This is a genomic window from Streptomyces sp. NPDC058284 (assembly GCF_042881135.1).
Lineage (GTDB): Bacteria > Actinomycetota > Actinomycetes > Streptomycetales > Streptomycetaceae > Streptomyces.
The window spans coordinates 1-112085 of record NZ_JBHVYE010000022.1 but is presented as its reverse complement, the minus strand read 5'-3'; the positions used below and the strand labels follow the sequence as shown (position 1 = coordinate 112085).

Sequence of the window (112085 nt, the reverse complement as noted above, 5' to 3'; positions counted from 1 at the left end):
GGAGACCGTCATGGGCGCCGCGGTCGAACGGCTCGGCGACGCCGCGTCCATCGAGCGCTACGGCACCGAGCGGCTCGCGCTCGGCAGGCGCGTCAGCTACGACGTGCGCGCCAACTGGAAGCTGATCGTCGAGAACTTCATGGAGTGCTACCACTGCGCGACCATCCACCCCGAACTGACCGACGTGGTGCCGGAGTTCGCCGACGGCTTCGCCGCGCAGTACTACGTGGGGCACGGCGCCGCGTTCGGCGAGGAGGTCGGCGGCTTCACGGTCGACGGCAGCGCGGGCTTCGGGCGGCTTCCCGAGGTCGCCGAGGACCAGGACCGGCGCTACTACGCGATCACCGTGAAGCCGACGGTGTTCGTCAACCTCGTCCCCGACCACGTGATCCTGCACCGGATGTTCCCACTGGCCAAGGACCGCACGGTCGTCGAGTGCGACTGGCTGTACGCGCCCGACGTCGTCGCGTCCGGCGCCGACCTGACGCGTTCCGTGGAACTCTTCCACCGGGTCAACACGCAGGACTTCGCGGCCTGCGAGCGCACCCAGCCCGCGATGGCGTCACGCGCCTACCGCGCGGGCGGGGTGCTCGTGCCGACAGAGCACCACATCGGACTCTTCCACGACTGGCTGACCAAACGGCTCGCTACGCAGTGACCGGGTCTCCTTGGGGTGCGGGCCGCTTGTACATCCGGGTCGCGGTGATCTCCCCGTGCACCGTCTCGCCGTCGGGGTCCTCGGGGGCCCGCTGCGGCAGGCCCGGACGCAGGTGCTCCTCGACGCTGATGTACTTCAGGCCCGCCCGCAGGTCCGCGTCGTTCCGCAACCGGATGACCAGCGGGAACTCGGCGAGCGCCGTCGTGTCGAACAGCCCGGTCGTGTAGAGCAGCTGCACACCGAGCGCGTCCGAGACGGCCCGCTGGAGCTCCAGGAGGTACGTCGCGTTGGCGCGGCCGATGGGGTTGTCCAGGAAGAGCGTGCCGGCGTGCCGGTGCTTGTCGCGGCCCCGGTCGTTGCTGCGCAGCGCGGCCATCGTGCAGTACAGGGCGATCGCGGCGGTCAGGAGCTGGCCGCCGGAGAACACGTCACCCATCTGTCCGACCGGGACGCGCTCGGCGCGCAGCACGGCGTCGGGCTTGAGGATCTCGACGGCGACGCCGCGCGGCTCCAGGGCGGCCTGCACCCCGCGCAGCAGCAGGGACATGCCGTCGCGCCGCAGGTCGGAGTTCTTCTTCACGGCGGCGCGGGTGGCGTCGTCGATGACGTCGCCGAGCCGCTCGACGAGCGTGGCCTGGTCGGGCTCCTCGAAGCGGACGCGCAGGAACTCCTGGCCCGACCACTCGCCGAGGCCCTCGGGCAGACGGGAGAGGCGCTGGGCGGACCGCAGCGTCGCGAGCGCGGACTCGACGAGGCCGCGCAGGCGGTCCACGATGCTGTCGCGGTTGCGCTCAAGCTGCTCCAGCTCGTCGGTGAGCACGCGGAGCCGGGGGGCGAAGGCGTCGGCCCACTTCTTGGCGTGGTCGGGCAGCGCGGACGCGGGGAGCTCGCGGATCTGCTGGCGGGCGGGGGTGCGCACCTGCTCGTACCGGGTCGAGTTCGCGTGGCGTACGAGGATGTCGCTCGCCTCACGCACCGCGGACTCGGCGGTCGAGAGGTCGGCGGCGCAGCCGCGCAGGGAGCGGCGGGCCTCGGCGGCGGAGTGGCGGGCCTCTTCGAGGGAGCCGGGGTAGGCCTCGGGGCTCTCCTCGGACTCGTCCTCCTGGTGCTCGCGCAGGAGGTCCCGCAGCAGGGCCGCGGTCTCGTCGAAGCCGCCTGCCGCGTCCTCGGTCACCCGGTGGGTGTGCAGCAGGGCGGCGTGGGCCTCCTTGGCGCGGCTGAGCGCCTCGGTGCGCGCGGCCAGTTCGCCGGTGGCGGTGCGCAGGAGCGTCTGGGCCTGCTCGACGTCGGCGGGGACGAGCTCCTCGGGGAGCTCGGTGTGGGCCTCGCCGTCCTCGGGGGCGTGCCGCTCGGCCTCGCCGCGCAGCCGGCCGAGCTGCTCGCTCGCGGTGGCGGCGCGCGCCTCGATGAGCTGGACCTGGGCCTCCGCGCGCGCGGCGGCGGCCTGCCGGGACGGGCCGTCGGAGCCTTCGGTGCCTTCGAGGAGCAGGGCCGCGCGGGTGCGGACCTTGTTGCTGAGCCGGTCCAGCTCGGCGAGGGCGGCGCTCTCGTCGCTCTCGGCGCGGGCCTGCTCGGCACGGAGGTCGGCGCCGACGCCCACCTTCTCGTAGAGCTGGGAGGCGGCGCGGTAGGCCTCGCGCAGGGCGGGCAGCGACGCCTTGGGGGTGTCGCTCTCCTCCGGTACGTCCTCGGGGGCGCCGGCGATCTCGGCGCGCTCGGCGCGCAGCGCGCGGGCGGTGCGGCGGGCGTCGTCGGCGGCGCGCTGGGCGGCGCGGCGGTCCTCGTCGGCGGCGCGGGCGCGGTCGAGGCAGGTCTGGGCGCGGGCCTCTGACTCGGCGGCCTCGTCGGCGAGTTCGCGCAGTTTGGCCTGCCAGCCGGCCCGCTCCCGCAGCCGGAAGGCGAGGCCCGCGAGGGCGTCGGCGGCACGGCGGGCGCGCTGGGCGGCCTCCTGGCGCTCGTCCCGCACGCGTGCGGCCTCGCTCGCCGCCTCGTCGGCCTCGGCGCGAGCGGTACGGGCCTCGGCGAGCTCGGCCTCGGCCTCCTCGGCGAAGGCGCGCGCCTCGTCGGCCGCGGCGGCGAGCTCGGCGAGGCGGCCGCTCGGGCAGCCGGTGCGCCAGGAGGCGAGGCGGGCGGCGAGCTCGCGGTCCTTGCCGAGCCGGGCGGCGAGCGCCCTGATCTCGTCGTCGCGCTGCGCGGCCCGCGCGCGCAGCGCCTGCCGCTCCTCGTCGGCGGCGTGCTCGTCGTGCATGGCCGGGTTCGGCGGTACGAGGAAGACGCCGCTGTCGGCGGCCTGCTCGCCCGGTGTGGGGGCGAGGAGGGCGGCGGCGGTGCCGACGGCCACGGCGGAGCGGGGCAGCAGGGCGGCGTCGGCGAGGGCTTCGCGGGCGCGTGCGTGCGTGGCCGGGTCGGTGATGACCACGCCGTCGACAAGCTCGGGGCGGGCGGCGAGCACGCGCGCGTGGTCGGCGGGGTCGACGGCCTGCGCGAGGTAGCGCCAGCCGGGCAGTGCGGGGATGCCGTGCTCGCCGAGGAACTCGACGGTGGCGAGGACGTCGGGGCCCGGCGGCAGGAGCCCGCCGTCGCCGAGGGCGCCGAGGATGCGGGAGTCGTCGGCGGCGGCGGTGCGCAGGTCGAACAGCTGTCGCTCGGCGGAGGCGACGCCCTCTTCGAGGAGGGCACGCAGGTCGTCCGCCGAGCGGTCGAGCTCGGCCACGGAGAGCGCGCCGTCCGCGCCGGCGGCCCCGGTGTCGCCGCGGGGCTTCGGCACTCCGCCGCTCGCGGTCGGCAGGCTGAGGAGCTCGGCGAGCCGCTCGTCCCCGGCGATGGATTCGGCGGCGCGGCGCTCCGCGTCGTGGGCGGCCTCGGCCGCGGTCGCCGCGTCCGCGGCGCGGGCCGCGGTCAGCTCCGCGCGGGCCTCGGCGGCGGCCGTCTCCTTGGCGTGGTCGGCGGCCCGTCGCGCGGCCTCGCGGGCGGTGTCCCAGGCGGCGACGGTGGTCTTCTCGGCGTCGCTCGCGGCGAGGGCGGCGCGGGCCGGGTCGGCGTCGGGGGCGGTGTCGTCGAGCCAGCCCGCGCGGACCGCTTCCGCGGTCTCCTGCTCAACCTCGGCGAGGCGCTGCTTCAGGTGGCCGAGTTCGCTGCGGGCGCGCTGGGCCTCGGTGGCGGCGGCGGTGGCGTCGCGGTGTGCGGTCTCGCCGGTCTCCTGGAGGGCCGCGGAGCGCTCCTCCTCCTCGTTCGCGAGGTTCTCCGCGCCTTCGGCGGCGGTGTGCAGGGCGCGGACGAGATCGGCGGCGGCCTTGGCGCGGGCGGCGAGCGCGGGCGCCGCGTCGCGTTCGGCCTCGCGGATCGCGACGGCCACGCGCGCGGAGCGGTCGGCGGCGGCACGGTGCCGCAGGACGGCTTCGGCGGCCTGCCAGGCGGCGTGCAGGGTGCGCGCGTCGGCGAGCTCGCGGCGCTGTGCGGCGGCGGCCTTCTCGGCGACGGTGAGCGCCAGGGAGGCGTGCCGGTAGGCCAGTTCGGCGGAGATCAGGGCGCTTGTGCCGCGCGCCCGCTCGGCCTCGGTGACGGTGTGGGCCGCGGCGGTGACCTGCTCGGCCAGTTCGGCGGCGCGACCGCGCTCCTCGACGGCGCGCGCGGAGAGCCTGCGCGCCAGGGTCCGCGTGCGGCGCTCGGCTCCCGCGTGCACGTCACGCGCGCGTGCCCGGGTCCCGGCGGCCTCGACGATGCGTCCGAGGAGGTCGACGGAGCCCGCGGTGAAGTCGCGTTCGGCCATCAGCTCGGCGCGCCGGCCCAGCTTGTTGCCGAAGCCGTGGACGAGGTCGGCGAGGCCGTCCGTGTCGCGTGTGTCGGTGACGGCGCGCAGCAGCAGGTCGGTGAAGTCGGAGTCCTTCTTGACCGCGAAGAGGCCCGCGGCCTCGCCTTCGTCGGCGTTCATCTCCCGCTGGTAGCGGAAGAGTTCGGGGTCGAGGCCGAGGTCGGTGAGGTGTTCGTTCCAGCGGTCGTGGATCTCTTCCCAGTGCACTTCGAGGTGGGGGTACGCCTTGACCGCTTCGGTCATGGCGTCGCGGAAGCCCTTCATGGTGCGCCGGCGCCCCTGCGCGCCCGACGCGCCCTCCGCCGAGGGCCGCACGGCGGTGGACTCGGCGACGGGCAGCGAGTCCAGGCTGAGGCCGGGTCCCGGCCGGAAGGAGTACCAGGCCTCGGCGAACTTCCGCGGGTCGTTGGAGACCTGCCTGCCCCGCCATTCGCTGACCTTGCCGACCACGACGCACTCGCCGGTCAGGGTGTGCTGCCACTCCAGGGCCACGTGGCCGCAGTCGTCGGCGAGCAGGAACTTGCGCAGCACGCCGGAGCTGGCGCCGCCGAGCGTGTTCCGGTGGCCGGGCAGCATCACCGAGAAGATCAGCTTGAGCAGGACGGACTTGCCGCCGCCGTTCTCCAGGAAGAGGACGCCCGCGGGCGCGGGGCGGCGCGGCGGGCCGACCGGCTCGTCCTCGAAGAACTCCGCCTGGGTGGGCGCGGGGTTGGGCACCTCCGCGCCGACGCCGCGCAGGTCGAGCACCGTGTCGGCGTAGCGCGCACCGGCCGGACCGATGGAGTAGAGGCGGACCCGGGACAGCTCGTACATGGCGGCGGACTCTCGTCGTAAGTCGTGCGGGACGGCGGGAAGGTGGCAGGGGTGGGACGGGGCGGGGTCAGGAGTGGAACGGCAGCCCCGCGTCGGCGGCCAGCTCCAGGTCGTCGGTGTCTTCGGGCGGCAGCAGTGTCGCCGAACCGTCCGTGACCGGTACGACGCCGAGCTCCAGGAGTTCCGCCATGGCCGCGCTGCCCGCCATGTCGCGGACCTGGAGCTGGTAGCGGGCCGTGGTGCGGTAGGTGCCTCCGGAGTCGTCGCCCGTCCGCTGCAGGAAGCCGGATTCGGTGAGGAAGGCGACGGCCTTGGCGACGATGCCGGTGGTGGAACCGGCGAGGCGGCGGGCGTCCTTGGTGGCGCCGGTCGAACTGCGGCGCGCCCAGATCCGCCAGGCGGCTTCGAGACCGGGAGCGTCGGTGGCCGGGTCGGTGTTCTCGCCCTGCTCCTCGGCGCGCTCCTCCAGGCGGTGGCAGGCCTGGCGCACGAACGCGTCGACGCCGTTGACCGTGACCCGGCCGATGTAGCCGTCGTCGGCGAGGTCCTCGGGGCGCGGGAAGGCCATGGCGGCGACGGCGAGGTGGGCGAGGCCGTGCAGGAAGCGGTCGGTGGAGTCGGTCGCCGCGCGGCGGGCGTAGTCGCCCATGCGGACGGCGAAGACGGAGTCCTCCTCGGCGGTCACGGCCATCCCCGCGCGCGGGGACACCTCCAGGACGACGAGGCCGAGCCCGGTGGCGACGGCGTCGGCGAGCCGCGCGAAGGGCGGGTCCTCGCGGTAGCGGCGGAGCAGGTCGCCGTACTCCTGGTCGCGGGCGGGCTGGAGCTTGGGCTGCAGGCCGAAGGAGACGAGCCGGGCGGCGTCGGCGGCGTCGGCCGGGGTGACGGGCGCGGGGGCGGAGGGCGCCGCCGCGGAGTCCGGCTCGCCCCACGCGGCGTGCTCTGCGGGGTGGTCGGTCACGGCGTGTGCTCCTTGCGGCGGTGAACGGGTCGTACGTCGTGGTGAGCGGGTCGTACGTCGTGGTGAGCGGGTCGTACGTCGTGGTGGACGGGGCGTACGCGCTCGGGGGTGCCCGGCGGCGTGGCGTGCTCTGTCGTGGGCATCAGGCCGCCTCCGTCCGTCCTGCCGCCATGCCGGCGGCGTCCAGGAGGGCCGTGCCGACGACGAGGTCGGCGCCGCCGAACTCCTCGTCGTCGAGCTCGGTGCCGTCGTCCACGGCGAAGAGCAGCTTCTCCTCGCCCTGGCGGTAGGCGGTGCCGACCGGCGGGCTTGCCGCGTGGACGGCCAGCAGGGCGACCAGGTAGGGCAGTTCGGGGTCGCGGCGGCGGGCGTCGGCAAGGAGGCCGGAGAGCCTGCGGGGCGCGTCGGCGGGCAGGTCGAGCAGGTCCATGGCGCTCGCGAGCTGCTCCTCGCTGAAGCGGCTGTCGTCCGGGGTGGCGATGAGGTCGGGCTCGGGCATCTCGGCGCCGAGGTGCTCGCGCTCCACGGGCGGCGTGAGCAGTATGTCGACGAGGTCGCCCACGCGGACGGAGACCGGTGTGCGCAGCCCGGTCCCGCGCGCGAAGAAGGCGTCCGTCACGCGGGTCGCCTGCTCGGCGGGGAGCGGCAGGAGGGGCGCGAGCAGCTGGCCGTACAGATCGAGGCCCGCGCGCGCGGTGGGGGCGGCGAAGGCCTGCCGGTCCTGCTCGGCGCGGAACAGCGGGCCCGCTTCGAGGAGTCGGGACTGCAGCTGCGTATGGCGGCGGATGCAGTCCTTGACGATGTCGACCAGCTCGGCGGCGCGGCGCTTGTGCTCGCCCGCCTTGGAGTCGGAGGCGGCCTCGGACTCGTCGCGCACCTTGCGGATGTTGGTCAGGATGGCATTCTCGTGGCGGTAGCGGTCGGCGACGTGGTCGAGGGCTTCCGCGATCATGTCGGGGACGGCCTGGAGCCAGTCCACCGCGCGGACGTTGCGCCGGGTGGCGTCGAGGGCCTTGCGCAGGGATTCCGAGTACTGCACGGTCCGGTAGCGGGCCTGCTCGGCGGCGAGCTGGGCGTCGGCGAGCCGGCCGCGCCTGATCAGGACCTCCAGCTTCACCTCGGCGGCGATCTGGGCGCTGGTGACGTCGGTGTCCAGGGCTCCGACCAGGACGTTGACCGCTTCGTCGGTCGTGCGCAGGAAGACACCGCCGCCGTAGCCGGGGACCTCTTCGAGGAGCTTGAAGTCGTAGTCCCTGCGGACATAGGTGCCGTCGGGGGTGAACGTGCCGTACACGGCGCGGAAGCCGCGGTCGACGCTGCCGACGTTGATCAGGTTCTCCAGGACCCAGCGGGCCACCCGCTCGTGCTCGGCGGCCGGGCGGCGCGGGGCCTGGGCTGCGACGCGCGGCAGCAGCCTGGCGACGATCTGCTCGTGGTCGGCGCCGGTGTCGAAGTCCATGTTCAGCGTGACGAGGTCGATGGCGGCGAGGGCCACCTCCGCCATCGCGTACACCGAGTACTCGCCCGCGAGATTGGCCTTGCGCACGTCGAGGTCGTGCAGCGGAGCGGTGCAGGCGAGCGCGCGCAGGCGGCGCGCCAGGCCCTCGTCGGCGGCCGGGCCCTGAGCGGGCCGCGGCCCCGCGCTGAGCTGGGGCGGAGCAGTGTCCGTAACGGCAGGCGAAGTCACGGTGCACAGACTAGGTCCTCGGTCTGACAACGGTCGAAACGGCGCAGAAGCGACCGGCTCAGCCGCCCGCGCCGACCCGGCGCCCGTACACCTCGACGAGGCCTTCGAGGGAATCCTCCAGGTAGTCGGCGAGCAGTCGTTCGGCCCGTCCGGCGTCTCCCGTCAGCAGGGCGGCGAGGATCTGCTTGTTGCGTTCGAGGTAGGGCTCGTGGAGGCGGCGCGGGTCGTCCACGACGTGGAAGGCCAGGCGGAGTTCGGCCAGGACGCTGCGCATGAGCTCGTCGGTGCGGGCGCTGCCCGCGAGGGCGACGAGCTCCCGGTGGAAGTGGATGTTGGCGGTGGAGACGCTCCGCCACTCCTGTTCCGCCGCCGCGCGTACGCCGTCCGCGACGGCATCCGCCACCGCGTCGAGGGCGTACGGGGGCTCGCCGAGGCCGCGGACGACCGCGCACTCGACGAGCCGGCGCATGCGGTAGATGTCTTTTACGTCCTCGATCGTGAGGACTCGCACGAAAACGCCCCGGTTGAGCTGGTGCTCAAGGAGCCGTTCGTGCGTGAGCAGCCGGAAGGCCTCCCGCAGGGTGTTGCGGGAGACGCCGAGCGCGCCGCCGATGCTGTCTTCGGAGAGGCGGGTCCCGGGCGGGAAGTAGCCCTCGGCGATGCGGGCCCTGAGGATGTCCGAGACCCGCTCCGCGGTGCTCGTGCGCCCCAGGAGCACACGGTCGTCGGCCAGTCCGCTCACGTCAGCCATCGCCTCAGCCATGCCCGGATTCAATCGCAGAGCGGAGAACGAAACAACACGGGTATTGAGGGATCGTTCAACGATCCTCTACGTTGTCGGGCACGGCTCGTTCCGACGGGCCGCGACCGCAGGCTCCAGCACCCTCCGTCCCCCTCTCCCGCGAGGTGCCCATGAGCACGACCCCACCGCCCCCACCCGCCCGCACCGCTCCGCCCGGACTCCGCCCCGAACAGGGCGAACTCCCCGACGACAGCGGCGCCTTCGGCTGGCTGCGCGCCCTCGGGCCGCGCGGTCGGCGCGCCTTCGCCGGCGCCTTCGGGGGCTACGCGCTCGACTCGTACGACTACTTCACGCTGCCGCTGAGCATGGTGGCGCTCTCCGCCTACTTCGGCCTCGACAGCGGTCAGACGGGCCTGTTCACCACCGTCACGCTCGTCGTCTCCGCCGTGGGCGGCGCCATCGCGGGTGTGGTCGCCGACCGGATCGGCCGCGTCAAGGCGCTGATGATCACGGTCGTCACGTACGCAGTCTTCACCGTCGCCTGCGGTTTCGCGCCCAACTACGAGACGCTGCTGGTCTTCCGCGCCCTCCAGGGGCTCGGTTTCGGCGGCGAGTGGGCGGTCGGCGCGATCCTCGTCGCCGAGTACGCGACCGCCAGGAACCGCGGACGCACGCTGGGGGCGATCCAGAGCTCCTGGGCCGTGGGCTGGGGGCTCGCGGTGATCGTTTACACCCTGGTGTTCCAGTTCCTGGACGACGACGTCGCCTGGCGCGTGATGTTCTGGACCGGCGCGCTGCCCGCACTGCTCGTGATCTACGTGCGCCGCAACGTGCACGACGCCCCCGAGGCTGCCGAGGAGCGCCGCAAGAGTTCCCACAAGGGGTCGTTCACGGCCATCTTCAAGCCGGGACTGCTGCGCGTCACGTGCTTCGCGGTGCTGCTGTCCACGGGTGTGCAGGGCGGCTACTACACGCTGGCCACCTGGGTGCCCACGTATCTGAAGGAGGACCGGGGCCTGACCGTCGTCGGCACCGGCGGCTATCTGGCCTTCCTGATCTCGGGCGCCTTCATCGGCTATCTGACCGGCGGCTACCTCACCGACAGGCTCGGCCGCAAACGGAACATCACGCTCTTCGCGTTCCTCTCCGCGGCCAGCGTCCTCGCGTACACACACATCCCGGACGGGGCCAACGGCCTGCTCCTCGTGCTCGGTTTCCCGCTGGGCTTCTGCATGTCGGCGATCTTCAGCGGCTTCGGTTCGTTCCTCAGCGAGCTGTACCCGGCCGCCGTGCGCGGTACGGGACAGGGCTTCACGTACAACACGGGCCGCGCGGTCGGCGCCGTCTTCCCGACCATGGTCGGCTTCCTGGCCGACAGCTGGGGCGTCGGCGGGGCGCTGGTCTTCGGAGCGATCGGTTACGGCCTCGCCGTCGTCGCGCTGCTCGGCCTGCCCGAGACCCGGGGGAGGGAGCTCCTGTGACCACCGGGGCGGTCCACAGCGCCAAGGAGGCCCGCGCGGCGTTCCGCTCGGGCGAGACGGGCCCCACCGCGGGCTGGGCGGCGGGCTTCACCCAGGCCAACCTCATCTCCGTCCCCGCCGACTGGGCGTACGAGATGCTGCTCTTCTGCCAGCGCAACCCGAAGCCCTGCCCGGTCCTCGACGTCACGGACGCGGGCTCCTGGTCGACCCCGCTCGCCCCGGGCGCCGACCTCCGCACCGATCTGCCGCTCTACCGCGTCTGGGAGGACGGTGAACTTCTCGACGAGCCCACGGACGTCGTCGGCCGCTGGCGCGAGGACCTGGTGACCTTCCTCATCGGCTGCAGCTTCACCTTCGAGTGGGCGCTCGCCGAGGCCGGCGTCCCGCTGCGCCACATCGAACAGGGCCGCAACGTCCCGATGTACGTGACCGCGCGCCCGTGCCGCCCCGCGGGCCGCCTGCACGGCCCCCTGGTGGTGTCGATGCGTCCCGTGCCGCCCCGGTGTCTCTCCGACGCCATCATGGAGAGCGCCCTGATGCCCGCGGTGCACGGCAGTCCGGTGCACTGCGGCGACCCCGCCGGGCTCGGCATCGACCATCTGGACCGCCCCGACTTCGGCGACGCGGTGGCCGTCGGCCCCGACGACATCCCGGTGTTCTGGGCGTGCGGCGTGACGCCGCAGGCCGCGGTGATGGCGTCGCGGCCACCGTTCGCGATCACGCACGCGCCGGGCAGGATGTTCCTCACCGACGCCCGCGACGAGCAGTACCGCGTGGTCTGACCACCGGGTCCGACCGTCGAGAACCCCCTGGAGACCTCCGCAGATGAGCACCACATCGATCGACCTCAACGCCGACCTCGGCGAGGGCTTCGGCCGCTGGCACCTGACCGACGACGAGGCGCTCCTGTCCGTCGTCACCAGCGCCAACGTGGCGTGCGGGTTCCACGCCGGGGACCCGGTGACCATGCGCAGGGTCTGCGACCGCGCCGCCGAACGCGGGGTGCGGATCGGCGCGCAGGTCTCCTACCGCGACCTGGCGGGCTTCGGGCGGCGCGCCATGGAGGTGCCGGCCGCGGAGCTGGCCGCCGAAGTGGCGTACCAGATCGGCGCCCTGGCGGTGTTCGCCCGCGCGGCGGGCACGCGCGTGTCGTACGTGAAGCCGCACGGCGCGCTCTACAACCGCGTCGTCCACGACGAGGAGCAGGCCCACGCGGTCGTCGAAGGGGTGCTCCTCGCCGACGCGTCCCTGCCTCTCCTGGGGCTGCCCGGATCGCGCCTCCTGGCGACCGCGGGGAAGGCCGGGCTCCCGGTCGTCACCGAGGCGTTCGCGGACCGCGCCTACACCGACGAGGGCACTCTGGTGCCACGGTCCAGCGCGGGTGCGGTCGTCATGGACGCGGACGCCGTCGTCGCGCGGTCCGTCGGCATCGCCGGGGCCGGGGTCGTCACCTCCCACGGAGGCCGCGAGATCGCGGTCCGCGCACGCTCGCTCTGCCTGCACGGCGACACCCCGGGCGCGGTGGATCTGGCCCGTCGGGTGCGGGCGGCGCTGGAGGGCGCGGGCGTGCGGGTGGAGGCCTTCGCATGAGGGTGCTGCCCGTCGGGGACCGGGCGCTCCTGGTCGAACTCGCCGACGGCACCGAGGCCCAGGCGCTCCACGCCGAGCTGCTGCGCCGCCGCGCGGCGGGCTCCCTGCGGGTAGGGGAGATCGTCCCTGCGGCCCGCACGGTGCTCCTCGACGGCCTCGACGAGCCCGGCCGCGTCGGGGCGGAGCTGCCCGGCTGGGAGATCCCGCCGCTGCCCGCGCGCGCGGGGGACGTCCTGGAACTCCCGGTGCGGTACGACGGGCCGGATCTCGCGGACGTGGCGGCGCACTGGGGCGTGCCCGCGGCCGAGGTGGCGCGGATCCACTCGGCGACCGCGTTCCGCGTGGCCTTCTGCGGGTTCGCGCCCGGCTTCGGCTACCTGACCGGACTGCCGGAGCGCTACGCGGTGCCGCGCCGGGCCACGCCCCGCACCTCCGTCCCCGCGGGCAGCGTCGCCCTGGCCGGTCCGTACACGGGCGTCTACCCCCGCGCCTCGCCCGGCGGCTGGCAGCTGATCGGCTCGACGGACGCCGTGCTGTGGGACCACGCGCGCGTGCCCGCCGCGCTCCTCTCCCCCGGCGTCCGCGTCCGCTTCGTACCGAAAGCCCCCTCGGACACACCCAGTACCGCACCGGAGGCTCGATGACCGGCCGTGCCTTCGCCGTCGTGCGGGCCGGGGCGCTGACCACCGTGCAGGACCTCGGGCGCCCCGGCCACGCCCATCTCGGGGTGCCGCGCTCGGGGGCTCTCGACCCGCCCACGGCCCGCCTGGTCAACCGCCTGGTCGGCAATCCGCCCGACGCCGCCGTCCTGGAGACCACTCTCGACGGCTGCGCCGTGCGCCCGCGCCGCCCCGTGACGGTCGCGGTCGGCGGCGCGCCCTGCCCGGTGAGCGTGAACGGCCGTCCCGCGCCCTGGGGGGCGCCGGTACGGGTACCCGCCGGAGCGCTCCTGGAGATCGGACCCGCCCTCTTCGGAGTGCGGTGCTACGTGGCCTTCGACGGCGGCGTGGCCGTGCGCCCTGTGCTCGGCAGCCGCTCCACGGACCTGCTGTCCGGGCTCGGCCCTCCGCCTCTCGCGGCCGGCGCGGTGCTGCCGCTGGGGGACCCGAGCGGCACGCACGCACGCGTGGACACCGTTCCGCAGCCCGCGCCGCCCCAGGAGCTGGTGCTGCGGGTGACGCTCGGGCCGCGGTCCGACTGGTTCACGCCGGCGGCTCTGCGGACGCTCACCACGCGCACGTACCGGGTGTCCGCGGCGAGCAACCGCATCGGCCTGCGTACCGAGGGCCCCGCCCTGGAGCGGGCGTTCCAGGGCGAACTGCCGAGCGAGGGGATGGTTCTCGGCGCGGTCCAGGTGCCGCCGGACGGCAGGCCCGTCGTCTTCCTGGCCGATCACCCGACCACCGGGGGCTATCCGGTGGTGGCGGTGGTCCGGGAGGCCGATCTGGCCGCGGCGGCCCAGGCACGCCCGGGCACGCCGCTGCGTTTCGTCGGCACCGGGCGGCGCTGAGCGCCTGTGGCTGACCCCTCGCGCGCCCGACCGCGTCTACACGGCGGGCGCGTCCGGCCCGATCCTGCTGCGTACCGCCGTCTGTACGTCGTCCTCCTCGGCTGGGTCGGAGGCGAGCCTGCGGAGCCGGTTGACCACCCGGGCGTCACCGGTCTCGGCGTGCCGTGCGGCGACCTCGCGGGTGGACTCCTCGCAGTCCCACAGGCACTCGACGGCGAATCCGGCGGCGAAGGAGGGGTCGGTGGCGGCCAGCGCGCGGGCGGCGCGACCGCGGAGGTGGGAGGAGGCGGTCTCTCTGTAGACGTGCCGCAGCACGGGTGCGGCGCAGGCGATGCCGAGGCGTCCCGCGCCGTCGACGAGGGTCCACAGCGTCGGCGCGTCGGGGCCTTCGCCGCGGACGGCCTCACGGAGCGCGGCGAGCACGAGCTTGCTGTCCTGCGCGCCGCCCCGGCAGGCGAGCATCCGCCCGGCGGCGGCGCCCAGGGCGTCGGGGCGGTAGGCCCAGCGCCGGGCGCGCTCCACGGCGGCGACGCTCCGCATCCGCTCGAAGGCGTCGGTCGCGGCGTCGGTCACCGCTTGGGACGGGCCCTGTGCGGCGTACTCGATGAGGTCGAGAACGGCGGGGTCGTGGATGTCGGCGAGGTAGCGCAGGGCGGTGCCGCGCGCCCCGTCCGAGCCCGACCGCGCGGCCTCGAGGATCTCGGGCCGGTCGTCGGGGCCCGCGACGGCGGACAGGCAGCGGGCCGCGGGCACGTACAGCACGGCGCCCCGTTCGAGGCCCTCCTGCGCCCAGTCGAAGACGGCCTGGACGCTCCATCCGGGGCGCGGTCCCGCGGGCCACATCTGGCGCTGCCAGCGGTCGAAGGAGCCCTGTTCCCGCGCGGCGCGCACGCGGGCGCCGATATCGGCGCGGGGGTCCTCTTCCCAGAGGCGCCAGGGCCTCGGTTCGTAGGCGTCGCGGACGGCGGCGGCCAGTTCGGCCTCACCCTCGGCGTCGGGGGCGAACCTGGCGAGCACGGGGGCGGCGAGGGCGCGCAGGCCCCCGTCGTCGTCGCGCAGCGCCAGCTCGTCGAGGGCCCACGCCCAGTTGGAGCCGAACGCCGCGTACCTCCGCAGCAGTTCGAGGGCGTCCTGCCTGCCGTACGAGGCGAGGTGCCCGAGGACGGCCAGGGCGAGGCCGGTGCGCGAGTCGTCCGTGTTCAGGACGTCCTCGGCGGCGAAGAGGTGCCGCTCGATCTCACCGAGCCCGCCGTGCAGGTCGAGGTAGAGCCGGGCGTAGTACAGCGAGCGGTTCTCCACCTGCCAGTCGTGGCGGGGGTCGCTGAGCACGCACTGGTCGAGGGCGGCGAGCGCCTCGGAGCGTGGGGCGGTGAGCGCGTGCAGCGTGCCGTCGCCGCGGCCCCTCTGCAGCAGGCCGAGCAGCGTACCGCTGGGCGCTATGACCGGATCGAACATGGGAAACAGCCTCACATCAAGCGTCGACGCAACCGGGAATCACGCATTACCTGGCCGTGCGCCAACACGTCGGGCCGCCCGCCGTCTCTTGCTTGTCGAAGACCATCTTCCTCTGCCTCTCGTCCATGGCCCAGGGGTCCCGGACGGGAGGTCCGGGGGCGGGCCGCTCACGGTCCACGCGGCGCGGCACCAACCGCCCCGCCGTCGCGTCCGTGAATCACGTCGTCATGATGACCCGGCGGTCAGGTCCGCCGCGACCACATTTCCAGCGCCCCCGTTATTGCTGGTCAGCTACCCCGTTCAGGCAGCCCCGAACAGCTTGAGCAGCTCCGCCTTTTCGAACATGCGGGCGGTGTCGATCGCCGAGGGCGTCCCCGCGGCCGGATCCGCGCCGCCCTCCAGGAGGGCTCGGATCACCGCGTCCGCGCCCTTGAAGACCGCGCCGGCGAGCGGCGTCTGGCCCCGGTCGTTGGCGCGGTTGGTGTCCGCGCCGCGCTCCACCAGGGAGCGGACCGCGTCGGCGTGCCCGTGGTAGGCCGCAAGCATCACCAGCGAGTCCCCGCTGTCGTTGGTGAGGTTCGCGGGGACGCCCGCGTCGACGTAGGCGGCGAGCGCGGCGGCATCGCCCTGACGTGCCAGATCGAAGATCTTGGTCGCCAGCTCCACGACCTCGGGGTCGGGGGCTTCGCTCATGGGGGCGTCCGCCTTTCTGGGTGTGCCGCCGGTGCAGCCGTACGAGTGAATCGACAGGGTACTGCCCTCGCGGGCACATGACGCGGCCCGCCCGCGGCAAAGATCACGCCTGGGGCGCGACCGGAGCGGCAGGCCGGCCGGGCCCGCTCCCGCACAGCCGCCCGGACTCCGCCATTCAGGTGAAATGGCTGCTAATTAACCCTTTTGCACCTTTTGTCGTATGGATACATGCTGTGAACCTGGAAGAACTCATGGTGACTGTCCCCACCAACCAGGAGAACCGTCATGATTCTTTCCATTTCGGGTGTCGTGCTGCTCGGCATCATCGTCTTCCTCTTCTTCCGCAAGGACGGGCTCAAGGGGTCCCACGCGATGGTCTGCGCGCTCTTCGGCTTCTTCCTCGCGGGCACCGCCATCGCCCCGAGCATCAAGGCCGGCAGCGCGAGCCTGGCGAGCCTCCTCGGCGGGATCAAGTTCTGACGCTTTCGCCTCTCGTACGCACCTCCAGGAGACAGACGTGGCCAGGCGCCCCCTCCCCCGCATTCTGAGCAACGGCACCGCATCCATCGCAAGGAGCCGGGAGCTCGCCCGGTCCGCGGCCGACAGCGCCACCGACGTCCTCCACCCGCTGATCACGATCACGCGCGGGCTGCGCCGGCTGGCGGCCGCCGGCCGGCGCAGATGGACCGAGACCCCCAAGGACAAGCGCAGTCCCCTGCTGTTCCTGGTGGCCTCCGTGGTCCTGGTCGTGGCGCTCGTCCCCTTCGGACCGCTGCTCGCCGCCATCTGCCTGATGGCGGCCGCCGCGTGGACGGGCCGCGAGCGCACCGCTCCGGAGCCGGAGGGCCCGGACGACGCGCAGACACAGCGGCTGCAGTCCCTCTACGAAGCGCTCGTCCCGTACTTCTCGGTCCCCGAGGACCCCGCCCCGCTCTTCGCGCACGGCGGCGAATGGGACAAGGCCTTCACCGAGTACGACTTCGACGACACCGGGCGGATCTCCCGGCTCGTGGTGCGCTACCCCGCATACTTCACGGACGGCGAGGCCGAGTCCCGCGCGCGGATCGAGCAGTTGCTGCACGCCAAGTCGGGGCGCGGCCGCGAGTACCACTTCGCATGGGACGAGGAGGGCAACCAGCTGACCGTCTCGGTGCTCTCCCCGCTGCCCACCGACATCGCCGCCCAGCGCTTCGTCACCGCCCCCGGAGAGGCCGTGCTCGGCTTCACCGACGAGACCGGCGTCCAGCGCACCCTGCCGGTGACCGACGGCGAGGAGCACCGCGACGTGCCCCCCGTCGTGTGGCGCACCGGTTTCCGCTCCACCGAGCCGCACCTGCTCATCGCCGGGCAGCCGGGCAGCGGCACGACGACGCTGCTGCGCTCCATCGCCCTGCAGGCCCTGCAGTACGGCGACGTCCTCATCGTCGAGGGCAGCGGCACCGGCGACTACGCCTGCCTGACAGGGCGCGGCGGCGTCCTCGCCGTCGAGTGCGGGCTCACCGGCGCCCTCGCCAGCCTCGAATGGGCCGCCCATGAGACCGAGCGCCGCCTCATCTCGGCGAACCGCGCACGCCAGGCGGGCCACCCGCCGCCCGAGGACACCAAGCGCCCCCTGTGGATCCTCCTCGACCGCCCGAGCATCCTCGGCCACCTCGCCGCGGCCGACGGGCGCAGGGACCCCCAGTCGCTCCTTCAGGTGCCGTTGCGGCACGGCAGGGCGGCCAACGTGACGGTCGTGGTGGCCGATCAGCTGGACACCCTGGACGCGCTCAGCGAAGCCGTGCACCAGCACACACGCGCGCGCGTGCTGCTCGGGCCCGCCACCGTCGACCAGCTGGAGGAGGTTCTCGGGGCGCCGCCCCACACGACGCCCACGTCGGACGTGCCGCCCGGCCGTGGCTACGCCCGGCTCGGCAGGGGGCCCGTGCACCGCCTCCAGGTGCCCGCGACGCCCGACCCCTACGACGACGCGACCAGCGAGGCACACCGCCGTGCGGTCATGGAGCTGCTCCCTGAGCCGATCGCCGAGCCGGACCCGGCGGACACCACCGCGACGGAGCCGCTCCCCGAGGCGGCGGAAGCGACGGAGACGGCCCCACAGACGCCGGAGACGGTCCCGGTCCCCGCACCCGTGGAAGCCGCTCCGGAGGCCGCGGGGGCGCGCCCGGTACCCGCGGAGAGCTGACCCGCCCGGCGGGCGTCAGGCGACGAAGGGGTGGGCGGCCTGCGCACCCGCGCCGGCGCCCGTCTCCACGAGCCGGGCCGCCGCGGCCAGCCGCACCGCCGCCTCCTCGGCCACCGCTCCCCCGACGGTGAAGGGCAGCCGCACATACCCCTCGAAGGCTCCGTCCACTCCGAAGCGCGGCCCCGACGGGACCCGTACGCCCACCCGCTCACCCACTTCGGCGAGCCGGGACCCCGAAAGGCCTCCGGTGCGCACCCACAGCGTCAGACCGCCCCGCGGCACGTCGAACTCCCAGTCGGGCAACTCGCGGCGGACGGCGGCGACCAGCGCGTCGCGGTTCTCCCTGGCCTGCTCCCTGCGCACGTCCACGGCGGCCTGCCAGCCCCCGGTGTTGAGGAGCCAGTTCACGGCGAGCTGCTCGAGGACGGGGGTGCCGAGGTCGGCGTAGGCGCGCGCCGCCACGAGGCTGCGGATCACGTCGGGGGCGGCCCGCACCCAGCCGATCCGCATGCCCGCCCAGAAGGCCTTGCTCGCCGAGCCGACGGTGACGACGGTCGAGCCCGCGGGGTCGAACCCGCAGACGGGCCGCGGCATGGCGAGGTCGGCGTCGAGTCCGAGTTCGCTCATCGTCTCGTCGACGACGAGGACCGTGCCCGCGGACCGGGCCGCCTCGACGAGCTGCCTGCGCTGGTCCTCGTCGGCGAGCGCGCCCGTCGGGTTGTGGAAGTCCGCGACGACGTACGCGAGCCGGGGCGCCGCGTCGCGCAGCACCTGGCGCCAGCGGTCCATGTCCCAGCCCCGCAGCCCCTCCGCCATGGCGACGGGGACGAGACGGGCGCCCGCCTCGCGCATCAGCTGCAGGATGTTGGCGTACGAGGGGGACTCCACGGCGATGCGTTCGCCGCGGCCCGCGAAGAGGTGACAGATGGCGTCGATGGCACCCATCGCGCCGGTGGTCACCATGATCTGTTCGGGCATGGTGGGGATCCCGCGCGCGGTGTAGCGCTCGGCGAGCATCTCGCGCAGCGCGGGCAGCCCCGCCGGGTAGTCGCCGTGCGTGTGGGCGTACGGCGGCAGCGCTTCGAGGGCGCCCTGGACGGAGCGGGTGAGCCAGGGCTCGGGCGCGGGCAGCGCGGCGCAGCCCAGGTCGATCATGGAGCCGAGCGCCTCGGGCGGCAGCGGTTCGAGCCCGCGCGCGGGGAGGGGGTTTCCGGCCGGGACGGCCGTCCAGCTGCCCGCACCCCTGCGGGACTCCAGGAAGCCCTCGGTGCGCAGCGCCTCGTAGGCGGCGGCCACGGTGGTACGGCTGACGGCGAGCGCGAGGGCGAGTTCGCGCTCGGCGGGCAGGCGCGCGGCGACCGGTACGCGGCCTTCGAGCACGAGGAGCCGGATGCCGTCGGCCAGGGCGCGGTAGGCGGGCGGGCGGCGGGTGCCGGTGCCCGCCGGGCGGTCCTGCTGGGAGGCCAGGAGACGGGCGAGCTGCGTCGAACCCATCGCTGAAGTCCACTGAGCCATGATTTCCAGTCCACCTTCCTCGAATTGGCCATGGTTGGCCGCACCGTACAAGCCACAGAGTGACACGCACCAGGCCACTATCACTACAGCGGGGGGCATCACATGTCCGGGACGACACCGACGGCGGCACGGCGGCACCTGCCGCGAAGGCTGCTCCAGCTGTACGCGGGCCTCACCCTGTACGGCGTGAGCTCCGCGCTCCTCGTGGTGTCGGGTCTCGGCCTGGAGCCGTGGAACGTGCTGCACCAAGGGCTCGCGGAGCTCAGCGGCCTCTCGATCGGCGTCGTCTCCATCATCGTGGGCGCCGCCGTGCTGCTGCTGTGGATCCCGCTCAGGCAGCGTCCTGGACTCGGCACGGTCTCGAACGTCTTCGTCGTCGGTCTGGCGATGGACGCCGCGCTCTCGCTGCTCCCCGACGCGCACGGCCCGCTCACGCGTGGCCTCCTCATGGTGTCCGGGATCCTCCTGAACGGCGCGGCTACAGGCCTCTACATCGCGGCCGCGTTCGGCCCCGGCCCCCGCGACGGCCTGATGACGGGCCTGCACGGGCGCACCGGACGCTCCATCCGGCTGATGCGGACGCTCGTCGAGGTGGCGGTCGTCGCCACCGGTTTCGCGCTGGGCGGCACCGTGGGCGTCGGCACGGTCGTCTACGCCCTCGCCATCGGTCCGCTGGCCCAGTTCTTCCTGCGGCTCTTCGCCGTCCCCGCGCCCGCCACCGTGCAGACCGTGACCAGCGACGGCCCCTCGGAGCAGGCGATACTGCGGCGGTGACCACGCACGTACGCCACCCCTACCTCGATCATCCGGGGCCGCTCGCGCTCGCCCACCGCGGTGGCGCGGCGGACGGTCTGGAGAACACCGCGGCGGCCTTCCGACGCGCCGTCGACCTCGGCTACCGCTACATCGAGACCGATGTGCACGCCACGGCCGACGGCCGGCTCGTCGCCTTCCACGACACGACGCTGGACCGGGTGACGGACGCGGCGGGGCGCATCATCGACCTCCCCTGGCGGGAGGTGCGCCGGGCGCGCGTGGCGGGCAGCGAGCCGGTGCCCCTCTTCGAAGAGCTTCTGGAGGCGTTCCCCGAGGTGCGCTGGAACGTGGACGTCAAGGCGGAGTCCGCGCTCCTGCCGCTGCTCGAGCTGATGCGCCGCACCTCCTGCTGGGACCGCGTCTGCGTCGGGTCGTTCTCGGAGGCACGCGTGGCCAGGGCCCAGCGCCTGGCGGGCCCGCGCCTGGCCACCTCGCTCGGCACCCGGGGCGTGGCGGCGCTGCGCCTGCAGTCCTACGGCGTGCCCGCCGCCCTGCGCCGCTCCGCGGTCTGCGCCCAGGTGCCCGAGACGCACGGCGGGATCCGGGTGGTCGACCACCGCTTCGTAAAGGCAGCCCACGCGCGCGGGCTGCAGGTCCACGTGTGGACCGTCAACGACGCCGAGCGGATGACCGCCCTGCTCGACCTGGGCGTGGATGGCATAGTTTCCGATCACATCGAGACGCTGCGCGGGGTGCTCAAGGACCGGGGGACCTGGGTCTGACCGCCCGACGGCAGCGTCGCACCACGGGGAACAGCGAGGTCACGGGTGGGCACCGACACCGTGAAGGCACCGGCGCGCGACGCCGGAGCCGCAGCCGCGGCACGACGGCACGAACAGCGGGGCTGGTACTTCTACGACTGGGCATGCTCGGTCTATTCGACGAGCGTCCTGACTGTGTTCCTCGGGCCCTATCTGACGGAGATCGCCAAGGCCGCCGCGGATCCGGCGGGTTACGTCCATCCGCTGGGCATCCCGGTGCGGGCAGGCTCCTTCTTCGCGTACACGGTGTCCGCGTCCGTGCTCGTGTCGGTGTTCGTGATGCCGCCGGCGGCCGCGGCCGCCGACCGCACCGGGCGCAAGAAGCCGCTCCTCGCCGTGGCCGCGTACCTGGGGGCGGCCGCCACTGCGGGCATGTTCTTCCTGGACGGCGACCGCTACCTGCTCGGCGGCTTCCTGCTGATCGTCGCCAATGCCTCGCTCGCCGTCTCGATGGTGCTCTACAACGCCTATCTGCCGCAGATCGCCCCTCCCGAGGAGCGCGACGCGGTCTCCTCGCGCGGCTGGGCCTTCGGCTACGCGTCGGGGGCGCTCGTCCTGGTGGCGAACCTCGTGCTGTTCCTGGGCCATGAGAGCTTCGGCGTCTCGGAGTCGGCCGCGGTGCGGATCTGCCTGGCGTCGGCGGGCGTGTGGTGGGGCGCCTTCACCCTCGTACCCCTGAAGCGGCTGCGGGACCGCGAGAGTCCGGCGGGCGCGGGCGGTACGGCTGCGCGCGGGGGCCTCGACCAGCTGCGGGAGACGGTGCGGGACATGCGCCGCCACCCCCACACCCTGGCGTTCCTGCTGGCGTACCTCGTCTACAACGACGGCGTGCAGACGGTGATCTCGCAGGCTTCCGTCTACGGGTCGCAGGAGCTCGGCCTCGACCAGTCCACGCTGATCGTCGCGGTGCTGCTCGTCCAGCTGCTCGCGGTCGCCGGTGCGCTCGGCATGGGACGGCTCGCCCGTACGTACGGCGCGAAGCGCACCATTCTCGGCTCGCTCGCCGCCTGGACGGCCACGATCGGCGCCGGCTACTTCCTGCCCGCCGGCGCGCCCGGGTGGTTCTTCGTCCTGGCCGCGGGGATCGGCCTGGTCCTCGGCGGCACGCAGGCGCTGTCCCGCTCGCTCTTCTCGCACCTGGTGCCGCGCGGGAAGGAGGCCGAGTACTTCTCCGCGTACGAGATCAGCGACCGGGGGATGGCCTGGCTCGGACCGTTGATCTTCGGCCTCACCTATCAGCTCACGGGGAGCTACCGGGACGCGATCGTCTCACTCGTGGCGTTCTTTTTGCTCGGTTTCGTCCTGCTCTCACGGGTACCCGTGCGGCGTGCGGTACGCGACGCGGGCAATCCCGTGCCGCCCCGGATTTAGCAACTGGAGCCAAAGGCCGGTAGTGTACGCGTTTGGCCTGCCAGGCGGACCGTTACTGCGAGCTGACAATTCAGAAACGCTGGGTGACATCTGCTGCCAGATGTGACAAACCGGGCACTGGTGGGTACAACAAGGGGCGGCATACGACGGCGACGCATGACCCTGAACGGGAATCTTTACCGCCGACCGGACGTTGACCGGATGACGACGACAGCGACACCTGTCCTGTGGGCGACAAGCCCGGGAGGCACGATTCATGAGTGAGCGAGCTCTTCGCGGCACGCGTCTCGTGGTGACAAGCTACGAGACCGACCGCGGCATCGACCTGGCTCCGCGCCAGGCCGTGGAGTACGCATGCCAGAACGGACATCGTTTCGAGATGCCGTTCTCGGTTGAGGCGGAGATCCCGCCGGAGTGGGAGTGCAAGGTCTGCGGGGCCCAGGCACTCCTCGTAGACGGCGACGGACCTGAGGAGAAGAAGGGCAAGCCGGCGCGTACGCACTGGGACATGCTCATGGAGCGCCGTACCCGAGAGGAACTCGAAGAGGTCCTGGAGGAGCGCCTCGCGGTCCTCCGGTCGGGCGCCATGAACATCGCGGTGCACCCGCGGGACAGCCGGAAGTCCGCCTGACGGCGGCCTTCCGCGCCTACCGCGCGCCGTAGTACAGCACAGAGGGACGGGGCCACTGCTCAGCAGTGGCCCCGTCCCTTTGCTGTCCGCTCCCGGTTCTCTCCGCCCCCCGAAGTCAGCGCGGCAGCTGCGGATCGTCCGGGTGCGCGCCCCGTGTCCGCGGCTCGTCGTCCCTGATGACCTCACCCTGGACGATGTTGCCGTCGGGGCGGTGCATGCGCGCCTGCTGGAAGGCGTCCCCGAGGCCGCCTGGCGTCGCCTCGCGCACCTTGCGCTCGAAGGTCCGCTCCGCATACCGCCCCAGCGCCTTCTGGACCGGCGGGATCAGCAGGACGAGCCCCAGGGCGTCCGAGATGAGCCCCGGCAGGATGATCAACAGGCCGCCCAGCATCGTCAGGGCGCCGCCGCCCCCGCTCTCCGCGGCGGGCGTCTCACCCCTCTGCTGCCGTTGCACCGCCTCGCTGAGCTTGCGGAACGCCCGGCGCCCCGCACGCTTGATCACCGCGGAGCCGAGCACGAGGCCGCCCACCAGGAGCAGGAAGACCACGAGCCCGTTCGTGGCGCCCGCCACGACGGTGAGCAGCCAAATCTCCAGGACCAGCCACGCAGCGATACCGAGCGGCAGGAACCTGAGGGGCCCGGAGCGCCGGGGCCGGGCGGGTCGGATGGGAGGCGGTGCGCCAGTCGTCATGCTCCCAGTGTGCCTGGCGGCGCCTCAGGCCGGGAAAAGGGGATGATCAAGAAGACCGGTCCCCGCCGGTACCGGCCGCCCGGCCGGGGCAGGACACCGGCTTCAGGGCTGCTTGCGGCCCATGACCTTGCCGACGCGCTCCCCCACGCCCCAGGCGGTGACCCGCCACAGCGCCTCGACCACGATGTTCTGGCTCATCTTGCTGTCCCCGAGCTCACGCTCGACGAAAGTGATGGGCACCTCGACGACGTGGTAGCCCGCCTTGACGGCGCGGCGCGCGAGATCGACCTGGAAGCAGTAGCCCTGCGACTCGACCTCGCCGAGGCCGAGCCCTTCGAGGGTCTCGCGGCGGAAGGCGCGGTAGCCGCCCGTCACGTCGCGGATGGGCACGTCGAGCAGCAGACGCGAGTACGTGCTGCCGCCGCGCGAGATGAACTCGCGGTGCTTGGGCCAGTTGACGACCCGGCCGCCCGGCACCCAGCGCGAGCCGAGCACGAGGTCGGCGCCCTTCAGCGCGGTGAGCAGGCGGGGCAGCTCCTCCGGCTGGTGGGAGCCGTCGGCGTCCATCTCGACGAGCACGCCGTAGTCGTTGTCCAGGCCCCAGCGGAAGCCCGCGAGGTAGGCGGCGCCGAGCCCTTCCTTGCCCTTGCGGTGCAGCACGTGGATCCGGTCGTCGTCGGCCGCGAGCTCATCGGCGATCTTGCCGGTGCCGTCGGGGCTGTTGTCGTCGGCGACCAGGATGTGCGCGTCCGGTACGGCGGCGCGCACCCGGCCGACGATGGACTGGATGTTCTCCGCCTCGTTGTAGGTCGGAATGATCACCAAGGCCGTGCCGAGCGAGCCGAACTGCCTCCCCTGGTCCCCTGCTTCGGAGACCCGACCGCCGTCGTTCACTACTGCCCCTTCGTTCGTACGCAGAGGACCACCATAGTGGCCCCGGCCAGGGGCGCAGCGACGGCACGGAGGTCGGGGGCGCGTGCGCCCGCCGGGCGCACGGGACAAGAGCCGCCGAGAGAGGCGGGAAGTACTGCGGATCGGGGCCCGGCGCCCTTCGGGCCGGCCTGGGACCCGCTGGCTGCGGATCGACCGAAAGCCGTTGTCTACTGAGCGTCCGGGCCCCACCCGGGTCACACCTGCCGACCGGCTGATACGTTCCCTCGCCTCCGCGTCGCGGGCGCTGGACCTGGCTCCCAGTGGTGGTGCGCCGGTGCGGCACACCACCCGTGACCCAGCGGCGTTCGACACTTGCGTGAAGGTTCGCCGGTCGGACGTCCTGTGGTGGACCCGGCCGAACCTACCGGCCCACGGCTGCTCTCTGTCAATACCCCGCTGATCTGCGGCGACTTCGAAGACCGCCAGGTCAGCGCCGAGGATTCCCAGGTCGTGCGACGGCGTGGCGGGGCGCGATCGGCGGCGCGCACCGCCGGTACATCACTCGTCCGGCCGCACGAACACCGGCTGACCGCCCACCACCGTGCGCAGGCAGACGGGGAGTTCGGCCCCCGGCGACAGGTCGGGCAGGCCGGGCGTGCCGGAGCGGGGGTCGGTCGACCAGCGGGCCACGCGGTCGTCGGGGGCCTGCACCACGAGGTCGTCGGCGCGCCACACGGCGTAGTCCGCGGGCGCGCCCGGCACCAGGACGCCCGCGTCGTCGCGGCCGGCGGCCCGCCAGCCGCCCCGGGTGTGGGCGGTGAACGCGGCGCGCACCGAGACGCGGTGCTCGGGCGTCCGGTGGAAGGCGGCGGCGCGGACGGTGCCCCACGGGTCCAGTGGGGTGACGGGGCTGTCGGAGCCGAAGGCGAGGGGCACGCCGACGCGCAGGAGGGCCGCGAACGGGTTGAGGGTGCGGGCCCGCTCCGCGCCCAGGCGCTGGACATACATGCCGTCCTCGCCGCCCCAGAGCGCGTCGAAGGCGGGCTGCACGGACGCGGTGAGGCCGAACTCGGCGAAGGCGGCGATCGTCTCGGGCGTGAGCATCTCGGCGTGCTCGACACGGTGGCGGGCGGCGCGGACACGGGCCGGGCCGACCTTCTCCGCGGCTGCGCGGATGCCGTCGACCACCGAGGCCACGGCGGCGTCCCCGATGGCGTGGAAGCCCGCCTGGAGGCCCATCTCGGTGCACGCCACGACGTGGGCGGCGACGGCCGCGGCGTCCAGGTAGGCGGTGCCCGTGCCGGCGCCGTGTGCGTCCGCGTACGGCTCGTGCAGGCAGGCGGTGTGCGAGCCGAGGGCGCCGTCGACGAAGAGGTCGCCCGCCGCGCCCGCCGCGCCCAGTTCGCGGGCCCGCCGGACGTCCTGGTCGGCCCAGTAGCCGACGACGCGCGGGCCCGGTTCCTCGGCGGCGAGCCGCAGCAGCCCGGTGAAGTCGTCCTCGTCGGAGATCTCGGGGCCCGCGCACTCGTGCACGGAGCCGATGCCGAGCGAGGCGGCGTGCGCGAGCGCGGCGCGCTGGGCCTGTGTGCGCTGCCGCGGGGTGACGGCGGCGAGGGCCGCGGCGCGCACCCCGTGGTGGGCGTCGCCGGTCAGCGGGGCGTCCGGGCGGTAGCCGGTCCGGTCGGTGACGCCGGGCACGAGGTCGAGCAGTGCGGTGGTGACCACCGCGGAGTGGACGTCGATGCGCGAGAGGTACAGGGGACGGCCGCCGGTCGCCTCGTCGAGTTCCGCGCGCGTGGGCGGCCGTCCGCCGGGCCAGCGCGCGGCGTCCCAGCCGTGGCCCAGGAGGACGGTGTCCTGCGGGTGTGCGGCGGCGTGTTCGCGCACGAGAACGAGTGCGTCGGCCAGCGAGCGGGCGCCCGTCAGGTCGAGGCCCGTCAGCGCGAGTCCGGTGGCGGTGGTGTGCACGTGGGCGTCCGTGAACGCCGGGGTGACCAGGGCCCCCGCCAGATCGACCACCTCGTCGACCCCGTCGGCGAAGGCGTCCGCCGCGCCCTCGGAGCCGACCCAGGCGACATGGCCGCGCTCGACGACCATCGCGGTCGCGAACGGGTCGGCGGGGCTGTGGACGTCGCCGCCGCGCAGCAGCACGGTGCGGTGGTGGGAGGGATGCTGGGGATCCGGGAGGTCGTTCCCGGGGGCGGTGCTCTGGCTCATGGGGACCAGTCTCGCCCCTGCGGGCGGGCGGCCGGCGCGCGGGTCACACCTGGGGCGGGCGCGCCTCGTACGGGGTGGAGAGGACGACCGTCGTGCGGGTGGAGACACCGGCGAGCGCCCGCAGGCGGCTGAGCAGGTGCTCCAGCTCCAGCGGGGTGGCGACGCGGACCTTGAGGATGTAGTTCTCGTCGCCGGCGACGCTGTGGCACGCCTCGATCTCCGGGACGCCCGCGAGCCGTTCGGCGATGTCGTCGGGGGCGCTCGGGTCGAACGGCTTCACCGAGATGAACGCGGTGAGCGGCAGCCCGACCGCCTCGGGGTCGACGACCGCGGCGTAACCGCGGATGACGCCCCGCTGCTCCAGGCGGCGCACGCGCTGGTGCACGGCCGACGTGGACAGGCCCGTGGCCTTGCCCAGGTCGGTGTAGCTCATCCGCCCGTCCTTGACGAGCAGCTGCACGATCTGTCGGTCCAGCTCCTCCATGCGCCGAACCTACAGGGCTCTTGATCCCCTCGGATACCTGAGCGGCTGAACGCGGCGCACATCGGTGAAGTCCGCGCCAGCGCGGGCCTCGGTGCGAGCGGCCCACTCGCCTCCCCGCGACCTGGCAACTCCACGCGGCATGTGACGAATGCCACAGCCCTGTGACCGTGTCCGCGAAGATGCAACGATTACCTCTACGACGGGACGGGAAGTGCTTGCTGTGGTCGAGGCCGCAGCGCCTTGTCGGCCCACCCGAGGGGGAGATTTCCATGCAGAATTTGAAGCGCCCCGGCCGGTCTGCCCGCGCCAAGCAGCAGCCGGCCGTCGAGCCCGAGCCGGAGGGCGTCGAACCGGCCGACGACTTCCTCGACTCCTACGACACCTTTGAGATGTACCGGGTGCACTGCCCCGACTGCGGGCAGCCCATCGCGCTCCTCGCGGACGAGGACGTGCTGCCCGAGCACGCGCTGTGCCCCACTCCGTGGAACCCGTTCGGCCTGACGGTCTGCGCCGGCACCGGCCGCGCGGCCACCGACGCGGCGCCGGCGGACGAGTCGATGGAGGTTCAGGAGCAGGACACCGCCCTGCTGTTGACGCTCCCTCAGGGGCTCGACTGGCGGACCCAGCCCTTCTCGCACGTGGACGGGCCGGGCTCGCGCCCGATCCGGGTGCCGCGACAGGACCGGCCCGCCGCCTGATTCACCAGTAGCTGCCCTGCACCATGGCGGCGAGGCTGCCGTGGTGCAGGATCAGCCTGTCCGCGACTTCCGCGCTCCCGGGCACCGCGGCCTCGCCGAAGTGCACTTGGCGGTAGGCGATGCGCAGCATGACGATCGCGTGCCGCAGCGCCGCGTACAGCGTGTAGAAGTCCATGTCGCGCGGCGTGTGCCCGGTGAAGCGGGCGTACGCCTCCTCGACGCGGTCCCTGCACAGGAACTCGGGCAGCCCCGGCTGGCCGAAACTCACCGTCAAGTCCTGGAAGAAGCGGTGCAGGTAGACGAGCCAGCCGAGGTCGACCTCCCGCGGCGCGAGTGCGGCCATCTCCCAGTCGAGGACGGCGACGGGCTCGAAGCCGTCGTAGATGATGTTCCCGATGCGCGCGTCACCCCAGTTGAGGACGGTCTCGCCGACGGTCCGCGGCCATATGTCCGCCAGCCGGTCGAAGGCACTCTCGATCACGGGTGAGCGCGGCAGACCTGCCACCACCCATTCGTAGTACGCGCGTTGGGCCGCGACATGCCGTCGCAGGCCGTCGCCCTCGCCCGGCAGCGCGAGGAAATGCGCGGCACTGGGCGGCACTTGGTCGTGCAGGCGGGCGACGACGCGGACCGATTCCTCTTCGAGGCGGGCGCGTTCGGCGTCGGTCGCCTCGTACAGCCAGTTGCCCTCGTACGTGTAGGGCATGACGTCCGGCGGGACGCGGCCGTCGACCCGCTCCATGACGAAGAAGGGGGCACCGAGCGGGCCGGGGTCCTCTTCCAGCCACATCACGCGCGGCACCGGCACGTCGGTATGCTCGGCGACGAGCCGCATCGTGCGGTACTGGCGCGGCATGTCGTAGACGGGGAAGACCGTGTACGCCGCCGGGTCGGCCGCCACCCGCAACGCACAGTGCCTGAACGGCGGTTCGGGGTGCTCGACGGTGAAGAGCAGTGTCTCGCTGGACATGCCGTTGGACTCGGGCACGCTGACGTCGACGGCCTCGGCGCCGGGCAGCCGGGCGCCGAGCCAGGCGGTGAGGCGGCGGGCGAGGTCTGCCGGTTCTCGGGTGGTGGTGCGGGGGCGGGGTGCCGTTGCCACGTGCGTCCTCCTTCCTGCAGGACGTGCCTCAGGGCGCCACGGAGTCGAAGCCCGTGAAGCCGCTCGGGTCGTGGCGGCCGAAGCTGCCGTGCTCGAAGATGCCGTATCCGGTACGCCCGTTGAGGGTGAAGCGCGCGGCGTGGTCGATGACTCCGTACGCGGCGAGCGGGTGGGCCGCGGGGTCCGACAGGTCGTAGGCGCGGCGGTCGGTCCAGTCGCGGCCGCGCCAGGTGCCGTGCTGCCAGTCGTCGGCGGGCGGATAGCCTGCGCCGACGGCCAGGGGCAGCGAGCCCAGGACCGTCACGCCGAGTTCCAGGGGCTTGCGGCCCTCGGGATCGGTGAGGTGGATGACGGCGCTCTCGGGGTGGCGGGTGCCGGAACGGTAGGCGATGTCGGCCTGGGGCCAGCCGAGTTGGCGGTCGCGCAGGCCGGGGCGGACGAGGGTGGCGTCGTTGAGGGTGCGGTAGCCGTCCGCGTCCTCCTGCGCGATGACCATGAGGAAGCGGTCGTCGAAGCGCACCGGGCACCAGATCCAGTGGAAGCCCTCGGTGGCGAACTCCTCCTCCAGGAGGCCGCGTTCCTCGCCGGGAATGGGCCGCACGCCCCAGCTGCGGTCACGGGTCGCGGTCCACTCCCCCGCCGTCACGGCCGTCTCTTCGCCCCCCGCCCGGATCACCCCCGAGGGCCGCCCCGCCTGCACGAAGCGGCGCCCTTCGAGGGTGAGCCGGTCGCCGCGGCGCTGGATGTGGTGCGGCTCCCACAGGGCGGGGAAGTCGGCGGTCCAGGTGAGGTCGCAGGAGAGGGACGCGGGGTCCTCGGGGTCGGCGGCGCACTCCAGGCGGATGCGGCGCAGCGGCTCCTCGACGGTGATGCGCAGCGGGCCGACACGGAGGTTCATCCGGTCCTCGCCGAGCGCGTCGCTCGCGCGTACGGCGTGGAGGGTGTTCCCGGTACGCAGCGTGGCGTACGCGTCGATGACACCGGTGTTCGGATAGACGCCGAGGCCGAGGATGAGCAGGGCGCGGCCCTGATGGTCGAAGAGGTGGAAGATGCATCGGTCGTAGGCGTTGCGGTCGCCTGTCGCGACGTGCTTCATCGACAGGGGAACCTGGTGCACGGGGTATTCGTCGAGCGGGACCGGACGGTCGTCTGCCACGTCAGACCTCCCTGGTAGCACGGCAGTTCAGGGCGGCGGGAGCGGTGCGGACCGCCGACGCGGAGTTGACGGTACGTCAGTTCGCGGAACGGAGCCAGAGAGGCGGCAGGCCGTTCGCGGATCGCGCGGCGCGTCCCGCGCCGGGCGCGCGGCATGCCGTACGTGCGCCTCCCGCACCGCCACCGCGCCGCCCGGGCAGCCCATGCACAGACGCTCGATTCCCCGGGGCGGTGACTTCCGCCCGGCACCGGGCGTTGGCCGTGTATGACCCCCACGGACATGGGCACGGACACGGGCATCGACACGGGCCCGGCGCACCTCCCCAACGGCCGCCGGCGGCGCACTCTGGTGGCGTTGCCCGCCTCCGCAGAATCGGTTCCCCGGCGGTCGCAGGACCCGTCGGCGCACCAGGCGCAGTACCCGCCGCAGCACCAGGCACCACAGCAGTCGGCGCACCAGTCGGCGCGTCCGCCCCAGCCGCACCAGCACGTGTACCAGCAGCCGAACCCGAACCCGTACATGTACCAGCACCCGAGCCGGCCCCACCAGCAGGCATATCAGCAGCCGTACCAGCAGATGCAGCCGCAGCCACAGGCTCAGCAGGCTCAGGCTCAGGATCCGCCGATCTACGGCGCGCTGATCCGCCACTGGGCCGACCGCGGCCGGACGCTGCCGGGGCGCCACGACCCCGAGTGGGCGCGGCTCGTGGCTTCGCCGGTGCGCCTCGGCCAGTTCAGCGCCGCGAGTCGGGACCCGCGAGGTGACGCGCGATGACCATGCGCTGGATCTGATTGGTGCCCTCGACGATCTGCAGCACCTTGGCCTCGCGCATGAGGCGCTCCACGGGGAAGTCCGCGGTGTAGCCGTACCCCCCGAGGACCTGCACGGCGTCCGTGGTCACCTTCATCGCGGCGTCCGTGCACAGCAGCTTGGCCATGGCCGCCTGCTTGGCGAACGGCCGTCCCGCGTCGCGGAGCCTCGCCGCGGCCAGATAGAGCGCCCGGCCCGCCTCGATCTGGGTCGCCATGTCCGCGAGCATGAAGCGCAGGCCCTGGAAGTCGGCGATGGGCCGGCCGAACTGCTTGCGCTCGGTGGCGTACGCGACGGCCTCGTCGAGCGCCGCCTGGGCCACGCCGATCGCGCAGGCCGCGATGCCGAGCCGCCCCGAGTCCAGCGCGGAGAGCGCGATGGCGAAGCCCTGCCCCTCGTCGCCGATGCGGCGTGAGTCGGGAACGCGGACGCCGTCGAAGTGGATCTGGGCGGTGGGCGAGCCCTTCATGCCCATCTTCTTCTCGGGCACCGCGGCGCTCAGGCCCTCGGCGTCGCCAGGGACCAGGAAGGCCGTGACGCCGCGCGGGCCGTCGACGCCGGTCCTGGCCATGACGGTGTAGAAGTCGGCGATGCCGCCGTGGGTGATCCACGCCTTGGTGCCGGTGACGCCCCAGTCGCCGTCGTCCGCGACGGCCTTCGTGCGCAGCGACGCGGCGTCGGATCCCGCCGCGGGCTCGGACAGGCAGTACGCCCCGAGGAGGCCGCCGCCGAGCATGTCCGGCAGGTGCTCGGCCTGCTGCTCCTTGGTGCCGTAACCGGCGAGCGCGTGGCAGGAGAGGGTGTGGACGCTGACGCCGAGACCGACGGTCAGGCGCGCGGCGGCGAGCTCCTCCAGAACCTGCAGATAGACCTCGTACGGCTGGTCGCCGCCGCCGAACTCCTCCGCGTACGGCAGTCCGAGGAGGCCGGATTCGGAGAGCAGCGTGAAGATCTCGCGGGGGAAGCGCCCGGCGTCCTCTTCCTCGGCCGCCTTCGGGGCGATCTCGCGCTGGGCGATGTCCCGGACCAGCGAGAGCAGATCCCTGGCCTCGTCCGTGGGCAGTTGACGCTCCACCGACGGCGCGATGTGGTCGGGCATGACGCTCTCCTCCCTGTGGGGCTGCGGCGGACGCCCGCGCTGGGTGGGGCGGCGCCGCCGGGAAACGTTGCCCAGCCAGGGTCTCCCTCCGGGTCACGGAAGCAGCTGACCAGCGGCTGTGGCGCGTTGAGTATGCCCGATCGATGGCGGCCAGTCACTAGTTAACGACCGCTTACTCGAAAGACAGCCGAAGATCGCCGTCGGCGGTCCGATTGGTACGAACCATTGACGCACTGGTCTAGTCCTCCTACTGTTCCCCCGAACGACTTAACGCGTTCATGCCAAGCCTTACCAGCAGGTCCACAGCACCACTTCCCCCTCCCTGGTTCCCCCCACAAGGAGACAAGATGCTCAGACCGCACACCCCCCGCGCCTCCCTGCGGGCGCTCCTCGCCACCACCTGTTGCGCCGTTCTCGGCGCCGGTCTGCTGGCCGGCGCGGGCAGCGCCGCCGCCGAGCAGGACAAGGGCGCCCCGGCGAAGGCGACGGCCGATTCGAAGGTCTCCGCCGGCTCCAAGGTCGTCGGCTACTTCACCGAATGGGGCGTCTACGACCGGAATTACCACGTCAAGAACATCGAGACGTCCGGTTCGGCCAACAAGCTCACGCACATCAACTACTCCTTCGGCAACGTCCAGGGCGGCAAGTGCGCGATGGGCGACGCCTACGCGGCGACCGACAAGGCGTACACCGCCGACCAGTCCGTGGACGGCGTCGCCGACACCTGGGACCAGCCCCTGCGCGGCAACTTCAACCAGCTGCGCAAGCTGAAGAAGAAGCACCCCGACCTCAAGGTCCTCTGGTCCTTCGGGGGCTGGACCTGGTCGGGCGGCTTCACCGAGGCGGCGAAGAACCCCGCCGCCTTCGCCCAGTCCTGCTACGACCTGGTCGAGAACTCCAAGTGGGCCGATGTCTTCGACGGCATCGACATCGACTGGGAGTACCCCAACGCCTGCGGCCTGACGTGCGACACGAGCGGGCGCGCGGCGTACAAGAACCTGATGTCCGCGGTCCGTTCGAAATTCGGGAGCAAGAACCTGGTGACCGCGGCGATCCCCGCGGACGCCTCGGACGGCGGCAAGATCGACGCCGCCGACTACGCGGGCGCGGCCCAGTACGTCGACTGGTACAACCCGATGACGTACGACTTCTTCGGCGCCTGGGACGCGAAGGGCCCGACGGCCCCGCACTCGCCGCTCACCTCGTACAGCGGCATCCCCAAGGCGTCCTGGAACTCCGACGCGACGATCAAGAAGCTGAAGGCGCTCGGCATTCCGTCCCAGAAGCTGCTGCTCGGCATCGGCTTCTACGGCCGCGGCTGGACCGGCGTCACGCAGAAGGAGCCGGGCGGCACCGCGACGGGCCCGGCGGCGGGCAAGTACGAGCAGGGCATCGAGGACTACAAGATCCTCAAGACCAAGTGCCCGGCCAACGGCACGGTCGGCGGAACGGCGTACGCGTACTGCGGCAACAACTGGTGGAGCTACGACACCCCGGCGACCATCGCGGGAAAGATGGGCTACAAGAACCAGCAGGGCCTCGGCGGCACCTTCTTCTGGGAGCTGAGCGGGGACACGTCCAACGGTGAGCTGATCAAGGCGATCAACTGACGTCGCGTACACGGTGAACGGGGGGGGCGGGAGCCGGCGGGCTCCCGCCCTTCCGCTTGCGGTCGGGGCGTACTGCCGCTCGGATACGCCCCCTCAGGGGCGCGCCGGCGCCGGATACGAGGGCTCGAAGTCCTCGATGACCCGCATCGTGTCGCCGAGCGTGCGCACCAGGAGTGCGCCGACGCTCTCTCGGGTGAGCCCCCTGCGGCCGATCCAGTCGAGCGTGATGCCCTCCACGCTGCACAGCCAGCCGAGCAGCGCGGTGCGGGCCAGCTGCGGTATGTCCGTGCGGCCGTACGCGCCCTCGGCGATCGCCGCGATCAGCGCCTCGCGCACGCCGTCGCGTATGGCGTGCACCTCGGCGTCGAAGCCGACGCCGCCGCTGATGATCGTGCGGTACGCGGCCTGGTGGTGCTCGGCGTAGCGCAGGTAGCCGTCGATGGTGCGCTGCACCCGCTCCACGGGCGGCAGGTTGTCGTGCCGCCCCGCACGCGCCACCAGTTCGGTCACGGACTCCTCGATGATCGCGAGGTAGTAGCCGCGCTTGGACTTGAAGTAGTAGTAGATCAGCCCTTTGGCGACGCCCGCCTGCTTCGCGATGTCGTCCATCGAGAGGGCGTCGTAGGACGTGTCGGCGAACAGCTTGCGGCCGATGGCGATGAGTTCGGCGCGGCGCGCCACGGAGCGGCCGGTACCGCGCTGTTGACTATTATTCAATTTCGGCCCTAGTCTCCAACTGCCTCGGGAAGTCCGCAGTATGGCAGACCGGCACCACCCGTCGGCCGCCTCCCGAAGGCGCTTCACGCACTCCCCTTACGCACGCTCGACGACGCGAAACGACGTACGGGAGGAAGAACAGTGGGCGCAGCACGCAGCGCGTTACGCGAGGGCAGGACTTCCTGGAAGAAGACGGCCGTGGTGGCCCTGCCCGCGGTCCTGGCCGTCGGCGTGATGGCCTCCGTGATGGCCGAGGGCGCACTCGCCGCGTCCTTCGCGGTCTCGGGCACCAGCTTCCAGGTGTCGTCCGGCAAACTGACCAGTGAAGGGCTGTCCTCCTACGTCCAGACGGACCGGGACGCCGACGGCAAGGGGCACCCCGTGGCACTCCTCGGGATCGGCGACGCGACCCTCACCGACATCTGCCAGGCCGCCGCGGTGAAGACACCGGTCGGGACCGTCGTGTTCAAGCTGACCGCGGGCGGCGACGCCGGCAACGTCACAGCCAGCAACCTCGTCATCGACGGCGAGGACCTGGTCGGCGACGCCCGCTTCGGCACCGCGGAGATCGGCCGGGACGCCTCCACGCTCGACGAGGTGCCCGGGGTCAAGGGTCCGAAGGGCAAGTTCGGGCTGCAGGCCGGGGACATCGAGGTCGCCGGGGTGAAGTCGCACGCCTGGTCGGCGACCGGCGGCAACTTCCGGCTCAAGGGCATGCGGGTGGACGTCAGCCTCGGCGGCAAGAAGTGCTTCTGACCGGCGGCGGCAGGGGCGGGGTCAGACCCTTCCGCGCGGACGGCGGCGGCTGGCTCGACCGCCGCCTCCCGTGGCCCGGCCCGCGCCGGATCATGCGCAGGTGGCGGCGGACCCGGCCGTTCTGGGGCGGCCTGCTGCTGATCCTCGGCGGCGCCGAGCTGATCCTGACCCCGCTCTCGCCGCTGAGCGTGCTCGTCAGCCTGGGGCTCGGCGGGATCGCGGCGCTCGGCATCGGGATCGCGCTGATCGTGGCGGGGCTCTTCCTCTGGCTGCTGCCGCACACCCACCACTACGTGAGCGTCAACGCCCTGATCCTTTCGGTGCTGTCGTTCGCGGCCACCAACCTCGGCGGGTTCCTGGTCGGCATGCTGCTCGGGATCGCGGGAAGCGCCATGGGGTTCGGCTGGACGCCGGTGCCCCAGGACGCCGAGGAGGATCCGGCGCGCCCCAGGGTGCGCGACGGACAGGGCACCCGGACGCTCGGCGTGCTGCTTCCGGTGGCGATCGTCGCCGGGCTCGTGGTGCACGGGAGTCCGGCGCGGGCGGCCCCGGGCGAGCCGGCCGCGGCCGAGGCGGTCGTGGCGACGCGCGTGCCGCCGACCATCACCACGACGCTCTTCGCCCCGCAGGGCTTCATCGTGGCGGGCGTCCGCGAGATCCCCACCGCGGACGGTCCTTTGAAGGTCATGGTGCTGCGGATGAAGGCGGCCTCGCTCACGGACTACGCGCTCACGACGCGCGACGGCGCCGGCGGTGAACTCGCCCTGGGCGCCGACACGTTGGACCTGAGCGGTTCGGTCACGCTCTATCTGACCAAGTTCAAGGGGTGCCTGGAGGGCATCCTCTGCCTCACCTTCACGCCCGACAGGCTGCCGGTGCCGCCCCTGGTGCCGCCGTTCGTCTTCATGACGGACGTGAGCGCCGAGCAGGCCCTGGTCACCTCGGACTCGATCGTGGCGGGCGGGCTCAGTCTCAAGGCCTCGGCGTGAGGGGCTCGGCATGAAGGGCTCGGCATGATCCAGATTCAGGCAGCGCTCTTCTGGGCGTACGCGATCGGCGCGACCTTCGCCCTCTCGGCCGGGCGGCAGCTCCAGGTGTGGGAGCGGATCAACGCGGGCGAGGGGCCGCGCACCCGCAGCCGGGCCGCCAACCCCTACCTGTCGCTCACCGCGCTCTTCGCCGCCGTCCTGCTGGTGCCCACCGGACTCTTCCTGCTCTGGCAGAACCCGTCCTGGGCGACCATGCACGTGGCCGGCGGCCACGAAGACGTGTGGGCGGGGTTCGTGCTGTTCTACGCGGGCGGGATCCCGGTGGCCGCGATCATCGGCTTCCTGATGGCGCAGGCCCTGGTGCTCGTGGGCGCGGGCTACTGGGCGTACCTGAGTTGCGTCGGCGGGTACTTCCTGCTGTTCGGGACGTTGATCCACGGCTGGGACGGCAGCGGGTACGAGCGCTTCCTCTCCCCGGGCGCGCAGGATTTCGCCGACTGGCCGCGGGACAGCGTCGTCAATCACGTACTGGACTTCCTGACGTCCGGGACGTTCCTCGCGCTGCTGCTCTTCGGGGCCGCGGTGATCGGCACCATGCTGGTGACCGAGATCGGCTGGCTCATGGAGGGCTGGGCGCTGCCGGGCGCCGACGAGGAGCGCAAGGTGCCGAGGCTGCTCGGCATCGCCATCGCGGGGGCCGGGATCTACGGGCTGCCGTTCGTGGGCGCGCTCGTCGCGAGCGTCCTCGTGCGGCTCGTCGGCGGCCCGCTCGGCCTGCCGCTGTTCGCCGTGGTGGCGGGCGTGACGCTGCTGCACGGACGCTCACCGGTGCGGTGGCTGTACGGCCTCGTGGGCGTGCCGGGGCGGCACTGGCGGGCGGGCCTCGACGAGCCCGCGCCACCCACGGGCCACGGCGTCGGCGCCGACGGTCAGGAGAGCGACGTCACAGCAGACCGGCCTGGGTGACGAGCATCGCGAGGACCACGACGAGGGTCCAGCCCGCGAGGTGCTCAAGGATCCTCGAGCCGTCCTCCTCGGGGCCGCCGGTGCGGGCCTTCGCGGGGAGGACGGTGGCAGAGGTGGCAGTCATGGTGTTCTCGCTGACTTCGTGCGGCAGGTGACTTCCCCCAGGGCGGTCCCCTCGCGTCCGGGACGCGGGGCGGGACCGCTCTCCACCATGCCAGCCGATCGCGCTTTCGCGGGAGAGACCTTCATCACGCCACAACTACGACGCGGTGGCGCGCGTCTAACCACTCACGACGGGGCGACCTCCCCGCCCGTTCGCCCGCGCACCGCACGACCGAGAGGTTCCCGATGAGCACGAAACGGACGACGCCCCGCCCACGCCGCAGAGGGCGGCTCGTCCTCGCCGCCGCGGTCACCGCGGCGGCCGCCCTCACCGCACCGGTCTCGCAGGCCGCACCGGCCACCACCGAGAAGCCGTCGCCGGGCGCGCCCGGCCTCGGCGACCCGATGTTCCCGCTGGACGGGAACGGCGGGTACCGGGTGGACCACTACTACCTGGACTTCGACTGGCAGGCGCCGAAGACCCCGTTCGAGGCGACGACGACGATCAGGGCACACTCGACGCAGGCGCTCTCCCGCTTCAATCTCGATTTCGGCGGCAACACCCTGCACGCCGTCACCGTGAACGGCTCGGCGGCGGGCGCCGCACGCGAGGGCGACGAGCTGACGGTCACACCCAAGTCCCCCATAGCCAGGGGGAGTTCGTTCACGGTCAAGGTCACCTACACCGCCGACCCGACACAGACACGCCACCGCGACGACGCGATCGAGGACTACGGCTGGATCCCCACGCCCGACGGCACGGTGGTCTACCCGCAGCCGAACGGCGCCCGGCTGATCTTCCCGGCCGACGACCACCCGAGCCGGCGCGCGCCGATCACCTTCCGCATCACGACGCCCGCCGACCGCACGGCCGTCGCCAACGGCAGGCTGGTCTCGCGCGCCGAGCGCCCCGACGGCCGGGTCCGCTGGACGTACGACTCCGAACAGCCGCTCTCCACGCAGCTCGTGCAGCTGGCCGTCGGCAAGTTCCGGCTGATCGACGGCGAGGGCCCCGGCGGCCTCCCGCTGCGCGACGTCGTCCCGGACGCGCTGGTCGAACCGACGGCCGCGTACCGGGGACTCACCCCGGACCATCTGACGTGGCTGGAGAAGAAGCTCGGCCCCTACCCCTTCGACCGCTACGGCCTCCTGGTCGGCGACACGGACCTCGGCGTGGCCCTGGAGACGCAGACGCTGTCACTCGTCCCGAAGGCGGATCTGCTCGGCACGCGGGTCGACGCCGAGCGGAACATGGTGCACGAGCTGACCCACCAGTGGTTCGGCGACAGCGTGGCCCTCAAGAGCTGGTCCGACCTGTGGCTGAGCGAGGGGCACGCCCGCTTCTACGAGCGCGAGTACTCCGAGCAGCACGGCGGGGACAGCTTCGAGGCCGCCATGAAGACGGCCTATCAGGCCCACGACCAGTGGCGCAGGGACTACGGCGCCCCCGCCGAGCCGACCGAGCCGAACCTCTTCAAGCGCATGCGGTACGACGGCTCGGCCCTGGTCCTTTACGCGCTGCGCGAGCGGGTCGGCGACGCGGCGTTCCAGCGGATCGAGCGGGCCTGGCTGACCGGCTTCAAGGGCCGCGCGGCGGGCACGGAGGACTTCGTCGGTCTGGCGTCGAAGGTCGCGGGCGAGGACCTGGAGGGCTTCCTGCACCCCTGGCTGTACGGTTCCACGACCCCGCCGATGCCGGGGCACCCGGACTGGGTGGTGACCCCGCCCGTGTGATCCGCGGCGCCGCCGCGCCCGACATGCGCTCTTCGTGCACACCTCATAGCGTGGTGGCATCCCCGACCAGAGGAGCCGTCATGGGCGACAGCGCCATGGACAAGGCAAAAGAGATGATGGGCAAGGCCTCGGGCAACGACCGCATGGCCGCCGAGGGCAAGACCGACAAGACCAAGGGCAAGGCCAAGGGCGCCGCGGACGACATGCGCGACAAGGCCGAGGGCGTCCGCGACTCGCTCCGCGAGAACCGCGACGACCGCTGACCCGACGCGGGTGCCCGCTCTTCCGCAGGGAAGGGCGGGCACCCGTGTGCCCTCAGCGCCTGTCTTCGAATCCCTCACCGGCCGCCCGCGTCATCCCCGTGTCCCGGCGCGCGGGCAGACGACGTGGAGACGGACCGTGGCGCCGCCCGCCGACGCGCCGTGGATGTCATGGGTGGTGTACGGCTGGCCCGGCAGGATGGCGCGGTCACAGCGGGCGCAGATCATCACGGGCCTCCCGCACCTGCTGCCGCAGCCGTCTGCCCTTGGGGCAGTACTTGAGACGCCGGCAGGGATCGCACCGGTCGAGATGGTCGAGAAGCTTTCCCTGCCTCTCGGCGACTGTCGCGAGCGTCATGCCCCGCCCCCCGCGGCACAGGACGGGCAGGCGCGGGGAAACACGTCGGCGCGGTGGTCGACGCCCGCGTCCGGGCGGCTGCCCAGGTCGACGGCGGTGGCATTGTCGAGCGTGACGCCGCACGAGACGCACGCGCGGCCTCGGCGCTGCAGTTCGCTCAGTGCCGACAGGGCAGGGGGGTGCTGCACATCCATAAGGTTCCCGCATTCCTCGATCAGGTATGACGTGACCGTAGAACGCGGCGCCGCCGGGTTGGGTGCGCGAAATGCGTGTGTTGCTCCCGGAAGGCGTACGAGTCGGAGCGCGGGCCGGGGCAGCCGTGCGCCCCGGCCCTCCCCTCCCCTCTCAGCGCACCCCGACCGCGGCCAGCGCGGACCGTTGCCGCGCGGACAGCCTGGTGGGGAAGTACAGGTAGCAGACGCCGCCGGTACCCGAGACGACCTTGCCCGCGGCGTTGTAGCGCTTCGTACGCAGCCACACGTTCTCGAACTCACGCCGCTTGTAGACGCGGCGCACCGCCGCATCGCTCGGCGACGCCGGATCGTTGGCGATCACATCGCCGTCCGCCGTGAAGCCGATGACGGTCATCAGGTGGCCCGCCGTGCCGTACCCCGCGCCCGTCAGCTCCCCCTTGAGGAAGGACTGGGACGTTATGGCCGGGATGCCCGCGGCGATCAGCGACTCCAGCTCCGTGAGCGAGGCGAGCCGGGTGACGACTCCCTGGAGGCCCTTGTACGTCGAGGCGTACGCGGCGTTGAAGGGCCAGTTGCCGCAGCCGTCGTACTGGTAGTCGAAGGTGAAGCGGGCCGCGTGGCACACCTGGGGGTCGGCGTACGAGGGATCGACCCAGGCCAGCTGCTCGGGCGTCGGCCTGCGTCCCCAGTACTCGATGATCATCTGCGAGGAGGTCGGGCTGCACCAGGCCTCGCCTCCGTTGTCGTACTCCGGGTACTGGCCCGCGTGGATCTCCTGCGAGTAGCGCGGGACCCTCAGCTCCTTGGCGAGGCCCGGCTTCGATGCGGGCACCGTGAAGCGGTCGGGAACCGCCGAGGCCATCGCGCCGAGCCGCCACACCGTGGGGGTCACGAAGGCACCGGGCCTGCGGTACAGCGTCAGGCGCAGCCGGTACGCGACGATCCGCGGGCCCGCGGCGGCGTCGTCCACGGAGAGCGTGTCGGTCCAGACCGTGGACCTGCCGTCGGTCTGGTCGTCGACGGAGGTCCGCCGGATGTCGGCCTCCTTGTCGTCGCCCGAGGTCCAGCGGCCCATCACGTACCAGGGCGTGTCCGTACCGTCGGCGTACGTGCCGAGCAGCTCGACCTGGAGCCAGGTGCCGGCCGGGGTGTCGGCGTTCCAGGACGCGATGAGCTCCGTCGCCGGGACGGTGGAGCGGTGCGTGGGCGAGGTCCAGCGGGCGTACTCCCAGGTGGCCTTCTTGCCGGTGTGCGGGTCGGTGTAGTCGGTGCTGCCCGCGGGCCGCTCGATCCGCAGGCCGGCGCGGGCTCCGGGGACAGGCACGGCGCCCTCGGCGGTGCCGGTGTGCCAGTCCTTGAGCGAGACCCAGAAGCGGTTGTCCACCGGGCGCTCCGCGCGCGGGGCCCGGCCCCGGTCAGCGGCGGTCCCGAGGGCCAGGGCGGGAGCGGCGGTCGCCGCGAGAGCGGTCACGGCGGCGGCCGTGGCGAGGACGGATCTGCGGGACATGCCGTCGGCGCGGTCGGTGCGGTGGCCGCCGCCGGTGCTACAGGTGCTGTCTGCGCTGTCTGTGCTGTCTGTGCTCTCTGTGCTGTCGGTTCTGCCAGCTCGGTCCATGAGGGACCCCCAGTCGACGTGGTTCCCGGCAAGAGCCGGAAGGTCGGGTCAGGTGCACGGAAGTGGGCCAACTATGGCGGTTCCCGGCCGACTTCTGCCAGCAGTCCGGCCACTGTCGCGCACACCAATATTGGCCTCAACCAATGGCATGACCTGCGACGGCGCGCGGAACACATCCTTCCGCGGTCGTACCCTTACCGATGATGACCGGACAGCGCCCGCCCACCCCGCTCCCCCGCCTCGCCGACACCCTGCGCCGACTGCCGCCCTCCTGCGGGCCCGTGCGGCTGCTCGCCGTGGACGGCCACGCGGGTTCGGGCAAGTCGACGTTCGCCCGGCGGCTGGCCGAGGCGTTCGGCGACGCGCCCGTCCTGCGGCTGGACGACATCGCGAGCCACGAGGAACTGTTCGACTGGACGGAGCGGCTGCGGCGGCAGGTCGTGGTGCCGCTCTCCCACGGCGAGAGCGCGCACTACGCGACGTACGACTGGACCGAGCGCCGCTTCGGCCCCGCCCGCACCCCGCTGCCGCCCGCGCCCGTGGTGATCGTCGAGGGGGTCGGCGCGGGCCGCCGGGCGCTGCGCCCGCACATCGCCGCGGTGCTGTGGATGGACGTGCCGCGGGAGGAGGCGTGGCAGCGGGGACGCCGACGGGACGGGGCGGTCCAGAGTGACTTCTGGGACGGCTGGGAGCCGGCGGAGCTCCGGCATTTCACCCGCGACCCCTCCCGCCCCTTCGCCCACCTTCTGGTGCGTCAGTGTCCAGAGGGATATGAGGTGTTTCCCGGGCCGGGTGGGGCACTCACGGGCGGCCCGGATGTCACACAGAGTGAAGGACCGTTGGCGGTCCGCTGAACCTGCGGGAAACCGCTTCCGCGCGGCCCCACAAGTTTGCGCGAGTGCCCCAACTCCGCTTGACCCAGGGCCCTTACAGGACTTACGTTCTGATTGTGCGGTCGTTCGAGACCGCCCGCAGACGCGAAGCCCCCGGTTGTTCCCCCGTGATCGGGGGCTTCGTTCTGCCCTGCGCGTCCGATTTCCGACCGCTGCGAGCCGCCATTCGCTCACAGTCGGTCACCACCGGGCCGGCCCCCTGCCGGTGCTTTCCGGCCGATCTCCCGGTGCGGCACCCTACGGCCGACCGCTCCTTCGCAGGTACGATGCGTATCGGTGCGCCTTTTCGGACGGCTGCTCTGCGCATCGAGGCAACTCCCGTCCGCAGCACAGTGGTTCAGCGCAGTGGTTCAGCGCAGTCGCCGGCGGGCACCGGTCCGGCGGTACGCAAACGGGGGCACGGTTTGTGGGGGACCTGATGGACTTCGACGCGGTGGGTTCACCCGCCCCGGCCGACCTCGCCTGGCTGCGGGGCGTCGACGCCTACACGATGGGCGCCTATCCGCAGGCGGAGGACGAGTTCCGGACGGCGGTGCGGATGGATCCCGGGATGGCCGACGGCTGGCTTGGGCTGCACGCGCTGCGCATCGACACGACGACGGCGCTGCTGCGGATGTTCCAGCACCGGGACCGCTTCGGCGAGCAGCGCACCCGGCACGCGCGCGCCCTCAACTCCTGGTACTGGCTGGGCTGGTGGGTACAGCCCGTCCTGGAGAGCACCCGCGACCTGCTGCTCGCGCACGCCTCGCACTGGCTGGACGGCCGTCATGTCCCCGAGCTGGACCGGGCGTTGGCGGGCCTGCCGCCGGTCGACGCCGATCCGCAGGTGCGCTTCCTGCACGCCTGCCGCTCCTACCTGGTCAAGGACTGGGAGCAGTTGGTGCGGCACACGGACCCGCTGATCGACGATCCGATGCTGGGCATCGAGGCCGGGCTCTTCGGCGGCATGGCACGGGTGCGCCTGGAGACGTACGGCCAGGCCGAGCCGCTTCTGTCCGCCGCCCTGATGCGCTGCCGCAGCGAGCAGCCGCAGCGCAAGGAGCTGCGCTACTGGCTGGCCCGCGCGCACGAGGGCACAGGACGCTCGGCGGCGGCCCTGCCGCTGTACCGCGCGGTGCACCGGGTCGACGCCTCCTTCATGGACACCTCGGCGCGGCTCGCGGCCATCGCCGAGGGCGACGGGTACGACGAGGCGGCCGATCTCGCCGCCGCGATCAGTCTGACCGGGGCGGGCCAGGACATGCTGGAGGGGCCCGACGGCATCGACACGCTGTTCGGCACGGAGGGGCGCGACGTACGGGTCACCGGACCCGAAACGCCCTCCGCCGGCGGCCCTTCGGCGCCCGGCGGCCCCGGCGCTCCAGGTACCCCGGGGGCTCCCGGCGCCTCCGGCCCCTCCGAGACCGACGCCGTGCGCGAGAAGGCGATCATCCCGGTCAAGCCGGGCCCCGCGCAGTTGCCGCCGGGCCCCACCGATCCCGCGCTCCTTGAGGCCGCGCTCTCCGAGCTGGAGGGCATGGTGGGCATGGAGCCGGTGAAGCGCCAGGTCAAGGCGCTCTCCGCGCAGCTGAACATGGCGCGCCTGCGCGCCGCCCGGGGCCTTCCCGTGCAGCCGCCGAAACGACACTTCGTCTTCTCGGGCCCCTCGGGCACCGGCAAGACGACCGTGGCCCGCATCCTCGGCCGCGTCTTCTACGCGCTCGGCCTGCTCGGCGGCGACCACCTGGTCGAGGCGCAACGCGCCGATCTGGTCGGTGAGTACCTGGGCCAGACCGCCGTGAAGGCCAACGAGCTGATCGACTCGGCGATCGGCGGCGTCCTCTTCGTCGACGAGGCGTACTCGCTCTCCAACTCCGGCTACGGCAAGGGCGACGCGTACGGCGACGAGGCCCTGCAGGTCCTCCTCAAGCGCGCCGAGGACAACCGCGACCACCTCGTCGTGATCCTCGCGGGCTACCCCGAGGGCATGGACCGGCTGCTCGCCGCCAACCCCGGACTCTCCTCGCGCTTCACGACCCGCGTCGACTTCCCCTCGTACCGCCCGCTCGAACTGACCGCCATCGGCGAGGTCCTGGCGGCCGACAACGGCGACGTGTGGGACGAGGAGGCCCTTGAGGAGCTGCGCTCCATCAGCGGGCACGTCGTCGACCAGGCCTGGATCGACGAGCTCGGCAACGGCCGCTTCCTGCGCACGCTGTACGAGAAGAGCTGCGCCTACCGCGACCTGCGGCTCTCCGGCTACCCCGGCGAGCCGAGCCGCACCGATCTGTCGACGCTGCGGCTGCCCGACCTGATGCAGGCGTACGGGGAGGTGCTGTCGGGGCGGGGGCCGGACACCCCGGGCCTCTGACCCGCGCGGCCCGGCCTGCGACCCGCGCGGCGCCGCCCCGCACCGACACACGTACCGCTCCCCGCTCAGGCTCTCAGCCCACCGGGCTGGCCGCCAGCGAGGCGCCCCGGCTCTCCTCCGGTGGTGTCCGCTGCACCGTGATCCGGTGCGCCGGGTCGCGGACCTCGCCGACCAGGAGCTCCAGGACGTCCTCCAGGGCGACCAGGCCGAGCACCCTGCCGGACGCGTCGGCGACCTGCGCCAGATGCGTCGCGGCGTGCCGCATCACGGTCAGGGCGTCGTCCAGCGGGAGCTCCGACCGCAGCGTGGTCATCGGCCGCCACACCTGCTGCGGCACGGCGCGGTCGGTGTCCTCCAGGTCCAGTACGTCCTTGACGTGGAGGTAGCCCATGAAGGCGCCGTTCTCCGCGCGGACCGGGAAGCGGGAGTAGCCGGTGCGGCCGGTGAGCTCGATGACGCGGGCCGGGGTCACCGAGGGGCCCACGGTCACCAGGGACGCCCGGTCGAGCAGGACGTCGGTGACCGGGCGCGAGCCGAGCTCCAGGGCGTCCTCCAGGCGCTCCTGCTCGACGGGGTCGAGCAGTCCCGCCTGGCCGGAGTCCTCGACGAGGCGGCCCAGCTGCACGCTGGTGAACACCGCCTCGACCTCGTCCTTGGGCTCCACCTTGAAGAGCCGCAGGACGACCCGGGCGCACGCCCCGAGCGCCACGGTCACCGGACGGCACAACCGCGCGAAGGCGACCAGGCCGGGGCTGAACCAGAGAGCGGTCTTCTCGGGGGCCGCCATCGCGAGGTTCTTCGGGACCATCTCGCCGATCACGAGGTGGAGGGAGACGACGACAGCGAGCGCGATCACGTAGCCGAGCGGGTGGATCATGCCCTCGGGCAGGCGGGCCGCCTCGAAGACCGGCTCCAGGAGATGGGCGACGGTCGGTTCGGCGACGGCGCCGAGCGTCAGCGAGCAGACGGTGATGCCGAACTGGGCCGCCGCCATCATCTGCGGCAGGTGCTCAAGACCGTAGAGGACCTGGCGGGCCCGCTTGGTCTCCAGGGGCTCGATCTGGCTGCGGCGCACGGAGACGAGCGCGAACTCCGCGCCCACGAAGAAGCCGTTGGCGAGCACCAGCAGGAGGGCGAAGAGGAGTTGCAGCAGGCTCATCGCACGGCCTCCGCGGCCGTCGCGCCCGCGGCCCGGACGGCACCGGCCTCCTGGACGCGTACGAGACGCACCCGCTCCGCGCGGTAGTGCCCGACCTGGCGCACCGAGAGCCGCCAGCCCGGGAGTTCGGCCCGGTCGCCGGGGGCCGGGATGCGGCCGAGCAGATCGGCGACGAGTCCCGCCACGGTCTCGTACGGGCCCTCGGGCACGTCGAGGCCGATGCGCTGGAGCGTGTCGACCCGGCAGCTGCCGTCGGCGTCCCACGCGGGCCCGCCGTCCTCGGCCGGCGCCGCGCAGAGCTCGGGCAGGTCGAAGCGGTCGTGCTCGTCGCGGACCTCGCCGACGAGTTCCTCGACGATGTCCTCCAGGGTGACGACGCCCGCCGTGCCGCCGTACTCGTCGACGACCACGGCTATCGGCTGCTCGCTGCGCAGCCGCTCCAGGAGGGGCTGCACGGGCAGCGTCTCGGGGACGAGCAGGGGGGAGCGCGCGATGCGGCGCACGGGCGTCCTGAGCCGCTCGTGGGCGGCCACCGCGAGGGCGTCCTTGAGGTGCACCATGCCGACGATTTCGTCGATCCGCTCGTTGTAGACCGGGAAGCGGGACAGGCCGGTGGCGCGGGTCAGGTTCACCACGTCCTCGGCGGTCGCCGAGGACTGCAGCGCGCTGACCTTCACGCGCGGCGTCATGACGTGCTGCGCGGTCAGCTCGCCCAGCGAGAGGGTGCGCACGAACAGGTCGGCGGTGTCCTGCTCCAGGGCGCCGGCCTGGGCCGAGTGCCGGGCAAGGGAGACCAGTTCGCCGGGGGTGCGGGCCGAGGCGAGCTCCTCCGCGGGTTCGACGCCGAGGGTGCGCACCAGCCGGTTGGCCACGGCGTTCAGGAGGGCGATCACGGGCCGGAAGAGCCGCGCGAAGGCGTGCTGCGGGCCCGCGACGAACCGCGCGACCTGCAGCGGCCTCGACACCGCCCAGTTCTTGGGCACGAGCTCGCCGATCACCATCTGCACGGCGGACGCGAGCAGCATGCCGACCACCACGGAGACACCGCCGACGCCGCCCTCGGGGACGCCGGCCGCCTCGAAGGGGCCCGCGAGCAGGCGCGCGAGGGCCGGTTCGGCGAGCATGCCGACGACGAGCGAGGTGATGGTGATGCCGAGCTGGGTGCCGGAGAGCTGGAAGGACAGCTCCTTGAGGGCGCTGACGACCGTACGGGCCCGTCGGTCGCCGTCGGCCGCGGCCTTCTCCGCCTCCGGCCGCTCGACGGTGACGAGACCGAACTCGGCCGCCACGAAGAAGCCGTTGGCGAGAATCAGCAGGAATGCCGCCCCGAGAAGCAGCAGGGGCACTGTCATGCCGCCGCCTCTCCGGTCGTGCCGGTCCCGGTGTGCCGGGAGGGGGCGGCGCAGGTACTACAGGACGATCCGTCCATCGCCGGAGGGAGTCACTCCTCGGGTAGCAGGAGCCCCGGGCCGGGCGGGCCCGTAGGGGGCGGGGCGGCGCACCGTGCGCGTCCCGCAACCAGATTAATCAAGACCGGCGGCGGAACGTCCAGGGCCTACTTGTCCTGGGCCGTACGGGCGTCGGCGAGCGCGCTCAGGGCGCGGGCGTCGGCGACGGCCTGCCGCTTGGCGATGCCGGGCTGGATGCCCATGGCGGGCAGGCTGGTGCCGTCGCTGAGGTTCAGGAACACCCAGGGGTCGCCGGGGCGGAGGTTGACCTGCACGATCTCGGCCCAGGCGAGGCGGCGGCTGGTCGCGATGTTGACGACGGTGACGCCGGACTCGTCGGCGACGACCTTGGGCCTGCTGAGCAGCACGAGGACGCCGAGGAGCAGCGCGCCGGTGAAGACGAAGCTGGACCGCTCCCCCGGGCTGAGCGCGGGCAGCAGGAACGCGATCGCCGTGATCACCACGAAGATCGCGACGCCCGCGGTGAGCAGGACGGCCCGGGTCCGCGTCGGCCGGAAGGTGACGGGCAGGGCGGGGAGAGCGGGAACGTCAGACATGAGGCGGGGGCTCCGGCCGGGTCAGAGGCGGCAGGCGTGGATGGCCGTGGTCAGGATGGCCCGCGCGCCGATGGCGTACAGGTCGTCCATGATCCGCTGGGCCTCCTTGGCGGGGACCATGGAGCGGACGGCGACCCAGCCCTCGTTGTGCAGCGGGGAGATCGTCGGCGACTCGAGGCCGGGGGTGAGGGCGACGGCCTGCTCCAGGTGCTCGGCGCGGCAGTCGTAGTCCATCATCACGTACGCCCTGGCGACCAGGACGCCCTGGAGGCGGCGCAGGAACTGCTGGACCTTCGGGTCGTCGCCGTCCGCGCCGGTGCGCCGGATGACGACCGCCTCGGAGCGCATGATCGGCTCGCCGAAGACTTCGAGACCGGCGTTGCGCAGGGAGGTGCCGGTCTCCACGACGTCCGCGATGACCTGGGCGACGCCCAGCTCGATGGCGGTCTCGACGGCGCCGTCCAGGTGCACGACGGCGGCGTCGACGCCCTTCTCGGCGAGGTGCTTGGCGACGATGCCCTCGTAGGAGGTGGCGACGGTCTTGCCCGACAGGTCCTCGATGCCGCTCGCCGTGCCCGGCTTCGCGGCGAAGCGGAAGGTGGAGCGGGCGAAGCCGAGCGGCAGGATCGTCTCGGCGTCGGCGCCGGAGTCGATCAGCAGGTCCTGGCCGGTGATGCCGATGTCGAGGCGGCCGGTCGCGACGTAGATCGCGATGTCCTTGGGCCGCAGGTAGAAGAACTCGACCTCGTTCACGGGGTCGACGAGGACGAGCTCCTTGGACTCCTTGCGCTGCTGGTATCCGGCCTCATGGAGCATCGCCGACGCAGGTCCGGACAGTGAACCCTTGTTGGGGACGGCGATGCGCAGCATGAGGTCAGCTTCCTTAACTGGTGGGTTACGGGGACGAGTCGAGCGTACGGCTCAGAGGTGGGCGTAGACGTCGTCGAGGGAGATGCCGCGGGCGACCATCATCACCTGCACGTGGTAGAGCAGCTGCGAGATCTCCTCGGCGGCGGCTTCCTTGCCCTCGTACTCGGCGGCCATCCAGACCTCGGCGGCCTCCTCGACGACCTTCTTGCCGATGGCATGGACGCCCTTGCCGACCAGCTCGGCGGTGCGGGAGGACGCGGGGTCGCCGTTGGCGGCCTTGTGCTGGAGCTCGGTGAAGAGCTCCTCGAAAGTCTTCTTGGACATGATGGTCGCCACTCTACGCGGCAGGACGGTCCCCCTCAGCGCCAGGGTTCGGAGACGGACCGCAGCGTGGTGGCGGTGGCCACGGCCGCGGTGACCGCCTCGTGGCCCTTGTCCTCGCGGGAGCCCTCGATGCCCGCGCGGTCCAGTGCCTGGTCCTCGGTGTCGCAGGTCAGCACGCCGAAGCCGATCGGGACCCCGGTGTCGACGGAGACCTGGGTGAGGCCCTGCGTGACGCCCTGGCACACGTACTCGAAGTGCGGGGTGCCGCCGCGGATGACGACGCCGAGCGCGACGATCGCGTCGTAGCCGCGGCCCGCGAGGACCTTGGCGACTACGGGCAGCTCGAAGCTGCCGGGCACGCGGAGCACGGTGGGCTCGCTGATGCCGAGTTCGGTCAGGGCGCGCAGGGCGCCGTCGACCAGGCCGTCCATGACCTTCTCGTGCCACTGTGCGGCGATCACCGCGACCCGCAGGTCGCCGCAGTTCTTCACGCTCAGTTCGGGTGCACCCTTGCCGCTCACGCGCTTCTCCTTCAGATCCTCTGGCCGTGTCGGTGTTACTGGTTGCCGCAGGCGGACACTTCGGTGGCGTCCAGCCAGGGCAGGTCGTGCCCCATCCGGTCCCGCTTGGTGCGCAGGTACCGGAGATTGTGTTCGCCGGCCTCGACGGGCATGGGCTCGCGCCCGGTGACCTTCAGGCCGTGCCGCAGGACCGCGTCGGTCTTGTCGGGGTTGTTGGTCATCAGCCGTACGCCGCGTACGCCGAGGTCGCGCAGGATCTGCGCGCCCGCGCCGTAGTCCCGGGAGTCGGCGGGCAGGCCGAGCTCCAGGTTGGCGTCGAGGGTGTCGCTGCCGCGCTCCTGGAGTTCGTACGCGCGCAGCTTGGAGAGCAGGCCGATGCCGCGTCCCTCGTGGCCGCGCAGGTAGACCACGACGCCGCGCCCCTCGTCGGTGATGCGCCGCATGGACGCCTCCAGCTGCGGGCCGCAGTCGCAGCGCAGGGAGTGGAAGACGTCGCCGGTCAGGCATTCGGAGTGGAGGCGGGCGAGGACGTCCTCGCCGTCGCCGAGGTCGCCGTGGACGAGCGCGACGTGCTCGACGCCGTCGACGGTGGAGCGGTAGCCGTAGGCGGTGAAGTCGCCGAAGGCGGTCGGAAGGCGGACCTCCGCCTCGCGGCGGACGGTGGGCTCCGAGGAGCGGCGGTAGGCGATCAGGTCCTCGATGGAGATGATCGTCAGGCCGTGCTTGCGGGCGAAGGGGACCAGCTCGGGCAGGCGGAGCATCTTCCCGTCCTCGCCGGCGATCTCCACGATGGCACCGGCGGGGCGCAGGCCCGCGAGGCGGGCGAGGTCGACGGCGGCCTCGGTGTGGCCGTTGCGCGCAAGGACGCCGCCGGGCTTGGCGCGCAGCGGGAAGATGTGGCCGGGGCGCACGAAGTCGTCGGCTTCGGCGCCGCCCGAGGCGAGTAGCTGGAGGGTGGTGGCGCGGTCGGCGGCGGAGATGCCGGTGCTGACGCCATGCGCGGCGGTCGCGTCGACGGAGACGGTGAAGGCGGTGCTCATCGACTCGGTGTTGTGCTCGACCATCTGCGGGAGGCGGAGCCGGTCGAGTTCGAGGGGCTCCATCGGCGCGCAGATCAGGCCGCGGCACTCGCTCATCATGAACGCGACGATCTCGGGGGTCGCCTTCTCGGCGGCGATGACGAGGTCGCCCTCGTTCTCGCGGTCCTCGTCGTCGACGACCACGACGGGGCGGCCTGCCGCGATGTCGCGGATGGCCAGCTCCACCGGGTCGAGGGAGAGGTCTTCGGTCGGGTCGGTGGTGTACCAGATCGGTGCCGCGCTCATGCCGGGGCTCCTTCCATGACGGGCCGCGAGGCCGCCGCGCGGGAGCGCAGCCACCAGTCGCGCATGCCCCAGAGGACGAGGGCGAGGTAGACGACGTACACGAGGCCGGAGAAGGCCAGGCCGCTGCTGAAGGCGAGCGGTACGCCCACCACGTCGACGAGCAGCCAGGCGAACCAGAACTCGACGAGCCCGCGGGCCTGGGCGACCATCGCGGCGAGCGTGCCGACGAAGATGTAGGCGTCCGGCCAGGGGTTCCAGGACAGGTCGGGGACGGCGCTGAACAGCGCGCCGACCGCGAGCGTGCCGACGGCGGTGCCCGCGAGCAGGACGCCCCGCTCCTTCCAGGTGGCGAAGCGGATGGCGATGGAGCCGTCCTGCGCCTGCTGCCTGCCGCGCGTCCACTGCCGCCAGCCCCACACCGCGACGCCGATGACGAGGAGCTGCTTGCCGACACCGCCGGACAGCTGGGCGGACGCGTACGCGGCGACGAGGATGACGCCGGAGAGGAACTGGGCGGGCCAGGTCCATATCGAGCGCCGCCAGCCGAGCGCGAGGGCGATCAGGCCGACGGTGTTGCCGATCATGTCGGACCACAGGATGTGCTGGTCGAAGGCCGTGAAGGCTTCGGCGTTGAGCCAGTTCACTTGGCGGCCTCCTGAGCCGGGACCCGGTCGCCGAGCAGGCGCTCGACGTACTTGGCAATGATGTCGACCTCGAGGTTGACCGGGTCGCCGGGCTGCTTGATGCCGAGCGTGGTCAGCGCGAGGGTGGTGGGGATGAGGCTGATGGTGAAGTAGTCGGGGCCCGCGTCGACGACGGTGAGGCTGACGCCGTCGACGGTGATGGAACCCTTCTCGACGACGTAGCGGGACAGGTCGGCGGGGAGCGAGATCTTGACGATCTCCCAGTTCTCGGAGGGCTTGCGCTCGACGATCTCGCCCGTTCCGTCGACGTGGCCCTGCACGATGTGGCCGCCGAGGCGCGCGCCGACCGAGGTGGGTCGCTCCAGGTTGACGCGGGAGCCGACGGTGAGCGCGCCGAGGCTGGAGCGGTTCAGGGTCTCGGCCATCACGTCGGCGGTGAACTCCTCGCCCTCGTGCTCCACGACGGTCAGGCAGACGCCGTTGACGGCGATGGAGTCGCCGTGCCGCGCGCCCTCGGTGACGACGGGGCCGCGCAGCCGGAAGCGGGAGGCGTCGGGGAGGTTCTCGACGGCGGTGATCTCGCCCAGCTCTTCGACGATTCCGGTGAACACTTCAGTGCTCCTTCGTTGCGGGGGTCGCGGTGATGCGCAGGTCGGGGCCGAGGCGGACGGTGTCGCGCACGTCGAGCCGCAACGCTTCGGTGATGGTGGTGATTCCGCCGCCGGTCAGGGCGGCGGGGCCCGCGCCGAGCAGGACGGGGGCGAGGTAGCCGACGACGCGGTCGACGGCGCCCGCGGCGACGAAGGCCCCGGCGAGCGTCGGGCCGCCTTCGAGGAGGACGGAGCGCACGCCGCGCGCGTGGAGCGCGTCGAGGAGGGCCGGGATCGCCAACCCTCCCTCGGCGCGGGGCAGCCGGACGGTCTGCGCCTCTTGGTGCACGGGAGTGACGTCCTCGGCGACGGCGATCAGCGTGGGCGCCGCGTCGTCCAGGACGCGGGCGCCGGGCGCGACGGCCGTGCCGTTGGTGTCGACGACGACCCGCAGCGGCTGTACGGCGCCGTCGACGCCCCGCGCGGCGAGGTGCGGGTCGTCGGCGTGCTGGGTGCCGGAGCCGACGACGACGGCGTCGCACTCGGCGCGCAGCCGGTGCACGTCGGCGCGGGCCTCTGCGGAGGTGATCCAGCGGCTCGTGCCGTCGACGGCGGCGGTGCGGCCGTCGAGCGTGGCGGCGTACTTCCAGGTGACGTGGGGACGGCCGAGCCGTACGGAGGTCAGCCAGGCGGCGTTCCCCTCGGCGGCCTCGGCCTCCAGGAGGCCCTGCTCCACGGAGATCCCGGCCGCCCGCAGGGTCTGCGCGCCGCCGGTCGCGGCGGGGTTCGGATCGGCGACGGCGTAGCGGACGCGGGCGATTCCGGCGTCGATGAGGGCCTGCGCGCAGGGACCGGTGCGGCCGGTGTGGTTGCAGGGTTCGAGGGTGACGAGTGCGGTGCCGCCGCGGGCCCGTTCGCCGGCCGCGCGCAGCGCGTTCACCTCGGCGTGCGGGCCGCCCGCGCGCTGGTGCCAGCCCTCGCCGACGGGTTCGCCCGCGGCGTCGAGGACGACACAGCCGACGACGGGGTTGGGGCTGGTGGAGCCGAGTCCGTGCGCGGCCAGCGTGATGGCACGCTGCATCGCGGCTGTTTCGGCTGCGGCGGTCGCCACCGGGTCCTCCTGCCTCTTCGGGCACGGACTCCGGGGCCTGTCGATGACGACAGAACGTACGGGCGACGACACCTGTGGCAACGCCGACGCCGAATGGACACGTGTCCCGGGAAAATCCGGGAACCGTTCCTGGGAACGCCAGGAACGAGCCAACTACGACGGCGTGCAGAGATGCCCGCCCGCCGCGCACTGCCTCCCATCCGGACTTTCACCGTCGGTCCAGGAATTTCACCTGGTCAACCGGCCGCTGGAGGCGGCCGGGTCGCGGACTGTAACCGCCGGTTCGGAATTACACCGACCCCGGAGTGCGCTGCTTCTGGTACGAGGCCAGTGTGCCATGGCCGGTAGCGGGCCATACGGGCGACCGCCTGTGGCCTGGATCACAGAATCATCATTCAACCAACTTGGTCCAGACCTATTGACGCACTGGTCTAGTCCTCTTAATCTCTGCGTCACCTCAGAGGGAGCCGGAGCCAACGGTGTGCGCACACCGGGCCCCGGAACGATTCACATCTTTGCCAGTTGTGTTGTTCCGCCCCGTTCGCACTCCGCACCATCTCAGGAGGCCCCCTTGCCGTCCCCCAACCGCGCGAGACCCACGTTGCTCGCGTCCGGCGCCGCCGTCGCCGGGATGCTGCTCGGGCTGGTCTCCGGCGGCGCCTCGCCCGCCTCCGCCGCCGACGACGCGTCCTGCCGCCCCGACGGCCTCTACCGGACGCCCGGCGTGAACGTCCCCTACTGCTCCGTCTACGACGGCGAAGGACGCGAGAAGATGGGCGCCGACCACCAGCGGCGCGTCATCGGCTACTTCACCGGCTGGCGCACCGGCAAGAACGGCGAGCCCGCCTACCTCGCCTCCGACATCCCGTGGGACAAGGTCACCCACGTCAACTACGCCTTCGGCCACGTCGACAAGGACAACAAGCTCTCCGTCGGCTCCGACAGCGCCACGAACGCCGCCACCGGCATGACCTGGCCCGGCGTCGCGGGCGCCGAGATGGACCCGGCGCTGCCCTACAAGGGCCACTTCAACCTGCTCAACAAGTTCAAGAAGCAGCACCCGAACGTCAAGACGCTGATATCCGTGGGCGGCTGGGCCGAGACCGGCGGGTACTTCGGCGACGACGGCAAGCGGGTGAACTCCGGCGGCTTCTACTCGATGGCCACCAACGCCGACGGCTCGGTGAACCAGGCGGGCATCGACACCTTCGCCGACTCGGCGGTCTCCTTCATCAAGAAGTACGGCTTCAACGGCGTCGACATCGACTACGAGTACCCCACCTCGATGAAGGACGCGGGCAACCCGCTCGACTACTCCCTCTCCAACGCCCGCCGCGGTGGGCTCGTCAAGGGCTACGCGGCGCTCATGAAGTCCCTGCGCCAGAAGCTCGACAGGGCGGGCGCGGCCGACGGCAAGCACTACATGCTGACCGTCGCGGCCCCCTCGTCCGGCTATCTGCTGCGCGGCATGGAGACCTTCCAGGTCCAGAAGTATCTGGACTACGTCAACATCATGTCCTACGACCTGCACGGCGCCTGGAACGAGTACGTCGGCCCCAACGCCTCGCTCTTCGACGACGGCAAGGACGCCGAGCTCGCGGCCGCGAACGTGTACGGCTCCCAGCAGTACGGCGGCATCGGGTACCTCAACACCGACTGGGCGTACCACTACTTCCGCGGCTCGATGCCCGCGGGACGCATCAACATCGGCCTGCCGTACTACACCCGCGGCTTCAAGAACGTGCAGGGCGGTACCGACGGGCTGTGGGGCAAGGCCGCCGCGACGAGCTGTCCCGCGGGATCGGGCCTGACCAAGTGCGGTGACGGCGCGGTCGGCATCGACAACCTCTGGCACGACAAGGACGACAACGGCAAGGAGTCCCCGGCGGGCTCCAACCCGATGTGGCACGCCAAGAACCTGGAGAAGGGGATCGTCGGCGACTACGTCACCAAGTACGGCTTTCCCGCCGACACCAGGCTGACCGGCACCTACGCCCGCAAGTACAGCTCCTCGCTCGTCGCGCCCTGGCTGTGGAACGCCGACAAGAAGGTCTTCCTCTCCACGGAGGACGAGGAGTCGGTGGCGAAGAAGGCCGACTACGTCGTCGACCGGGGCATCGGCGGCACGATGGTCTGGGAGATGGCGGGCGACTACCGGTGGAACGCCGCCAAGGGCCAGTACGAGATGGGTGACACGCTCACCTCGCTGATGCACGACAAGTTCAAGGCCGCGAAGCCGTACGGCGCCAAGGTCTCGAACAAGGAACTGCCCACCAAGGCCGTCGACATCGGGGTGGAGTTCGGGGACTTCAAGCTGGGCGACTCCAACTACCCGATCACGCCCAAGGTGAAGATCACCAACAACACGAAGACCGCGCTGCCCGGCGGCACGGAGTTCCAGTTCGACTACTCCACCTCGGCCCCCGGCAACGCCTCCGACCAGTCGGGCTTCGGCACCAAGGTGATCAGCAGCGACCACACCGGCAGCAACGCGGGCGGGCTGAAGGGCGACTTCCACCGCGTCTCGCTGAAGCTGCCCGCCTGGCAGTCGCTGGCACCCGGCGCCTCCGTGGACCTCTCCTTCAACTACTACCTGCCGACGTCCACGCCGTGGAACTGGACGGTGAACATCAGCGGCACGACGTACGCGCTCGCCGGTGACCTGGCGCGCGGCACCACCACCGTCGAGCCGGGCGGCACCGGTCCGACCGACCCGCCAGGGCCGACCGACCCGCCGGGTCCCGGCACGTGCACGGCCCCCGCGTGGAGTGCATCGGCCGAGTACGGCAGCGGGACCTCCGTCTCCCACAAGTCGCACACCTGGAAGGCGAAGTGGTGGACGAAGGGCGAGGAGCCCGGGGCCGGCGGCGCCTGGGGCGTCTGGCAGGATCTCGGCGCCTGCTGAGCCTCCTTGGGCCTTGTCGAGTGCTCACGCCGCGGGGATTTGGCACCCTGTGGGCGTGAGCACCGCAACGGCACTGGCCGAGGAGTTTGAATCCCACCGCCCCCGGATGTTCGGCCTCGCCTACCGGATACTCGGCTCCGCGCAGGAGGCGGAGGACGCCGTGCAGGACGCGTACCTGCGCTGGAACGGCGCGCGGCGCGCCGACATCGCGCAGCCGGCCGCCTGGCTCGCCAAGACCGTCACCAACCTCTGCCTGACCAGGCTCACCTCGGCCCGCGCCCGCCGCGAGCAGTACGTGGGGACGTGGCTGCCCGAGCCGGTCGTCACCTCCGGCGGCACGCTCGGGCCGCTGGAGTCGGCGGAGCAGCGGGAGGCGGTGTCGATGGCGCTGCTCGTCCTCCTTGAGCGGCTCACGCCCAAGGAGCGCGCCGTGTACGTGCTGCGGGAGGCGTTCGGGTACAGCCACCGGGAGATCGCGGACGTCCTGGCGACGAGCGAGAGCAACTGCCGTCAGCTGTACCGCAGGGCGGCCCGTGCGGTCGCCGACGCGCGGCCCCGCTTCGAGCCGGGGCACGAGCTGCGGCAGAGATTCGTCGAGTCGTTCATCGCGGCGGCCCGCGAGGGGGATGTCGCGGGCCTGGAGCGGATACTGGCCCGCGACGTGACGTGGTGGGGCGACGGCGGCGGCAAGGCGGCCGCGGCCCGCACACCGATCCTCGGGCGCGAGAACGTCCTGCGCTTCCTGGTCGGCGTGGTCGGGCGGATCGGCGCCGCCTCGGACATCTCGTACGCGGAGGTCAACGGCGCGCCCGCGCTGGTCATGCGTACGGCGGGGCGGATTACGGCCATCGCCGCGTTCGAAGGCGGCGACGGGGTGGTGACCGGAGTACGTTCGGTGGTCAATCCGGACAAGCTGGTGTTCGTGGAGCGCCAACTGGCCGCCGCGTAGCGCCCGCGGCGCCCGTACTGCGAAGGAGCTGTGAGATGACCACGATCCTGGTGACCGGCGGCACCGGCACCCTCGGCCGCCTCGTGACCGAGCGGTTGCGGACGGACGGCCACGAGGTGCGGGTGCTCAGCAGGAACACCCGGCCGTACGCCGTCGACCTGCGCGACGGCGCGGGTCTCGACGCGGCGGTGGCGGGCGTCGACGTGATCGTGCACTGCGCGACCACTCCGCGCGGCGGCGACGAGCAGGCCGCCCGGAACCTGCTCGCGGCGGCACGGAAGGCCGGTGTCGCGCATCTGGTCTACATCTCGATCGTCGGCATCGACCGGGTACCGCTCGGCTACTACAAGTCGAAGCTCGCGGTGGAGCGGCTGATCGAGGACTCCGGGCTCGGCTGGACGGTGCTGCGGACCACGCAGTTCCACGATCTGGTGCTGAGGATCATGGAGGTCTCGGCGAAGCTCCCCGTCATGCTGCTGCCCGCGGGGGTCAGCGACCAGCCGATCGAGGTCGCCGAAGTGGCGGCCCGCCTCGCGGAGCTGGCCGCGGCGCCGCCGGCCGGGCGGGTCGATGACATGGGAGGCCCCGAGGTCCGCACCTTCCCCGAGCTGGCCCGCGCCTATCTGCGGGCGAGCGGCAAGCGGCGCAGGCTGCTTCCGGTGCGGCTCGCGGGCGCGACGTACCGGGCGGCGCGGGCGGGCGGCCATCTGGCCCCGGACCGGGCCGTGGGCAAGGGCACGTTCGAGGAGTACCTGGCGGTGCGGTCGGGCGGGCGGCGGTAGTCCCGCCAGGAACTCCGCGTCCTCGGAGCGCTCGGCGCGCCCCTGGTCTCACCGCCCCGGGCGTGGTCCGAACAGGTCGTCCTGCGCCGCGTCCCGCGCGGCGAGCAGCGCGCCCCGCAGTACCGCGGCGCCGCCGAGCGTGCTCGCGCGCACCTCGGTGCGCAGGGGCGACATGGCGGTGACCCGGGCGCCCACGCGGGTGGCGAGCGCGGTGCCGCCCGCGCGGCCCAGCTCGCCGCCGAGGACGACGCAGCCGGGGTCCAGGATCGCGGCCACCGCGGCGGCGCCGACGGCGATGCGGTCGGCGACGGCGTCGAGGAAGCCGCCCTCATCGGTCTCCACCGCGTGCCGCAGCAGGTCGGCGGCGGACCTGCCGGGCGGGCACAGGCCGTGCTCCTCGCCGAGTTCGCGGAGCGCGGCGGCGCAGGCCAGCGAGTGGAAGCCGCCCTCGCAGCCGGTGGCGGAGGGCAGCGAGCCGGTGCCGGGGACCGGCAGGAAGCCGATCTCGCCCGCGCCTCCGGAGGAGCCCCGGCGCAGCACGCCGTCGAGGACGACGGCCGCGCCGACGCCGTCGCCGAGCCAGAGCAGGACGAAGGTGTCCCGGTCGTGCGCGGCGCCGTCGCGCCGTTCGGCGCGGGCCGCGAGGTTGGTCTCGTTCTCCACGAGGACGCGGGCGCCGAGCCGTTCCGTGAGGGTTCCGGCGAGGCGGCGGTGCCAGGCCGGCAGGGCGGTGGTGTCGTGCAGGTCGCCGGTGGCGGGGTCGATGAGGCCCGGGGCGCCGATGCCGACGGTGTGCAGCCGCTGGACGCCGCCCTCGCGGGCCGTCCGCTCGACGAGGGTGACGGCGCGCTCGACGGCGGGGTCCGTGCCGGTGTCGTCACCGATGGGCGCGGAGGCCTCGGCCAGCACCGCGCCGAGCAGATCGGTCACGACGACGGCGACGCCGTCGGTGCGCACGTCGAGCGCGGCGAGGTGGGCGCGGTCGGCGACTATCCCGTACAGCCGGGCGTTCGGGCCGCGCCGCTGGGCACCCGCCTCCCCGACGACGGTGATGAGTCCGGAGCCCTGGAGGCGCTCGACGAGGTCGGCCACCGAGGGCCGCGACAGGCCGGTGAGCTGCTTCAACTGGTTGGCCGTGAGGGGCCCTTCGCTCTGCAGGAGACCCAGCGCCAGCCGGTCGTTGATGGCCCGGGCGGTACTCGGTGAGGCAGGCGAGACAGACATGGCCGGATCCTCCCACAGAAACGTTCTATTTATCAGGCAGGGTTCCTGATAGTTTACGTCGCCGTATCGGGGCAGCACTCGCGAGGGGCGGAGCAGGATGAGTGAAGTGGTGTACGACAAGCACCGGTTGAGGCAGGCCAGGATCGCCGTGGCGGCCGTCTTCTGCGTGCACGGAGCGGTGACGGGCTCCTTCGCGACCCGGGTGCCCTGGATCCAGGAGCACGCCTCGGTCAGCGCGGGCATGCTCGGTCTCGCCCTCGCCTTCCCGGCGATCGGCGCCTCCCTCGCGATGCCGCTCGCGAGCCGGATCAGCCACCGCTTCGGCGCTCGCAACGCGCTGCGCGCTCTGCTCGCGATGTGGACGACGGCCCTGATCCTGCCCTCGCTCGCGCCGAACCTGCTCACGCTCTGCCTGGCACTGTTCGTGTACGGCGCGACCTCGGGCATGTCGGACGTGACGATGAACGCGATCGGCGTCGAGACCGAGACACTGATGCGGAAGTCGATCATGTCGGGGCTGCACGGCATGTGGAGCGTCGGCGCCCTGATCGGCTCCGCGGCAGGCACCGTCGCCGCGCACCTGGGCTCCGACGCCCGCCTGCACCACGCGCTCGCCGCCCTGGCGCTCACCACGATCGGCTTCGTCGCCTGCCGGCGCGTCCTCGACCTCCAGGCGGAACCGGAGGCGGAGACGCCGCCGCGGTTCTCGCTCCCGCCGAAGTCGGCGCTGCTGATCGGCGCCGTCGGCTTCTGCGCGGTCTTCGCGGAGGGCGCGAGCCTGGACTGGTCGGCGGTCTACCTGCGGGACGTCCTGGACACGTCCGCCGGTGCCGCCGCCGCGTGCACCACCGGCTTCACGCTCACCATGGCCGTCGCGCGGCTCGCGGGCGACGCGGTCGTGAACCGGTTCGGCGCGGTGCGCACGGTGCGGGCGGGCGGGGTGCTCGCGGTACTCGGCGGCCTCCTCGTGGTCGTCGCGTCCCACCCGGCCATGGCGATGGGCGGCTTCGCGCTCCTCGGCCTCGGCATCGCGGTGGTGGTGCCGCTGGCCTTCGCCGCGGCCGGGCGCAGCGGTCCCAACCCGAGCCAGGCCATCGCGGGCGTGGCCACCATCACGTACACCTCCGGCCTGATCGCGCCGTCGGCGATCGGCACGCTCGCGGACGCGACGAGCCTGGTGGCCTCCTTCGGCCTGGTGACGCTGCTCGCCTGCGGCCTCACGGTCTTCGCGGGCGTCCTGCGCACGGACGGCCGCAAGGCGGCGCAGGCCGCCCCCGCGGACGCGGCGGCGCCCGGCCCGCGGACCTGACGCCGCGGGTGCGGGGGCGGCCGTCTCCGCGCCGGAACGAAGCAGCACTGATGTCGCACTAACATGGCGTCGATCATTTCGGGCCACATCACGGCCCTGCTCGGCCCGGCTCGGCGCACAGAAAGCGACACTCACCATGGATCTCGGCGTGCGCTGGAAACTTCACGGGGACGGCCGTACGCCCGCCCCCGGCGCGGTCGTCCGGCCCGACGAGCGGCTCTCGTGGCCGCGGACGTTCGGGCTCGGCGCCCAGCACGTGGTGGCGATGTTCGGGGCGTCCTTCGTCGCGCCCGTCCTCATGGGTCTCGACCCGAATCTGGCCATCATGATGTCGGGCGTCGCGACCGTCATCTTCCTGCTCGCCACGCGCGGCCGGGTGCCCAGCTACCTGGGCTGCTCGCTCTCCTTCGTGGGCGTCGCCGCCGTCATCAGGGCGCAGGGCGGCTCCAGCGCGACGGTGACCGGCGCGGTCCTCGTCGTCGGCGCCGCGCTGTTCGTGGTGGGGCTCGCGGTGCAGAGGTTCGGGGCGCAGATCATCCACGCCGCGATGCCGCCGATCGTGACCGGCGCGGTCGTCATGCTGATCGGGTTCAACCTGGCGCCGGTCACCGCCTCCACGTACTGGCCGCAGGACCAGTGGACCGCGCTGCTGGTCATGCTCTTCACCGGGCTGGCCGTGGTGTGCCTGCGCGGCTTCTTCTCGCGCATCGCGATCTTCCTCGGGCTGATCTTCGGCTACGGCATCTCCTGGGTCTTCGACCAGGTCTTCGGCAAAATCCACTCGGCGGACGGTTCCGGCAAGGTCGTCGACCACCTGCGCCTCGACCTGTCGGCCGTCGGCAAGGCCGACTGGGTCGGCCTGCCCTCATTCCACGGGCCGAGCTTCGAGTGGTCGGCGATCCTCGTGGCGCTGCCCGTCGTCATCGCGCTGATCGCGGAGAACGCGGGGCACGTGAAGGCCGTGGGCGAGATGACCGGCGACAACCTCGACGACAAGCTCGGCACGGCGATCTCCGCCGACGGCGCGGCCTCCGTGCTGTCCACCGCGGTCGGCGGCCCGCCCAACACGACGTACTCCGAGAACATCGGCGTGATGGCGGCGACCCGCGTCTACTCCACGGCCGCCTACTGGGCGGCGGCGTGCTTCGCCCTGCTCTTCGGGCTCTGCCCCAAGTTCGGCGCGATCGTCGCGGCGATCCCGGGCGGCGTGCTCGGCGGCATCACCGTCATCCTGTACGGCATGATCGGCCTGCTCGGCGCGCAGATCTGGATCAACGCCAAGGTCGACCTGCGCAACCCGCTGAACCTCGTGCCGGCCGCCGCGGGCATCATCATCGGCGTCGGCGGCGTCTCGCTGAAGTTCACCGACACCTTCCAGCTGAGCGGCATCGCGCTCGGCACCATCGTCGTCATCACCGGCTACCACGTGCTGCGCGCCTTCGCCCCCGCGCACCTCAAGTCCCAGGAACCGCTGCTGGACTCGGGCACCTCCACGTACGACGAGGAGAGCGGTCCCGGCGCCAAGGTGTGAGGGCGTACGGGCACACGGGCGCAACGGGCACACGGCCGGGTCGGGTCAGGACTGCGACCGCCGGGGCTCGCACCGCTGGGCCGGCAGCCGCACGGACAGCGTCACCCTGGTGCCGCCGGGCCCCGCACAGACGGTGAGCTCGTCGGTGAGCAGTCCTGCGAGCCGCAGTCCGCGCCCGCCCGGCCTGCCGTCGAGTCCGGGAGCGGTCCCGGTGGCGGCGGGGGCGCTGAACCCGGGGCCCCGGTCGTGGATGTGGCAGGCCAGGTGCCCGGTGCCGCGCTCAAGGACCAGCGTGCCGCCGCCGCCCGCGTGCTCGACGGCGTTCACCGCCACGGCGTCCAGGGCGACGATGAAATCGCCTCGGCGCGGCTCGGGCAGCCCGTGGTGGTCGGCGTACTGCTCGACGAGCATCCGCAGGCGTGGCAGGTCGTCCCGGGTGAAAGGGGTTTCGAGCAGCGTGACGGGCGGGGCCTCGTGGGGCTCTGGTGCCGTCGTCATCGGTGGCCCACCTCACTGATCACCAGGTGCGGTACCTGATCGGCGCCTGCCCGGCGCAGTACGCGGGCCGCGGCCGGTGGACAGTGGACATGGACCGGGCCGCGGTCGTGCGCCAGGACCAGCTGCAACAGGTCCACCGCGCAGGACAGGCCGAGGAAGACGAGCCGGGACAGGTCCACGGTCGGGCGCGGGGCGGCCGCACCGCGTCTGAGTCCCTCGCGCACGGCGCCGATGAACTGCTCCCTGGTGGCCAGGTCCGCCTCGCCGACGAGCCGCACCGTCCCCGCGGCGTGTTCGACGTGCAGCACTCCGAGACCCGAGAGCAGTCGGCAGGGGTGGGCCCGGTGCATGGCGTCCAGCACGCCGGGGTCGAACCAGCGGCTGTCGTAGGCGCAGATCTCGGTGTACGGGCGGCCGGTGAACAGATGCTCTGCGTGGGACTCCCGGTGCATCATCACCTCGACATCGGCGTCCAGGTCGCCCACCCAGTGCATGTCGATGTAGGTGCGCAGTCCGCTGTACCCCTCGGCCAGGGCGCGGTCGGTCTCCTCCGTGATGCGCTGCCACTGCCGGTCGGGGGTGAATCCGGCCTGGGGGTGGATGAGGGCGCGCATGCTGCTGAGCACCAACTGGCCCTGTTCGCGGGCGGACCGCAGCAGCGCTCCCGGTCCCTCAAGCCGGTTCCAGACCTCGTCCTCGGCGAGCTGCGGAGCGGCGAAGACCATCACCTTCTCTTCTCGCACCAGCCCCGCCCACGCGAAGGCGGACACCACGTCACGGCCCGCGTCGTCGTCGGCGTAGCTGACGAAAGCGTGGTCGCCCGTCCGGAGGTGCTGAACCGGAATCGTGCCGACCGACGCCGGTTCGGCAGCCGCCATCTCTCACCTCCAGGGTCGTGGGCCCGACGGTAACGGGTCGACGTCACGTGCGGGCCATACGCTAGCCGCCGATACCGCACGGTGCGGCGGCCCCGCGGAATGTGGCGGCGGATGGACACACCGACGCCTGATCACGACCGATCCTGCCGGAAGATGCCCGGTTCATAGCGGATCTCCTCCGCTCAAAGCGTTGGACGTGGTGCGTGTCCGCTGATTAGGGTGCGCACCATGTCGAGTCCCGAGTCCGACAGACTCCGGCCACCGGTGCTCCGGTGGCTTCCCGTGCTGTCGCCCTGACGTTCTCCGCCGCCTTCCGCGGCCGTGCGCGAGCGTCGCACCGCCCCGGATCACCGCACCCGTGTCCTGATCATCCTTGATCCACACTGTGGTTGCGGAGTTTTCGCTGTGCCCTTCTCCCTCTACCTGCTCGGGCTCGCCGTGTTCGCCCAAGGCACCTCCGAGTTCATGCTGTCCGGCCTGGTCCCCGACATCGCGCGCGACCTGGCCGTACCGATTCCCGCCGCGGGCCATCTGACCTCGGCGTTCGCTCTCGGCATGGTCGTCGGCGCGCCGCTGATGGCCGCCGTGAGCCGTCGCTTCGACCGCCGGAGCGCGCTGCTCGTCCTGCTGACCGTCTTCCTGCTCGTCCATGTCGTCGGCGCGCTGACCACGAGCTTCGCGGTGCTGCTCGCGAGCCGGGTCGTCGGCGCCCTGGCCAACGCCGGGTTCCTCGCCGTCGCCCTGGTCACCGCCACGGGCATGGTCGGGCCCGACGCCAAGGGGCGTGCCACGTCGACGCTGCTCGGCGGCGTGACCGTCGCCTGTGTCGCGGGCGTGCCCGCGGGGGCGCTGCTCGGCGAGGTGTGGGGCTGGCGCTCGGCGTTCTGGGCCGTGGCCCTGGTCTCGCTGCCCGCCGTGTTCGCCATCGCGCGTGCGGTGCCCGCCGGTGGGCCGGACCCCGCAGGACCCGGTGTGCTCGGCGAGCTGCGGGCCCTGCGCGCTCCGCGGCTCCAGGTGACACTGCTGCTCGGCGCGCTGGTGAACGGCGCGACGTTCTGCACGTTCACCTACCTCGCGCCACTGGTCACCAACGTCACGGGCCTCGGCCCCGGTTGGGTTCCGGTGGTGCTCGCCCTGTTCGGCATCGGCTCCTTCGCCGGCGTCACCGCGGGTGGCCGTATCGCCGACGTACGGCCCGTGCCGCTCCTGGTGTACGGGTCGCTCGCGCTGCTCACGGGCTGGCTCCTGCTCGCGGCGACCGCGGCGCGGCCGGTGGCGGTGATCGCGCTGGTCCTGGTCCAGGGCGCGCTGTCGTTCGGCGTCGGGTCCACGCTCATCTCGCAGGCGCTGTACGCGGCGGCCGACGCGCCCCACCTGGCGGGCGGCCTCGCTACGGCCGCCTTCAACGTGGGCGGCGCGGCCGGGCCCTACCTCGGCGGCCTGGCGATCTCCGCGGGGCTCGGCTACCGCTCGCCGCTCTGGCTCAGCGCGCTTCTGGTGGCGGCGGCCCTGGTCACCGGGGCGGTCGCGGCCGGCCTGCGCCGCGGGGCTGCCGCCGCCGGGCGTTCCCTCGTTTCGGGGAAGCGTCCGGTGCGCTGACGTCCGGGCCCGCCCGGGGCTGGCACCCTGCCCCCATGGCGCAGTTGGAACGGTTCGCGGAGTTCGGGGCCCCGTCGTACGGGGTCGAGGGCGTGGTGGCACGGATGCGTGCGCTCGGCGACGACTGGCCGCCGCGTGACGGCGTCGCCGTCTTCAACCGCGTCTACCTGTCGGTGACCGAGGAGGTGGCCCGGCACCTGGGCCGCGGAGTCTTCTCCGACACCCGCTCCGCGGCCACGCTGGACGTCTGTTTCGCCGAGCGCTATCTCGCGGCCGTCGACGCGGCGGCGGACGGGCGGCAGACGCCCGCCTGCTGGCGTCCGCTGTTCCAGTACCGCCGCCATCCGGGCGTACGGCCCCTGCAGTTCGCGCTCGCGGGCATCAACGCGCACATCGGGCACGATCTGGCGCGGGCCCTGGTGGACGCCTGCCGTCTGCTCGGCTGCGAACCGACCGATCTTGAGGACGAGTTCGAGCGGGTGGGCGATGTCCTCGTGGCGCTGGAGGAGCACATCCGCGAGGAGCTGATGCCCGGCCCCGACCTCCTCCAGGTCGGCGACCCGCTGACGCACCTGGCCGGTTCGTGGAGTCTGGAGCGAGCCAGGGAGGGCGCGTGGGCGGCGGCGCGGGCGCTGTGGGCGCTGCGCGGTCTGCCGGGGCTCGCCGAGGAGTTCGGGGAGCGGCTCGACGGGGCGGTGGGCCTGGTGGGGCGGATCCTGCTGACGCCGCTGCCGGACTGAGTGGCCGGGTCCGGCCCCGGCCACTGGGCCCACCGGCCCCTTCCAGCCACGCCCCACCCCTCTCCCCCACAACTCCCGCACGATCGCTGTACGTTGAAATGACCGTCCGCCTCCGACGCGAAGGAGCAGCACAATGGCCATCCGACTGGGACTGAGCCTGCCGCAGGGCGGGCAGTACGCCATCGGACGCGACGTCCCCGCGGTGGCCCGGGCCGCCGAGGACATCGGTTACGAGAGCCTGTGGGTCTTCGAGCGCGTCCTGTACCCCGAGCCCGCCACCCAGGGGCTCTACGGAATCCCGGGCCTGCCCTGGCCCGACTCGTACCGCTCGGTCGCCGATCCCCTCGTCACCCTGACACTCGCCGCCGCGGCCACCGACCGCGCCCGCCTCGGCACCAGCGTGCTGGTCGCCCCGCTGCACGTGCCGTTCCAACTCGCGCGCTCACTGGCCTCGTTGGACGCGGCGAGCGGCGGCCGCGTCGTCGCGGGCCTCGGCACGGGCTGGTCCCACGACGAGTACGCCGCCGCGTCGGTCGCCCCCTTCGACAGGCGCGGCAAGGTCCTGGACGAGGTGATCGACGTCTGCCACGCGGTGTGGGGCCCGGACCCGGTGGCGTACGAAGGGGAACTGACGACGATCGCCCCCTCGGTCGTCGGCCCCAAGCCCGCGCGCCCCATCCCGATCCTGCTGCCCGCCAACAGTCCGCGGGCCCTGCGCAGGCTGGTGGACCGCGCGGACGGCTGGATGCCGGTGGGCCTGGGCGCCCGGAAGCTGACCGAGCAGGCCCAGGCCCTGAAGGAACTGGCCGCCGGGCGGGGCCGCACCGAGCCGGTCCAGAGCGTCATGCGGGCCAACGCGAGCTACACGGCGAAGCCGTACGAGGGCGAGCGCCGCGCCCCCTTCCAGGGCAACGTCGCCCAGATCACCGAGGACCTCGCGGCGCACGCCGCGACGGGCGCGGTGCAGGAGATCCTCATCGAACTGGCAGGCAGCACGAGGGACGCGGAGGAACTGAAGGACGTGGCGGCAGAGGTGTACGAGGCGGCACGGGCGGCCGGGGTATAGGACGGGCGCCCCGAAGGGGCGCAGTCCCAGGGGCGCGGGGAACTGCGCGACCAGCCACGGCCGACCGGCAGATCCCTGCGCACCCCGCCCGAATCGCGCTCAGTCCTCAGGCAGCTCGACGGGAGCAATCTCGTCGAACACATCCCCAGGCCCAGGATTGCTCGCATCGGTCGCCCCACCAAAGTGCCGCATCACGCCCCACACCGCGTTCAGAGCGGTCTGCACGGCACCCTCGGCCCACCCCGCCGTCCACGAGATGTCATCCCCCGCGAGGAAGATCCCCCGCTTGTCCGCCGGAAGGCGATCCTGCATGAAGTGGGTGAAGAGCCGCCGCTGATACCGGTAGTGCCCCGGCAGGTTCGCCTTGAAGGCGCCCATGAAGTAGGGCTCGTTCTCCCAGGACACGGTCACCGGGTTACCGATGATGTGCTTCCTGATGTCGACCTTCGGGTAGATCTCGCCGAGCGACTTGAGCATGACCTCCATCCGCTCGTTCGCCGACAGCGGCAGCCACTTCAGGCTGTCGTCGCACCAGGTGTAGGAGAGGCAGATGACGGCGGGCTTGTCCGGCCCGTCGTCGAGCAGGTAGGTGCCGCGCGTCATGCGGTCGGTGAGCGTCATCGACATGACGTCACGCCCGGTCGGGTTCCCCCTGTCGTCGACGGCCTTGTCGAGCCAGAACGGCCGGTCGACCGGCACGAAGAGCTTGGAGGACTCCATGTAGTGGGTCCGCTCCATCGCCGTCCAGTGGTCGATGGGGAAGAGCGAGTCGTCGCACTCGATCTTCGAGAGCAGCATCCACGACTGGGCGGTGAATATCGCGGCCTGGTACGTACGGATGTCACCGGAGGCGTCGGTGACCGTGACACGGTTCCCTGCGGTCCGGTTGAGGCGCGTCACGGCGGGCTTCGGCACACCGCCCTCGTGCAGCGAGGACAGGGAAGTCCCGGCCTCCCAGTGCACGATCTTCTGCGGCTCGCGGTCCCACAGGCGCAGCGGCAGCTGCTGGCTGCCGCCGACGATGCCGCGGTGGTGGTCGTCGGCCTCGGTGTAGACGACGCGCAGGATCTCCAGGATGGAGTTGGGGAAGTCGGTGTCCCAGCCGCCCGTGCCGAAGCCGACCTGGCCGAAGATCTCGCGGTGCCGGAAGGACTTGAACGCCTCGGACTCGCAGAGGAAGCCGTAGAAGGTCTGGTTGTCGAGCTTCTCGACGAGCCTGGACCAGATCTCGCGGATCTTCGGCACGTCGCGCTCGCGCAGGGCGCGGTTCATGTCGGAGAAGTCCGCGCCCTCGTCGAGGCAGTCGGCCCACGCCTTCGCGACGTCGCGGTAGACCTGCGGCAGGTCCTCCACCGTCTCGGCGTAGTGCGACTCGCCCTTGAGGTCCACGACCGTCGAGGGGGTCGCCTCGGCGAGCGGGTTGGGGAACGCGCGGGTCTTCAGGCCCACCAGGTCGATGTAGTGCTGCAGCGCCGTGGAGGACGGCGGGAAGCGCATCGCGCCCATCTCGGCGGTCAGGTCGGCGTCGCAGCCCTCGAAGCCGACGGTACGCAGCCGGCCGCCGATCTGGTCGGCCTCGTAGACGACGGGCTTGAGGCCCATCTTCATCAGTTCGTACGCGGCGATGATGCCGGAGAGGCCGCCGCCGATGACGGCGACCTCGGTGCCGTGCTCGGTCGCGGGTATCTGGCCGAGGCCCGCGGGGTGCGCGAGGAAATCGTCGTACGCGTAGGGGAAGTCCGGGCCGAACATGGTGATCGGGGGCTGCGCGTCGGTGTGCTGGACGGCGGTGGGCACCGTGGACGTCATGGGGTACGGACTCCTTGCACGGAACTGAAAGACAGGTGAGGGGGGCTTGGCGGGGTCAGCCGAGGGACGCGTACAGGCCGGGGCGGCGGTCGCGCAGGTACGGGTTGTGCTCGCGGGACGCGGCGAGGAACTCCGGGTCGACGTCGCCGATGACCAGTTCCTCGCCGCGGCCCGCGCGGGCGCGCGCCACGCCGTCGGGGCCGGCCAGGGTGGAGAGCCCGACGAACTCGAACTCGCCCTCGGGGCCGACCCGGTTGACGTACGCGACGTACATCTGGTTCTCGAAGGCGCGCACCGGCACGACGGACTCGGCGACGAACTGGAAGGGGTGCATCTGCGCGGTGGGGACCACGAGCAGGTCGGTGCCAGCGAGGGCGTGGGCCCGGACGTTCTCCGGGAACTCCACGTCGTAGCAGATCATGAGGCCGACCCGGACGCCGCCCAGCTCGGCCTGGACGACGGTCTGTTCACCGGAGGTGAAGGAGTCGCGCTCGAAGTCGCCGAAGAGGTGGGTCTTGCGGTAGTTCGCGAGGCGGGCGCCGTCGGGTCCGATCAGCTGGACGGAGTTGTGGACGACGTCTCCCTCGCGCTCCGGATAGCCGTACGCCACGCCGACCCCGTGCCGCGAGGCGATCCCGGCGACGGCCTTCGCGGAGTCACCGTCGACGGTCTCGGCGAGCCGGGCGATGTCGTCGCCGATCGCGTACCCGGTGAGGTAGAGCTCGGGTGCGACGAGCAGCCCCGCGCCCGCGGCGGCGGCACGCTCGGCGGCATTGTCGAGCGCCGAGAGGTTCTCGGCGACGGATCCGAGCTGCCCGGAACTCTGGAGCAGGGCGGTGCGCAGCGCAGGCATGGCGGAACCTCGGGGCGTACGGAGGGGCAGGTGGGGTCCGTTAGACCGTACGGTCGGCTGCCCTGCGCGGACAAGGCACGAGCGTTGCGGGCAGCCGCTTGATCCGTTGCGCACTGAGGGGCCGGGGCGGCGATTCGTTGCGTGGTGGCGGTGGGACCGGGGTCGTAGTGGTGTCCACCGGTGGGCGCAGGGGGCGCGGGGGCGTTCTCCGCCGCGCGGCGGAGGCCGATTGCCGCCCGTGGCCGGACGTGCCGGCACCCCCTGCCGCGAGACGGTGATCTCGCCCGGAAGGACCGGGTGAACGGCACTTCGGACGGAGGCTCCCCGTGAGCCGCGACACAGACACCCGGATCGCTGACAGCCACTCGGCCGCCACGGGCAGCCGCCCGACCGGCACCCCCGACCGCCCGACCCGCACCCATCGGCGCGTGATCGCCGTCGGCGCCGCCCTGCTGCTCTCCGCCGGGGCGGTGGGAGCGGCCGTGGCGGCGGACGGCGGCGGGCCCCGCGAGGCCGCGCCGAAGGCCGCCCACGCCCGGGAAGCCGCAGCCCTCACCGGCACCGCGAAGCTCTACCGCAAGACCACGGAAGACGTGACGTTCACCTTCGACGCCCATCTGGCCGAGCGCGACACCAGGCGCCCGGACAGGGCGACCGGCACCTTCCGCTTCGTCCACCTCGACAAGCCGGGCGGCAGGGGCGGCTGGGCGAAGGGCCGTATCGACTGCCTGATGACGGGCGGCAAGGTCGCCACGGCCACCGGCATCATCACGGACTCGAACCTCAAGGGCATCAAGGGCGGCCGCGTCGGCTTCAGCGTCCACGACCGCAGCGGGCAGGACCGGGTGGGGTACAGCTGGGCGGCGGTGGGCCGCCCCGACGGGACGAAGAAGTTGACCAAGTGCACCAGCTCGGCCCCCTTCGAGAAGGTCAGGAAGGGCACCGGCGACTTCCGCGTCAAGCCCTGGCACGTCACGTACCCGACCGGGTGACGGCGGCGGGGCCCGCCCGTACGGGGGTCGGGCGGGCCCCGCGTCTCCGCCTCACGAACCACCCGTACCCCGCCGCACGGCGGAGCCGGTCACCCCCTGGAGCACGATGCGCCGCGCACCGGCCCGCGGAATCGTGGATCACGCCCGGGGAGAACCGGGCGTACCGCAGACCGCAGACCGCAGATCCGCAGCCAGCCGGGGGGCTCCCCATGAACATGAACCGCCGCTCCACCCTCGTCCGCGTCGTCGCCGTGGGCGCCGTGCTCCTCGCGCTCGCCGGGGCCTCGGGGCCCGCGACCGCGTGGGACGGCCCACGACCCGGGCGCGAGGCCGCCGCCCTGACCGGAACCGCCCAACTGGACCGCGGCCCCGGAGACGAAGGAACCGTCACCTTCGACGCCCATCTGGACGCCCGGGACCGGAACGACCCCGGGGCCGCGCACGGCACCATCAGGTTCAGCCACTACATCGAGCACCCCAAGTTCGGCGGCTCCGCCGAGGCCCGGGTGGACTGCCTGCTGACCGGCGGGAAGGTCGCGACCGTGTCGGCGGTCGTCACGAAGGCGGACGGCGGCCTCAAGGGGGCGGTCGGCAAGCGCATCGGGATGACCGTCCACGATCAGGGCAAGCAGGACCGCTTCGGCTACAGCTGGGCCATGGCCGGGATTCCGAACGACCTGCCGGACGACATGCCCAAGTGCGTGAGCGCGGCCCCGTTCGACAGGACCAGGCCCGGCAGCGGCGATCTCCGCGTACTGCCGATGACATAGCGCCCCGGCGGCCGGGACGCTACGCGGGCGAGCCCGACGAATAGCGCCGCATCAGGGGCGAGAGCACGAGCACGGACTTCGTCCGCTCGACGAACGGCTCCCCCGCGATCCGTTCGAGCACCCGCTCGAAGTGCCGCATATCGGCGGCGAAGACCTGCACGATCGCGTCCGCGTCCCCCGTCACGGTGGACGCGGACGAGATCTCCGGATACCGCTCCAGCCCCCGCTGGATCGCCTCGGGCGAGGTGTTCCTGCGACAGTAGATCTCGATGAACCCCTCGGTCTCCCAGCCGAGCGCCGCCGGATCCACCCGCACGGTGAACCCGGTGATCGCTCCGGTGGCCCGCAGCCGGTCCACGCGCCGCTTCACGGCGGGCGCGGAGAGTCCGACCAGCTGGCCGATGTCGGCGTAGGAACGGCGGGCGTCCTCGGCGAGGGCGTGCACGATGCGTTCGTCGAGATCGTTCAGTCGCACGGGGGGTGGATCACTTCTCTGCTGTGGCCAATCGGGAGCGGCTCACGCCGTACAGGAAGTAGAACACGAGGCCGACGGCCATCCAGACACCGAACACGACCCAGGTGATGGAGTCGAGGCTGAACATGTTGTACGCGCAGAACCCGAAGCCGAGCACCGGGAAGAGCCAGCCGAGCGGCACCCGGAAGGTGCGCGGCATGTCGGGGCGGGTGCGGCGCAGCACGATCACGGCGATGTTGACCAGGCCGAAGGCGAAGAGCGTGCCGATGCTGGTGGCGTCGACGAGCTTGCCGAGCGGGATGACGGAGGCCAGCGCGCCGCAGAACAGCGAGACGATGACCGTGTTCACGCGGGGCGTGCCGGTCTTCCCGCTGACCCTGCCGAACGCCTTGGGGACCAGGCCGTCGCGGGACATGGCGAACAGGACGCGGGTCTGGCCGTAGAGGACGGTCAGGACGACGGAGGCGATGGAGATGACGGCGCCGGCGGCGAGGATCGTGCCCCACATGGTCTGTCCGGTGACGTCGTTCATGATCGCGGCGAGCGTGGCCTCGGAGCCCTCGAAGTCCTTCCAGTTCCAGGCGCCGACGGCGACGGCCGCGACCAGGACGTAGAGCGCGGTGACGATGACCAGCGAGAGCATGATCGCCCGGGGCAGGTCGCGCTGCGGGTTCTTCGCTTCCTCACCCGCGGTGGAGGCGGCGTCGAAGCCGATGTAGGAGAAGAAGAGGCTCGCGGCGGCGGCGCTGACGCCTGCCGTGCCGAGCGGCATGAAGTCCGAGTAGTTGCCGGACTTGAAGCCCATGAAGCCGATGGCGCAGAAGAGCGCGAGTGCGACGATCTTCACGATGACCATGATCGTGTTGGCGCGCGCCGACTCCTTGGCGCCGCCGAGCAGGAAGACCATCGCGAGCAGCACGACGACGAGGCCCGGCAGGTTGATGATGGCGCCGTCGACCTCGCCGGGCGCCGCGGAGAGCGCGTCGGGGATGGTGACGCCGATGGTCCCGTCGAGCAGCTCGTTGAGGTACTCGCCCCAGCCGACCGCGACCGCGGCGACCGAGACGCCGTACTCCAGGACCAGACACCAGCCGCAGACCCAGGCGACGAGTTCACCCATCGTTGCGTACGCGTACGAGTACGAGGATCCGGCGACCGGGATGGAGCCGGCCAGCTCGGCGTAGGAGAGCGCGGAGAACAGGGCGGTGAGGCCGGCGAGCACGAAGGAGACCGTGACGGCGGGTCCGGCCTTGGGGACGCTCGCGCCGAGGACGACGAAGATGCCGGTGCCGAGCGTGGCACCGATGCTGATCATGGTCAGCTGCCACATTCCGAGGGAGCGCCGAAGCGAGCCACCCTCACCCTGGCCACCCTCCGCGACCAGGCTTTCGACCGGCTTGCGCCGCATCAGGCGGCTGCCGAGGCCAGGGCTGCCCGGGGGACTGGGGCGGTTCTGCGGGGGTGCGCCTTGTTCGAGCACGCGCTGGCTCCTTCATCGCTGCCGGTCAGGGCGGCGAGGACTCATGGCACCCGCGCTAGGGACGGGAACCACCGAGCAGGCAGTCCCCGCCACACCACGTACAGCGCAGACTCTAAAGTCCACGCCTTCCCGACCGTAATGCAGCAACCTTGCGTATGGACAGTTGATCATTGCGCACTTACGGCATATACGCCTCTTCATTGCGCCGTCCGTTTCGTCCGTTGCGTGACGAGCCTTCCGGCCGGCGGTTGACACTTCGTCAGATCTCCCTCATCGTGCACCCCGGTCGAGAGGGAGGCACAGGCCATGGACCTCGATGTGCTGTACGAGATCGACGTACCGAAGCCCTGGGACGGACCCCATCCGCACGGCCAGCGCGCCGCCGAGCAGCGCGCCTACCGCGAGGCCGTGGAGCAGATCCGGCTCGCGGACCGGGTCGGCTTCCGTACCGTCTGGGCGGTCGAGCACCACTTCCGCGAGGGCCGCTCGCACTGCCCTGCGCCCGAGGTCCTGCTCGGCCACCTCGCGGCCTTGACCGAGCGGATCCGCCTGGGCTTCGGCGTCACCCTCACCCCCTTCGGCTTCACTCCCCCGCAGCGGATCGCCGAGAAGGTGGCGGCCGTGGACGTGCTCTCGGGGGGCCGGGTGGAGTGGGGGACGGGGCGCTCGACGCCCATGGAGCAGACGGCCTTCGGCGTCGACCGCGAGCAGTCGCGGGCGGACTGGCGCGAGGCGATCGAGATCGTCACCGGGATGTGGCGCGAGGAGTATTTCAGCTACGCCTCGGAGCGCTTCACCTTCCCGCGCCGCATGGTCACGCCGAAGCCCGTCCAGGACCCCCACCCGCCGTGCTGGATGGCGGCGACCTCCCCCGGTTCGGCGGAGGTGGCGGGCGCCGCCGGTCTCGGACTGCTCTCCTTCTCGATCATGCAGCCCCTTGAGGCGATGGCCCGGCAGGTCGCCGCCTACCGCGCCGCCGCCCGCACGCCCACTCCGCTCACGGACGTCACCACGGACCGCGTCAGCGCGTACACGCTGGTCCATGTCGCGGACCGGCCCTCGCGGCGGGTCTGGTCCTCGGTCGCCTGGTGGTACCGCAATCTCGCCCGGTTCACGCTGGACTGGGAGCTGCCGCATCTGACGCCCGAGGAGCGCGGGGCGGCGTTCCCGCTGCTCACCCCGATCATCGAAGGCACCGTCCCCGTAAGGGAGTTCGACGACGGTGACATGATCCTGATCGGTGACGCGGAGACGGTGGTCCGCAAGGCCAAGCGCTACGCCGACCTCGGCATCGACCAGCTCATCTGCTACGTCCAGTGGGGCTACCTGGAGCACCGCGAGATCCTGCGCACCATCGAGATCCTCGGCAAGGAAGTCATCCCGGAACTGGCGGCGTACCGGCCCCGGCGGGCGGCGCCGTGAGCGAGCCCCTCGACACCTCCCCCGTCCCCGACTACGCGGCCCTGCACCGCCTGGACGGCCGCGCCTTCGTCGTGCTCGGCGCGGGCAACGGCATCGGCCGCCAGAGCGCGCACGCCCTCACTGCGGCGGGCGCACGGGTGCTCTGCGTGGACCTCGACAAGAACCGCGCGGAGGCCGTCGCCGCCGAGACGGGCGGCCTCGCGTACGTCGCGGACGTCACGCGGCGCGAAGCGGTGCGCGAGCTCTTCGCCGACGCGGAAGGAGAGTTCGGGCGGATCGGCGGCATCGTCGACATCGTGGGCATGGCCCGCTACGAGAGCCTGGAGCGGCTCACCGACGAGTCCTGGGACTGGCACTTCTCCCTGGTCCTGCGGCACGCCTGGTTCGCCGTCCAGTACGGCGGCGAGGCGCTCGCGGCGGCGGGCGGCGGCCCGCTGGTCTTCGTCGCGTCGGTGTCGGGCCTGACGGCGGCGCCCCGGCACGCCGCGTACGGCGCGGCCAAGGCGGGCCTGATCTCCCTGGTCCGCTCGGCGGCGGTGGAGTACGGGCCGCGCGGGGTACGCGTGAACGCGGTGGCACCGGGCGTGGTGTGGACCCCGCGCGTGGCGGGCCTGATCGGCGAGGAGGGCCGCGAGCGGAACGCCCGCAACGCGCCGCTCGGCCGGGTCGCCGAGACCTCGGACATCGCGTCCGCCCTGCTCTTCTTCGCCTCGCCGCTCTCCTCCTACGTCACCGGGCAGACGCTCGTCGTGGACGGCGGGGTCGGCGTCAAGTTCCCCTACCCCACGCCCGACGTGGCCGCGTCGTAGCGCTCGCGGGCGGCCGCGATGGCCGGGCGATGGTCGATGGACCAGTCGGCGAGGGCCTTCACGAGGTGGGTGAGGCTGTGGCCGAGATCGGTGAGCTCGTACTCCACCTGCGGCGGGATCGTCGGGTACACCGTGCGCTTGACCAGGCCGTCACGCTCCAGGCGGCGCACGGTGAGGGTGAGCATGCGCTGCGAGATGTCGCCGTGGATCCGGCGCTGCAACTCCTTGAACCTGAGGACGCCCGAGGCCAGTTCGACCACGACGTACACGGACCACTTGTCGCCGAGCCGGTCGAGGACGTCCCGCACCCCGCACTCGTCCTGCGGAGTGTCGCAGCGGATCACCGGCTCGGTGTCCGGGTCCGCCGCGGAAGCCGGTGGGGTGGTTACCACCGTGTGCCCTGCTGACATGAGAGTGCCTCCTTATGCGGCCGCGCGCCGTGGATCAGAGTAGTGCGCAGCCGGTCACCGACCGGCACCGCTCACCAGGGGGAATCCCATGCTCATGATCACCGGCGCCACGGGCGCACTCGGCACGCTCGTCACCGACCGGCTCGCCGGCCACGACGACGTCGTCATCGGCTCCCGCCGCCCCGCTCCCGGCGGGCGCCGCGTCGACTTCGACGACCCGTCGTCCCTGGACTTCACCGGCGTCGACACGCTGCTGGTTATCTCCGCCGGGGCCGCCGAGGACGACGTCGTCGTGGCCCGCCACGAGGCCGCGATATCCGCCGCCGAGAAGAGCGGGGTGCGCCACCTCGTCTACACCAGCCTCAGCGGCGACGGCGACCATCTGACGTACGCGCTCGCCCACCGCTGGACCGAGCGCAGGCTGCGCCGCTCCACGCTCGACTGGACGGTGCTGCGCAACGGCCTGTACGCGGAGTTCCTCGCCGCCGTCGCAGCGCCGGGCCCCGACGGGACCATCGCCGCGCCGCTCGGGACGGGCCGCCTCGCCGCCGTGGCGCGCGCTGACCTGGCCGACGTCGCGGTACGGGTGGCGAAGGACCCCGCCGCCCACGCGGGCCGCACCTACGAGCTGGTCGGCGAACAAGCCCTGAGCGGCGCCGAGTTGGCCGCCGCGACAGGTTCCTCCTACGAGCCCGCCGCACTCGCCGCGACCCGCGAGGCGATCACCACGGCGGGCCAGGCCCTGCCCTTCCAGGTCCCGATGCTCCTGAGCACGTACTCAGCGATCGCAGCCGGCTTCCTGGACGGCACGGGCATCGAGGACCGCAGCGCACTGCGAACCCTGCTGGGCAGGGAGCCCCGCCCGGCACTCGACGCGTATGTGGCGGCGGTGCGGGGCTGAGGGGGCGGGACGCCCCCTCAGGGGCGCGGGGAACTGCGCGCCCAGCCACGACGAACGCACAGCGAAAACGGCACCTCCGCCCAGCGCTTGCCCGCACACGGCGGGGGTGCAGCCCTGACGGCGGGGCCACCCACCGTCAGGGGCACGGGACAGCGACACGAACGGCCCCACCACGCGGGCACGCCGGGCCACGACAACCCCGCACCCCCACGCGGGAGCCTCTAGCTCCAGCTGGCGTGCAGCGGCTTGCCCTCCGCGTAGCCCGCGGCACTCTGGACGCCGATCGTGGCCCGCTCCGCGAACTCCGCGAGGGAGGCCGCGCCCGCGTACGTGCAGGAGGAGCGGACGCCCGCGATGATCGAGTCGATCAGGTCCTCGACGCCCGGCCGGATCGGGTCGAGGAACATCCGCGAGGTGGAGATGCCCTCCTCGAAGAGCGCCTTGCGGGCGCGGTCGTACGCCGACTCCTCGCTGGTGCGGTTGCGCACCGCACGCGCCGACGCCATGCCGAACGACTCCTTGTACAGGCGGCCGTCGGCGTCCTGCTGGAGGTCGCCCGGGGACTCGTACGTACCCGCGAACCAAGAACCGATCATGACGTTCGACGCGCCGGCGGCCAGCGCCATGGCGACGTCGCGCGGGTGACGGACACCGCCGTCGGCCCAGACGTGCTTGCCGAACTTCGCGGCCTCGGTGGCGCATTCGAGCACCGCGGAGAACTGCGGGCGGCCGACGCCGGTCATCATGCGCGTGGTGCACATGGCACCGGGACCGACACCCACCTTGATGATGTCCGCGCCGGCCTCGATGAGGTCGCGCACACCCTCGGCGGCGACGATGTTGCCCGCGACGATCGGCACCCGCGGGTCCAGGCCGCGCACGGCCTTGACCGCGGCGATCATCGACTCCTGGTGGCCGTGCGCGGTGTCCACGACGAGCGTGTCGACGCCCGCGTCGAGGAGCTGCTTGGCCTTGCCCGCCACGTCGCCGTTGATGCCGACGGCGGCGGCGATGCGCAGGCCGCCGTTGGCGTCGACGGCCGGGGTGTAGAGCGTCGCGCGCAGGGCGCCCGTGCGGGTGAGGATGCCCGCGAGGCGGCCGTCCTTGTCCACGGCGGGGGCGTACCTGCGGTTGGCGCCGTCCAGCTTGTTGAACGCGTCGCGCGGGTCGATGTCGGCGTCCAGGAGCACCAGGTCCCTGGACATGACCTCGGAGAGCTGCGTGAAGCGGTCGACGCCGCTCAGGTCGGTGTCCGTGACGACGCCGATGGGCTTCTGGTCGTCGTCGACGACGACGCCCGCGTTGTGCGCGCGCTTGGGCAGCAGCGCGAGCGCGTCGGCGACGGTCTGCGTGGGGGCCAGCACGATCGGGGTGTCCAGGACGTGGTGGCGCGTCTTGACCCAGGAGACGACGTCGGTGACGACCTCGATCGGGATGTCCTGGGGGATGACGACGATGCCGCCCCTGCGGGCGACGGTCTCGGCCATGCGGCGGCCGGCGATCGCGGTCATGTTGGCGACGACCAGCGGGATCGTGGTGCCGGTGCCGTCGGGCGAGGCCAGGTCGACGCCCTGGCGGGAGCCGACGGCGGAGCGCCTCGGGACCATGAAGACGTCGTCGTACGTCAGGTCGTACGCAGGCTGGATGTCATTGAGGAAGCGCACGTGCTGCTCATCCCAGTCGATCAGAGGTGGCCCCCGGACAGTTAGCCCGAGGGAAAAGCACGTACTTCATTCTCCCATGCCACCGGGGTTGTGCCGCCTGGGACGATCACCCAGGCGGGCGACGGGGGCGATGGTCGGATCGTCCAAACGCACCCGGAAACGGAACGAACGGTTCACGCCTCGCGACGCTCCGTGCCGGGGTGTCCCGGACCGGCCGGGGCGGGGCCGAGCGCGAGGACGATCTCCAGACCGGTCTCTGCCCCCCGCCAGTGCTCGACGGCCGCCGAGAACACTTCCTGCGCGATCCGCCACTCCCCCGGCGCCCCCCGTGCGTACTCCTGCCAGCCGGAGACGACGAGCAGCCGTCCGTTCGCGCGGGGTGCCCACGAGAGGTCGGTGAGGCAGTCGGCGAGGGCGTCCCAGTTGCGCCCGAACCAGTCGGGCAGGCCGAGGCCGCGGGCGCAGCGCTCCATGAAGGCGGCCTTGTCCGTCACGCCTGCCAGGGAGAGCGTCGCGGTGGTCCAGCCGGCGCCGCGTGCGGCGTCGAGCACGGGCGCGAGCGGATCAGATGCGCTGTCAGTACCGCCGGGCATTACCTCAGCACCGCCTTGAAGGACGCGTAGTGGTCATCGGTGTAGTAGATCTCGCCGCCGCTCCCGGTGACGATGCGGCGCGCCCCGCGGTCGCGCTCACCCGGCGTGCGGACGGTGTACTCGTGGTAGTAGCCGCGTGCGCGCCGCGGGAGTTCCCGCTCGAAGTTCCCGAAGACGGCGCCGTCCTTCCCGTACGGGAAGGGCCCCCCGTCATCGATGCGCTCCAGCGTGCGCCGGGCCTCGGCGGGCAGCCGGCCGACCTGGACGGTGGCCATGCCGTGGGCCCAGTCGGGGGCGTCTCCTCCGGTGCCGCCCGAGGAGCACCCGGCCACCAGGACCGCGAGACAGAGCAGCAACACCCCCAGCGCGCGGGGAACGAACCGGTTCAGCATGGATCAGACCCTGCCATGGCAACCCTTCGGGCGCGCGGGACAACGACGTGTGCGGCTCCGCGACGTGTGCGGCTCCGCGACATGTGCGGCTCCGCCGCGTGGGCGCGATCGGCCCCCACGCCCCCAGGCTCTCAGCTGCCGTCCGGGTCCGCCCGGTTCAGCGCGGGCCGCGGCGCCGCCCCCGCGACAAGAAGCTGATCAGCCGCAGCCGTGTCCGTCACCAGACTGGTGACGAGCCCCGACCGGAGCACCGCGTCGATCGCGGCGGCCTTGCGCTGCCCGCCGGCGATGGCGACCACCTCGGGAATCCGGCGAAGCCGGTCCGCTTCGACGGTGATGCACCGCTCCCCGAGATCCCGACCCACCCGGCGCCCCTCGGCGTCGAACAGATGGGCGGACATCTCCGCGGCGACTCCCAGCGAGGCGTAATGCGCCCGCTCCTCGTCGCTGAGCATGTCGTGGACGGTGGAGATGCCCGGCTCCCAGGAGCCGATGGAGACGCAGGCGACCGTGACCTTGTCGAAGTACTCGAAAGCGCGGGCGATGCCCGTCTGGTTGCGCAGCGCCGCCGCGGTCGCGGGGTCGGGGAGCAGCATCGGCGCGTAGATGGGGTGGGCCTCGCCGCCGGACACCTGGGCGGCGCGGCGGACGGCCTCGACCGAACCGCGCTCGGCGGTCCCGGCGTCGTACACCCCCGTGAGCTGCACGACGGTGCACGGCGGCAGCTGCGCGAGGGCGGCCGCCATGTGGATGGTGGAGCGGCCCCAGGCGAGGCCGAGGACATCGCCCTCGTCGACCAGCTCGCCGAGCAGGTCCGCCGCGACCTCGCCGAGGTTCTCGGGGTCGGGCGACTCGTCGATCTCGTCGGCGGGCGCCGGCGACTCCACGACGACGGCGTGCCGCAGCCCGTAGCGGGCGCGCAGCGCGTCCGAGCGCTCCGCGTCCAGCTCTGCGGGCACCCTGATCTCGATGCGCACGAGATCCCGCTCCAGGGCGGTCTCAAGGACCCGGGCCACCTTGAAGCGGCTGACGCCGAACTCCTCGGCGATCTGGATCTTGGACTTGCCCTCGAGGTAGAAGCGGCGGGCCATGGCCGCCGCCTGCACCAGCTCCGCGGGTCCCATCCGCATGGCTGACCGACCCGCCGACATGGCCGACACGGCGCTCTCCTCACTGCTGTTCACAAACTGGGTACGCCGCTCATCCTTGCAGATCCGGCCTGGTCGATCAGCCCTGAGGGACTGCGTTCACGTTCCCGTGGCTCAGTGGCCGCACGCCCATGCGCTTGACGCGGTCTTTGCCTCGGCTTGGGTGCGCAATGAACGTACCGCGTCCGCCGGATCCTTGGCGCCGTAGACGGCGGAGCCCGCGACGAACACGTCGGCGCCCGCCTCGGCGCAGCGCTCGATGGTCTCGGCCGAGACACCGCCGTCGACCTGCAACCACATCTCCAGGCCGTGCTTGCCGATCAGGTCACGGGTGCGGCGGATCTTGGGCAGCATGATGTCCAGGAACGCCTGGCCGCCGAAGCCCGGCTCGACCGTCATGATCAACAGCATGTCGAGCTCGGGGAGCAGGTCCTCGTACGGCTCGATGGGCGTCGCAGGCTTCAGCGCCATGGAGGCGCGGGCGCCCTTGGCGCGGATCTCGCGCGCGAGACGGACGGGAGCGGCGGCGGCCTCCGCGTGGAAGGTGACCGATCCGGCGCCCGCCTCGACGTACTGCGGGGCCCAGCGATCGGGGTCCTCGATCATCAGGTGGCAGTCCAGAGGCGTGTCCGTCGCGCGGGCGAGCGACTCTACGACCGGCACCCCGAGGGTGAGGTTGGGGACGAAGTGGTTGTCCATCACATCGACATGGAGCCAGTCGGCGCCTTCGACCGCCCGTGCCTCCTCGGCGAGGCGGGAGAAGTCCGCGGACAGGATGCTGGGGTTGATCTGCACGGCCATGCCCCAAGACTGCCATGCCCGGCGCTCGTTGCTGACCGCGGTCCACCGCATGGGCACAGCGGCTCCCGCGACCGCACGCCGGATGCCATGCCGGACGGTCCAGCGGCACCGCACACGGCAAGCGGGGGGGGGGAAGCCACGGCGGACGTACGGGGGCGGGAGCGGCGCGGCGCCGCGTGGCTGGTGTGCGGGTGGCGCAGGATTCCGGCACCACCGTCCGCATCCAGGTCTAGTCAGGAGCGGCTCCAGGTCTGGGAACGGCTCGACGTGCACCGGGCATCCGAGACCTGTTGCGCGGCAGAGGCCGGCTCTTCTGCTTCCCTTTCAACCGTCTACCAAGTCGAGCGCCTGCGCTTGTGCATGCTTGCCCTCGCTCTCTGGTCTCTCGGCGAGGTCTTCGCGGGCTGTCGCGTGGCTGCCTACGGCGCTTACAGCCAGCCGTTGCGGCGGAAGGCCCGGTAGATCACGGCGCAGAGGACCACGGTGCCGGTGAGGATCAGGGGGTAGCCGAAGGTCCAGCGGAGTTCGGGCATGTGGTCGAAGTTCATGCCGTAGACGCCGACGACGCCGATGGGTACGGCGATGAGGGCGGCGATGGCGCTGATGCGGCGCATGTCGGAGTTCTGCTGGACGCCGGTCTGGGTGAGGGCGAGGGACAGGGCCGTGTCGGTGACCTCGCCGAGTGCGGTGATGCGTTCGGTGGCCTGGGTGAGGTGGTCGCTGACGTCGCGGAGGTATGTGGCGATGTCCTTGTCGATCCCTGGCAGTCGGCGCCCGGCGAGTTCCCGCATCGGCCCGGAGAGCGGGACCACCGTGCGGCGCAGTTCGAGGAGTTCGCGTTTGAGCTGGTAGATCCGGTGGATGTCGTGGGCCTGTTGGGGCGCGTAGGTGCCGCCCTCGGCTTCGTCCACGTCCGTCTCTACGGCGGTCACGACGTCGAGGTACTGGTCGACGACGGTGTCGGCGATGGCGTGCAACACGGCGGCGGGGCCATGTGCGAGCAGTTCCGGGTGCTTTCCAGGTGGCGGCGGACGCCGGTGAGTTGATGGGAGGCACCGTGGCGGACGACGACGATGAAGCCCTCGCCCACGAAGACCACGATCTCGCCGGTGTCGACGATCTCGCTGGTGGCGGTGAGGTGTTCGTGCTCGACGTAGAGAGCGGTCCGCAGGACAAGGAAGAGGGTGTCGTCGTAGCGTTCGAGCTTGGGTCGCTGGTGGGCGTGGAGGGCGTCCTCGACGGCCAGCGGGTGCAGGCCGAAGGCGCGGGCGACGGTCTGGAGCTGGTCTTCGGTGGGCTCGTGCAGGCCGATCCACGCGAAGCTGTCCGGGGTGGCGTGGCAGGCGTCCATCGACTGGTCGAGGGGCAGAAGGCCCGGTCGGCGCCGTCCGTCCTCGTACAGGGCGCAGTCGACCACCGAGTCCGGGTGCGGAGTGGCATTGTGGTCCGCTATGGCCTCTCCTCGATTTCGGGGGGGCGCGGCCCCTGCGTGGCGCGCGGCCTGACGGCTACCATACTTGCATGGAAGCGCAAGTTACGTCATGGGATGCGGCTGGTGCCGATCGCGCGGTGGGGGTACTCAAGGCGCTGGCCGACCCGTCGCGGTACCGGCTGCTGTGGGCCCTGAGCCAGAACGAGCTGCCGGTGAGCGCGCTCGCGGAGCTGCTGGGCGCCCATGTCGCGGCGACCTCCCAGCATCTGGCCAAGCTGCGGGCGGCCGGACTGGTCACCTCCCGCCGGGAGGGCACCCGCATCTACTACCGGGCCGCCGACCCGCAGGTGCGGGAGCTGCTGGAGGGTGCGATGCTGGTCGCCAATGCCACGGCCGGGACCGCTCCCGGTGCGAGCGGCGCGCAGGACGGGCCGGAGACCGCCGCTCAGGAGCAGACCGTGGCAGCACGCGCGGCCCGGGCGCGGCGTCGCCCGGCGACCGAGTACTAGCCGAGGGCACGGGCTCTCCGGCTGGTGCCGGGCCCCGGGCCACGGGGAAATACGCGACTGGTGGCCCGGCTACCCCGAGGACCGCACTGCGGAATGCGGGCGGGAATTGTTCGCTTTCAACGACCCGGTGAGCGTCGCGGCGCTCACCATCCTTGCTGCCGCGGTCACGGTCGTGTCGGTCTCCGACAGGGGGCCTGCTGCCGACCGCCGTTGGCACTACCCGGCGGCGATCGTGCTCGTTGCCGGAGCCAACACCGCTCTCGTGGTCTTCGTCGCCACGGGGTCCGACCGCAGGCGCGCGCCCTGGGCACGTTGTTCACCACGCCATGGCGCTCACGAGTCGTATCGGCAGCCGCAACCGGTGACGATCTTCAGCTGCGTTCCCCACGTAAGCCCGGCCCGCCGGCTGACGGTGGAGCACTCAGGCACTGCGGCGCGCGGGATTCAGGACCGCGGCACGCTTTCAGCCTCGCCGTTGTCGAGCCGGTACTCCTGCGGGTCGGCGTCATAGGCGTACAGCTCGGCGTAGCGGCCCCAGTCCGTCGCCGTCTCCAGCTGCTGGGTGACCTGCTCGCTGGTGTAGTGGTGGGCAAGGACGTCGCGGAAGAACCCGGCGCGCAGCGTGCCGTCGGGGCTTTGGCGCAGGCTGGTGGTGATCATCCGGACCAGGGATGCGCCGAGAGCGGCCTCGGCGAAGATGGTCTTGGAGTCCTGGACGTCGGCGCCGGCGTAGGCGGTGCCCTGCTCGGTGAGCAGCAGGTCGTCGTCGCTGATCTTGGCGAAGCCGAGTAGTTCGAGGGCGTCGACCAGGGGCAGTACGTCGTCGATCTCCAGGCCGAGGTCGTCGGCGAGGTCGGCCAGGTCGCAGCGTCCGCCGCGGTGGGCGACCATCTTGGCGAGGCCGGAGAGCCCGTCGACGCTCGCCGTGGGCAGCGGGGTGTTGGCGGCGGTGCGCTTGTCGAGTTCGATGCCGTCGGGGCGGCCCGGGGTGCGGGTCTCCTTGGCCCGGCCGGTCATCACGCGGTAGACGCGGTCGATGAGGTCCTCGAAGGCGGGCGCGTTGCGGTCGCGCGGGCGGTCGAGGCCGACCTCGAAGGTTTCCTTGATGGTGCCGGGGCGGGAGCCGAGGACGACGATCCGGTCGGCCATCAGTACGGCCTCCTCGATGTTGTGGGTGACCAGCACGATGGCGCGGGTGGGGAACTGTCCCGACTCCCACAGCTCCATCAGCTCGCCGCGCAGATTCTCGGCCGTGAGCACGTCGAGGGCGGAGAAGGGCTCGTCCATCATCAGGACGTCCGGCTCGACGACCAGCGCGCGGGCGAAGCCGACGCGCTGGCGCATGCCGCCGGACAGCTCTTTGGGGTAGGCGGACTCGAAGCCGTCGAGGCCGATCAGGTCGATGGCCTGCACGGCGGCCTCGGCGCGCTGGTCGGCGGGTACGCCGCGGGCCTCCAGGCCGAGTTCGACGTTCTGCTGGACGGTCAGCCAGGGCAGCAGCGCGAAGGTCTGGAAGACCATCGCGGTGCCGGGGTTGGCGCCGGTCAGCGGCTGGTCGCGGTAGGAGATGGTGCCGGAGCTGGCCGGGATGAGCCCGGCCAGGCAGCGCAGCAGCGTGGACTTGCCGGAGCCGGACTTGCCAAGCAGCGCGACCACCTCTCCGGCGCGCACCTTGAGGTCGATGCCGGCCAGGACGGGCAGTTCGCCGTCTGCGCCCGCGTAGGTCTTGGTGAGGCTGACGGTTTCGAGCAGGACGTCGCCGTCGGCGGCGCGCGGCGGCTTGGCCGCGGGGGCGCTGCTGGTACGCAACTTGCGGAGGGTCTTCAGTGCCATGACGGTCTCCAGAAGGGGGAAGTCTGTGGTGGTTCAGAGGGCGTAGCGGCTGTCGGCGAGCCGGTACAGGCGGCGCCACAGCAGGCGGTTGAGGCCGACGACGTACAGGCTCATCACCGCCACTCCGGCGATGAGGTGTGGGAAGTCGCCGCTCGCGGTGGCCTTCGCGATGTACGCGCCCAGGCCGGTGGCGGTCAGCGTGGTGCCGCCGAAGGTGACGACCTCGGCGACGATCGAGGCGTTCCAGGCGCCGCCCGACGCGGTGATGCCGCCGGTGACGTAGGAGGGGAAGATGCCGGGCAGGATCAGCCGCTTCCATCGCTGCCAGCCGTGGACGCCCAGGTCGTCCATGGCCTCGCGCAGATCCGTCGGGATCGACATGGCGCCGGCGATGGTGTTGAAGAGGATGTACCACTGGGCGCCCAGCGCCATCAGCAGGATGCCGCCGACATTGATGGACAGGCCGGTCTTCAGGAAGAACCAGACCGCCAGCGGGAAGAGGAAGTTGGCGGGGAAGCTGGCCAGGACCTGGATGACCGGCTGGGCGATGCGGGTCAGCCGGGGCGAGAAGCCGATCTTGACACCGATCGGGACCCAGATGGCCGTCGCGGCGGCGACCAGCACGATGACGCGGGCGAGGGTGACCAGGCCGAGCAGCAGCGGTTCGCCGAAGACGCCGAGTCCGGTGTGGTCGTGGAGGTAGTGGCCGAGGTCGACCAGACCCCACAGGATGAGTGCGCCCGCGACGAGGGCGAAGGTGATGTCGCCGGTGCGCTGCCGGGCCGGGTCGACGCTCAGGGGCCGGTCGTCGGTGCCGAAGACGCGCGCGGCCTGGCTCAGTCCGCGGCCGGCCGGGCGCAGCAATCTGCCGAGCAGATGTGGCCAGTTGGAGCGGCGCAGGAAGTTCAGCACGACCGAGCTCTGGACTTCGGTGGCTTCGGACTGCTCGTTCTTGAACTTCTCCGCCCAGGCGGTCAGCGGGCGCCAGAACAGGAAGTTCACGCCGATCACCATGACCGCCATGGTGACGATGGCCCAGCCGACCTTGCCCAGGTCGCCGTCAGTGATGGCGGCTCCGGCGTAGGAGCCGACGCCGGGCAGTGCGTAGTCCTTGTTGTTGACGCTGATCGCCTCGGACGCCACGAGGAAGAACCAGCCGCCGCCGAAGCTCATCATGCCGTTCCAGACCAGCCCGATCATCCCGGACGGCACCTCGACCTTCCAGAACCGCATCCACTTGGTGAAGCGGAACGACCGTGACAGCTCGTCGAGTTCACGCGGCAGCGAGGTGAGGGAGTGGTAGAAGCCGAACGTCATGTTCCACGCCTGCGAAGTGAAGATCGCGAAGATCGACGCGCACTCCAGGCCCAGCATGGAGCCGGGGAACAGGGCGATGAACCCGGTCACCGCGACGGTCAGGAAGCCCAGCACCGGCACCGACTGGAGGATGTCCAGAGCCGGGATCAGAATCCGCTCCAGGCGGCGGCTCTTCGCCGCGGCATAGGCGTACACGAAGGTGAACACGGTCGATGCGGCGAGCGCCACGAACATCCGCAGCAGCGAGCGCGCCGCGTCGTAGGGCAACTGCGACGGATCGGTATTGACCTTGATGTTCTGGCCGGTGGAGAAGCGGACCGTGGTCCCCTGTCCGACCCGCAGCACGAGATAGAGCAGCACCAGGACCGCCGCGGCGACCACTACATCGACCCAGGTCATACGGGACAGACGGCCCGCGAACCGGGTGGAGAGCGGCGCCCGCGGGGCATCGGTGCTCGTCCTGAACGACATCACGCAAACCTCCGACCACACGGCGGACACAGGCCGCGTCGGGGCGCGAGCGCGCACCCGGGCAGCACAAGCCCGGCATGGAGAGAACAAGACGGGGAGAGGGACGGCCGCCGGGGGCCGGACTTCCGGCTCCACATGAAGGCACACCCCAGCTCGGCCGGGTCAGCCGAGCCGTGGAAGGGAGATCAGAGACTGCCCGTGAGGCAGCGTGGACTGGGAGGGTCTTCGCCCATGGCTGCCTCCATTCAGTGATGCGTTCATCGGGTGCGGCAGGACGGCCTCGTCCGCACGGCGCGGCGGGCAGCATGCCGCGAGGAGTCTGACAGCTAATTGCACTGATACGCAAATAACGGCCGGCCTGCCCCACGGTGGCCGCCAGCCCGGGCCGCACCGCTACTTGCGCGTCAATGCAAGTATGGGGCTAGACTCCCGGGTGTCCTCACAGGAAAGACGGAGGGAGGCGAGAGACATGGATCGCAGTCACAGTAGGCCGGGCCGCCCAAGGCCCCGCATCCAGTCGTCCACGCATCCTTCCGGCACGCGGTAGCCGCGCTCTCCTCCTGCGCCCGCGTCCCTGGGCCGCCCTGCCCGCACGGGGCGTGAGGAGGTCCCCCATGGCCGCCCTGACCACCTTCGACTTCGCATTCCGGCTCGCCGTCGGCGTCGGCTGCGGCGCCCTGATCGGCGTCGAACGGCAGTGGCGCGCCCGCATGGCCGGGCTGCGCACCAACGCCCTCGTCGCCGCCGGAGCCACCCTTTTCGTCCTCTACAGCGAGGCCGTCGGCGACGCCGGCAGCCCCACCCGAGTCGCCTCCTACATTGTCTCCGGCATCGGCTTCCTCGGCGGCGGCGTCATCTTGCGCGACGGCGCCTCCGTCCGCGGCCTCAACACCGCGGCCACGCTGTGGTGCTCGGCCGCCGTCGGCGTCCTGGCCGCCTCCGGCCGCCTGGACCTGGCCCTGCTCGGCACGGGTACGGTCCTCGCCGTCCACCTGCTGCTGCGCCCCGCCGGACGGCTCATCGACCGCGTCCCCCAGCACGACCCGGACACCGAGGGCGTCCATGCCAGCGTCCACGTCACCTGCGACCGGGGCGACGAGACCCACATCCGCGCCCTGCTGCTGCAGTCCCTGGCGGGCGGCGGGCTCACCCCCACCGGCCTGCGCGTGCGGCGCGAGGACGACGACACGACCGCACTGCAGACCGTGGTCCCCGTGACGGGTGATCCGGCCCGCGCCCTGGAGCAACTCATCGCCCGCCTGTCCCTGGAGCCCGGCATCCGCGACCTGCACTGGCACCTGGACGCGACACCGGCCGAAGCCGAACGGGAGGCCGTGACGTGAACGACCTTGACCTCTCGCCAGGACGGGACGACCCGCAGTCGGGACGCCGTGACCTGACGGCGGAGCGCAGCGCCGTACGCCTGGCCGCCCGTCGCCTGGCCGAAGAGGCCCCCGCCCTGCTGGCCGCCTCCGCCGGCGCGCTTCGAGCCGGCCTTGCCGTCCGAGCGGCCGCCCTGCGCCGGGCCGCGCTCGCCGCCTGGCGCGCCGGCGTCCCGCCGCAGGTGATAGCCGAGGACTCACGGCTTACCGAGGGCACCGTGCGGCAGTGGATTGCGGCGGAAGGCGGCTGCCGCTGAGCAGTGCCGAATCTGCCTCTCCGTCCTCGTACTGGCGCCCTTGGCCATCACGGGCGCCGAGTTGGCCGGCGTACGGCCGGGCAACGGCCAGGACCTTCTCACCGAAGTCGGTCAGTCGCATCCGGCGCCCGCACTGGCCAGGTGCGGCGCGCGGTCTGGGCGAGGGTGATGTTGCCGCGGGAGTTGGCCTCGGAGTACACGCCGCGGCCCCCCAGCTCGACACCAATGAAGATGATCGTGACGGGGAACTCGTTCGCGATGTATTCGAAATGGTTGCTGACCTCGGTCCCGTTGCGGTCATGCCACTTGAGGAAGTGCAGATCGTCGATGACCAAGATGCGCGTCTCACATTCCAACACGCGGCCCAGGGCGCGCTGAGCGAAGAGCGCGGCCGTGCCGCTCTTGCGGCCGGGGTGCACGTAGTACTCCAGCAGTGACCGGTTGAACTCCTTCATGCCGATGTTGCTGGTCAGCCCGACCCGGCAGACCGGCCACCGCTCGTGTCCAGCGGCGGTGAACGCCCCCTCCCGCTCGATCACCTGCCGGTGGTACTTCAGTGCGAAGTCCAAGACCGCGGTGGTCTTGCCGAGCCCGGGAAAGGCGTCCACTGCGACGGCGCCCTTGGCCTTGTCGCCGTCCTGCCGATTGCTCGCGAGGATGTCCCACAAGTCCTCGTGCAGCGCCTTGAGCTGAGGGGTGCCGATCGGCCCCAGGTTGGCGTGCCGGATACTGCGGCCCTGCTCGTACTCCAGCAACGCCGCTTCGCCCAGGAGCGCCTTCTGCTTGAGCGTGAGCTGCTCCGGCGGCTGCCGCTTCGGCGCGTCTGCCAGGGCCCGCAGCCCCTCCTTACGCGAGAGCGTGAGGTTGTCCAGCGGCGGGGTCTCGGGACGGGGCTGCGTCATGCGTCCTTTAGAGCATCGGCGTAGAAGTCCCCGTCGTCCTCGGGACCGTCGAATTCGTCGTCCTCGTCGTCATCACCAGGCAGCAGGCCCTCATACGGCTCGGCCTCCACCGCCTCCGGCTCCTCTGCGTCGTCCTCCTCAACGTCGGCGTTGGTGGCGAGGATCCGTGCGACGGACGGCAGCATGCGCACGTCGTCCTCGACGGTTCCCGGGAGGTCGAAGGCGGACTCCTCGCGGGCCTGGCGCAGAGCCAGACGGCGCTCGGACATGGCCAGCCCGAGGCCCAGGTGCCAGCGGTCGAGCAGTTCGGCGACCGCGGTCTCGTCGTCGGGGAACGGTATTTCTCGCCCGCGATCTTCCGGGCGATCTCGATGGCCCCCTGGCTGATCGGGAACTTCTGCGCCGGGGCGTGCTCCCACTCCAGGGTGTGCCAGCGGCGGGTGTCCGGGCGGCGGAAGTAGATGTAGTTGATGTTGTCGGGATCGACCAGCCCGGCTTCCCGGTCGGTGAGGAAGGCGCGCACCCACCGCTTGATGGTGCGTACGCTCACGCCCAACTCGGTGGCCTTCGCCTCGTATCGCTGCATTTTGGGCACTGTGGTCGCGTACTGGGGCCGGGGCTCGCCCGGCTCCGCGAGTTCGTCGCTGCCCGACCGGAAGCCGGTAAGGACCTCGTCGATATGGGCGGCCCGCTCCCGGACCTCGGCAAGTTCCTCTTCGCTGAGCAGGGCGAACAGCACCGAAGCTGTCTCGCGGTCGTCGTCCGATTCCGGCCCCGGCCCGGTCGCGATGACCTGGGCCCGGCCAGAGGCGAGCACCTCGCGCAGCGACAGACGGAACCTGCGCCCCGGCCCGTCACGGACCAGCACCTCGTTGCCGGCCGCCGAGCCGAACATCTCCACCACCACGACGACTTCGCCGTCGTACTTCAGCCTCGCGCCCACCCCGACACGTACAGCAGCTCCGGTCACATGTCCCCCTCCACGAGACCCCGACCTCGTGATCCGACAGATCTGCTCGGTCTGCTCCTCGTCCAGTGCGGATTCGTCCTCGGGCTCCTCGATGGGGCGGGGCAGGTCGCGTCCGCCAGCGCCAACCACCGTGGCCGGGCCCTGGCGCAGCATGTGGCGCTCGGACAACGGCTCCGTCAGGTCCGTCACAAAGTGCTGGCACCACAACAGCCGCAGTACCGTGGCCCGTGGCCCTACCCGCCAATCCGGGTGACGGGGGAAGGCATGAAACGCCTCGCCCAGCGTCGCCCCGTACAGATCTGCCGCCCGGATCTCCGCGAGCAGGTCCTCGTCGAAGAGCCAGCCGCGGCGACAGCCCGCGAGGAAGCGCAGGTTCGCCAGTCTCGCCAGCGGAACGTACGCCAAGGGATCGAAGGTTCGAAGACGTCGATGCCCGTCGTCGACCAGACCAGGTCTTCGTCGATCTTCCCGTCCGTACGACGGAGACTCATCGAGACTTCGCCGATCACACGCGACATACCCCACCCCCGAGCAGCAAGAGCGGGGCGCAGAGCTCCCGGTCTCGACCAGCTGCGACATCTCCCCGATCAAGCGGGAGGGGGCCGCTGCATAGAACGAGACCGGGAACAGCACTGCGACGAGTGAACGATCAGACAGGAGTGCGTCTCACCGCGTTGTCCCATGGGCCGGACGAGGGCCATCATCAATGAGAAAGGGACACGCGAAATGCGAACCTACAACCTTACGCCCCTCAGGCGGTGCGCCGGATCAGCGCCAGGTACATCGCGTCCGTCCCGTGCAGATGCGGCCACAGCTGTACGTCGGGTCCGTCGCCCAGCGCCGGGACGTCCCCGAACATGGGCCGCGCGTCGATGAGTTCGGCCCCGCCGGTCTGCTTGAGCACGTCGTCCACGACGGCCCGCGTCTCGGCCGGGTGCGGCGAGCAGGTCGCGTACCCGACGACGCCGCCGACGCGCACCGACTCCAGCGCCGTGCGCAGCAGCGCGCGTTGCAGCGGTGCGAAGCCCTCCAGGTCCTGCGGGCGGCGGCGCCAGCGGGCCTCCGGGCGGCGGCGCAGCGCGCCGAGTCCGGTGCAGGGCACGTCCATCAGGACGCGGTCGAAGGTGCCGGGCCGCCACGGCGGGCGGGTGCCGTCGGCCGCGATGACCTCGTACGGGCCGGGGTTCCCCGCGAGCGCCTGCGCGACCAGACCGGCGCGGTGCGGCTGCTTCTCGGCGGCGAGCAGCGCGGCGCCGCGCCCGGCGGCGAGCCCGGCGAGCATGGCGGCCTTGCCGCCGGGGCCCGCGCAGCCGTCGAGCCACTTGGTGTCGGAACCCTCGACCGGGGCGTTGGCGAGGGCCAGCGCGACCAGCTGACTGCCCTCGTCCTGCACGCCCGCGCGACCCTCGCGGACGGCCTCGATGGCGCCCGGCTCGCCGCCCTCGCTGAGCCGCACGGCATACGGCGACCAGCGGCCGGGCAGTGCGGATTCCTCGCCCACGGAGGCCAGGAGTTCACCGGCGGTGGCCCGGCCGGGCCGCGCCACCAGCGTCACCTCGGGCCGCTCGTTGTCGGCCTCGAGGAGGTCCTCGATGCCCGCGCGGCCACCGCCGAGCGCGTCCCACAGCGCCGAGACGACCCAGCGGGGGTGGGAGTGGACGACGGCGAGATGGTCCTCGGGGTCCTCGTCGTACGGTGGGGCGACGCGCTCCACCCAGCCGTCGAGATCGTCCTGGGAGACCTTGCGCAGCACGGCGTTGACAAACTTGGCCCGCCCGTCGCCGAGCACCACGCGCGCCAGCTCCACCGAGGCGGAGACGGCGGCGTGCGTCGGGATGCGGGTGCCGAGCAACTGGTGCACGCCCAGGTTGAGCACGTCGAGGACCGGCGGGTCGACCTCGCGCAGCGGCCGGTCGATGCAGGCCGCGACGATGGCGTCGTACGTGCCCTGGCGGCGCAGCGTCCCGTAGACCAGCTCGGTGGCGAGCGCCGCGTCACGCGCGTCGAAGTTCTCGTCCTTCTCCCGTGCCTTGCGCAGCAGCGGCGGCAGGACGAGGTTCGCGTACGCGTCGCGCTCGTCCACGGCGCGCAGCGCCTGGAAGGCGAGTATGCGAACGGGGTCCTTCTGGGGACGGCGGTAGGGCTTGCCGGGCTTGCCCGACTTGCCCGTCGGCTTCTGGGGACGCCGGTTCGGCTGGTCGTTCACAAGGTGCTCCGCTGCTGGTGTGGGTCGAACCCACCTAGCCTACGTCGGCCGTGCCCAGCCGCTCGCCGGGGGCGATCCGCACCCCGCGCGCCCAGTCCGCGCCGCGCATCGGCTTCTTGCCCTGCGGCTGGACCCAGAGCAGTTCGACGGCGTGCGATCCGGAGCCGACGTACACGTTGTTCTTGGCCGCGGCGAGCTCACCGGGCGCGAGGTCGGTGCGGTCCTGGACGAGCCCGGCCTGGATGATCTTCAGGCGCTCGCCGCGGAAGACGGTCCACGCACCGGGGGCGGGCGTGCAGCCGCGCACCACGCGGTCGACGCGGAGGGCCGGCGCGGCCCAGTCGACCTGGGCGTCCTCGACGGTGATCTTCGGGGCGAGAGTGACGCCGTCGGCCGGCTGCGGCACCGCCCGCAGGCTGCCGTCCTCGATGCCGTCCATCGTCGCGACGAGCAGCCCTGAGCCCGCGAAGGCGAGCCGGGTCAGCAGGTCACCGCTGGTGTCGGTGGGCCGCACCTCCTCCGTCACCGTGCCGTACACCGGCCCGGAGTCCAGCCCCTGCTCGATCAGGAAGGCGGAGGCGCCGGTGATCTCGTCGCCCGCCAGCACGGCGTGCTGCACCGGTGCCGCGCCGCGCCAGGCGGGCAGCAGCGAGAAGTGCAGGTTGACCCAGCCGCGGGCCGGGATCTCCAGGGCGGCCTTGGGCAGCAGCGCGCCGTAGGCGACGACGGGGCAGCAGTCGGGAGCGATCTCCCGCAGCCGCGCCAGGAACTCCTCGTCACGCGGCTTCGCGGGCTTGAGCACCTCGATGCCGGCCTCTTCCGCCCGCTCCGCGACCGGGCTCGCGACGAGCCTGCGGCCCCGTCCCGCGGGCGCGTCGGGGCGGGTCACGACGGCGGCCACCTCGTGCCGGCCGGAGGCGATCAGGGCGTCGAGGGCGGGTACGGCGACCTCGGGAGTGCCTGCGAAGACGAGCTTCACCGGTGGGTACCTCGGATCTCTGGTCAAGGTGTGGGGCGACGGCAGCGCACCAGTCTATGGGCCTCCGCGGGGGCCCGCCCGGGCGGTCGTCGCGGGGACGGCGGTTGACGCCGTCGGGGGCGTACGAAACGGCGCGCGCCCTGTGCATATGCACATACGCCCCTGCACCGTGACCCCAAACGAACTAGCGCGTTGGTCAAGAAAGAGTTGACCACAACGGGCCTCGGATGCGGCCCGATCCTTTGAAACGCCGGTTCGAGAGGCTTGTTCATGGCCGACCACGCAACCCACGACGCCCAGGCACGGGCCAGCCTGCACCTCCTGGTGCGGGACATCGAACGGGTCCGCCGGCAGGTGGACGCACTGCGCACCCTCACCGCCCAGCTCGGCAACGTCTACCGCCCGCGCCGTTCCAGCCCCTCCGCGGGCTTCGTCGTGTACGGGCGGGCCCCCGCCCCGACCGTCCGTCTCGCCCAGGAGCTGCGCGACAGCGTCGAGACGCTGGTCACCGCGGCGGTGGACTTCGACCGCTCGCTCGGGTTCTCCTGGGACGCGGTGGGCTCGGCCCTCGGCGTCACCAAGCAGGCGGTCCACCGCAGGTACGGCGCGCGCCGGGCCACCACGCAGGCGGCGGCCGAGGCGGAACGCGCGGCGGAGTCCCCGACACCGGCCGTGCCCTCCACCGCCGCCGCTACGGCCACGGCCACAGCGACGCGTCCGCTGCCGGTCGGCGTCCCCCTGCCGTCCGTCCCCGCGGCCCGCGCGATGCCGACCCAGCCCACCGCGGGCAGCCCCGCGCTCCGCGACGAAGCAAGGCCGAGCGCCTTTCCCGGCCCGCGCAACGGCTGACGTCCGCCCCATGGCCGCTGCCCCCTCGCTCCTCCGCCAAGGACGAGGGGGCAGCTCCATGTCCGATGCCGGTCCGTGCGGGGCAGCGGCGACGTGCAGACCCGCAGCGACCGGGCGGGGCAGCCGCGACGTGCAGACCGGCAGCGACCGGGCGGGACAACCGCGACATGCGCACCGGCAGCAACCGGGCGGGACAACCGCGACATGCACACCAGCGGCAACCACACGGGACAGCAGCGACGTGCGGACCGGCAAACGACCTTGCGGGACAGCCCACGACATGCGCACCGGCAGCAACCGGGCGGGACAGCAGCGACATGCAGACCAGCAGCGACCGGGCGGGGCAGCAGCGACGTGCGAACCGGCAAACGACCTTGCGGGACAGCCCACGACATGCGCACCGGCAGCAACCGGGCGGGACAGCAGCGACATGCAGACCGGCAGCAACCACACGGGACAGCCCGCGACATGCGCACCGGCAGCAACCGGGCGGAACAGCCGCGACATGCACACCAGCGGCAACCATGCGGGGCAGCCGCGAGGGTCAGCCGATGTCCAGCGGGTCGACCCGGATCCGCACCGCCTCGCCCGCCGCCTCCCTGGCCCCTTTGGCCCCCCGGGCCAACCGCGCGGCCTGCGCCACCTTCAGCGACGCCGCGAGCGCCGCCCCGCTCCCCGGCGGCACCCGGACCAGCACCCGCTCCGCCTGCTCCCCGCCCGGCGCACCCGCACCCCGGCGGGCCGACGCCGGTCCTGCCTCCCGCACCGGGACGGGTCCCAGTACCACGGCGTCCGACGGCAGTTCGGCGGCTGCCAGGAACTCCGTGAGCGCCTCGGGCGCCCCGGACACCGCCGCCATCCGCGACACCGGCGGGAAGTTCAGCTCGGCGCGGTCCGCGAGCTCACGCACCGCGTGGCCGACGGGGTCCCACCGCACCAGCGCCTGCACGGGCCGCAGCGTCGGTTCGGCCACGATCACGACCGTGCCGCCCGCACCCTGCGGACGGACCAGCGACGCGGCCGCGATCCACCGCCGCAGCGCGTCCTCGCCCGCCCGCAGATCGGGCCGGCCCAGCATGGCCCACCCGTCGAGCAGCAAGGCCGCCGCGTAACCGCCCTCGGCGACGGGCTCGGCCCCCGGTGTGCTCACCACCAGCGCCGGAGTCCCCGGCACCGTGTCGAGCACCTGCTCCCGCCCCGACGTGCGCACCGGCACCGCCGGAAACGCCCGGCCCAGCTCCTCGGCGGTCCGCCGGGCCCCCACCACCTGCGCGCGCAGCCGGAACCCGCCGCAGGACTCGCAGTGCCACTGCGCCTCCTCCACCCCGCACCAGCCGCACCGCAGGGCGGAGCCGCTGTCCTGCGCCTCCAGCGGTCCCGCGCACCGCCGGCAGCGCGCGGGCTCGCGGCACCGCTCGCAGGCCAGCCGCGGCACATACCCGCGCCGCGGCACCTGCACCAGCACGGGCCCGTGCTTCAGCCCTTCCCTCGCGGCCCGCCAGGCCAGCGTCGGCAGCCGCGCGGCCCGCGCCGCCTCGTCCCGGGCGAGGTCCCCGTCGCCCACGGTCCGCACCAGCGGCGCGGCGCCCCGCACCTGTTCGCGATCGGCGACGAGCGGCGCGGCCCAGCCGCTCTCGACGAGCTGCGCGGCCTCCACGGTGCAGCTCCAACTACCCAGCAGGAAGCCGCACTTGTCCCGCGAGGCCCGCAGCTCCAGGACCTCCCGCACATGCGGGAAGGGCGCCCGGTCATCGCTGTGGTTGGAGTCCCCGTCGTCCCAGACGACGACCAGCCCCGGATCCCGTACCGGCGCGAACATGGCGGCCCGGGTGCCGACGACGGCCCGCACGGCCCCGCGCCGCACGGAGAGCCACTCCTGATACCGGCGCTCCTGCCCGGCGTCGGCGGTCAGCAGCGCGTGCTGCCCCTCGCCGAGCAGTTCGGTGAGCGCGGCGTCCACGCGCGCGGCGGGACGCCCGGTCGGTACGACGACGAGTGCGCCGCGTCCCGAGGCGAGCGTGGCCTGGACGGCGCGGGCGATCTCCTCGGCCCACTGCGGTCCCGGCAGCGCCGTCCACACGGCGCGGGGCGCGCCCCCCGCGGCCAGCGCCTCGACGAACTCGGCCCCGTGCCCGTACCGCCGCCAGGTGCCCGGCTCCGGTGGGCGGGGCGGAGCGGGCGGCTCGGGCGACTCGCGCGCCTCGGCCCGCGCGTGGCGGGGCGGGATCGCCAGCTGCAGCACATCGGCGAGGCTGCCCGCATACCGGTCGGCGACCGCCCGCGCCAGATCGAGCAGCCCGCCGTCGAGCACCGGCTCCGGCGACACGACCTGGGCGAGGGCGGCGAGCGGTCCGGTGTACTCGCTCTCGGCGCGCCGCTCGACGATGAACCCGTCGATCAGCCCGCCCCCTTCGCGCCGCCCTTCCCGCACGTTCCGCGACCCGGCCCCGAACCGCACCCGCACCCGCACCCCCGGCTGGGCGACCTCATCGAGTTCCTCGGGCACGGCATAGTCGAAGTACCGGTCGAGATGCAGCACGCCCTTGTCGACGAGCACCCGCGCGACCGGCAGCTCCTTGGCCAGCGCGGCCCCCCGCCACGTCCTCGGCTTGGCCCGCGGCACCTTGGCCCTGCGCACCGACTCCCGGATCAGCGCAAGCTGCTCCGGCTCCTCGGCCTCCCCCGGCCCTTCGTTCTCCCTGCTCACAGCTGCATTCCTACCAGACCGCACTGACAGCGCCCGAAGAACGCCGAGGCCCGGCACCCCCGCAGGGATACCGGGCCTCGGCCGAGCCTCGGAGAACCGGGACTACAGTCCCGCCGCCTCCCGCAGCGCGTCCACGCGGTCCGTGCGCTCCCACGTGAAGTCGGGGATCGCCCGGCCGAAGTGGCCGTACGCGGCGGTCTGCGAGTAGATCGGGCGGAGCAGGTCGAGGTCGCGGATGATCGCGGCCGGGCGGAGGTCGAAGACCTCGGCGATGGCCTTCTCGATCTTCTCCGTGTCGACCGTGGCCGTGCCGAACGTCTCGACGAAGAGACCGACCGGCTCGGCCTTGCCGATGGCGTAGGCGACCTGGACCTCGCAGCGGGCCGCGAGGCCGGCCGCGACGACGTTCTTGGCGACCCAGCGCATGGCGTAGGCGGCCGAGCGGTCGACCTTGGACGGGTCCTTGCCGGAGAAGGCGCCGCCGCCGTGGCGGGCCATGCCGCCGTACGTGTCGATGATGATCTTGCGGCCGGTCAGGCCGGCGTCGCCCATCGGGCCGCCGATCTCGAAGCGTCCGGTGGGGTTGACCAGGAGGCGGTAGCCGTCGGTCTCCAGCTTGATGCCGTCCTCGATGAGCGCCTTGAGCTCCGGCTCGACGACGAACTCGCGGATGTCGGGAGCGAGCAGCGAGTCCAGGTCGATGTCGCTCGCGTGCTGCGAGGAGACCACGACCGTGTCGAGGCGGACGGCCTTGTCGCCGTCGTACTCGATGGTGACCTGGGTCTTGCCGTCGGGGCGCAGGTAGGGAATGGTGCCGTTCTTGCGCACCTCGGAGAGGCGGCGCGAGAGCCGGTGCGCGAGGTGGATCGGGAGCGGCATCAGCTCCGGGGTCTCGTCGCAGGCGTAGCCGAACATCAGGCCCTGGTCGCCAGCGCCCTGCTTGTCGAGCTCGTCCTCATCGCCCTCCACACGCTTCTCGTACGCCGTGTCGACGCCCTGCGCGATGTCGGGGGACTGCGAGCCGATGGACACCGACACGCCACAGGAGGCGCCGTCGAAGCCCTTCTTCGAGGAGTCGTAACCGATCTCGAGGATCTTGTCGCGCACGAGCTGCGCGATCGGCGCGTACGCCTTCGTCGTGACCTCGCCGGCCACATGGACGAGGCCGGTGGTGATCAGCGTCTCCACGGCGACCCGGGAGGTCGGGTCCTCCCGCAGAAGCGCGTCGAGAATGGTGTCGCTGATCTGGTCAGCGATCTTGTCGGGGTGACCCTCGGTCACAGACTCCGAGGTGAAGAGGCGCCGGGACACATCGCTCCCTGTGGTTGCAGCGGCTGCTGGCTGATCATGGGTGGACGGCCGGGGGCTGCGCCCGACGTCGTCCGAGACCAGTTTATCGGTCACACTCGGCCGCAGGTCCACATGTCTCGCAACTTGGGAGCCCTGTGACCTGCGGCACTGCCTTGCACGGTACGCCGATCCGTCTCCGCCACGGGGCTTCGTACCCCATTTTCCCGGGTTTGAGGCGCCCGATCGGCGAAGGTGACATTGAGCCCTGCCTGCGCGGATGCCGTCAAGAGAACCGCCGGAAAGTGGCCGAGTTCCGCCAGAAGGCGAAAGTTGCGTACGAATTTCGGGGCCGCTTGTCCGGATGGTGAGACCGAGAGGCGAGATGGAGGCGGGATGAGGCCCCGGGGCCTCAGGCCAGCCGTTGCGCGACCAGGTCCCAGACCGTGTCCGCGAGGGCCTCCTTGGGGCCGTACGGGACCGGCGTCTCGCTGCCGTCGGCGCCGAGCACCACCGCCTCGTTCTCCTCGGTGCCGAAGGTCTTGCGCTCGCCGACCTCATTGACGACCAGCAGGTCGCAGCCCTTGCGTTCGAGCTTGGCGCGGCCGTTGGCCAGGACGTCGTCCGTCTCCGCGGCGAAGCCGACGACAAGCTGCCCCGCGCGCGGCCGCTCCCCCGCGAGCTCGGCAAGGACGTCGGGGTTGCGGACCAGGGCGATCGGCGCCGGATCCTGGCCGTCCTTCTTCTTGATCTTTCCCGTCGCGTACGTCTCGGGGCGGAAGTCGGCGACGGCGGCGGCCATCACGACCGCGTCGGCGTCGGCCGCGGCCTTCAGGACGGCCTCGCGCAGCTGGACCGCGGTACCGACCGGCACGACGTCCACGCCCGCGGGGTCGGGCAGCGTCGTGTTGGCCGCGACGAGCGTGACGCGGGCGCCGCGCGCGGCGGCGGTGCGGGCGAGCGCGTAGCCCTGCTTGCCGGAGGAGCGGTTGCCCAGGAAGCGCACCGGGTCGAGGGGCTCACGGGTGCCGCCCGCGCTGACCAGGACATGGCGTCCCGCGAGGTCCCGGGCGAGATCGCCGCGCGCCAGGACCCGGCGTACGACCTCGAAGAGTTCGACGGGGTCGGGGAAGCGGCCCTTGCCGGTGTCGACGCCGGTGAGGCGGCCGACGGCGGGCTCGACGACGAGCGCGCCGCGGCGGCGCAGGGTCGCGACGTTCTCCTGGGTGGCGGGGTGCTCCCACATCTCCGTGTGCATGGCGGGGGCGAAGACCACCGGACAGCGGGCCGTCAGGAGTGTGTTGGTGAGCAGGTCGTCGGCCAGGCCGTGGGCCGCCTTGGCGAGCATGTCGGCGGTGGCGGGGGCGACGATCACGAGGTCGGCGTGCTGCCCGATGCGGACGTGCGGCACCTCGTGGACGTCGGACCAGACCTCGGTGGAGACGGGGTTCCCGGAGAGCGCGGACCACGTCGCGGCGCCGACGAAGTGCAGCGCCGACGCGGTCGGTACGACGCGCACGTCGTGGCCCGACTCGGTAAGGCGACGCAGCAGCTCGCACGCCTTGTAGGCGGCGATGCCACCGCTCACCCCCAGGACTACCTTCGGCTTCTCGGTCACTGCCTCTGTCTCCCCGCGCTCGGATCCGCAGTCGGATGCGTACTGCTCCATGACACACCACAGGCCCGGCAGCCGTGCTGCCGGGCCTGTGGTGAGGGAATGAACCGCTTACTGGGCCGGGCCCTCGATGGCCTCGGACGTCAGCAGACCCGCGTTGATCTCGCGGAGCGCGATCGAGAGGGGCTTCTCGTGGACGTGGGTGTCCACCAGGGGGCCGACGTACTCCAGGAGGCCCTCACCGAGCTGGGAGTAGTACGCGTTGATCTGACGCGCGCGCTTGGCGGCGTAGATCACCAGGCTGTACTTCGAGTCGGTGGCTTCGAGCAGCTCATCAATCGGCGGGTTGATGATGCCCTCGGGCGCGGTGATGGAAGAGGACACTCTTCGCCTTCCGATGGGATCCAATGGGGTCGAGACCAGAAGTCAGGACCAAGGGTAAAGATTAAAGAACCTTCATCAAGGCTAGCAGCTCACGGGCCACGTCCTCGACGGAGGTGTTGACCAGGGTCGTGTCGAACTCGGCCTCGGCGGCGAGCTCCACCTTGGCGGCGACGAGCCTGCGCTCGATCACCTCCGGCGCCTCGGTCCCCCGGCCGGTGAGCCGGCGGACCAGCTCGTCCCAGCTCGGCGGGGCGAGGAAGACCAGCTGTGCCTCGGGCATCGACTCGCGGACCAGCCGCGCGCCCTGCAGATCGATCTCCAGGAGGACGGGCTCGCCCGCCTCCAGGCGATCGAGGACGGCGCGGCGCGGGGTCCCGTAGCGGTTGCCCGCGAACTCGGCCCACTCCAGGAGCTCGCCGTTGGCGATGAGCTTGTCCATCTCGTCGTCGGAGACGAAGAAGTACTGGACACCGTGCTTCTCACCGGGCCGCGGCTTGCGGGTGGTGGCGGAGACCGAGAGCCAGACCTCGGGGTGTTCTTTTCGCATATGGGCGACGACCGTGCTCTTGCCGACCCCGGAGGGGCCGGAGAGCACGGTCAGCCGCGGACGTACGTCCGGGGGTACGGGGGACGTCCCCCGGGGTGTTGCAGCCATGCAGCGATTATCCAGGTTCTCAGGAGTGCCCGAGAACATCAGCCGGCGGCACCGCCACCGAACTCTCGCTCGAGCGACGCGATCTGGTTGGAGCCGAGACCCCGCACACGGCGGCTCTCGGAGATGCCAAGACGCTCCATGATCTGCTTGGCGCGGACCTTGCCCACGCCAGGCAGGGACTCCAGAAGGGCGGAGACCTTCATCTTGCCGATGACATCGTTCTCCTGACCCTGCTTGATGACCTCGTGAAGCGAGGCACCGGAGTGCTTGAGTCGATTCTTGACCTCGGCCCGCTCCCGGCGAGCCGCGGCGGCCTTTTCGAGCGCGGCTGCGCGCTGTTCAGGGGTAAGGGGCGGAAGAGCCACGCCTACGTCACCTCGGATGTCGAACTGTCGGATACGGACCGGTGCGGGACCTGATCGCCCCACACCAGGTGAGCAACGTGCAACGCGCTTGCCCGTTGGCTCTCGTCGGAGACTAGCGGGCATGGCCGCCGGAGTCAGCGAGAACAGACGAAAAGTCCTGGTCAGCCTCTGTCGAGCCGTACATATCAGGCATTTCGCCCCGGATTTGGCCGGGCAATTCGTCAACGGGCCGTCAACGCAGTGCGTGCGGCGGGTCCGTCGCCCCGCTCAGAGCGCTTCGAGGGCCGCCCTGATCTCGTCCGAGAAGCGCGCGGCGGAGTCGCGCAGGCCCGTGACGTCGGGTCCGTGGCGGAGCACGCCGCGGCTGACGCTCGGCACGACATTGCGCACGGCCGCCCCGAAGACGCCGGGAAGGTCCCCGGGCGTCGCTCCCTGCGCGCCGATGCCGGGGGCGAGCAGCGGGCCGTTGATCGCGAGGTCGTACGACGACAGGTCGCCCAGCGTCGCGCCGACGACCGCGCCGAAGGACCCGAGCGGCGTTTGGCCCGCGTTCTCCGCGGCGAGGTGTCCGAGGACGGTGGCCCCGACGGTGCGCCCGTCCTCGCGCACGGCGTGCTGCACCTCGGCGCCCTCGGGGTTGGAGGTGAGGGCGAGGACGAAGAGTCCCGCGCCGTTCTCGCGGGCGAGGTCGACGGCCGGCCGAAGGGAGCCGTAGCCGAGGTAGGGCGAGACCGTGAGGGCGTCACTGAACAGCGGGGAGTCCTTGTGCAGGAAGGTCTCGGCGTACGCGGCCATCGTCGAACCGATGTCGCCGCGCTTGGCGTCCATGACCACCAGGGCACCGGCCGCCCGCAGCTCCTCGACCGCCTTCTCCAGGACGGCGGTGCCGCGCGAGCCGAACCGCTCGAAGAAGGCGCTCTGCGGCTTGAAGACGGCGACGGTGCCTGCCAGCGCCTCGACCACGGTGCGGGTGAACCGCTCCAGGCCCGCGACGTCGTCGTTCAGGCCCCAGGCGGACAGCAGCGAGGCGTGCGGGTCGATGCCGACGCACAGGGGGCCGCGCTCGTCCATGGCGCGGCGCAGGCGCGTGCCGAAGGGTTCAAGGGCGCTCATGCGGGCTTCCTCACGTCGGCGCCGACGGCGTCGGCGAGGGTGGCGTACGGGCTCGTGCGCAGGCGTGCGGCGAGGCCCTTGTGGATCGCGCGGCCCCAGAAGGGCCCTTCGTAGATGAAGGCGCTGTAGCCCTGGACCAGGGTGGCGCCCGCGAGGATGCGCTGCCAGGCGTCCTCGGCGTTCTCGACGCCGCCGACGCCCACCAGGGTGATCCGGTCGCCCACGCGCGCGTAGAGGCGGCGAAGGACCTCCAGGGAGCGCTTCTTGAGGGGGGCGCCGGACAACCCGCCGGCCTCCGCGATGAGAGCGGGCTCGGACGTCAGGCCCAGGCCCTCGCGCGCGATGGTGGTGTTCGTGGCGATGATGCCGTCCAGACCGAGCTCGACGGCGAGGTCGGCGACCGCGTCGATGTCGTCGTCGGCCAGGTCGGGCGCGATCTTGACGAGCAGCGGGACCCTGCGGCCCTCGACGCTGCGGTCGGCGGCCTCGCGGACGGCCGTCAGGAGGGGCCGCAGCGACTCGGTGGCCTGGAGGTTGCGCAGGCCCGGGGTGTTCGGCGAGGAGACATTGACCACGAGGTAGTCGGCGTGGCGGGCGAGCCGCTCGGTCGACTTCACGTAGTCGGCGGCGGCCTCCTCCTCGGGGACGACCTTGGTCTTGCCGATGTTCACGCCCACGACCGTCCTGAAGACGGGCCTGCGGGACGCGAGGCGCTCGGCCACGGCCGCCGAGCCCTCGTTGTTGAAGCCCATGCGGTTGATCAGCGCGCGGTCCTGCACGAGGCGGAACAGCCGCTTCTTGGGGTTGCCGGGCTGCGGCTCGCCCGTGACGGTGCCGATCTCGATGTGGTCGAAGCCGAGCATCGACATGCCGTCGATCGCGACGGCGTTCTTGTCGAAGCCCGCCGCGAGGCCGAAGGGCCCGTGCATCCGCAGCCCGAAGGCCTCGGTGCGCAGCTCCTTGTGGCGCGGCGCGAGGACGGCCGCGACGAAGGTGCGCAGGACGGGGATGCGGGCCGCGAGGCGGATCCAGCGGAAGGCCAGATGGTGGGCCTGCTCCGGGTCCATCCGCTGGAAGACGAGGTGGAAGAACTGCTTGTACATGTTGGGTGTCCTCGGTGTTCTCACCGGAAGTCGGGTGTCCTCACCAGAAGGGGGACACCGTGTGTCCGGTGTCCCCCTTGTGGGCTGCTAGTCGCGGGCCGCTGTCAGGCGTTCCGCGTGTTCCTGGAGCGAACGGACGCCCACGTCACCGCGGCCCAGCGCGTCGATGCCCTGTACGGCGGCGGCGAGCGCCTGCACCGTCGTCAGGCACGGCACGGAGCGCGCCACGGCCGCCGTACGGATCTCGTAGCCGTCGAGGCGGCCGCCGGTGCCGTACGGGGTGTTGACGATGAGGTCGACGCCGCCGTCGTGGATGAGCTGGACGATGGTCTTCTCGCCGTTCGGGCCCTCGCCCTCGGACTGCTTGCGCACCACCGTGGCGTTGAGGCCGTTGCGCTTGAGGACCTCGGCCGTGCCGGACGTGGCGAACAGCTCGAAGCCGTGCGCGACCAGTTCGCGGGCCGGGAAGATCATCGAGCGCTTGTCGCGGTTGGCGACGGAGATGAACGCGCGGCCCGTGGTCGGCAGCGGGCCGTAGGCGCCCGCCTGCGACTTGGCGTACGCGGTGCCGAACACCGAGTCGATGCCCATGACCTCGCCCGTGGAGCGCATCTCCGGGCCGAGGACGGTGTCGACGCCGCGGCCGTGGATGTCGCGGAAGCGCGACCACGGCATGACGGCCTCCTTGACGGAGATCGGCGCGTCCATGGGGAGCGTGCCACCGTCGCCGACGGCCGGGAGCATGCCCTCCGCGCGCAGCTCGGCGACGGTCGCGCCGAGCGAGATGCGCGCGGCGGCCTTGGCCAGCGGCACGGCGGTCGCCTTCGAGGTGAAGGGGACGGTGCGCGACGCGCGCGGGTTGGCCTCAAGGACGTACAGGATGTCGCCGGCCATCGCGAACTGGATGTTGATGAGTCCGCGTACGCCGACGCCCTTGGCGATGCCCTCGGTGGAGGCGCGCAGGCGCTTGATGTCGAAGCCGCCGAGGGTGATCGGGGGCAGCGCGCACGCCGAGTCGCCGGAGTGGATGCCGGCCTCCTCGATGTGCTCCATGACGCCGCCGAGGTAGAGCTCCTCGCCGTCGTAGAGCGCGTCCACGTCGATCTCGATCGCGTCGTCGAGGAAGCGGTCGACGAGGACCGGCCGCGAGGGGCTGATCTCGGTCGACTCCTCGATGTACGCGGCGAGGCGGGTCTCGTCGTAGACGATCTCCATGCCGCGGCCGCCGAGCACGTACGAGGGGCGCACCAGGACCGGGTAGCCGATCTCGTCGGCGATCGCCTTCGCTTCCGCGAACGTCGTCGCGGTGCCGTGCTTCGGCGCGGGAAGCCCGGCCTCGGCGAGGACGCGGCCGAAGGCACCGCGGTCCTCGGCGGCGTGGATGGCCTCGGGCGGGGTGCCGACGACCGGCACGCCGTTGTCCTTGAGCGCCTGCGAGAGGCCGAGCGGGGTCTGGCCGCCGAGCTGGACGATGACGCCCGCGATCGGCCCGGCCTGGGACTCGGCGTGGACGATCTCCAGGACGTCCTCCAGGGTGAGCGGCTCGAAGTAGAGCCGGTCGGAGGTGTCGTAGTCGGTGGAGACGGTCTCGGGGTTGCAGTTGACCATCACGGTCTCGTAGCCCGCGTCGCTCAGCGCGAAGGAGGCGTGGACGCAGGAGTAGTCGAACTCGATGCCCTGGCCGATGCGGTTCGGGCCGGAGCCCAGGATGATCACCGCGGGCTTCTCGCGCTTGGCGACCTCGTTCTCCTCGTCGTAGGAGGAGTAGAAGTACGGGGTCTTCGCGGCGAACTCGGCGGCGCAGGTGTCGACCGTCTTGTAGACCGGGCGCACCCCGAGGGCCTGGCGCACCTCGCGGACGACGTCCTCGCGCAGGCCGCGGATCTCGGCGATCTGGAAGTCGGAGAAGCCGTGCCGCTTGGCGTCGGCGAGCAGCTCGGCGTCGAGGCGCTCGGCGGCGGCGAGGTCGTCGGCGGTCTCCTTGATCAGGAAGAGCTGGTCGACGAACCACGGGTCGATCTTCGTGGCGTCGAAGACCTCCTCGGGCGTCGCGCCGGCGCGGATGGCCTGCATGACGGAGTTGATGCGGCCGTCGGTGGGACGGACCGCCTGCGCCAGCAGCTCGGCCTTGTCGCCGGGCTCGCCCACGAAGGTGAACTGCGAGCCCTTCTTCTCCAGCGAGCGGAGCGCCTTCTGCAGCGCCTCGGTGAAGTTGCGGCCGATCGCCATGGCCTCGCCGACCGACTTCATGGTGGTCGTCAGGGTCGAGTCCGCCGAGGGGAACTTCTCGAAGGCGAAGCGCGGGGCCTTGACGACGACGTAGTCGAGGGTCGGCTCGAAGGAGGCCGGGGTCTTCTCGGTGATGTCGTTCGGGATCTCGTCCAGCGTGTAGCCGACGGCCAGCTTGGCGGCGATCTTCGCGATCGGGAAGCCGGTGGCCTTGGATGCGAGCGCGGAGGACCGCGAGACGCGCGGGTTCATCTCGATGACGATGACCCGGCCGTCCTCGGGGTTCACCGCGAACTGGATGTTGCAGCCGCCGGTGTCGACGCCGACCTCGCGGATGATCGCGATGCCGACGTCCCGCAGGATCTGGTACTCGCGGTCGGTGAGCGTCATCGACGGGGCGACGGTGATCGAGTCGCCGGTGTGGACGCCCATCGGGTCGAAGTTCTCGATGGAGCAGACGACTACGACGTTGTCGTTCTTGTCGCGCATCAGCTCAAGCTCGTACTCCTTCCAGCCGAGGATGGACTCCTCCAGGAGTACCTCGGTGGTCGGCGAGAGGGTGAGGCCCTGGCCCGCGATGCGGCGCAGCTCCTCCTCGTCGTGCGCGAAACCGGAACCGGCGCCGCCCATCGTGAAGGAGGGACGGACGACGACGGGGTAGCCGCCGAGCTCGTCGACGCCCTTGAGGACGTCGTCCATGGAGTGGCAGATGTACGAGCGGGCGGACTCGCCGTGCCCGATCTTCTTCTTGACCTCTTCGACGACGCCCTTGAAGAGGTCGCGGTCCTCGCCCTTGTTGATGGCCTCGACGTTGGCACCGATGAGCTCGACGCCGTACTTCTTAAGGACGCCCTGCTCGTGCATGGAGATGGCCGTGTTGAGGGCCGTCTGACCGCCGAGAGTGGGAAGAAGCGCGTCGGGGCGCTCCTTGGCGATGATCTTCTCGACGAACTCGGGGGTGATCGGCTCGACGTAGGTCGCGTCGGCGATCTCCGGGTCGGTCATGATCGTCGCCGGGTTGGAGTTGACGAGGATGACGCGCAGGCCCTCGGACTTGAGGACGCGGCACGCCTGGGTGCCTGAGTAGTCGAACTCGGCGGCCTGGCCGATGACGATCGGGCCGGAGCCGATGACCAGGACGGACTGGATATCGGTGCGCTTAGGCACGCTGGGCTCCTTCTGCGGTCATCAGCGATACGAAACGGTCGAAGAGGTACGCGGCGTCGTGCGGGCCCGCGGCGGCTTCGGGGTGGTACTGGACGGAGAAGGCCGGCTGGTCGAGCAGCTGGAGGCCTTCCACCACGTTGTCGTTGAGGCAGACGTGGGAGACCTCGGCGCGGCCGAAGGGGGTCTCGGCGGCCTTGTCGAGCGGCGCGTCCACGGCGAAGCCGTGGTTGTGCGCGGTGACCTCGACCTTGCCGGTGGTGCGGTCCTGCACCGGCTGGTTGATGCCGCGGTGGCCGTACTTCAGCTTGTACGTGCCGAAGCCGAGGGCGCGGCCGAGGATCTGGTTGCCGAAGCAGATGCCGAAGAGCGGCGTCTTCCGCTTGAGGACGGCGGTCATCAGGGCGACCGGTCCTTCGGCGGTGGCGGGGTCACCGGGGCCGTTGGAGAAGAAGACACCGTCGGGGGCGACGGCGTACACGTCCTCCTCGGTGGCGGTGGCGGGCAGCACGTGCACCTCGATGCCGCGCTCGGCCATGCGGTGCGGGGTCATGCCCTTGATGCCGAGGTCGATGGCGGCGACGGTGAACCGCTTCTCGCCGACGGCCGGGACGACGTAGGCCTCCTTGGTGGCGACCTCCTCGTACAGGCTCGCGCCCTTCATGTGGGGCTGTGCCTGGACGCGGGCGACCAGCTCGGCGTCGGTGGCCAGGGCCTCGCCCGAGAAGATGCCGGAGCGCATGGAGCCGCTCTCGCGCAGGTGGCGGGTGAGGGCGCGGGTGTCGACGCCGCTGATGCCGACGACGTTCTGGGCGGCCAGCTCGTCGTCGAGCGAACGCTTCGCGCGCCAGTTCGAGGGGATGCGGGCCGGGTCGCGGACCACGTAACCGGAGACCCAGATGCGGCCCGACTCGTCGTCCTCGTCGTTCCAGCCCGTGTTGCCGATCTGCGGGGCGGTGGCGACCACGATCTGGCGGTCGTACGAGGGGTCGGTCAGGGTCTCCTGGTAGCCGGTCATGCCGGTGGAGAACACCGCTTCGCCGAAGGTCTCCCCCACGGCCCCGAAGGCGCGGCCGCGGAAGACGCGGCCGTCCTCCAGGACGAGTACGGCGGGAAGCGCCCCCTTCCTCTGCGAGGCCGTCCCCTGCTTGGAGGTCGTCATCGTGCGGTGCCTTCCGTAGTGCTGTTCTGGTCGATCATGGTGTTGAGCGTCTCGACCCACTCGGCCTGCTCGGCCGCGTGGTCCGAGCGGAAGCCGGAGTCGAGCAGCTTGCCGCCGTGTTCCCACGTGACGATCAGCAGACCGCCCTCCGTGAGGACCTTGCCGGCGATGCCCTTGTCGAGGCGGGCCTCGCGCAGCTGTGCGAGCGGGATGAAGAAGTCGCTCGCGCCGGGGCGTACGACGTCCAGGCCCGCGTCGGTGAGCGTCAGCTCGACGCGGCTGCGGGTGCCGAGGCCGTGCGCCACGATGCGGTCGAGCCACTGCCCCGCCGTGGTGGAGCCGTGGTACCTGCCGCTCAGCTCAAGTCTGGCCGGGCCCGGGTCATCCGGCGCGACGGGAAGGTCGGGCAGGTCGCCCTGGAGCGTGCCGCGCCACTTCCAGCCCTCGCGCATCAGCCAGTAGACGAGCGCGATGAAGAGCAGCAGACCGACGACCCAGCCGATGCGTGCGGCCCAGTCGGTCACTTCCGCCGATTCCTTCTCGGCGGCCAGTTCGAGCAGTGATGTCACGTGAGCTTCCCGTCGACGAGCGTGGCCCGGCCCCTGAGCCATGTGTGCGTGACGCGGCCCGGCAGCTCACGGCCCTCATAGGGAGTGTTGCGGCTGCGCGAGGCAAAGCCCGCGGGGTCCACTGCCCCACGGTAATCGGCGTCGAGCAGGACGAGGTTGGCAGGCTCACCTGCCGAGACGGGACGGCCGTGACCGGTCGCCCGGCCGATGGCGGCGGGCTTGAAGGACATCCGGTCGGCGACGGCCTCCCAGGTCAGCAGGCCCGTCTCGACCATCGTCTGCTGCACCACGGACAGGGCGGTCTCCAGGCCGACCATGCCCATGGCGGCCGCGGCCCACTCGCAGTCCTTGTCCTCGTGCGGGTGCGGGGCGTGGTCGGTGGCGACGATGTCGATCGTGCCGTCGGCGAGGGCCTCGCGCAGCGCCATGACGTCGCGCTCGGTGCGCAGCGGCGGGTTGACCTTGTAGACGGGGTTGTAGGAACGGACCAGCTCGTCGGTGAGGAGGAGGTGGTGCGGGGTGACCTCGGCCGTCACGTCGATGCCGCGCGACTTGGCCCAGCGCACGATCTCCACGGAGCCCGCGGTGGACAGGTGGCAGATGTGGACGCGGGACCCGACGTGCTCGGCGAGCAGGACGTCCCTGGCGATGATCGACTCCTCGGCGACGGCGGGCCAGCCGCCGAGGCCGAGCTCCGCGGAGACGACGCCCTCGTTCATCTGGGCGCCCTCGGTCAGCCGCGGCTCCTGCGCGTGCTGCGCGACGACACCGCCGAAGGCCTTCACGTACTCCAGGGCGCGGCGCATGATCACGGCGTCGTCGACGCACTTGCCGTCGTCGGAGAAGACGGTGACGCCCGCGGCGGACTCGTGCATGGCGCCGAGCTCGGCCAGCTTCTTGCCCTCGAGGCCCACGGTGACGGCGCCGATGGGCTGCACGTCGCAGTAGCCGGACTCCTTGCCGAGCCGGTAGACCTGCTCGACGACGCCGGCGGTGTCGGCGACGGGGAAGGTGTTGGCCATGGCGAAGACGGCGGTGTAGCCACCGGAGGCGGCGGCGCGGGTGCCGGTCAGGACGGTCTCGGAGTCCTCGCGGCCCGGCTCGCGCAGGTGGGTGTGGAGGTCGACGAGGCCCGGCAGGAGGATCTTGCCCCCGGCCTCCACGACCTCGGCGCCCTCGGCGCTCAGCCCGGCGCCGACGGCCTCGATGGTCCCGCCGTCGACGAGGACGTCCCGCGCCTCGCCGCCCAGCACCTTCGCACCGCGGATCAGGATCTTGCTCATGGTTACTTGCTCTCCGAATCGGTGGGCCGGGTGTGGGTGACGGCGGGCTCGTTGCCGCCGAGCAGGAGGTAGAGGACGGCCATGCGGATGGAGACGCCGTTGGCGACCTGCTCGACGACCGTGCAGCGGTCGGAGTCGGCGACCTCGGCGGTGATCTCCATGCCGCGGACCATCGGGCCCGGGTGCATGACGATGGCGTGCTCCGGCATCTTCGCCATGCGCTCGCCGTCCAGGCCGTAGCGCCGCGAGTACTCGCGCTCGGTGGGGAAGAACGCCGCGTTCATGCGCTCGCGCTGCACCCGCAGCATCATCACGGCGTCGGACTTCGGCAGCACCCGGTCCAGGTCGTAACTGACCTCGCAGGGCCACTGCTCGACGCCGACCGGCACCAGTGTGGGCGGGGCGACGAGGGTGACCTCGGCGCCGAGGGTGTGCAGCAGGTCGACGTTGGAGCGGGCGACGCGGCTGTGCAGGACGTCGCCGACGAGGGTGATGTGCTTGCCCGCGAGGTCCTGGCCGAGTCCCGCGTCGGGGCCGACGAGGCGGCGCCGCATGGTGAAGGCGTCGAGCAGGGCCTGGGTGGGGTGCTGGTGGGTGCCGTCGCCCGCGTTGATGACGGCGGCGTCGATCCAGCCGGAGGTCGCCAGGCGGTAGGGCGCTCCGGAGGCGCCGTGCCGGATGACGACGGCGTCGACGCCCATCGCCTCCAGGGTCTGCGCGGTGTCCTTCAGGGACTCGCCCTTGGAGACGCTCGATCCCTTGGCGGCGAAGTTGATGACGTCGGCGGAGAGGCGCTTCTCGGCGGCCTCGAAGGAGATCCGGGTCCGGGTCGAGTCCTCGAAGAAGAGGTTGACCACGGTGCGGCCGCGCAGGGCGGGCAGCTTCTTGATCGGCCGGTCGGCGACCCGCGCCATCTCCTCGGCCGTGTCGAGGATGAGGACGGCGTCGTCGCGGGAGAGGTCGGCGGCCGAGATGAGGTGTCGCATCATCTGCGTGTACTCCGGTGTGTGGAGGTCTGCGGGCACGCGGGCGCGCAGGGGTGTGCCCCGGGCCCGTGCGGGGGGGGAGCGGGGCCTTTAAGCGGTGGCGGGCTTGGCGCCGAGCAGCACGGCGTCGCGGCCGTCCTCCTCGGCGAGCTGCACCTTGACCGTCTCCCGCAGCGACGTGGGCAGGTTCTTGCCCACGTAGTCGGCGCGGATGGGCAGTTCGCGGTGGCCGCGGTCGACGAGGACGGCGAGCTGGACCGCGCGGGGACGGCCGATGTCGTTCAGCGCGTCCAGGGCGGCGCGGATGGTGCGGCCGGAGAAGAGCACGTCATCGACGAGGACGACCAGGCGGCCGTCGATGCCGTCACCGGGGATCTCGGTGCGGGCGAGCGCGCGCGGCGGATGCATGCGCAGGTCGTCGCGGTACATGGTGATGTCGAGGGAGCCGACCGGGATCGTGCGGCCGGTGATCGCTTCGAGCTTCTCGGCGAGCCGACGGCCGAGGAAGACGCCGCGGGTGGGAATGCCGAGCAGCACCACGTCGTCGGCGCCCTTGGCGCGTTCGACGATCTCGTGGGCGATGCGGGTCAGCACCCGCGCGATGTCCGGGCCCTCGAGTACGGGGCGCGCGACAGCGGAGTCCTGCGGGTCCTGCGTGTCTTGCGTGTCCATATGAAACGGACCTCCTTCTCCGCCTCACAGGACGGACGTTAAAGGACGTCGGAATTGCGCCAGTCAGACTACCAGCAGACAAGTCCGGGCACGTCATCGGGCTCCACCGAAGGGGCGGTAAGGACCATTCGGCTTGACGCAAGCAAGTAACGCTGCGTAACCTCACAGTGAGTTACCAGCCACGCGGCGGAGCCGCATGATTGTCGCAGCGTCCGGGGAGCTATATGTCCAGCGAATACGCCAAGCAGCTCGGGGCCAAGCTCCGCGCGATCCGCACCCAGCAGGGCCTTTCCCTCCACGGAGTCGAGGAGAAGTCCCAGGGACGCTGGAAGGCGGTCGTCGTGGGGTCGTACGAGCGCGGCGACCGTGCCGTGACCGTGCAGCGCCTCGCCGAGCTGGCGGACTTCTACGGCGTCCCGGTGCAGGAACTGCTTCCCGGTACCGCTCCCGGCGGCGCCGCCGAGCCGCCGCCGAAGCTCGTCCTCGACCTGGAGCGTCTCGCCCACGTCCCGCAGGAGAAGGCCGGCCCGCTCCAGCGCTATGCCGCCACGATCCAGTCGCAGCGCGGCGACTACAACGGCAAGGTGCTCTCGATCCGCCAGGACGACCTGCGCACCCTCGCCGTCATCTACGACCAGTCCCCCTCGGTCCTGACCGAGCAGCTGATCAGCTGGGGCGTCCTGGACGCGGACGCGCGCCGCGCCGTCGCCCACGAAGAGGTCTGAGCCGCAGCGCGGGAGAACAGCAGAAACGTGCCGCCGGGGCGGCCGCAGCCGAAAGG

103 protein-coding genes, 1 pseudogene and 1 riboswitch (1 of these 105 running past the window's edge) are annotated in these 112085 nt (G+C 72.1%); of the genes and pseudogenes, 40 read left to right on the top strand and 64 right to left on the bottom strand.

The window, feature by feature from the left end; genetic code table 11:
• On the top strand, positions 1-658 hold the 3' portion of the coding sequence (locus ACFVYR_RS27370) for an aromatic ring-hydroxylating dioxygenase subunit alpha (RefSeq protein WP_384261365.1). The gene continues 467 nt to the left of window position 1, outside the view; 658 of the gene's 1125 nt are visible here — the last part of the coding sequence; its start codon lies beyond the left edge, outside the window; it ends in the stop codon at positions 656-658.
• Here ACFVYR_RS27370 and ACFVYR_RS27365 read toward each other — a convergent pair.
• The 5 genes from ACFVYR_RS27365 to ACFVYR_RS27345 all read right to left on the bottom strand — a co-directional run bounded on the left by ACFVYR_RS27365 (position 648) and on the right by ACFVYR_RS27345 (position 8693).
• Positions 648-5282: a hypothetical protein gene (locus ACFVYR_RS27365; protein ID WP_389612902.1), complete on the bottom strand. Its 4635-nt coding sequence runs from the start codon at positions 5280-5282 to the stop codon at positions 648-650. The genes ACFVYR_RS27370 and ACFVYR_RS27365 overlap by 11 nt on opposite strands.
• 67 nt (positions 5283-5349) lie before the next feature.
• Positions 5350-6243 carry a hypothetical protein gene (locus tag ACFVYR_RS27360; protein ID WP_384261361.1) on the bottom strand — a complete coding sequence of 298 codons (894 nt, stop codon included), beginning with the start codon at positions 6241-6243 and terminating at the stop codon, positions 5350-5352.
• Complete coding sequence (locus tag ACFVYR_RS27355; RefSeq protein WP_384261358.1) at positions 6240-6386, bottom strand: hypothetical protein; 147 nt, start codon at positions 6384-6386, stop codon at positions 6240-6242. Before ACFVYR_RS27355 ends, ACFVYR_RS27360 begins: the two co-directional genes overlap by 4 nt.
• On the bottom strand, positions 6386-7930 hold the full coding sequence (locus tag ACFVYR_RS27350; protein ID WP_384261356.1) for a hypothetical protein: 1545 nt from the start codon (positions 7928-7930) through the stop codon (positions 6386-6388). Before ACFVYR_RS27350 ends, ACFVYR_RS27355 begins: the two co-directional genes overlap by 1 nt.
• 58 nt (positions 7931-7988) lie before the next feature.
• The gene (locus ACFVYR_RS27345; RefSeq protein WP_384261353.1) at positions 7989-8693 is read right to left on the bottom strand and encodes a GntR family transcriptional regulator; all 705 of its coding nucleotides are present in this window, start codon (positions 8691-8693) and stop codon (positions 7989-7991) included.
• A 149-nt stretch (positions 8694-8842) separates the two neighbouring features.
• On the opposite strand from ACFVYR_RS27345, the gene ACFVYR_RS27340 reads away from it, so the two are divergent.
• From ACFVYR_RS27340 to ACFVYR_RS27320, 5 genes are read left to right on the top strand one after another with little or no spacing between them, the layout of a single operon-like run.
• A complete protein-coding gene (locus tag ACFVYR_RS27340) occupies positions 8843-10153 on the top strand; it encodes an MFS transporter (RefSeq protein WP_384261351.1) in 1311 nt (436 codons plus the stop codon).
• On the top strand, positions 10150-10935 hold the full coding sequence (locus ACFVYR_RS27335; RefSeq protein ID WP_384261348.1) for a putative hydro-lyase: 786 nt from the start codon (positions 10150-10152) through the stop codon (positions 10933-10935). The genes ACFVYR_RS27340 and ACFVYR_RS27335 overlap by 4 nt, the downstream gene beginning before the upstream one ends.
• Before the next feature lie 43 nt (positions 10936-10978).
• Positions 10979-11743: a LamB/YcsF family protein gene (locus ACFVYR_RS27330; RefSeq protein WP_384261345.1), complete on the top strand. Its 765-nt coding sequence runs from the start codon at positions 10979-10981 to the stop codon at positions 11741-11743.
• Positions 11740-12387 (top strand): allophanate hydrolase subunit 1, encoded by a 648-nt coding sequence (locus tag ACFVYR_RS27325; protein ID WP_384261343.1) that lies wholly within the window; start codon positions 11740-11742, stop codon positions 12385-12387. Before ACFVYR_RS27330 ends, ACFVYR_RS27325 begins: the two co-directional genes overlap by 4 nt.
• The gene (locus ACFVYR_RS27320; RefSeq protein WP_384261340.1) at positions 12384-13253 is read left to right on the top strand and encodes a biotin-dependent carboxyltransferase family protein; all 870 of its coding nucleotides are present in this window, start codon (positions 12384-12386) and stop codon (positions 13251-13253) included. Before ACFVYR_RS27325 ends, ACFVYR_RS27320 begins: the two co-directional genes overlap by 4 nt.
• Positions 13254-13289: 36 nt before the next feature.
• Here the strand turns inward: ACFVYR_RS27320 and ACFVYR_RS27315 are convergent, their stop codons facing one another.
• Together ACFVYR_RS27315 and ACFVYR_RS27310 are read right to left on the bottom strand one after the other, a co-directional pair.
• Complete coding sequence (locus ACFVYR_RS27315) at positions 13290-14708, bottom strand: HEAT repeat domain-containing protein (RefSeq protein WP_384261339.1); 1419 nt, start codon at positions 14706-14708, stop codon at positions 13290-13292.
• 300 nt (positions 14709-15008) lie between these two features.
• Positions 15009-15401 (bottom strand): ankyrin repeat domain-containing protein, encoded by a 393-nt coding sequence (locus ACFVYR_RS27310; RefSeq protein ID WP_384261336.1) that lies wholly within the window; start codon positions 15399-15401, stop codon positions 15009-15011.
• 285 nt (positions 15402-15686) lie between these two features.
• Between ACFVYR_RS27310 and ACFVYR_RS27305 the strand changes: the two genes are divergently transcribed.
• The gene (locus tag ACFVYR_RS27305; protein ID WP_384261334.1) at positions 15687-15881 is read left to right on the top strand and encodes a hypothetical protein; all 195 of its coding nucleotides are present in this window, start codon (positions 15687-15689) and stop codon (positions 15879-15881) included.
• 37 nt (positions 15882-15918) lie between these two features.
• The gene (locus ACFVYR_RS27300; RefSeq protein WP_384261331.1) at positions 15919-17586 is read left to right on the top strand and encodes an ATP-binding protein; all 1668 of its coding nucleotides are present in this window, start codon (positions 15919-15921) and stop codon (positions 17584-17586) included.
• A gap of 15 nt (positions 17587-17601) precedes the next feature.
• Here ACFVYR_RS27300 and ACFVYR_RS27295 read toward each other — a convergent pair whose 3' ends face one another.
• The gene (locus ACFVYR_RS27295) at positions 17602-19101 is read right to left on the bottom strand and encodes a PLP-dependent aminotransferase family protein (protein WP_384261328.1); all 1500 of its coding nucleotides are present in this window, start codon (positions 19099-19101) and stop codon (positions 17602-17604) included.
• A gap of 102 nt (positions 19102-19203) precedes the next feature.
• Here ACFVYR_RS27295 and ACFVYR_RS27290 point away from each other — a divergent pair, with 102 nt between their 5' ends.
• The 4 genes from ACFVYR_RS27290 (at position 19204) to ACFVYR_RS27275 (ending at position 22680) form a co-directional block, all read left to right on the top strand.
• Entirely contained in the window at positions 19204-19875 is a 672-nt protein-coding gene (locus ACFVYR_RS27290; protein ID WP_384261326.1) for a YitT family protein, read from the top strand.
• A complete protein-coding gene (locus ACFVYR_RS27285; RefSeq protein WP_384261323.1) occupies positions 19872-20639 on the top strand; it encodes a glycerophosphodiester phosphodiesterase in 768 nt (255 codons plus the stop codon). Before ACFVYR_RS27290 ends, ACFVYR_RS27285 begins: the two co-directional genes overlap by 4 nt.
• A 45-nt stretch (positions 20640-20684) precedes the next feature.
• Positions 20685-22049, top strand: coding sequence for an MFS transporter (locus ACFVYR_RS27280; protein ID WP_384261320.1), 1365 nt, complete (start codon positions 20685-20687; stop codon positions 22047-22049).
• Positions 22050-22305: 256 nt separating this feature from the next.
• The gene (locus ACFVYR_RS27275; protein ID WP_030360404.1) at positions 22306-22680 is read left to right on the top strand and encodes an RNA polymerase-binding protein RbpA; all 375 of its coding nucleotides are present in this window, start codon (positions 22306-22308) and stop codon (positions 22678-22680) included.
• Between the two features lie 115 nt (positions 22681-22795).
• Here the strand turns inward: ACFVYR_RS27275 and fxsA are convergent, their stop codons facing one another.
• The 4 genes from fxsA to ACFVYR_RS27255 all read right to left on the bottom strand — a co-directional run bounded on the left by fxsA (position 22796) and on the right by ACFVYR_RS27255 (position 26945).
• A complete protein-coding gene (gene fxsA / locus ACFVYR_RS27270; protein WP_384261316.1) occupies positions 22796-23371 on the bottom strand; it encodes an FxsA family membrane protein in 576 nt (191 codons plus the stop codon).
• 102 nt (positions 23372-23473) lie between these two features.
• A complete protein-coding gene (locus ACFVYR_RS27265) occupies positions 23474-24265 on the bottom strand; it encodes a polyprenol monophosphomannose synthase (protein WP_384261313.1) in 792 nt (263 codons plus the stop codon).
• A gap of 537 nt (positions 24266-24802) precedes the next feature.
• Positions 24803-26461, bottom strand: a complete 1659-nt coding sequence (locus ACFVYR_RS27260; protein WP_389612888.1) for an amidohydrolase — start codon at positions 26459-26461, stop codon at positions 24803-24805.
• Between the two features lie 43 nt (positions 26462-26504).
• Positions 26505-26945: an Lrp/AsnC family transcriptional regulator gene (locus ACFVYR_RS27255; protein ID WP_030789227.1), complete on the bottom strand. Its 441-nt coding sequence runs from the start codon at positions 26943-26945 to the stop codon at positions 26505-26507.
• 269 nt (positions 26946-27214) lie between these two features.
• Here ACFVYR_RS27255 and ACFVYR_RS27250 point away from each other — a divergent pair, with 269 nt between their 5' ends.
• Positions 27215-27643, top strand: coding sequence for a hypothetical protein (locus tag ACFVYR_RS27250; RefSeq protein ID WP_384258090.1), 429 nt, complete (start codon positions 27215-27217; stop codon positions 27641-27643).
• A 1-nt stretch (position 27644) separates the two neighbouring features.
• Here ACFVYR_RS27250 and ACFVYR_RS27245 read toward each other — a convergent pair whose 3' ends face one another.
• Both ACFVYR_RS27245 and ACFVYR_RS27240 read right to left on the bottom strand, forming a co-directional pair.
• A complete protein-coding gene (locus ACFVYR_RS27245; RefSeq protein WP_384258088.1) occupies positions 27645-28745 on the bottom strand; it encodes a phosphotransferase family protein in 1101 nt (366 codons plus the stop codon).
• 28 nt (positions 28746-28773) lie between these two features.
• Complete coding sequence (locus ACFVYR_RS27240; protein WP_384258086.1) at positions 28774-29901, bottom strand: hypothetical protein; 1128 nt, start codon at positions 29899-29901, stop codon at positions 28774-28776.
• Between the two features lie 264 nt (positions 29902-30165).
• On the opposite strand from ACFVYR_RS27240, the gene ACFVYR_RS27235 reads away from it, so the two are divergent.
• A complete protein-coding gene (locus ACFVYR_RS27235) occupies positions 30166-30675 on the top strand; it encodes a hypothetical protein (protein WP_384258083.1) in 510 nt (169 codons plus the stop codon).
• Here ACFVYR_RS27235 and ACFVYR_RS27230 read toward each other — a convergent pair.
• A complete protein-coding gene (locus ACFVYR_RS27230; protein WP_384258081.1) occupies positions 30635-31810 on the bottom strand; it encodes an acyl-CoA dehydrogenase family protein in 1176 nt (391 codons plus the stop codon). The genes ACFVYR_RS27235 and ACFVYR_RS27230 overlap by 41 nt on opposite strands.
• A gap of 347 nt (positions 31811-32157) precedes the next feature.
• Between ACFVYR_RS27230 and ACFVYR_RS27225 the strand changes: the two genes are divergently transcribed.
• A complete protein-coding gene (locus ACFVYR_RS27225) occupies positions 32158-33420 on the top strand; it encodes a glycoside hydrolase family 18 protein (RefSeq protein ID WP_384258079.1) in 1263 nt (420 codons plus the stop codon).
• Positions 33421-33513: 93 nt separating this feature from the next.
• Here the strand turns inward: ACFVYR_RS27225 and ACFVYR_RS27220 are convergent, their stop codons facing one another.
• Positions 33514-34137: a TetR/AcrR family transcriptional regulator gene (locus ACFVYR_RS27220; RefSeq protein ID WP_384258077.1), complete on the bottom strand. Its 624-nt coding sequence runs from the start codon at positions 34135-34137 to the stop codon at positions 33514-33516.
• A 234-nt stretch (positions 34138-34371) separates the two neighbouring features.
• On the opposite strand from ACFVYR_RS27220, the gene ACFVYR_RS27215 reads away from it, so the two are divergent.
• Genes ACFVYR_RS27215 through ACFVYR_RS27205 form a run of 3 tightly spaced genes read left to right on the top strand, consistent with a single transcriptional unit; the run spans position 34372 to position 36848 of the window.
• On the top strand, positions 34372-34893 hold the full coding sequence (locus ACFVYR_RS27215) for a DUF6230 family protein (RefSeq protein WP_384258104.1): 522 nt from the start codon (positions 34372-34374) through the stop codon (positions 34891-34893).
• Complete coding sequence (locus ACFVYR_RS27210; protein ID WP_384258075.1) at positions 34884-35882, top strand: DUF6114 domain-containing protein; 999 nt, start codon at positions 34884-34886, stop codon at positions 35880-35882. Before ACFVYR_RS27215 ends, ACFVYR_RS27210 begins: the two co-directional genes overlap by 10 nt.
• Positions 35883-35906: 24 nt before the next feature.
• On the top strand, positions 35907-36848 hold the full coding sequence (locus ACFVYR_RS27205; protein WP_384258073.1) for a hypothetical protein: 942 nt from the start codon (positions 35907-35909) through the stop codon (positions 36846-36848).
• Here ACFVYR_RS27205 and ACFVYR_RS27200 read toward each other — a convergent pair.
• On the bottom strand, positions 36826-36972 hold the full coding sequence (locus ACFVYR_RS27200) for an SCO1431 family membrane protein (protein WP_384258071.1): 147 nt from the start codon (positions 36970-36972) through the stop codon (positions 36826-36828). The two genes, ACFVYR_RS27205 and ACFVYR_RS27200, sit on opposite strands and share 23 nt — an antisense overlap.
• A gap of 224 nt (positions 36973-37196) precedes the next feature.
• Between ACFVYR_RS27200 and ACFVYR_RS27195 the strand changes: the two genes are divergently transcribed.
• Positions 37197-38684, top strand: a complete 1488-nt coding sequence (locus ACFVYR_RS27195) for a M1 family metallopeptidase (RefSeq protein ID WP_384258069.1) — start codon at positions 37197-37199, stop codon at positions 38682-38684.
• A gap of 80 nt (positions 38685-38764) precedes the next feature.
• Positions 38765-38947, top strand: a complete 183-nt coding sequence (locus ACFVYR_RS27190; RefSeq protein WP_384258066.1) for a CsbD family protein — start codon at positions 38765-38767, stop codon at positions 38945-38947.
• 205 nt (positions 38948-39152) lie between these two features.
• Here the strand turns inward: ACFVYR_RS27190 and ACFVYR_RS27185 are convergent, their stop codons facing one another.
• The 3 genes from ACFVYR_RS27185 to ACFVYR_RS27175 all read right to left on the bottom strand — a co-directional run bounded on the left by ACFVYR_RS27185 (position 39153) and on the right by ACFVYR_RS27175 (position 41003).
• Positions 39153-39302 carry a hypothetical protein gene (locus tag ACFVYR_RS27185; RefSeq protein ID WP_384258063.1) on the bottom strand — a complete coding sequence of 50 codons (150 nt, stop codon included), beginning with the start codon at positions 39300-39302 and terminating at the stop codon, positions 39153-39155.
• The gene (locus ACFVYR_RS27180; RefSeq protein WP_384258061.1) at positions 39299-39490 is read right to left on the bottom strand and encodes a hypothetical protein; all 192 of its coding nucleotides are present in this window, start codon (positions 39488-39490) and stop codon (positions 39299-39301) included. Before ACFVYR_RS27180 ends, ACFVYR_RS27185 begins: the two co-directional genes overlap by 4 nt.
• Before the next feature lie 157 nt (positions 39491-39647).
• Positions 39648-41003 (bottom strand): peptidase C39 family protein, encoded by a 1356-nt coding sequence (locus tag ACFVYR_RS27175; RefSeq protein WP_384258059.1) that lies wholly within the window; start codon positions 41001-41003, stop codon positions 39648-39650.
• A 308-nt stretch (positions 41004-41311) separates the two neighbouring features.
• On the opposite strand from ACFVYR_RS27175, the gene ACFVYR_RS27170 reads away from it, so the two are divergent.
• Together ACFVYR_RS27170 and ACFVYR_RS27165 are read left to right on the top strand one after the other, a co-directional pair.
• Positions 41312-41965 carry a uridine kinase gene (locus ACFVYR_RS27170; protein WP_384258056.1) on the top strand — a complete coding sequence of 218 codons (654 nt, stop codon included), beginning with the start codon at positions 41312-41314 and terminating at the stop codon, positions 41963-41965.
• 457 nt (positions 41966-42422) lie between these two features.
• Positions 42423-44354 (top strand): AAA family ATPase, encoded by a 1932-nt coding sequence (locus tag ACFVYR_RS27165; RefSeq protein WP_384258054.1) that lies wholly within the window; start codon positions 42423-42425, stop codon positions 44352-44354.
• Positions 44355-44427: 73 nt separating this feature from the next.
• On the opposite strand, the gene ACFVYR_RS27160 is transcribed toward ACFVYR_RS27165, so the two are convergent.
• The 10 genes from ACFVYR_RS27160 to ribD form a co-directional block, all read right to left on the bottom strand.
• Positions 44428-45513 (bottom strand): hemolysin family protein, encoded by a 1086-nt coding sequence (locus ACFVYR_RS27160; protein WP_384258052.1) that lies wholly within the window; start codon positions 45511-45513, stop codon positions 44428-44430.
• Positions 45510-46865, bottom strand: coding sequence for a hemolysin family protein (locus ACFVYR_RS27155; protein WP_384258049.1), 1356 nt, complete (start codon positions 46863-46865; stop codon positions 45510-45512). Before ACFVYR_RS27155 ends, ACFVYR_RS27160 begins: the two co-directional genes overlap by 4 nt.
• 203 nt (positions 46866-47068) lie before the next feature.
• The gene (locus ACFVYR_RS27150; protein WP_384258047.1) at positions 47069-47518 is read right to left on the bottom strand and encodes a PH domain-containing protein; all 450 of its coding nucleotides are present in this window, start codon (positions 47516-47518) and stop codon (positions 47069-47071) included.
• Positions 47519-47539: 21 nt separating this feature from the next.
• Positions 47540-48388: an ATP phosphoribosyltransferase gene (gene hisG, locus ACFVYR_RS27145; protein ID WP_384258045.1), complete on the bottom strand. Its 849-nt coding sequence runs from the start codon at positions 48386-48388 to the stop codon at positions 47540-47542.
• 51 nt (positions 48389-48439) lie between these two features.
• The gene (locus ACFVYR_RS27140; RefSeq protein ID WP_165257686.1) at positions 48440-48712 is read right to left on the bottom strand and encodes a phosphoribosyl-ATP diphosphatase; all 273 of its coding nucleotides are present in this window, start codon (positions 48710-48712) and stop codon (positions 48440-48442) included.
• A gap of 35 nt (positions 48713-48747) precedes the next feature.
• Positions 48748-49233 carry a 6,7-dimethyl-8-ribityllumazine synthase gene (gene ribH, locus ACFVYR_RS27135; RefSeq protein ID WP_384258041.1) on the bottom strand — a complete coding sequence of 162 codons (486 nt, stop codon included), beginning with the start codon at positions 49231-49233 and terminating at the stop codon, positions 48748-48750.
• Between the two features lie 35 nt (positions 49234-49268).
• Positions 49269-50558 (bottom strand): bifunctional 3,4-dihydroxy-2-butanone-4-phosphate synthase/GTP cyclohydrolase II, encoded by a 1290-nt coding sequence (locus ACFVYR_RS27130; RefSeq protein ID WP_384258039.1) that lies wholly within the window; start codon positions 50556-50558, stop codon positions 49269-49271.
• Positions 50555-51142, bottom strand: coding sequence for a nicotinamide riboside transporter PnuC (locus tag ACFVYR_RS27125; protein WP_384258102.1), 588 nt, complete (start codon positions 51140-51142; stop codon positions 50555-50557). The genes ACFVYR_RS27130 and ACFVYR_RS27125 overlap by 4 nt, the downstream gene beginning before the upstream one ends.
• A gap of 56 nt (positions 51143-51198) precedes the next feature.
• Entirely contained in the window at positions 51199-51813 is a 615-nt protein-coding gene (locus ACFVYR_RS27120) for a riboflavin synthase (protein WP_384258037.1), read from the bottom strand.
• A gap of 1 nt (position 51814) precedes the next feature.
• Complete coding sequence (ribD, locus tag ACFVYR_RS27115) at positions 51815-52873, bottom strand: bifunctional diaminohydroxyphosphoribosylaminopyrimidine deaminase/5-amino-6-(5-phosphoribosylamino)uracil reductase RibD (protein WP_384258099.1); 1059 nt, start codon at positions 52871-52873, stop codon at positions 51815-51817.
• Between the two features lie 212 nt (positions 52874-53085).
• Positions 53086-53216, bottom strand: a riboswitch (FMN riboswitch).
• Between the two features lie 258 nt (positions 53217-53474).
• On the opposite strand from ribD, the gene ACFVYR_RS27110 reads away from it, so the two are divergent.
• The 3 genes from ACFVYR_RS27110 to ACFVYR_RS27100 are packed head-to-tail and all read left to right on the top strand — an operon-like array spanning position 53475 to position 57539.
• The gene (locus ACFVYR_RS27110; protein WP_384258035.1) at positions 53475-55808 is read left to right on the top strand and encodes a chitinase C-terminal domain-containing protein; all 2334 of its coding nucleotides are present in this window, start codon (positions 53475-53477) and stop codon (positions 55806-55808) included.
• 55 nt (positions 55809-55863) lie between these two features.
• Positions 55864-56757: an RNA polymerase sigma-70 factor gene (locus ACFVYR_RS27105; protein WP_384258032.1), complete on the top strand. Its 894-nt coding sequence runs from the start codon at positions 55864-55866 to the stop codon at positions 56755-56757.
• Between the two features lie 35 nt (positions 56758-56792).
• The gene (locus ACFVYR_RS27100) at positions 56793-57539 is read left to right on the top strand and encodes an SDR family oxidoreductase (protein ID WP_384258030.1); all 747 of its coding nucleotides are present in this window, start codon (positions 56793-56795) and stop codon (positions 57537-57539) included.
• Positions 57540-57587: 48 nt separating this feature from the next.
• Here ACFVYR_RS27100 and ACFVYR_RS27095 read toward each other — a convergent pair whose 3' ends face one another.
• A complete protein-coding gene (locus ACFVYR_RS27095; protein ID WP_384258028.1) occupies positions 57588-58763 on the bottom strand; it encodes an ROK family transcriptional regulator in 1176 nt (391 codons plus the stop codon).
• A 97-nt stretch (positions 58764-58860) separates the two neighbouring features.
• Here ACFVYR_RS27095 and ACFVYR_RS27090 point away from each other — a divergent pair, with 97 nt between their 5' ends.
• Together ACFVYR_RS27090 and ACFVYR_RS27085 are read left to right on the top strand one after the other, a co-directional pair.
• The gene (locus ACFVYR_RS27090; protein WP_384258026.1) at positions 58861-60072 is read left to right on the top strand and encodes an MFS transporter; all 1212 of its coding nucleotides are present in this window, start codon (positions 58861-58863) and stop codon (positions 60070-60072) included.
• Positions 60073-60208: 136 nt separating this feature from the next.
• The gene (locus tag ACFVYR_RS27085; protein ID WP_384258023.1) at positions 60209-61603 is read left to right on the top strand and encodes a uracil-xanthine permease family protein; all 1395 of its coding nucleotides are present in this window, start codon (positions 60209-60211) and stop codon (positions 61601-61603) included.
• Between the two features lie 45 nt (positions 61604-61648).
• Here ACFVYR_RS27085 and ACFVYR_RS27080 read toward each other — a convergent pair whose 3' ends face one another.
• Positions 61649-62101 carry an ATP-binding protein gene (locus ACFVYR_RS27080; RefSeq protein WP_384258021.1) on the bottom strand — a complete coding sequence of 151 codons (453 nt, stop codon included), beginning with the start codon at positions 62099-62101 and terminating at the stop codon, positions 61649-61651.
• The gene (locus tag ACFVYR_RS27075; protein ID WP_384258018.1) at positions 62098-62979 is read right to left on the bottom strand and encodes an MEDS domain-containing protein; all 882 of its coding nucleotides are present in this window, start codon (positions 62977-62979) and stop codon (positions 62098-62100) included. The genes ACFVYR_RS27080 and ACFVYR_RS27075 overlap by 4 nt, the downstream gene beginning before the upstream one ends.
• Before the next feature lie 405 nt (positions 62980-63384).
• Between ACFVYR_RS27075 and ACFVYR_RS27070 the strand changes: the two genes are divergently transcribed.
• The 3 genes from ACFVYR_RS27070 (at position 63385) to ACFVYR_RS27060 (ending at position 66384) form a co-directional block, all read left to right on the top strand.
• Positions 63385-64578, top strand: coding sequence for a Cmx/CmrA family chloramphenicol efflux MFS transporter (locus ACFVYR_RS27070; RefSeq protein ID WP_384258016.1), 1194 nt, complete (start codon positions 63385-63387; stop codon positions 64576-64578).
• A gap of 35 nt (positions 64579-64613) precedes the next feature.
• On the top strand, positions 64614-65318 hold the full coding sequence (locus tag ACFVYR_RS27065; protein WP_384258014.1) for a DUF5995 family protein: 705 nt from the start codon (positions 64614-64616) through the stop codon (positions 65316-65318).
• A gap of 133 nt (positions 65319-65451) precedes the next feature.
• On the top strand, positions 65452-66384 hold the full coding sequence (locus ACFVYR_RS27060; protein ID WP_384258011.1) for an LLM class F420-dependent oxidoreductase: 933 nt from the start codon (positions 65452-65454) through the stop codon (positions 66382-66384).
• Positions 66385-66483: 99 nt separating this feature from the next.
• Here ACFVYR_RS27060 and ACFVYR_RS27055 read toward each other — a convergent pair whose 3' ends face one another.
• Both ACFVYR_RS27055 and ACFVYR_RS27050 read right to left on the bottom strand, forming a co-directional pair.
• Positions 66484-68193, bottom strand: a complete 1710-nt coding sequence (locus ACFVYR_RS27055) for a flavin monoamine oxidase family protein (protein ID WP_384258009.1) — start codon at positions 68191-68193, stop codon at positions 66484-66486.
• Positions 68194-68248: 55 nt separating this feature from the next.
• A complete protein-coding gene (locus ACFVYR_RS27050) occupies positions 68249-69046 on the bottom strand; it encodes a carbon-nitrogen hydrolase family protein (protein WP_384258007.1) in 798 nt (265 codons plus the stop codon).
• Between the two features lie 428 nt (positions 69047-69474).
• On the opposite strand from ACFVYR_RS27050, the gene ACFVYR_RS27045 reads away from it, so the two are divergent.
• Positions 69475-70038 carry a Repetin gene (locus ACFVYR_RS27045; RefSeq protein WP_384258097.1) on the top strand — a complete coding sequence of 188 codons (564 nt, stop codon included), beginning with the start codon at positions 69475-69477 and terminating at the stop codon, positions 70036-70038.
• 209 nt (positions 70039-70247) lie between these two features.
• The gene (locus ACFVYR_RS27040; protein ID WP_384258005.1) at positions 70248-70808 is read left to right on the top strand and encodes a Repetin; all 561 of its coding nucleotides are present in this window, start codon (positions 70248-70250) and stop codon (positions 70806-70808) included.
• Positions 70809-70827: 19 nt separating this feature from the next.
• Here the strand turns inward: ACFVYR_RS27040 and ACFVYR_RS27035 are convergent, their stop codons facing one another.
• Entirely contained in the window at positions 70828-71283 is a 456-nt protein-coding gene (locus ACFVYR_RS27035; protein ID WP_384258003.1) for an Lrp/AsnC family transcriptional regulator, read from the bottom strand.
• Between the two features lie 10 nt (positions 71284-71293).
• Positions 71294-72763, bottom strand: coding sequence for an amino acid permease (locus tag ACFVYR_RS27030; protein WP_384258000.1), 1470 nt, complete (start codon positions 72761-72763; stop codon positions 71294-71296).
• A 306-nt stretch (positions 72764-73069) separates the two neighbouring features.
• On the opposite strand from ACFVYR_RS27030, the gene ACFVYR_RS27025 reads away from it, so the two are divergent.
• Together ACFVYR_RS27025 and ACFVYR_RS27020 are read left to right on the top strand one after the other, a co-directional pair.
• Positions 73070-74185: an LLM class flavin-dependent oxidoreductase gene (locus ACFVYR_RS27025; protein WP_384257998.1), complete on the top strand. Its 1116-nt coding sequence runs from the start codon at positions 73070-73072 to the stop codon at positions 74183-74185.
• The gene (locus ACFVYR_RS27020) at positions 74182-74994 is read left to right on the top strand and encodes an SDR family NAD(P)-dependent oxidoreductase (protein WP_384257995.1); all 813 of its coding nucleotides are present in this window, start codon (positions 74182-74184) and stop codon (positions 74992-74994) included. Before ACFVYR_RS27025 ends, ACFVYR_RS27020 begins: the two co-directional genes overlap by 4 nt.
• On the opposite strand, the gene ACFVYR_RS27015 is transcribed toward ACFVYR_RS27020, so the two are convergent.
• Positions 74964-75404 (bottom strand): winged helix-turn-helix transcriptional regulator, encoded by a 441-nt coding sequence (locus tag ACFVYR_RS27015; protein WP_384257993.1) that lies wholly within the window; start codon positions 75402-75404, stop codon positions 74964-74966. The two genes, ACFVYR_RS27020 and ACFVYR_RS27015, sit on opposite strands and share 31 nt — an antisense overlap.
• An 88-nt stretch (positions 75405-75492) precedes the next feature.
• Here ACFVYR_RS27015 and ACFVYR_RS27010 point away from each other — a divergent pair, with 88 nt between their 5' ends.
• Positions 75493-76305: an NAD(P)H-binding protein gene (locus ACFVYR_RS27010; RefSeq protein ID WP_384257991.1), complete on the top strand. Its 813-nt coding sequence runs from the start codon at positions 75493-75495 to the stop codon at positions 76303-76305.
• A 221-nt stretch (positions 76306-76526) separates the two neighbouring features.
• On the opposite strand, the gene ACFVYR_RS27005 is transcribed toward ACFVYR_RS27010, so the two are convergent.
• The 6 genes and pseudogenes from ACFVYR_RS27005 to ACFVYR_RS26980 all read right to left on the bottom strand — a co-directional run bounded on the left by ACFVYR_RS27005 (position 76527) and on the right by ACFVYR_RS26980 (position 82356).
• Positions 76527-77969, bottom strand: a complete 1443-nt coding sequence (locus tag ACFVYR_RS27005; protein WP_384257988.1) for a GuaB1 family IMP dehydrogenase-related protein — start codon at positions 77967-77969, stop codon at positions 76527-76529.
• Positions 77970-78142: 173 nt separating this feature from the next.
• Complete coding sequence (locus tag ACFVYR_RS27000) at positions 78143-78520, bottom strand: barstar family protein (RefSeq protein WP_384257986.1); 378 nt, start codon at positions 78518-78520, stop codon at positions 78143-78145.
• Between the two features lie 41 nt (positions 78521-78561).
• The gene (locus tag ACFVYR_RS26995; protein WP_384257984.1) at positions 78562-78954 is read right to left on the bottom strand and encodes a ribonuclease domain-containing protein; all 393 of its coding nucleotides are present in this window, start codon (positions 78952-78954) and stop codon (positions 78562-78564) included.
• 131 nt (positions 78955-79085) lie between these two features.
• The gene (locus tag ACFVYR_RS26990; RefSeq protein WP_384257981.1) at positions 79086-80138 is read right to left on the bottom strand and encodes a sugar-binding transcriptional regulator; all 1053 of its coding nucleotides are present in this window, start codon (positions 80136-80138) and stop codon (positions 79086-79088) included.
• Between the two features lie 78 nt (positions 80139-80216).
• Complete coding sequence (gene rpe / locus ACFVYR_RS26985) at positions 80217-80903, bottom strand: ribulose-phosphate 3-epimerase (RefSeq protein ID WP_384257979.1); 687 nt, start codon at positions 80901-80903, stop codon at positions 80217-80219.
• Between the two features lie 428 nt (positions 80904-81331).
• Positions 81332-82356: pseudogene (locus ACFVYR_RS26980) on the bottom strand (magnesium and cobalt transport protein CorA).
• A gap of 68 nt (positions 82357-82424) precedes the next feature.
• Between ACFVYR_RS26980 and ACFVYR_RS26975 the strand changes: the two are divergent.
• Entirely contained in the window at positions 82425-82844 is a 420-nt protein-coding gene (locus ACFVYR_RS26975) for an ArsR/SmtB family transcription factor (protein WP_384257977.1), read from the top strand.
• Positions 82845-83288: 444 nt separating this feature from the next.
• On the opposite strand, the gene ACFVYR_RS26970 is transcribed toward ACFVYR_RS26975, so the two are convergent.
• The gene (locus tag ACFVYR_RS26970) at positions 83289-84677 is read right to left on the bottom strand and encodes a nitrate/sulfonate/bicarbonate ABC transporter ATP-binding protein (protein WP_384257974.1); all 1389 of its coding nucleotides are present in this window, start codon (positions 84675-84677) and stop codon (positions 83289-83291) included.
• A 33-nt stretch (positions 84678-84710) separates the two neighbouring features.
• Complete coding sequence (locus tag ACFVYR_RS26965; RefSeq protein ID WP_384257972.1) at positions 84711-86465, bottom strand: ABC transporter permease; 1755 nt, start codon at positions 86463-86465, stop codon at positions 84711-84713.
• A gap of 614 nt (positions 86466-87079) precedes the next feature.
• Between ACFVYR_RS26965 and ACFVYR_RS26960 the strand changes: the two genes are divergently transcribed.
• Together ACFVYR_RS26960 and ACFVYR_RS26955 are read left to right on the top strand one after the other, a co-directional pair.
• Complete coding sequence (locus ACFVYR_RS26960) at positions 87080-87808, top strand: MgtC/SapB family protein (RefSeq protein ID WP_384257970.1); 729 nt, start codon at positions 87080-87082, stop codon at positions 87806-87808.
• Positions 87805-88104: a hypothetical protein gene (locus ACFVYR_RS26955; protein WP_384257967.1), complete on the top strand. Its 300-nt coding sequence runs from the start codon at positions 87805-87807 to the stop codon at positions 88102-88104. The genes ACFVYR_RS26960 and ACFVYR_RS26955 overlap by 4 nt, the downstream gene beginning before the upstream one ends.
• Before the next feature lie 98 nt (positions 88105-88202).
• Here ACFVYR_RS26955 and ACFVYR_RS26950 read toward each other — a convergent pair whose 3' ends face one another.
• From ACFVYR_RS26950 to fmt, 4 genes are all read right to left on the bottom strand, one after another.
• Entirely contained in the window at positions 88203-89006 is an 804-nt protein-coding gene (locus ACFVYR_RS26950) for a TniB family NTP-binding protein (protein ID WP_384257965.1), read from the bottom strand.
• A 7-nt stretch (positions 89007-89013) separates the two neighbouring features.
• On the bottom strand, positions 89014-90381 hold the full coding sequence (locus ACFVYR_RS26945; RefSeq protein WP_384257962.1) for a hypothetical protein: 1368 nt from the start codon (positions 90379-90381) through the stop codon (positions 89014-89016).
• A gap of 346 nt (positions 90382-90727) precedes the next feature.
• Positions 90728-92182, bottom strand: a complete 1455-nt coding sequence (locus ACFVYR_RS26940) for an RsmB/NOP family class I SAM-dependent RNA methyltransferase (protein ID WP_384257960.1) — start codon at positions 92180-92182, stop codon at positions 90728-90730.
• Positions 92183-92216: 34 nt separating this feature from the next.
• Positions 92217-93161, bottom strand: coding sequence for a methionyl-tRNA formyltransferase (fmt, locus tag ACFVYR_RS26935; protein WP_384257958.1), 945 nt, complete (start codon positions 93159-93161; stop codon positions 92217-92219).
• A 270-nt stretch (positions 93162-93431) separates the two neighbouring features.
• Between fmt and ACFVYR_RS26930 the strand changes: the two genes are divergently transcribed.
• The gene (locus ACFVYR_RS26930) at positions 93432-94010 is read left to right on the top strand and encodes a hypothetical protein (protein WP_384257955.1); all 579 of its coding nucleotides are present in this window, start codon (positions 93432-93434) and stop codon (positions 94008-94010) included.
• 544 nt (positions 94011-94554) lie between these two features.
• On the opposite strand, the gene ACFVYR_RS26925 is transcribed toward ACFVYR_RS26930, so the two are convergent.
• From ACFVYR_RS26925 to pyrR, 14 genes are all read right to left on the bottom strand, one after another.
• Complete coding sequence (locus ACFVYR_RS26925; RefSeq protein ID WP_384257953.1) at positions 94555-96717, bottom strand: primosomal protein N'; 2163 nt, start codon at positions 96715-96717, stop codon at positions 94555-94557.
• A gap of 102 nt (positions 96718-96819) precedes the next feature.
• A complete protein-coding gene (gene metK, locus ACFVYR_RS26920) occupies positions 96820-98028 on the bottom strand; it encodes a methionine adenosyltransferase (RefSeq protein WP_384257950.1) in 1209 nt (402 codons plus the stop codon).
• A gap of 388 nt (positions 98029-98416) precedes the next feature.
• Positions 98417-99673 (bottom strand): bifunctional phosphopantothenoylcysteine decarboxylase/phosphopantothenate--cysteine ligase CoaBC, encoded by a 1257-nt coding sequence (coaBC, locus tag ACFVYR_RS26915; protein ID WP_384257948.1) that lies wholly within the window; start codon positions 99671-99673, stop codon positions 98417-98419.
• Positions 99674-99730: 57 nt separating this feature from the next.
• Positions 99731-100003 (bottom strand): DNA-directed RNA polymerase subunit omega, encoded by a 273-nt coding sequence (rpoZ, locus tag ACFVYR_RS26910; protein WP_005319902.1) that lies wholly within the window; start codon positions 100001-100003, stop codon positions 99731-99733.
• Between the two features lie 61 nt (positions 100004-100064).
• Positions 100065-100658, bottom strand: coding sequence for a guanylate kinase (gene gmk / locus ACFVYR_RS26905; protein ID WP_384257945.1), 594 nt, complete (start codon positions 100656-100658; stop codon positions 100065-100067).
• A 38-nt stretch (positions 100659-100696) separates the two neighbouring features.
• Positions 100697-101023, bottom strand: a complete 327-nt coding sequence (locus ACFVYR_RS26900) for an integration host factor (RefSeq protein WP_055564204.1) — start codon at positions 101021-101023, stop codon at positions 100697-100699.
• Positions 101024-101290: 267 nt separating this feature from the next.
• Entirely contained in the window at positions 101291-102136 is an 846-nt protein-coding gene (gene pyrF, locus ACFVYR_RS26895) for an orotidine-5'-phosphate decarboxylase (RefSeq protein WP_384257943.1), read from the bottom strand.
• Positions 102133-103239: a quinone-dependent dihydroorotate dehydrogenase gene (locus ACFVYR_RS26890; protein ID WP_384257940.1), complete on the bottom strand. Its 1107-nt coding sequence runs from the start codon at positions 103237-103239 to the stop codon at positions 102133-102135. Before ACFVYR_RS26890 ends, pyrF begins: the two co-directional genes overlap by 4 nt.
• Before the next feature lie 87 nt (positions 103240-103326).
• Positions 103327-106635 carry a carbamoyl-phosphate synthase large subunit gene (gene carB, locus ACFVYR_RS26885; RefSeq protein ID WP_384257938.1) on the bottom strand — a complete coding sequence of 1103 codons (3309 nt, stop codon included), beginning with the start codon at positions 106633-106635 and terminating at the stop codon, positions 103327-103329.
• Positions 106628-107794, bottom strand: a complete 1167-nt coding sequence (carA, locus tag ACFVYR_RS26880; RefSeq protein ID WP_384257936.1) for a glutamine-hydrolyzing carbamoyl-phosphate synthase small subunit — start codon at positions 107792-107794, stop codon at positions 106628-106630. The genes carB and carA overlap by 8 nt, the downstream gene beginning before the upstream one ends.
• Complete coding sequence (locus ACFVYR_RS26875; RefSeq protein WP_384257933.1) at positions 107791-108405, bottom strand: hypothetical protein; 615 nt, start codon at positions 108403-108405, stop codon at positions 107791-107793. Before ACFVYR_RS26875 ends, carA begins: the two co-directional genes overlap by 4 nt.
• Positions 108360-109646, bottom strand: a complete 1287-nt coding sequence (locus ACFVYR_RS26870; RefSeq protein WP_384257931.1) for a dihydroorotase — start codon at positions 109644-109646, stop codon at positions 108360-108362. Before ACFVYR_RS26870 ends, ACFVYR_RS26875 begins: the two co-directional genes overlap by 46 nt.
• 2 nt (positions 109647-109648) lie before the next feature.
• Positions 109649-110635 carry an aspartate carbamoyltransferase catalytic subunit gene (locus ACFVYR_RS26865; RefSeq protein WP_384258095.1) on the bottom strand — a complete coding sequence of 329 codons (987 nt, stop codon included), beginning with the start codon at positions 110633-110635 and terminating at the stop codon, positions 109649-109651.
• A gap of 87 nt (positions 110636-110722) precedes the next feature.
• A complete protein-coding gene (gene pyrR / locus ACFVYR_RS26860; RefSeq protein WP_384257928.1) occupies positions 110723-111304 on the bottom strand; it encodes a bifunctional pyr operon transcriptional regulator/uracil phosphoribosyltransferase PyrR in 582 nt (193 codons plus the stop codon).
• 224 nt (positions 111305-111528) lie between these two features.
• Here pyrR and bldD point away from each other — a divergent pair, with 224 nt between their 5' ends.
• Positions 111529-112029 carry a transcriptional regulator BldD gene (gene bldD, locus ACFVYR_RS26855; RefSeq protein ID WP_030787240.1) on the top strand — a complete coding sequence of 167 codons (501 nt, stop codon included), beginning with the start codon at positions 111529-111531 and terminating at the stop codon, positions 112027-112029.
• The last annotated feature ends 56 nt before the right edge of the window (positions 112030-112085 follow it).

Bases quoted from the DNA above. Each gene is read 5' to 3' on its own strand.
- gmk (WP_384257945.1), bottom strand. From the start codon at position 100,658: ATGGCTGCAACACCCCGGGGGACGTCCCCCGTACCCCCGGACGTACGT.
- bldD (WP_030787240.1), top strand. From the start codon at position 111,529: ATGTCCAGCGAATACGCCAAGCAGCTCGGGGCCAAGCTCCGCGCGATC.
- ACFVYR_RS27095 (WP_384258028.1), bottom strand. From the start codon at position 58,763: ATGTCTGTCTCGCCTGCCTCACCGAGTACCGCCCGGGCCATCAACGAC.
- fxsA (WP_384261316.1), bottom strand. From the start codon at position 23,371: ATGACGACTGGCGCACCGCCTCCCATCCGACCCGCCCGGCCCCGGCGC.
- ACFVYR_RS27365 (WP_389612902.1), bottom strand. From the start codon at position 5,282: ATGTACGAGCTGTCCCGGGTCCGCCTCTACTCCATCGGTCCGGCCGGT.
- ACFVYR_RS26870 (WP_384257931.1), bottom strand. From the start codon at position 109,646: ATGAGCAAGATCCTGATCCGCGGTGCGAAGGTGCTGGGCGGCGAGGCG.
- ACFVYR_RS27175 (WP_384258059.1), bottom strand. From the start codon at position 41,003: ATGTCCCGCAGATCCGTCCTCGCCACGGCCGCCGCCGTGACCGCTCTC.
- ACFVYR_RS26930 (WP_384257955.1), top strand. From the start codon at position 93,432: ATGGCCGACCACGCAACCCACGACGCCCAGGCACGGGCCAGCCTGCAC.
- ACFVYR_RS27275 (WP_030360404.1), top strand. From the start codon at position 22,306: ATGAGTGAGCGAGCTCTTCGCGGCACGCGTCTCGTGGTGACAAGCTAC.
- ACFVYR_RS26875 (WP_384257933.1), bottom strand. From the start codon at position 108,405: ATGGCTCAGGGGCCGGGCCACGCTCGTCGACGGGAAGCTCACGTGACA.
- rpe (WP_384257979.1), bottom strand. From the start codon at position 80,903: ATGGCCGTGCAGATCAACCCCAGCATCCTGTCCGCGGACTTCTCCCGC.
- ACFVYR_RS26865 (WP_384258095.1), bottom strand. From the start codon at position 110,635: ATGATGCGACACCTCATCTCGGCCGCCGACCTCTCCCGCGACGACGCC.
- ACFVYR_RS27205 (WP_384258073.1), top strand. From the start codon at position 35,907: ATGATCCAGATTCAGGCAGCGCTCTTCTGGGCGTACGCGATCGGCGCG.
- coaBC (WP_384257948.1), bottom strand. From the start codon at position 99,673: ATGGAGCAGTACGCATCCGACTGCGGATCCGAGCGCGGGGAGACAGAG.
- ACFVYR_RS27165 (WP_384258054.1), top strand. From the start codon at position 42,423: ATGGACTTCGACGCGGTGGGTTCACCCGCCCCGGCCGACCTCGCCTGG.
- ACFVYR_RS27355 (WP_384261358.1), bottom strand. From the start codon at position 6,386: ATGCCCACGACAGAGCACGCCACGCCGCCGGGCACCCCCGAGCGCGTA.
- ACFVYR_RS27305 (WP_384261334.1), top strand. From the start codon at position 15,687: ATGATTCTTTCCATTTCGGGTGTCGTGCTGCTCGGCATCATCGTCTTC.
- ribD (WP_384258099.1), bottom strand. From the start codon at position 52,873: ATGCAGCGTGCCATCACGCTGGCCGCGCACGGACTCGGCTCCACCAGC.
- ACFVYR_RS27345 (WP_384261353.1), bottom strand. From the start codon at position 8,693: ATGGCTGAGGCGATGGCTGACGTGAGCGGACTGGCCGACGACCGTGTG.
- ACFVYR_RS27040 (WP_384258005.1), top strand. From the start codon at position 70,248: ATGAACATGAACCGCCGCTCCACCCTCGTCCGCGTCGTCGCCGTGGGC.
- ACFVYR_RS27230 (WP_384258081.1), bottom strand. From the start codon at position 31,810: ATGCCCGACCACATCGCGCCGTCGGTGGAGCGTCAACTGCCCACGGAC.
- ACFVYR_RS27340 (WP_384261351.1), top strand. From the start codon at position 8,843: ATGAGCACGACCCCACCGCCCCCACCCGCCCGCACCGCTCCGCCCGGA.
- ACFVYR_RS27190 (WP_384258066.1), top strand. From the start codon at position 38,765: ATGGGCGACAGCGCCATGGACAAGGCAAAAGAGATGATGGGCAAGGCC.
- ACFVYR_RS27255 (WP_030789227.1), bottom strand. From the start codon at position 26,945: ATGGAGGAGCTGGACCGACAGATCGTGCAGCTGCTCGTCAAGGACGGG.
- ACFVYR_RS27085 (WP_384258023.1), top strand. From the start codon at position 60,209: ATGGATCTCGGCGTGCGCTGGAAACTTCACGGGGACGGCCGTACGCCC.
- ACFVYR_RS27320 (WP_384261340.1), top strand. From the start codon at position 12,384: ATGACCGGCCGTGCCTTCGCCGTCGTGCGGGCCGGGGCGCTGACCACC.
- ACFVYR_RS27290 (WP_384261326.1), top strand. From the start codon at position 19,204: ATGTCCGGGACGACACCGACGGCGGCACGGCGGCACCTGCCGCGAAGG.
- ACFVYR_RS27225 (WP_384258079.1), top strand. From the start codon at position 32,158: ATGCTCAGACCGCACACCCCCCGCGCCTCCCTGCGGGCGCTCCTCGCC.
- ACFVYR_RS27330 (WP_384261345.1), top strand. From the start codon at position 10,979: ATGAGCACCACATCGATCGACCTCAACGCCGACCTCGGCGAGGGCTTC.
- ACFVYR_RS27015 (WP_384257993.1), bottom strand. From the start codon at position 75,404: ATGTCAGCAGGGCACACGGTGGTAACCACCCCACCGGCTTCCGCGGCG.
- ACFVYR_RS27260 (WP_389612888.1), bottom strand. From the start codon at position 26,461: ATGAGCCAGAGCACCGCCCCCGGGAACGACCTCCCGGATCCCCAGCAT.
- ACFVYR_RS27215 (WP_384258104.1), top strand. From the start codon at position 34,372: ATGGCCTCCGTGATGGCCGAGGGCGCACTCGCCGCGTCCTTCGCGGTC.
- ACFVYR_RS27050 (WP_384258007.1), bottom strand. From the start codon at position 69,046: ATGCCTGCGCTGCGCACCGCCCTGCTCCAGAGTTCCGGGCAGCTCGGA.
- ACFVYR_RS27080 (WP_384258021.1), bottom strand. From the start codon at position 62,101: ATGACGACGGCACCAGAGCCCCACGAGGCCCCGCCCGTCACGCTGCTC.
- ACFVYR_RS27315 (WP_384261339.1), bottom strand. From the start codon at position 14,708: ATGTTCGATCCGGTCATAGCGCCCAGCGGTACGCTGCTCGGCCTGCTG.
- ACFVYR_RS27100 (WP_384258030.1), top strand. From the start codon at position 56,793: ATGACCACGATCCTGGTGACCGGCGGCACCGGCACCCTCGGCCGCCTC.
- ACFVYR_RS27310 (WP_384261336.1), bottom strand. From the start codon at position 15,401: ATGAGCGAAGCCCCCGACCCCGAGGTCGTGGAGCTGGCGACCAAGATC.
- ACFVYR_RS26965 (WP_384257972.1), bottom strand. From the start codon at position 86,465: ATGTCGTTCAGGACGAGCACCGATGCCCCGCGGGCGCCGCTCTCCACC.
- ACFVYR_RS26995 (WP_384257984.1), bottom strand. From the start codon at position 78,954: ATGCTGAACCGGTTCGTTCCCCGCGCGCTGGGGGTGTTGCTGCTCTGT.
- ACFVYR_RS27295 (WP_384261328.1), bottom strand. From the start codon at position 19,101: ATGGCTCAGTGGACTTCAGCGATGGGTTCGACGCAGCTCGCCCGTCTC.
- ACFVYR_RS27195 (WP_384258069.1), top strand. From the start codon at position 37,197: ATGAGCACGAAACGGACGACGCCCCGCCCACGCCGCAGAGGGCGGCTC.
- ACFVYR_RS27160 (WP_384258052.1), bottom strand. From the start codon at position 45,513: ATGAGCCTGCTGCAACTCCTCTTCGCCCTCCTGCTGGTGCTCGCCAAC.
- hisG (WP_384258045.1), bottom strand. From the start codon at position 48,388: ATGCTGCGCATCGCCGTCCCCAACAAGGGTTCACTGTCCGGACCTGCG.
- pyrF (WP_384257943.1), bottom strand. From the start codon at position 102,136: ATGAGCGCCCTTGAACCCTTCGGCACGCGCCTGCGCCGCGCCATGGAC.
- ACFVYR_RS27325 (WP_384261343.1), top strand. From the start codon at position 11,740: ATGAGGGTGCTGCCCGTCGGGGACCGGGCGCTCCTGGTCGAACTCGCC.
- ACFVYR_RS27235 (WP_384258083.1), top strand. From the start codon at position 30,166: ATGACCCCCACGGACATGGGCACGGACACGGGCATCGACACGGGCCCG.
- ACFVYR_RS27090 (WP_384258026.1), top strand. From the start codon at position 58,861: ATGAGTGAAGTGGTGTACGACAAGCACCGGTTGAGGCAGGCCAGGATC.
- ACFVYR_RS27155 (WP_384258049.1), bottom strand. From the start codon at position 46,865: ATGACAGTGCCCCTGCTGCTTCTCGGGGCGGCATTCCTGCTGATTCTC.
- ACFVYR_RS26890 (WP_384257940.1), bottom strand. From the start codon at position 103,239: ATGTACAAGCAGTTCTTCCACCTCGTCTTCCAGCGGATGGACCCGGAG.
- ACFVYR_RS27130 (WP_384258039.1), bottom strand. From the start codon at position 50,558: ATGAGCGCGGCACCGATCTGGTACACCACCGACCCGACCGAAGACCTC.
- ACFVYR_RS27010 (WP_384257991.1), top strand. From the start codon at position 75,493: ATGCTCATGATCACCGGCGCCACGGGCGCACTCGGCACGCTCGTCACC.
- ACFVYR_RS27060 (WP_384258011.1), top strand. From the start codon at position 65,452: ATGGCCATCCGACTGGGACTGAGCCTGCCGCAGGGCGGGCAGTACGCC.
- ACFVYR_RS27065 (WP_384258014.1), top strand. From the start codon at position 64,614: ATGGCGCAGTTGGAACGGTTCGCGGAGTTCGGGGCCCCGTCGTACGGG.
- ACFVYR_RS27140 (WP_165257686.1), bottom strand. From the start codon at position 48,712: ATGTCCAAGAAGACTTTCGAGGAGCTCTTCACCGAGCTCCAGCACAAG.
- ACFVYR_RS27185 (WP_384258063.1), bottom strand. From the start codon at position 39,302: ATGACGCTCGCGACAGTCGCCGAGAGGCAGGGAAAGCTTCTCGACCAT.
- carA (WP_384257936.1), bottom strand. From the start codon at position 107,794: ATGACGACCTCCAAGCAGGGGACGGCCTCGCAGAGGAAGGGGGCGCTT.
- ACFVYR_RS27250 (WP_384258090.1), top strand. From the start codon at position 27,215: ATGCAGAATTTGAAGCGCCCCGGCCGGTCTGCCCGCGCCAAGCAGCAG.
- ACFVYR_RS27125 (WP_384258102.1), bottom strand. From the start codon at position 51,142: ATGATCGGCAACACCGTCGGCCTGATCGCCCTCGCGCTCGGCTGGCGG.
- pyrR (WP_384257928.1), bottom strand. From the start codon at position 111,304: ATGGACACGCAAGACACGCAGGACCCGCAGGACTCCGCTGTCGCGCGC.
- ACFVYR_RS27150 (WP_384258047.1), bottom strand. From the start codon at position 47,518: ATGTCTGACGTTCCCGCTCTCCCCGCCCTGCCCGTCACCTTCCGGCCG.
- ACFVYR_RS27075 (WP_384258018.1), bottom strand. From the start codon at position 62,979: ATGGCGGCTGCCGAACCGGCGTCGGTCGGCACGATTCCGGTTCAGCAC.
- ACFVYR_RS26950 (WP_384257965.1), bottom strand. From the start codon at position 89,006: ATGACGCAGCCCCGTCCCGAGACCCCGCCGCTGGACAACCTCACGCTC.
- ACFVYR_RS27025 (WP_384257998.1), top strand. From the start codon at position 73,070: ATGGACCTCGATGTGCTGTACGAGATCGACGTACCGAAGCCCTGGGAC.
- ACFVYR_RS26960 (WP_384257970.1), top strand. From the start codon at position 87,080: ATGGCCGCCCTGACCACCTTCGACTTCGCATTCCGGCTCGCCGTCGGC.
- ACFVYR_RS27200 (WP_384258071.1), bottom strand. From the start codon at position 36,972: ATGACTGCCACCTCTGCCACCGTCCTCCCCGCGAAGGCCCGCACCGGC.
- ACFVYR_RS27055 (WP_384258009.1), bottom strand. From the start codon at position 68,193: ATGACGTCCACGGTGCCCACCGCCGTCCAGCACACCGACGCGCAGCCC.
- ACFVYR_RS27170 (WP_384258056.1), top strand. From the start codon at position 41,312: ATGATGACCGGACAGCGCCCGCCCACCCCGCTCCCCCGCCTCGCCGAC.
- ACFVYR_RS26975 (WP_384257977.1), top strand. From the start codon at position 82,425: ATGGAAGCGCAAGTTACGTCATGGGATGCGGCTGGTGCCGATCGCGCG.
- ACFVYR_RS26970 (WP_384257974.1), bottom strand. From the start codon at position 84,677: ATGGCACTGAAGACCCTCCGCAAGTTGCGTACCAGCAGCGCCCCCGCG.